The following is a 114,861-nucleotide window of genomic DNA, read 5'->3' on the forward strand; positions in this document are numbered from 1 at the left end:
GAACCGGGCGCGGCCCGCGAGTCCGAACCGCACATGCCGGGCACCGTGGAACACGTGATCGTGAGCACCGGCCGCCTGCTCGCCGGACCGCGGGAGGAGCCGGTCGAACTGGGCCCCGGCGACTACCTCCTCTACCCCGGCGACATCCCGCACACCGCCCAAGCACTCGAACCCAGCACGACCGCCCTGCTGGTCTCGGAGCACGTCTAGCACGCACGTTCGAGCGATCCAGCCGACCGGTCGATGGGTCATGGACATGAGCGAGCGCGAGACCATCCGCGAGGAGGACCGGTGACGGCCTTCGACGTCGTGGCGGACTGCTCGGCGCCCATCGAGGTCGTGGCGGACAAGGCGCCCGACCGGGCGCTCCTGCGACGGCTGGCGGACTCGACCGCCGCCGCACCGGCCGTGCTCGACGTCGAGGCGGGCCGAACGGCCACAAGGTCGACCTCGAGGTCCACCCGGCCTCCTGACACGACGAACGGCCCGCCGGACGTCCGGCGGGCCGTGTCACGTCAGCGTTCTACCAGCCGCGCTCGGCCAGGCGGTGGGGCTCGGGGATCTCGTCCACGTTGATGCCGACCATGGCCTCGCCGAGGCCGCGCGACACCTTCGCGATCACGTCCGGGTCGTCGTGGAAGGTGGTCGCCTTCACGATCGCCTCCGCGCGCTGCGCCGGGTTGCCGGACTTGAAGATGCCCGAACCGACGAACACGCCCTCCGCGCCGAGCTGCATCATCATCGCCGCGTCGGCCGGGGTGGCGATGCCGCCCGCGGTGAACAGCACGACCGGCAGCTTGCCCGCCTCGGCGACCTCGCGGACCAGCTCGTACGGCGCCTGGAGCTCCTTCGCCGCGACGTACAGCTCGTCGGCGGGCAGGTTCTGCAGCCGCAGGATCTCCGCGCGGATCTTGCGCATGTGCGTGGTGGCGTTGGAGACGTCGCCGGTGCCGGCCTCGCCCTTGGAGCGGATCATCGCCGCGCCCTCGGTGATGCGGCGCAGCGCCTCGCCCAGGTTCGTCGCACCGCACACGAACGGCACGGTGAACTGCCACTTGTCGATGTGGTTGGCGTAGTCGGCCGGGGTCAGCACCTCGGACTCGTCGACGTAGTCCACGCCGAGGGACTGCAGCACCTGCGCCTCGACGAAGTGGCCGATGCGGGCCTTGGCCATCACCGGGATCGACACCGCGGCGATGATGCCGTCGATCATGTCCGGGTCGCTCATCCGGGACACGCCGCCCTGCGCGCGGATGTCGGCGGGCACCCGCTCCAGCGCCATGACGGCCACGGCGCCCGCGTCCTCCGCGATCTTGGCCTGCTCGGCGTTGACCACGTCCATGATCACGCCGCCCTTGAGCATCTCCGCCATGCCCCGCTTGACGCGGGAAGTGCCGGTGACCTGGGTGCCGGCGTCGGGTGAAGTGGTCACGACCAGCCTTTCTCGAAGTAGGGGGCGAACACCACCCATGGTAAGGCCGACGTGGACCGCCGAAGCATGCCAATCGAGCACGTTCTCGGCAGGCCACTTCCGCTTCCTTCGCAGGTAGTGGCGTACGCCACCCTTCCCGACCGCGGAGCGTCCACCGGCAGCCCGACGACGTGCGGCACGCGTGGTGACGGCCTCCGTCCGGATTCCTCCTGCCGGGTTGGGTGTGGCCACTTGGGGTTGTCCCCCACGCCGCACGGGTGTGAGATCGGACACTAAAGACTTGTGGAGGGTGGTCCCTATGGGCAGCAAACACTCCGACAACGGCCACTCGGCAGGCGCGGTCGCTGTGGACGACCCGGCCAAGGTCCGCAACGTCGTGCTGGTCGGCCCGTCCGGCTCCGGCAAGACGACGCTCGCCGAGGCCCTGCTCGCCAGCACCGGCGTGCTGACCCGACCGGGATCGGTCACCGAGGGCAACACGGTGTGCGACCACGACCCCGCCGCCGTGCGCCAGCAGCGGTCCGTCGGTCTCGCGGTCGCCCCGGTCCGGCACGGCGACATCAAGATCAACCTCATCGACACGCCCGGTTACGCGGACTTCGTCGGTGAGCTGCGCGCGGGCCTGCGCGCGGCCGACGCGGCGCTGTTCGTGGTCAGCGCGGCCGAGGGCATCGACCCGGCGACGGTGGCGCTCTGGGAGGAGTGCGCGATGGTCGGCATGCCGCGCGCCGTCGTCATCGCCCGCACCGACCACCAGCGCGCCGACGTGCTCACCGAGATCACCGCCTGCCAGGTGGCGTTCGGCGCGGGCGTCGTGCCGCTGTACCTGCCCGACGGCGACGGGCTGGTCAACCTGCTCACCACCGACGACCCCCGCTTCGAGGAGGAGCGCAACGCGCTCATCGAGGGGATCATCGCGGAGAGCGAGGACGAGACCCTGATGGACCGCTACCTCGGCGGCGAGGAGGTCGACCAGGCGACGCTCGTCGCGGACCTGGAGACGGCGGTCGCCCGCGGCTCGTTCCACCCGGTGATGCCGGTGTGCGCGGTGACCGGCCTCGGCCTGCCGGAGGTGCTCGACGGCATCGCCCGCGCCTTCCCCTCCCCCCTGGAACACCCGCTGCCCGAGGTGACCGGCGTGGACGGCATCCCCCAGCCGCGCCTGGCGGCCGACCCGAACGGCCCGCTCGTGGCCGAGGTCGTGCGCACGGCCGTCGACTCGTACGTGGGCCGCGTGTCGCTGGTGCGCGTGTTCTCCGGAACGCTGCGCCCCGAACGCCCGGTGCACGTCTCGGGCCACGGCATGGCCGACCGCGGTCACGAGGACCACGACGTGGACGAGCGGGTCGCGCACGTCTACTCGCCGCTGGGCGCGAACCTGCGCGAGGTGCCGTACTGCGTGGCGGGCGACCTGTGCGCGTTGACGAAGCTGGGCTCCGCCGAAACCGGCGACACGGTGTCCGCGCCGGAGAAGCCCCTGCTGATGGCCCCGTGGGAGATGCCGGAACCGCTGCTGCCGGTGGCCGTCGTCCCGCGCAGCCGCAGCGACGAGGACAACCTCGCCCGCAACCTCGCCAAGCTGGTCGCGGGCGACCCGACGCTGCGGCTGGAGCGCAACGCCGAGACGCACCAGCTCGTGCTGTGGTGCATGGGCGAGGCGCACGCGGACGTCGTGCTGGCGCGGTTGCGCGCGGGCGGCGCGGACGTCGACACCGAGCCGGTGCGCGTGGCGTTGCGGGAGACGTTCGCGGAACCGGCCAAGGGCCACGGCCGGCACGTGAAGCAGTCCGGCGGCCACGGCCAGTACGCCGTGTGCGACATCGTCGTCGACCCCCTGCCCCGCGGGTCCGGCTTCGAGTTCGTGGACAAGATCGTCGGCGGCGCCGTGCCGAACCAGTTCATCCCCAGCGTCGAGAAGGGCGTGCGGGCCCAGCTCGAACGCGGCCTGCACGGCGGCCACCCGGTCGTCGACATCCGCGTCACCCTGGTGGACGGCAAGGCGCACTCCGTCGACTCGTCGGACGCCGCCTTCCAGACCGCCGGCTCCCTGGCGTTGAAGGAGGCCGCCGCCAACGGCCGGACGTGCCTGCTCGAACCCGTCGACGAAGTGACCGTGCGACTGCCCGACGACCACCTGGGCACCGTGCTGGGCGACCTGTCGAGCCGCCGCGGCCGCGTGCTGGGCACGGAAGCGGAAAGCCCGGGCTACACGGTGATCCGCGCCGAGGTGCCCGCCACCGAACTCCTCCGCTACGCCGTCGAGCTGCGCTCCCTGACCTCGGGCACCGGCACCTACACCCGCCACTTCAGCCGCTACGACCCACTCCCCCAAGCCCTCGCCACCCAGACGAAATGAGCCCACCACACACCGCCACACCCCCACGAAGGCCCGATTTGACATGGGTTCGGGTGCTTTAGAACTCCTAACGCAATGAGTGGTGGCGTTGGAGGCGTCGCCAGCAGATGATCGAGCAGGCGATGCTGAGGAAGGCCTCGTGGATGTCGTCGCGGATCTCCCAGCGGACGCGCAGGCGGCGGAACCAGTGCAGCAGCGCGAGGGTCTGTTCGACCACCCAGCGGTGGACGCCCAGACCCGAGCCGTGTTCGACCCCGCGGCGGGCGATGACCGGCCGAATGCCCTGGGCGCGGAGTTGGCGGCGGTACTTGTCGTGGTCGTAGGCCCGGTCGGCGAACAACCGGCCGGGCCTACGCCGCGGTCGTCCCACCCGTCCACGCACGGGCGGGACGGCGTGGACCAGCGGCATCAACTGGGTGATGTCGTTACGGTTCGCGCCGGTCAACGTCACCGCCAAGGGCACGCCGCCGCCGTCGGTGATCACGTGGTGCTTGGAGCCCGCCCGGGCACGGTCGACCGGGCTCGGCCCGGTTTTGGGCCGCCCTTCACCGCCCTGATCGACGAGGAGTCCACCACCGCCCGAGACCAGTCCAACGCCCCCGCGGCCTGCAACCTCGCCAACAGCAGCTCGTGCAGCCGGGACCACACCCCTGCGGCGTTCCAGTCCCGCAACCGCCGCCAACACGTCATGCCCGACCCGTAGCCCAGCTCCTGGGGCAGGAACTCCCACTGGATGCCCGTGTAGAGCACGAACAGGATGCCGCACAACGCCTTGCGATCGTCCAACCGCCTACGACCGGGATACCGGAACCGCCGCTCGACCTTCGGCAACAGCGGTTCGATCAACTCCCACAGCTCGTCCTCGACCTCCCACGGCCGACGCCGGGCCACACCAACCTCCCACCGGACCAACACCACATCCGACAAGATCACAGCATACCCAAGATCATTCTGTTAGGAGTTCTTAGGCTGGTCGAAGCCGGGCAGGCTTGGCGGGCGCTTTATCCGCCAGGCCTGCCCGGCTTTGGCCTGCCTGGAGCGCCCGTAAGGGCCCCATGTCAAATCGAGCCGAACCCCACCACCAACCACCGAGCGCTGAACTCACGCCCTCCGAACGTTGGACTCTCGCACCCTGAACGTTGGACTCTCGCCGTCCTGAGCGTTCAACTCGACCATCCGGAACGTAGGACACGCACGTTCGGAACGTAGGACACGCGTGTTCTGGACGTAGGACACGCGTCGGTCAGGTGTTCTGGGGGAAGCCCAGGTTCACGCCGCCGTGCGACGGGTCGAGCCAGCGGCCGGTGACGACCTTCGTGCGGGTGAAGAAGTGCACGCCCTCCGGCCCGTACGCGTGCGAGTCGCCGAACAGCGAGTCCTTCCACCCGCCGAACGAGTAGTACGCCACCGGCACCGGGATCGGCACGTTCACGCCCACCATCCCGACCTCGACCTCGTTCTGGAACCGCCGTGCCGCCCCGCCGTCGTTGGTGAAGATCGCGGTGCCGTTGCCGTACGGGTTGGCGTTGACCACGTCCAGCGCGTCGTCGTACTTCGCCACCCGCAGCACCGACAGCACGGGGCCGAAGATCTCGTCCCGGTAGATCGCCATGTCCGTGCCGACGTGGTCGAACAGCGTCGGTCCGAGCCAGAACCCCTCCGCCGCGCCGTCGATCTCGTGCGACCGGCCGTCCACCACCAGCGTCGCGCCCTCGTCCTGACCGCCGTCGACGTAAGACACGACGTGGTCGCGGTGCGCGCCGGTGACCAACGGCCCCATCTCGCAGCCCGGGCGCCGGCCGTCGCCGACGTGCAGGGCCCGGACGCGGTCCACGATCTTCGACACCAGCTCGTCGCCGACCGGGTCCACCGCGACGACGACCGAGATCGCCATGCACCGCTCGCCCGCCGAGCCGAACCCGGCCGACACGGCCGCGTCCGCCGCCAGGTCGAGGTCCGCGTCCGGCAGCACGACCATGTGGTTCTTGGCGCCGCCCAGGGCCTGCACGCGCTTGCCGTGCCGCGTCCCGGTCTCGTAGACGTACCGCGCGATCGGTGTCGACCCCACGAACGACACCGCTTTCACGTCCGGGTGCTCCAGCAGCCGGTCCACCGCGACCTTGTCGCCGTGCACGACGTTCAGCACGCCGTCGGGCAACCCGGCCTCGGCGAACAGCTCCGCGATGAAGTTCGCCGCCGACGGGTCCTTCTCCGACGGTTTGAGCACCACCGCGTTGCCGCACGCGATCGCGTTCGGCACGAACCACAGCGGCACCATCGCTGGGAAGTTGAACGGCGAGATCACGCCGACCACGCCCAGCGGCTGCTGGATGGAGTACACGTCGACCCGCGTGGACGCGTTCTCGCTGAACCCGCCCTTGAGCAGGTGCGGGATGCCGCACGCGAACTCGACGGACTCCAGCGCGCGCTGCACCTCCCCCGCCGCGTCGGACAGCACCTTGCCGTGCTCGGCGGTGACGATCGCGGCCAGTTCCCCCTTGCGGGAGTTGAGCAGCTCGCGGAACGCGAACATCACGTTCGACCGCTGCGCGAGCGACGCGTCGCGCCACGACCCGAACGCCTCGCGCGCCGCCGCGACCGCCTCGTCCACGGTGGACTCGTCGGCGAAGTCGACCCGACTCGCCACCTGCCCGGTAGCCGGGTCGTAAACGTCACCGGAGCGCGCGCTCTCGCCCTGCCACGGCTTGCCGCCGATCCAGTGGCCGATCCTCGCGGTGGTCACAGCACGTCCTCCAGGATGCCGAGCGCTTCCTCGACCTCGTCCTCGGTCAACGTCATCGGCGGGGCGAGGCGGATGACGTTGCCGTACAGGCCGCCCTTGCCCACCAGCAGCCCGCGTTCGCGGGTGCCTTCCAGCACTGCGACGGCCTTCGCCGGGTCCGGCGCGCCGTCCGGGCCCACCATCTCCAGCCCGATCATCAGGCCCTTGCCGCGCACGTCGCCGACCGCGGGCCGGTCCGCCGCGATGTCGCGCAGCCCGTCGATCAGCCGTTCGCCGAGCTTGGCGGCGTTGGCCTGCAGGTCGTTGTCGAGCAGGTACTCCAACGTCGCCAACGCGCCGGTGGTGGCGATCGGGTTGCCGCCGAACGTGGACAGCGAGTTGGCCGTGAGGCAGTCCATCAGGTCGCCGCGCGCGACCACGCCGCCGATCGCGAGACCGTTGCCGAGGCCCTTGGCGAACGTCATCGCGTCGGGTGTCACGCCGTGCGACTGGATGCCCCAGAAGTGCTCGCCGGTGCGGCCCCACCCGGTTTGCACCTCGTCGGAGACGAACAGGATGCCGTACTCGTCGAGCACTTCCTTGAACGCGCCGAACAGCCCGTCCGGCGGCGAGGAGAACCCGCCGACGCCCTGGATCGGCTCGGCGATCATGCACGCCACGTCGCCCGCGGTGGTCGTCTCGATCACCTCGCGCAGGTCGGCCACGCACGCCTTGACGTAGTCGGCGTCGGAGAGGTCCTTGAACGGGCTGCGGTACCGGTAGCCGCCGTGCACCCAGCTGACCTTCACCGGGCTGAGCGAGGACGCCGACCAGCCCCGGTTGCCGGTGATCGCGACCGTGGCGAACGCCCGGCCGTGGTAGGAGTTGCGCAGCGCGAGGACCTGGTCGCTGCGGCGGAACTGGGTGGCCAGCATGAGCGCCGTCTCATTGGCCTCGGTGCCGGAGTTGGTGAAGAACACCTTGGCGTCCGGGATGCCGGACAGCTCGGCGATCTTCTCGGCCAGCTCGACCTGCGAGCGGATCAGGTAGAGCGTGGAGCTGTGCAGCACGCCGGTCGCGAGCTGGGACCGGATCGCGTCGGAGATCTCGGCGACGTCGTAGCCGACCGCGTTGGTCAGGATGCCGGCGAAGAAGTCCAGGTAGGTGCGCCCTTCACGGTCGGTGACGCGGCGTCCGCTCGCGCTCGCCAGCTCGATCGGGTGCTCGTAGTAGAGGGCCATCCAGTCGGGCATCACCGCGCGGTGCCGGGCCAGCAACTCCTCGTGTCCCATCGCGTCCTCCGGTCGTAGGTCCCTCCAGAGGAGTCTGGTCGGCGGTGCGGAGGGCCGCCATGCACAACCTGTACCCCTTTCCGGGCCGGCGGATTACGTTGTGTCCATGTACCCCACGGTCGCCGAAGCGCTGGCCCTGCCCGTGGTCCGGCGCGGCGGGCCCGCCGTGGTGGCGGGCGCGGCCGGGATGGGCCGCCGGGTGCGGTGGGTGCACGTCGCCGAGGTCGCCGACATCGCACAGCTGCTGCGCGGCGGCGAGCTGGTGCTGACCACCGGCATCGCGCTGCCCGACGACCCGGACGGGCTGCGCCGCTACGTCGCCGACCTCGCGGCGGTGGGCGCGTCCGGGCTGGTCGTCGAGCTGGTGCGGCGGTGGAGCGACGAGGTGCCGGGCGCGTTGGTCGCCGCCGCCGAGCAGCACGAGCTGCCGCTGGTCACGTTGGCGCGGGAGACGCGGTTCGTGTCGGTGACCGAGGCCGTGGTGTCGCTGATCGTGGACGCGCAGCTCGCCGAGCTGCGGGCGGCCGAGCAGGTGCACGAGGCGTTCACCGCGTTGACCGTGGCCGGGGCCGAGCCCGCCGAGGTGCTGCGCGAGGTGGCGCGGACGGCCGGGCTGCCGGTGGTGCTGGAGACGTTGGGGCACGAGGTGCTGGCCTACGACGCGGCCGGTCACGACCCGACCGCGCTGCTGGCCGACTGGGGCCAGCGGTCACGCGCGGTGGCCGTGCCGGAGCGGACCGCGTACCACGAGCAGGCCGGGTGGCTGGTGACGGTGGTCGGCGCGCGGGGCGCGGACTGGGGGCGGCTGGTGCTGCTCTCGCCCGAGCAGCCGCCGCACCGGCACGTCGTGGTGGCCGAACGCGCGGCGTCGGCGTTGGCCGTGCACCGGCTGGTGGCGCGGGACCGGGAGTCGTTGGAGCGGCAGACGCACCGGACGCTGCTCACCCAGCTGCTCGGGCAGCCGCCGCACGACCTGCCGGCGCGGGCGGCGGCGCTGGGGGTGCCGCTGGAGCGGCGGCAGCTCGTCGGGGTGGCGATCCGGCCGGGCACGGCGAGCGTGCCCGCGCAGGCGTTGGCCTCGCAGGAGGTGCTGCGGGACTTGGCGGAGGCGACGGCGTTGGCGGCCCGGCGGGTGACCGTGCCCGCGCTCGTCGGTGTCGTGGACGACACGAGTGTGCGGGCGCTGCTGTCGTTGCCGCCGCAGGCGGGGTTGGACGGGGTGCTGCGGCGGTTGGCGCGGGAGGTGCACCGGCGGGCCGCGTCGACGCAGCACGCGTTGCCCGTGGTGGTGGCCGTCGGCACGACCGTGACCGCGGTGCCGGACGTGCGGCGGTCGTTGGGCGAGGCCGCGCACGTGGCGGGTGCGGCGCTGCGGTCGCCGGGGACCAGGCTCTACCACCGGCTGGACGACGTGCGGTTGCGCGGGCTGCTGCACCTGCTGCGCGAGGACGAGCGGGTGGTCGCGTTCGCGGACCGCGAGCTGGGGGCGCTGCTGTCGCGTGACGCCAACCAGGGCACCCGGCTGGTGGAGCTGCTGCGGTGCTTCTGCGAGCACGGCGGCAACAAGTCCGCCGCGGCCGCCGCCGCGCACCTGTCCCGCACCGCGTACTACCAGCAGTTGAGCCGGATCGAGCAGGTGCTCGGGGTGTCCTTGGAGGACCCGGAGTCCGTGCTCTCGCTGTACGTGGCGCTGTTGGTGCACGAAATGGGCGAGCGGGATCCTCAGCTATCCCGCCCGCCCAGCTCCGCGACTTAGCCGAGCGGCATCGGCACCGGCAGCTTGCCCAGCTCGCCGGCCAGGTCGGGCATCTCGCTCGGACCCGAGACCGGCGGCTTCACCGGCAGCTCCGGCAGCGCGGGCAGGGCACGGGCCTGCGGCGCGAGGAGGTCGCCCACGAACGGCAGCGCGGGCGCGGCCGGCGCCTGGAGCGCGGCCGGCGTGGCCACCGTGGGCGCCGTGACGTCCGACGTGCCGCCGGGCAGCGGCGCGGGCAGCTTCACGGCCTGGCCGCTGAGCAGGTCGGTGACGGGCTTGGTGGCGTCGAGCCCGACCTCGGGGGCGTTGCCGATCTTGGCGATCGTGCCGTCCACGATCTCGGTGGGACCTTCGGCCGCGGACGCGGCGGACGCGAGCAGCGGAGAGGTACCAACGGCGAGCAGTGCGGCGGCACGCAGTAGTCCGCGCGTGCGGTATCCGGACACGGTTTTCCTAACCTGGTTGGGGACCTGCAAGTTGACCTACTCCGCATCGACCACCACACCCCCTCCCCTTGACCGCTCGATCAGGTGACTGACGCTCCGTATCCCCACCCCACCCGATCGGGTCACACTGGTTGCGTGGAGGAGTTACACAACGGGGTGGTCGGACCGGTGCGCGGTCCGGTCGTGCAAGCAGGCGCCATCCACGGCGGCGTCCACGTCCACCCCTCGGCGCCCGCCCCGATCAACCAACTGCCGCCCGCGGTGCCGCACTTCGTCGGCCGCGCGGACGCACTCGACTTCCTGTCCGCGCAGGTCGACCGCCAGTCCACGCTGCTGATCACGTCGATCGGCGGCACCGCGGGCATCGGGAAGACGACCTTGGCCGTGCACTGGGCCCGTCGGGAACGCGACCGGTTCCCCGATGGCCAGCTGTACGTGGACCTGCGGGGCTTCGACCCGCGCGGCCCCATCGACCCGGCCACGGCGGTGCGTGGGTTCCTCGACGCGTTCCAGGTGCCCGAAGAGCACATCCCGGTGGACCTGGCGGCGCAGGTCGCGCTCTACCGGAGCCACGTCGAGGGCAAGCGCATGCTCATCCTGCTGGACAACGCACGCGACCCCGACCAGGTCCGACCGCTCCTGCCGGGGAGCCCCACCTGCGTCGTGCTGGTGACCAGCCGCAGCCGCCTCGGCGGTCTGGTGGCACGCGAGCAGGCCAAGCCGATGGCGTTGGACTTCCTGTCGTCCGACGAGTCCCGTGAGCTGATCTCGACGTACCTGGGCGCGGACCGGGCGCGGGCGGAGCGCCGGGCCGTCGACGAGTTGGTCGAGCGCTGCGCGCGGCTGCCGATCGCGCTGGCCATCGCGGGCAGCCGGGCGGCGACCGAGCCACACCTGGCCGTCGGCGAGCTGGTGACCGAGTTGGCCGAGTTGTCCACGGGGGACGGCCTGGACATCCGCGCCGTCTTCGACTGGTCCTACCGCACGTTGTCAGCGGAGGCAGCGAGGTTGTTCCGCCTCTTGGGCCTGCATCCCGGCGCGGACGTCGGCGTGCCCGCAGCGGCGAGCTTGGTGGGCCTGCCGGCGCCCAGGACGCGGCGTCTGTTGAACGAGCTGATCGGCGCGGCCTTGCTGGAGGTGCGCTCACCCGGCCGCTACCGCCACCACGACCTGCTCCGCGAGTACGCGGCCGAACGCGCGGCGGAGGAGGAGTCGGCGGAGGCCACGCGCGCGGCGATGACCCGGATGCTCGACTGCTACCTCCACGCCAGTTTCGCCGGCGAACGGCAGCTCTACCCGTACCGCGATCCGATCCTCCTCGAACCCGCCCGGCCCGGGGTCCTCCTGCCGGAGGTGTCCGACCTCGGCTCGGCGTGGGACTGGTTCGCCACCGAGCACGGCAACCTGCTGGCAGTGGTGGACCTCGCCGTCCGCGAGGGCTTCACCGGTCACACGTGGCGGCTGCCGTGGGCCCTGTCGTCGTACTTCGGCCGCACCGGCAGGTGGCGCGACTGGGAGGCCACGCAGCTCGAGGCACTGGCCGCGGGCCGGCTGTTGGGCGATCGCGAGATCGAGGCCTTGGCGCTGCGCGTGCTCGGCCGCGTGTACACGCTCAGCGGACGGTACCGGGACGCGGTCGACGTGCTGAACCAGGCACTGGCGATCCCCGTCGGCGACGCCGGCCGCGCGCACGCCCACGAGGCGATCAGCCTGGCGCACGAGCGCGGTGGCGCGATCGGAGACGCGTACTCCCACGCCCGACGGGCGGTCGCCCTCGCCGACGCCTCCGGGCACCGCTCGCGCAGGGTCAACGCCCGCATCCAGCTCGGTCGGGCGCTCGTGGGCGTGGGCGACCTCGACGAAGCACGCGACCGCTTCCACCAGGTGATCGACATGATGGCGGGCTCCGGCGACCTGATCAGCTACGTGGACGCCACCGAGGGGTTGGCGCGCGTCCAGCACCGCCTCGGCGACTTCGACGGCGCGGTGACGCGGTTCGAGCACGCGCTGGAGTGCCTCCGCGACTTCGGTGACCACTGGTCACGGGCGTACACGCTGTGCCGCCTCGGCGACTCGCACGCGGCGCGCGGACGGCACGGCGACGCCCGCCGCGCCTGGCAGGAGTCGTGGGACCTGTTCACCAGGATCGGCCACCCCGAAGCGGATGCGGTGCGCGGGCGATGGTGAGAGCCCCGCGGGTCCGGGGTTGCCGGAACCCGCGGGGCCGCCCGCCCCCGATGGCGGATCTCGGGCCGTGCGGGACCGTGTCGGGGAGACGTAAGGGCGACACGGTCCCGCAGCGGCTTTCCCCCGGGGCTAGGGGTTCGTGACCCCGAGCGTGTAGCTGCCGGAGCCGCTGTAGGCGTGCACGCGGTAGCGGTAGTAGCCGGGTGTGCCGTTGTAGTTGACCGTCTCGCTCGCGGCGGGGGTGTCGGCCTTGGCCACGACCGCCCAGGAGCTGCCGTTCCACTTCTGGAGGTAGAGGTCGAAGTCGGCGCCGGCCGGGCCGGCCAGGCAGCCGACGTGCGCGCCCGACACCGTGGACTGGTAGTAGCCGTTGTCCGGCTGGTAGGCCTGCCCGCCGGTGGCCAGGGAGCCGTTGTACGTGGTCTCCGAGCCCTGGCAGCCGGTCGGCGGGTTCGGGTCGCCGCCGCCACCGGTGACCAGGGTCAGGCCGTAGGCCTGGAGGATCTCGTTGACCGGCTGGAAGTAGGTGGTGCCGCCGGACGAGCAGTTGCCCGAGCCGCCGGACGTGACGCCCTGCGCCTGCGTGCCCGCCACCAGCGAGCCGCCCGAGTCGCCCGGCTCCGCGCACACCGTGGTCTGGATCAGGCCGGTCACCGTGCCCTGCGGGTAGGTCACCGACGAGTTGCGCGCCTGGATCGTGCCGCAGTGCCAGCCCGTGGTGGACCCGGAGCGGCACACGGTGGAGCCGACCGGCGCGTCCTGCGAGCCCGCGACCGACACCGTGCCACCGGCGTAGTTGTTGACCAGGCCGCGCGGGGTGTTGCCCGCCGCGACCTGCACCCACGCGTAGTCGTTGCCGGGGAAGCTCGACCCGCGGAACGTGCCGCTCGGGTTGGCCGTCGACGCGCCGGTGGAGCCGCAGTGCCCGGCGGTGACGAAACCGCCGTTGACGGAGAAGCCGACCGAGCAGCGGGTGCCGCTGCCGATGGTGTAGGCGTTGCCGCCGATCACGTCGACCAGCGGGCGGGGCGCCTCGGTGGTGGCGGCGTACCGGACGGCCGACGTGCCGACGCCGGACGCCGCGGCGAACGCGCGGGCGGCGGCGAGTCCGCCGGGCTCGGACTTGACCACGACGGTGTTGGTGGGCAGGTCGACGTACCAGCCGGGCACGGACTTCGGCGCGCGCGCCACGTTCGCGTCCAGCGCGGACTTCACCGCGTCCAGGTCGCGCTCGCTGCGCTGGACGAGCTTGGTCCGCACACCGCCCTGATCCACGTCGGACGCGCGGGTCACGCCGACGGTGAGCGTGCCGGACGAGTCGATCCACGCGCCGCCGAACCGGCCGTCCAGCCGCTTGCGCAGGCCGCGCGCGGTGTCGGCGGAGCGCTCGTCGGCGGCCAGCCGGGCGCGTGCCTGGTCGGCGTCCAGGCCGAGGTCGCGCTGGAGGGCCGACAGCACGGGCGCGGGCAGGGCCTCGGCGTCCCGGCCCGGCGCGGCCTGCGCGGCGGCCGGGGTCAGGATTCCCGCCGCGACGAGCGCCGCGGCGAGCGCGATGGGTCTCAACACTGCTGACATGGGGAATTCTCCTCGAGGGAGGGCAGGGATTCCCCGTGAAAGTAGGCCCGCCGGCGCGGTCGCGGTAATACCGCTCAGGTCATAAGGCGCGGTGATGGCCGCCCTCACAGGGTGGTTCGGATCGGCGACGACCCGCGGCCGGGTGGACGGCCGGACGGGTCGTCAGCGGGTGTTCGGGCCGTGCGCCGAGGGTGACGGCGTGCGTCGGGATCGAGGGCGTGCGGCGAGGGCGTGCGGTCAGACCAGGGCCCTGGGCGGCACCGCGCCGTACTCCGGGTGCTCGGGCAGCCAGCCCGCGTAGCGCGGGTTGCGCTCGGCGGTCTCCCGGTAGGCCTCGGCGGCGTACCGGAGCACCTGCGGGCCGAACGCGGCCCCCGGTCCCTCCGGGTCCCAGCCGATCAGGTGCCGCCACCGCAGCGGCGCGCCCGCCAGCGGCATCGCGACCAGGCCCGGCGTGCGGCGGAACGTGGGCTGGCACAGCGCGACCGCGTCGCCGGACGCGGCCAGGTCGATGCAGCTGTTGATGTCGACCTCGTACATGGTGCGCGGGGTGAAGCCGGCCCGGCTGCACGCGGCCACGAAGCAGTCGCCGAAGCACCCGTCGCCCGGTGTCACGGCCCACTGCATGTCCTTCAGCGCGCCCAGCTCCACCTCCGCCAGCACGGTGAGCGGGTGGTCCTCGGGCATCAGCACGAACACCGGGTCGACCGCGATCACGTGCCAGGTCAGCCCGTGCTCCGACGGTGGCGGCGCGTCACCGCACACGCCGACCAGCACGTAGTCCAACCGGCCGGCGGCGACCATGGCCGACAGCTCGCGGCCGGACCACGACACCTGCGTGGAGACGTGCGCGCCGGGGTGCGCCTCGGTCAGCCGGTGCACCAGCCCGCCGAGCATCGGTCCGTTCACCGCGCCGACCCGGTAGCGGTCGCCGGGCACGGTGTCGTCCAGCAGGCGGGTGGCGTCCTCCTGCAACCGGGAGAACGCGGGCAGCAGCACGCGCGCCCGTTCCAGCACCAGCTCGCCGAGCACGGTCGGCCGGGCGCCCCGGTGGTCGCGCTCGAACAGCTTGCCGCCGAGCAGGCCTTCGATCCGGTGCAGTTGGGCCGTGAGGGCGGGTTGCGCCAGGCCTAAGAGGGAGGACGCCTTCGACAGGCTGCCCGCGTCCGCGATCGCGCAGACGACCCGCAGGTGCCGCAGTTCGAGCTTCATCCGTCGGACGTTAGGTCACCGCTCACCCGCCAGTCGAGGGCCGGCCGGGGCCACCCGCACCGGCCCGGACCAGCGGCTTGAGTGGCAATGGACAGAGTGTGCCCTGATCATGGCAAGCGTGGACACTTTGCCACTGCCGACGCGCACGGGTCGACCGGAGGATGCCGGGATGGAATTCGCGCCGAACCGCCCGCACGAAGGGTGTTCCACGAGCGTAACAGGGAAGTGACCGATGGCCCTTGACTCCGCAACCCAGGTCACAACCGATCCCGACGGCCGGGTCGAGCTGCGTGATCATTCCGCGATCGCGGACAGCCCGCACTACAACGCCGACCTGGCGCCGGTGCCGCTGGAGCGGCGCACCTGGTCCACGTACAACTTCTTCGCGCTGTGGATGGGCATGGCGCACAACATCCCCAGCTACACGCTGGCCGCGTCGCTGGTGGCGTTGGGGATGGACTGGGTGCAGGCGTTCCTGACCATCACCCTGGGCAACCTGATCGTGCTGGTCCCGATGCTGCTCAACAGCCACGCGGGCACGAAGTACGGCATCCCGTTCCCGGTGTTCGCCCGCGCGTTCTACGGCATCAGGGGCGCGAACCTGGTGGCGCTGCTGCGGGCGTTCATCGCGTGCGCGTGGTTCGGCATCCAGACGTGGGTCGGCGGCAAGGCGCTGCACGTGATCGTGGGCCGGTTGGCCGGCGACGGGTGGGCGCACGCGCCGGTCGTGCTGGGCCAGGTGTGGACGCTGTGGCTGTGCTTCCTGGTGTTCTGGGTGGTGCAGATGCTGATCATCTGGCGGGGCATGGAGGCGATCCGCCGGTTCGAGAACTGGACCGCGCCGCTGGTCAGCGTCGGCTTCCTGGTCCTGCTCGGCTACGTGGCGGTGAAGGCGGGCGGTTTCGGCCCGATCCTGTCGGAGCCGTCGAAGCTCGGCTGGGGCGCGGACTTCTGGAAGGTGTTCTTCCCGTCGCTGATGGGCATGATCGCGTTCTGGTCGACGCTGTCGCTGAACATGCCGGACTTCACCCGGTTCGGCGGCAGCCAGCGCAAGCAGGTCGTCGGTCAGCTCCTCGGCCTGCCCACCACCATGTCGTTCATCGCCATCGTGGCGATCCTGACCACCTCCGGGGCGATGGCGCTCTACGGCGAGGCGATCTGGGACCCGGCGGAGCTGGCGAGCCGGTTCGACAGCACGGCGGTGGTGCTGGTGGCGCTGGTGGCGCTGGTGCTGGCGACGGTCTCGGCGAACCTCGCGGCGAACGTGGTGAGCCCGTCCTACGACTTCTCCAACGCGTTCCCGAAGAAGATCACCTTCGCGGTCGGCGGCCTGGTCACCGGCGTGATCGGCATCCTGATCCAGCCGTGGCGGCTGATCTCCGACCCGGGCATCTACATCTTCGCCTGGCTCGGCTTCTACGGCGGCCTGCTGGCGTCCGTGGCCGGTGTGTTCGTGGCCGGCTACTGGGTGCTGGCGAAGACGCGGCTGGAGCTGCCGGACCTGTACCTGGCCGGGCGGGGCGCGTACTGGTTCAAGGCGGGCTGGAACTGGCGGGCGGTCGTCGCCACGCTGGTGGGCTCGGTGCTCGCGGTCGGCGGCGCGTACAACGGGCCGTTCCCGGCCGACGGCCTGATCCCGTTCCTCAAACCGCTCTACGACTACAACTGGGTCGTCGGCCTGGTCGGCGGCATGCTCGTCTACCTGGCGCTGGCGCCACGGAGGGAGAACGCGTGAGCAACATCATCCGTGCTGGTCTGGTGCAGCAGAAGTGGACCGGCGACAAGGAGTCGATGATCGCGAACGCGGTCGAGGCGGTCCGGTCCGCCGCGTCGCGGGGCGCGCAGGTGGTGTGCCTGCAGGAGTTGTTCTACGGGCCGTACTTCTGCCAGGTGCAGGACGCGGACTACTACTCCTACACCGAGGGCATCCCCGACGGCCCGACCACCGAGCTGATGTGCGAGCTGGCCGGGCAGCTCGGCGTGGTGCTCGTCGTGCCGATGTACGAGGAGGAGCAGCCCGGGATCTACTACAACACCGCCGCCGTGATCGACGCGGACGGCACCTACCTCGGCAAGCACCGCAAGAACCACATCCCGCAGGTCAAGGGGTTCTGGGAGAAGTTCTACTTCAAGCCGGGCAACCTCGGCTACCCCGTCTTCGACACCGCCGTCGGCAAGGTCGGCGTCTACATCTGCTACGAGCGGCACTTCCCGGAGGGCTGGCGGGCGCTCGGGCTCAACGGCGCGCAGATCGTGTTCAACCCGTCGGCGACCAGCCGCGGCCTGTCGGAGTACCTGTGGCGGCTGGAGCAGACCGCGGCGGCCGTGGCGAACGAGTACTACGTCGGCACGATCAACCGGGTGGGCGTGGAACCGCTGGGCGACAACGAGTTCTACGGCCAGTCGTACTTCGCCGACCCGCGCGGGCAGCTCGTGGGCGAGGCGGCCTCCGACACGGAGGAGGAGATCGTGGTCCGCGACCTGGACATGGACCTGCTCGCCGAGGTGCGCGACCTGTGGGCGTTCTACCGCGACCGCCGGCCCGACACCTACGAGGGCCTGGTGAAGCCGTGAGCACCCTCGTCAAGGGCGGCACGGTGGTGAACGCCACCGGCTCGTTCGCGGCCGACGTGCTGGTGGAGGGCGAGAAGATCGCCGCGCTGCTCGCGCCGGGCTTCCCCGTGCGGGCGGACGAGACGATCGACGCCACCGGCAAGTACGTGATCCCCGGCGGCATCGACGGGCACACCCACATGGAGATGCCGTTCGGCGGCACGTTCTCCGCCGACACCTTCGAGACCGGCACGATCGCGGCGGCGTGGGGCGGCACCACCACGATCGTCGACTTCGCCGTGCAGTCCAAGGGCTCCTCGTTGCTGTCCACCCTGGACAAGTGGCACGCCAAGGCGGACGGCCGGTGCGCCGTCGACTACGGGTTCCACATGATCGTCTCCGACGTCACCGACACGTCGTTGAAGGAGATGGAGTCCTGCATCGACGCGGGCGTGAACACGTTCAAGATGTTCATGGCCTACCCCGGTGTCTTCTACGCCACCGACGGCGAGATCCTGCGCGCCATGCAGAAGGCCCGCGAGACCGGCGCGACGATCATGATGCACGCGGAGAACGGCATCGCGATCGACCAGCTGGTCGCGCAAGCGCTCGCGCAGGGCCGCACCGACCCCGTCGAGCACGGCCTGACCAGGCCCGCCGAGCTGGAGGGCGAGGCCACCTCCCGCGCCATCACGCTGGCCAAGGTCACCGGGTCGCCGCTCTACATCGTGCACCTGTCCGCGGCGCAGGCGCTGGACGCGGTGACGAAGGCGCGCGACACCGGGCAGAACGTGTTCGCCGAGACGTGCCCGCAGTACCTGTACCTGTCGCTGGAGGACCTGGCGAAACCGGACTTCGAGGGCTCGAAGTACGTCGCCTCTCCCCCGCTGCGGCCCAAGGAGCACCAGTCGGAGCTGTGGCGCGGCCTGCGCACCAACGACCTGTCGGTGGTGTCGACCGACCACTGCCCGTTCTGCTTCAAGGACCAGAAGGAGCTGGGGCGCGGGGACTTCTCGAAGATCCCGAACGGGATGCCGGGGGTCGAGCACCGGATCGACCTGCTGCACCAGGGCGTGGTGAAGGGTGAGATCACGCTGGAGCGCTGGGTGGAGATCTGCTCCACCACGCCCGCGCGGATGTTCGGCCTGCACCCCCGCAAGGGCGTCATCGCGCCCGGCGCGGACGCCGACGTCGTGGTGTACGACCCGGACGCGCGGCAGGTGATCTCCGCGGCCACGCACCACATGAACGTCGACTACTCCGCGTACGAGGGCATGGAGATCACCGGCAAGGTGGACACGGTGCTCTCGCGCGGCCGGGTGGTCGTGGACGCCGGCGGGTTCCACGGCGCGGCCGGGCACGGGAAGTTCCTGTCCCGCGAGCTGAACCAGTACCTGGTCTAGGGGGCGGACGTGGACTTCGGGGCAGTGCTCCAGACCGACCCGCCCGCGCGGGACGTGGTGGCCCGCATGAAGGCCGCCGAGGACAACGGGTTCCGGTACGGCTGGACGTTCGACTCAGTCGTGCTGTGGCAGGAGCCATTCGTCGTCTACTCGCAGGTGCTGGCGGCGACGAAGGAGCTGGTCGTCGGCCCGATGGTGACCAACCCGAGCACGCGGGACTGGTCGGTGACGGCGTCGCTGTTCGCGACGCTGAACGACATGTTCGGCAACCGCACGGTGTGCGGCATCGGGCGCGGCGACTCCGCCCGGCGGGTGATCGGGCAGCGGCCCGCGTCGCTGGCCACGCTGGGCCGGGCGATGACCGTGATCAAGGACCTGGCCGAGGGCCGGGAGGCCGAGCACCACGGCACGCCGGTGCGCATCCCGTGGGTGCGCGACGGCAAGCTGGAGATGTGGATGGCCGCGTACGGGCCGCGCGCGTTGCGGCTGGTCGGCGAGCAGGCCGACGGGTTCATCCTGCAGACCGCGGACGTCGACATCGCGCGGTGGACGATCGGGGCGGTGCGGGAGGCGGCCGCGGCCGCCGGCCGCGACCCGTCGGCGATCACGATGTGCGTGGCCGCGCCCGCGTACGTCGGCGCGGACCTGCCGCACCAGCGCGACCAGCTGCGCTGGTTCGGCGGGATGGTCGGCAACCACGTGGCCGACCTGGTCGCGCGGTACGGCGACTCGGGCGCGGTGCCCGCCGCGCTGACCGACTACATCAAGGACCGCGAGGGCTACGACTACGCCCACCACGGCAAGGCGGGCAACCGGTCGACCGACTTCGTGCCGGACTCGATCGTCGACCGGTTCTGCCTGCTCGGCCCGGCGTCCGCGCACGTGGACCGGTTGCAGGAGCTCCGGGAGGTCGGCGTGGACAACTTCGCGCTGTACCTGATGCACGACGCGAAGGACGAGACGCTGGCGGCCTACGGCAACGAGGTGATCGGCCGGGTGTGACCCGCCGGCCCCGCGCGGACCCCGGTGGGCCGTCCGCGCGGGGGCCGCTGCGCGGTTCGCGCCGCCGTGTAGCGATCCCCTCACCCGTCGCGATCACCGTCACGTGAACTGGTCCCCGGAAGTTGGACTGGGAATCCAGTTCCGACTTTCGGGGAGCGGTTCGTTGCATCCAGGTAGTTCGTTGTCCGGGCGGCAGCGGGGGTCCGCTGTCGCGTTGTTCGAGGCCGGGTACGGCCCGAAGGCTGTCGCGACCCGGTTGGGTGTGTCGCGGACCGCGATGCGACGCTTGCATGAGCGTTGGAGGCTGCGGAGCGCGGGAGCGCTGATGATGAAGCCGGGCAGGCGGTCGTTCACGTTCGAGTTCAAACTCGGGGTCGTGCGCCGGTTCGTCGACGGTGAGGCGACCGCGATCGAACTGGCACGCGAGCACGACCTGTCCTCGCCCAAACTCGTCGAGAACTGGGTTCGGGCGTATCGGCGTGACGGCGGGGAAGCGCTGCGGCCCAAGCCGAAAGGCCGGCCCGCGGCACCGCCGGCACCGGAACAGGATGAGCTGGAACGCCTGCGGCAGGAGAACCTGCGGCTGTCGGCGAAGGTGGCCTATCTGGAAAAACTGCGGGCCTTGAGGGCGCAGGGGCGAGGATGAAAACCCAGGTCATCGCCACCCTCAAGGCCGACTACCCGCTGGCGGTGCTGCTGGAGGCCGCCGGTCTGGCCCGGTCGACGTTCTTCCACCACCAGGCCCGGCAGGCCCGACCCGACCCGCACGCCGACCTCAAGACCGCGATCACACAGGTGTTCGACCGGGCTCGCGGCCGCTACGGACATCGACGGGTCCACGCCGTGCTGACCGGACAGGGCCGGCGGGTGGCCAAGAAGACCGTGCTGAAATTGATGAACACCCTCGGCCTGGTCTGCAAGGTGCGGCGCCGCCGCCGGTACCGGTCCTGGCGGGGACAGGTCGGCACGATCGCCCCGAACACGCTGGACCGCCGGTTCACCGCGTCCGCGCCGGACACGAAGTGGGTCACCGACGTGACCGAGTTCCGCATCGGGGACCGCAAGGTCTACCTGTCACCGGTCATCGACCTGTTCGACCGGTCCGTCATCGCCTACACCCACGGCCCGGCCTCGACGCTGGAGCTGACGAACTCCTCGCTGCGCGGGGCCATCGCCACCCTGCCCGCCGGAGCCACACCCCTGGTGCACTCCGACCAGGGCTTCCAGTACCAGCACGCCTCCTGGCGCACCCTGCTCCTCGACGCCGGACTCACCCAGTCGATGTCACGGCGGGCCAACTGCCTCGACAACTCGATCGCCGAGAACTTCTTCGGCCACGTCAAGGAAGAACTGTTCAACCACGACCGCTTCGACACCGTCGAGGAGTTCACCACAGCACTGGACGACTACCTCGACTGGTACAACACCACCCGCGTCTCCACCACGCTCAAGGGCCTGAGCCCGGTCGAATACCGAGCCCAGGCCCTCACGCCCTAACCTTCAGTTAGCCAGTCCAACTTCCGGGGACCAGTTCACACGAGGGGACGCCCCTCGGTCGAACGGAGCGCGAGGAGAACGCATGCGCAAGTTCCTGGTGGTCGCCGCGGCGGCGCTGCTGCTGTCCGCCGGCACGGCCCACGCCGCGGACCGGCCGCCTCAGGCCCACCTCTACACGCCGACCACCGGCGGGCAGGTCGAGGTCGGCGAACCCGTGCTGGTGACCGGCGGCGGGTACGACGGGTACCGCGCCGACACGCTGCAGGACTACCAGGTGTCGGTGGACGGCGGGCAGACCTGGGACTCCGGGTACCGGACGGGCACCGTGCCGCTGGGCGGGGAGAGCGGCGTCACGCAGGCGCTGTGGGCCTACGTGTTCACCCCGCAGGACCCCGGTGTGTACACGATCGTGGGGCGGGTGAACACCGACACCGCGATCGGCGACCCCTCCGCGCCCAGGACGCTGTACGTCGGCGTGCCGGCTCCCACGCCGGGGTTCATCCCGGGTCTGTGCTACCAGTGCGGCTTCCACACCGAGCAGCCGGCGGTTCCCGTGGACGAAGGGCTCCCGCTGGAGCTGGGACTGCGGTTCCGGGTCGACCGGCCCCTCTCCATCACGCACATCTCCACCTGGCGCAACGGCGAGACGCCGTCCGCGGTGCGGTTGTGGCGGGGTGACGGCACGCTGCTGGCGGCCCTGCCGAACGGGGGCGTGTTCCCCACGCCCGTGCCGGTGGAGCCGGGTGTGGAGTACGTCGCCTCGTTCACCTCGCCGCGCGGCCGGTACGCGACGACCGAGGACGTGTTCCCGGCCACGGTCGTCAAGGCGCCGCTCGTCCTGCCCGCGCACGCGGGCGTCTACAGCTACGACGGCGGGTTCCCCACCGAGACCTGGCACGACAGCCACTACTGGGTCAGCCCCCTGTTCCAGGCTCGGTGACCGACGGCGGTCCCCGGCCGGCCGGGGACTGTCGGACCCCGTTGCTACCGTCGCGCCATGATCCTTCCGACCGCTGCCGAAGAGGCCCGCTTCTGGGCGATGCTGGAGAACGCGTGGGCCGGGCTCGGCCCCGGGCCGAACGACCTGCGCCGGGCCCTGGCCAAGCGCGACGTGTCCGCCGAGGTCTTCGAGGAGGCCGCGGAGCTGGAGGAGCACCTGGACACCGTGCTGGTGGCGCTGGCGTCGGCGTGCGAGGGGCTGTCCGCCGAGGAGCTGACCGCGCTGGACCGGGTGGCCGAGCGCAAGCTGCACGAGATCGACCGGGCCGACGTCCAGGAGGTCACCGACGGCTCGGACGACGGCTTCCTCTACGCCCGCGGTTTCATCCTCGCCCTCGGCCAGGAGTTCTACGAGGCCGTGGCCCGTGACCCGCGCGTGGCGGTGCAGGACGCCGAGTGCGAGGCGTTCTGCTACTTCTTCGCCCACCTGCACGCCGCGAGGTTCGGGGATCACCCGGAGACGGGGTCGGGGATCTCCCGGGAATCGGCCTCCAACCCGGCGGGGTGGCCGCGGTAGCCGGTACCGTCGAACGCGTGATCGACTTCGAGAAGCAGTCAGTCTTCAAGCTGGCGCCGTGCCGGCCCGAGGACATCGCGTCGCAGGTGTCGCCGATCCTGATCCAGGGCGAGCAGATCGTGTCGAGCTTCAAGACGGTGCGCGACTTCGTGGTGTTCACCACCAAGCGGGTGATCGCGGTGAACGTCCAGGGCATGACGGGCCGCAAGAAGGACTTCACGTCGCTGCCCTACAGCCGGGTGCAGGCGTTCTCCATCGAGACCGCGGGCACGTTCGACATGGACGCCGAGCTCGACCTGTGGTTCAGCGGCCTGGGCCAGGTGCGGCTGGAGTTCAAGGGCCACGCCGACGTGCGGCTGCTCGGGCAGATGATCGCGACGTTCATCCTCTAGGCGCCGGGGTCTGCGCGCCGGGGTCTGCGCGCCGTCGCCCAGGCTGCCCGCCCGCCGGCCCCACGCCCACACCGCGCCGTCAGGCGTGCGTGCGGGCGTGCGGGCGTGCCGTACCAGCTGTCGATCGCCGTCGACCCGATCGGGCCGGTGACCTGGACCAGGGGTCACGGACCGGCAACCGGGTCCCGGCCAGGCGCAGGGCCCTCCGGCGCCGAGCGCGCCCCGGCGGTCGTCGCCCAGGACGACCCCGGTGAGCCCGACCACCTGGGACGGGCTCACCGCGTCCGACCCGTCCGGCCGCTCGGTCACGCCTCGTGCGGCGACGAGTTCCACTGCTCGACGAAGGTCTCCCGGGTGATCGGCTTGACCGGGTCGTCGTGCGGGTCGATCGGCTCGTCGGTGAGACCGCCGTAGGCGTCCTCCACCCGCCGCCACGAGTAGCGGTGCATCCCGCCCGCCGAGGGCAGCTCGATCTGCCGGATCGCGATCAGCTCCCCCTCGTGCTCCACGGTCTCGTAGAGCGCCCGCGCGCCTTCGTCGACCCAGCCCTCCGCGTCCACGAACTCGAAGTACGCGCGGGGCCGGTCCGACTCCTCCAAGGCGCGGTAGAAGGAGACGACGTCGTCCATCCGGCTCGAGATGCCGATCATCGGACCGAACGGGTCGTGCCGTCCCACCCGACCAGCGCGCCGGGCAGCACCTCGGCCAGCTGCACCGGGTACACCGTCGCGTCGGTGGCCGCCAGTTCCGCCACCGACCACCACCGGTGCCGGCGGATGGTCTGCTGCTCGATCTCGTTGAACCGCGAGGTGTCCACGTCGACTGCCTCCACCTTTCCGACGAAGAACCACTCGACCGCCGCGTAGTTCAAGCCGTCGAAGGCGAACACGGCGTGCCGCTTCCACACCGGACCGACCAGCTCGTCGTCGGAGACCTCGACACCGGTCTCCTCGAACAGCTCCCGCACCGCCGCGGTCCGGACGTCCTCCCCGGGCTCGACCCCACCCCCGACGGTGAACCAGAACAGCTCGTCCGGCCGGGTCGGGTCGAAGCCCTCGAACAACAGCACCCGGTCGTCGGCGTCCAGCAGCACGACCCGCGCCGACACGCGCTGGGTCAAGGTGGACGCCTCGACGTCGCCGCCGGGTTCGGCGATCTCGAAGTAGGACGGCGTCGGCGCGGTGCCCGCCAGCCGCAACCACCGCACGGACCGCCGCCGGCGCAGCGCCAGCGTGTCGCGCACGGCGTCATTGTGCACCCGCCGGGCCAGCACCACCCGTTGCTCCGCGTCGGACAGCTCGGCCGCGAGCGCCGGTTCCAGCACCGACCGGTCCAGCGCATCGAGCAACGCCGAGAGCCGGTTCTCCGCCGCTTCCCGGTCCGGCCGGGTCGACCGCTCGGCCCGGTCCGCCGCCGCGCGCAGCTCGGGCTTGCCGCACACCGCCGCCACCGCCCGCGTCACCACGGCGCGCCGCGCCAGGGCCGCGTCCAGGGCCGCCCAGGCCGCGTCCGTCCTCACGTGCAGCCGGTCGAGCCGGTTGGCCGTGCCGAGCGTCCACGGCCCGATCAGCACGGCCAGCGCCAGCAGCACCAGGAACGTCGTCGCGACGCCGGAACTGGTCACGCCTCACCCACCCGACGCGGGTCGGCCGCCATGGCGCTCTCGTAGACCCGCACCACCTGGTTCGCGACCACCGACCAGTCGAACATCATCACCCGCTGCCGCGCCGCGTCCACGTAGTCCGCCCGCCGCCCGGGGTCGGTCAGCAGCGCCCGTAACGCCGCGGCCAGCGCGGACGAGTCCCCGACGGGGGTCAGCACACCCGCCTTGCCGTCGTCGAGCACGCGCCGGAACGCGTCGAGGTCGCTGGCCAGCACCGCCGCGCCCGCCGACATCGCCTCGGTGAGGATGATCCCGAAGCTCTCGCCGCCGGTGTTGGGCGCGCAGTAGACGTCGACGCTGCGCAGGGCGCGGGCCTTCGTCTCGTCGTCCACCATGCCGAGGAACACCATCCGCGACGCCAGCTCCGGCCCCGCCTGCTTGCGCAGCTCGTCCTCGTCGCCGCGACCCACGACCAGCAGCCGCACGTCCGGCGCGTCGAGCCGGCGGAACGCGTCGAGCAGCACCGGCATGCCCTTGCGCGGCTCGGTGAACCGGCCGACGAACCCGACCGTGCCACCGGGCCGGGGGTAGCCGTCCAGCGGGGCCGCGTCGGCGAAGAACCCGACGTCGACCCCGTTGGGGATCTCCACCGCGTCACCGCCCAGGTGCTCCACCTGCACGCGGCGGGCCAGCGCGGACACCGCGATCCGGGCGGTGATCTTCTCCAGGAACGGTTGCAGCACGGCCTGGAACGCCGACAGCATCTTCGAGCGCGGCGTCGAGGTGTGGAACGTGGCCACGATCGGGCCGTCGGCCACCATCAGCGCCAGCATCGACAGCGACGGCGCGGTCGGCTCGTGCAGGTGCAGCACGTCGAAGTCGTGCTCGGCGATCCACCGCCGGACGCGGGCGAACGACACCGGTCCGAACGACAGCCTCGCCACCGAACCGTTGTACGGGATGCCGACCGCGCGACCGGCCGATGTGACGAACTCCGGCACCGGCGTGTCGTCGTCGGCGGGCGCCAGCACCTCCACCTCGTGACCGAGGCCGCGCAGCGCGCGGGCCAGGTCGACCACGTGCGCCTGCACTCCCCCGGGCACTTCGAAGGAGTACGGGCAGACGATGCCGACCTTCACGCGGATTCCCCCCGGCGGGCCAGCACCCGGCGCAGCGCCTTCTGCCTGCTCTCCGGCAGGTCGGCCAGCCACAGCTGCTGCATCATGTGCCAGTCGGTGGGGTGCGCGGCGATGTCGGCGGCGAACACGTCGGCCATCTGCTGGGTCGCCGCGGGCACGCCCGCCGTGCCGGGCACCCGGATCGGCGGGTGCAGGCGGATGACCCAGCCGTCCTCGGTGAACCACAGGCCGGCCGGGATCAGCGCGGCGCCGGTGGTCGCGGCCAGGTGGGCGGGACCGGCGGGCATCATGGTGCGCTCGCCGAAGAACGTCACGGGCACACCGCCCGCGGTGAGGTCGCGGTCGGCGAGCAGGCAGACGACCTGGTTCGCGCGCAGCCGCTCGGCGAGCACGAGCGCCGGGTTGCGGTCGCCGCCGGTCAGCGGCACGACCTCGAAGCCGAGGCTCTCCCGGAACGCGATGAACCGCCGGTACAGCGACTCGGGCTTGAGCCGCTCGGCGACGGTGGTGAACGTGCCGCAGTGCCCGACCAGCCAGACGCCCGCCATGTCCCAGTTGCCGCAGTGCGGCAGCGCGATGACCGCGCCGCGCCCCTCGGCCAGGGCCGCGTCCAGGTTCTCGACGCCGGTCATCGTCCGGTCCAGCTCGGCGTAGAGCGCCGCCTGGTCCAGCGACGGCATCCGGAACGCCTCGCGCCAGTACCGGGCGTAGGAGCGCACGGCCAGCCGGACCAGCTCGTCCAGCTCGGCCTCGCCCGCCCGCGGCACGACCCGGCGCAGGTTCGCCCGCAGCTGGCGCACGCCACCGCCGCCGCGCTTCGCGGCCCGGTCGGCCGCCGCGTCGGACAACGCCCGCGCCGCCTTCTCCGGCAGCAGCCGCGCCAGGCGCCACCCGGCGGCGTAGCCCAGGTCGGCCAGGCCGCCCTTGATGTCCCGAGCGGTCACGTCCCGAGCTCCTTCGCGGCGCGGCTCACGGCCAGGATGCGCTGCACCACGGTGATCGTCACCAGCGCGGCCAGCAGGTACAGGGCCACCGGCAGGACGTAGGGCACGCCGAGCCCGTGCAGGCCGACGCCGACCAGCGCCACGATGAACCGCTCGGCGCGTTCGGCCAACCCGCCGTCGGCGGAGAGCCCGGACGCCTCGGCGCGCGCCTTGACGTAGGAGGTGACCTGCGCGCCGACCAGCGAGACCAGGGTCGCGGCGGCCAGGCCGTGCTCGTCGGCGCCGAACGCCCACCAGGCGACGGCGGCGAACAGCGCGCCGTCGGCGATCCGGTCGCAGCTCGCGTCCAGCACGGCGCCGAACTTCGTGCCGCCGCCCTGCGCGCGCGCCATGGCGCCGTCGATCAGGTCGAACAGCACGAACACGGTGACCAGCGCCGCGCCCGTGAAGAGCTGCCCGCGCGGGATGAACCACAGCGAGGCGGCGACGGAGCCGACGGTGCCCAGCACCGTGACGGCGTTCGGGGTGAGGCCGCGACGCAGCAGCCACGCACCGATCGGATCGGTGACGCGCGAAACCGACGCGCGGGCGAAGATGTTCAGCATGGGGTGGCGGGGCACCTACCGACGGGGACGAGGTGGTCACCGGCAGCCTAACCACCCAGCTCAGCCGAGCTTGCGGTGGTCCCTGGAGATCTGCTCCAGCAGGTCTTCCAGCGCGTCGCCGCGCACCGCCAGCCGTTCGAGCCTGCCGAACAGGGCCAGGTACTCGCGCACGTCGTGCGGGTCGGTGATGGTCGCGTTGCCGGTCAGCACGCTCAGCGTCACCACCCGCTCGTCGTACACCTGGAACCCGTGCAGGGCCACCATGTTCGCGTCCGCCGTCCACGGCACCACGCCGAGCTGCACGTTCGGCCTGCGGATGATCTGCACGAGGTGGTCGATCTGCTCGCACATCAGGTCCGCCGACCCCATCCGCCAGCGCAGCGCGCTCTCCGCCAGCAGGAACACGAACCGCTTACCCAGATCGTCCATCCGGGCACGGCGACTACGCAGCGTGGCGATCGCGGTGTCCTGCTCGTGCGAGGGCATCGTGTTGTGCACCACCCGCAGGTAGTTCTCGCTCTGCAAGAGCGCGGGCACACCCGCGTTCTGGAAGAAGCGGCTGGTGGTGGCCCGTGCCTCGATCCGGGCCACGGTCTGCTGGTGTCGATGCGCCCCCCGGTGCAGCACCACCCGGCGGGTCTCCGCCTCGGCGTGCAGCTGACGGGCCAACTCCACCAGCTCGACCCTGGTCTCCCTGGTCGCGGACAGCTCAGCGACCAGGCGCTCCACATCGGTCACGGACGGGAGGAGCATGCCGTTCTCGATCTTCGACAGCTTGGACTGGCTCATCCCGGTAGCGCGCGCCGTGGCCGTGCCGGTCATCTTGGCCTCGGTACGCAGCCTCCGTAACTCGCGCGAGAGCCGTTCTCGGGCCAGCCGCGAACGCTCAGGTGCGGTCATGCAACGCACCGTATCGACGCTCACCCCTCTTGACGATCGGCCAGGAAGGTGTCTGAGGCCCCTCCGGCCGTCGCCCCGGGTGATCTGGAACACGTCGGCGGGTGTTTCGGGGTGGCGCACGTGCATCCGGCCGTGCAGGTGCGCCTGCACCAGGTCCCGGGCCTGCGGGTGATCGTCGGGGCGGCCCGCCCGCGGCGGCCGGGAGCGGTCAGAACTCGACGCGGAGCAGGACCAGGTCCTTCTGCACCAATCTGATCTCGACGCCGGTGATGTCGGACCGGGTCAGCTCGGTGGTCGCGGTCGGCCGGGTGGTCGAGCCCGGACCGGCCGTCCAGGTCGCGACCCGCACCGAGGCGCCGCCCGCCACGACCACGTGCAGGGCGTAGGCGAACTCGGGCGGTGGCGGCCCGGCCGGCACGGCGTAGGCGCACAGCACGTCGATCCGGGTGCCCCACGGCTCGTCCACCAGCCGCACGCTGGCCGTCACGGGGCTGGGCACGGTCTGGCGCATCGCCACGTCGGGCGCGGACGTCGGCGCGGCGGTGGTCGAGGCGGTGGTCGGGACCGCGGTCGAGGCGGTGGGAGCGGCCGGTCGCACGGCCAGCGAGACCACCGCCCCCGTGAACGCCGCCACGACCAGCGCGGCGGCCACCAGTGCCCGGACCCGCCACCGCCGCGACCGCTCGGCCGCCAGCAGGCCGGTGAGCACCGCGGCCGGCGGCTCGGCGGCGAACTCGGGCTCGAGCAGGTCGAGCGCCCGGTCGCGGGGCACCGCCGAGAGGATGCCGGGCACGCCGGCGAAGGACGCCACGTCACCCGAGCACTCCGGGCACCCGGCCAGGTGTCCCTCGAACTCCCGCCGTTCGCCGGGCGACAGCGAACCCAGGACGTACGCGGCACCCCAGTCCCGGTACGGATCGACTGGCGAGCTCAACGTCCGGTGACCCCCTTCTCCTCCAACGCCACCCGCAGCGCCCGCAGACCGTAGTGCAGCCGGGACTTCACGGTGCCCTCCGGCAGGTCCAGCACGACGGCGAGCTCGGCGACCGACTGCCCCATGTAGTAAGCACGCACGATCACCGCGCGGTGCTCCGGCGTCAACTGGGTGAGCACATCGGCCACCAACCAGGCGTCCAACGCGGAGTCGCTGTGGTCGTTGCGCGCCCGTTCGGGCAGCCGCTCCGACCCGATCTCCCAGCGGGCGCGGGCGCTGCGCCGCTCGTCGATCACGACGTTGCGCGCCACCGTGTAGAGCCACGCCCGAGCCGCCGTCGCGCCCTGCTCGAGCACCTTGGGGTTGCGCCACGCCCGCAGCAGCGCCTCCTGCACCACGTCGCGGGACAGCTCGTCGTCCCCGGTCAGCCGCCGCACGTACCGCCACAGGGCGGGCGCGTGCTCGTCGTGGAGGGAGCGCAGCAGGGCAATGTGACTGTCGTTGATCGCGCACCTCCTCGGCTAGTCGTGGAGCAGCGGTTCCCGAGCCCCGACCGGGGGGACCGCGCCGGGGAAGACCGGCCGGCGCTTGGCGAGGAAGGCCGCCGTGCCCTCGCGCATGTCGTCGGTGGTGAACGCCTCGCGGAACGCGTCGAGCTCGAACGCCAGCCCGGCGGCGACGGTCGTGCCGCCGGAGGCGTGCACCGCGGCCTTGGCCAGCGCCACCGCCGTGGCCGAGTTGCCCGAGATCCGGCCGAGCACCGCGCGCGCGGCGGCCAGCATCTCATCACGGTCGTCGAACACCGCGGTGACGAGCCCGAGCCGCGCCGCCTCCGCCGCGTCGACGTGCCTGCCGGTGTAGATCAGCTCGCGGGCGGCGGCCGGACCGACCAGGCGTTGGAGCCGGACGCAGCCGCCGAAGCCCGGGATGAGGCCGAGCACGACCTCCGGCTGGCCGAAGACCGCGCGGCGGGTCGCGTAGGCGAAGTCGCACGCCAGCACCACCTCGCAGCCGCCGCCGAGCGCGTAGCCGTCCACGCACGCGACGACCGGGCACGGCACCTCCTCCAGCAGCCGGGTGACGCGCTGGCCCAGCGCCCCGAACCGCACGCCCTCCTCCGGCGTCATCACGGCCATCTCACGGATGTCCGCGCCCGCGATGAACGCCGGGCCGGGCGCCGCGGTGAGGATGATCCCGCGCGGCGCGGGTCCGACGAGGACGCCGGACAGGAAGTGGTCGAGCTCCGCCAGCACCCGGCCGGACAGCGCGTTGCGCGCCGACGGCCGGGACACGGTGACCGTCGTGACGCCGTCCTGTTCTTCGACGAGCAAGGTCGAGTAGTCCACGAAGTCTCCTCACGAGTCCCAGATGGCGCCGAACGCGGGCACACCACGCGCTTCCAGCTCCTCCACCACGTGCCAGGTCGTCTTCTTGTTCGAGATGCAGATCACGGCTTCGGCGTCGAACTCCCGGTGCGCCCGCAGCGCCAGTTCCACCAGGTCGGGCTTGCCGTCGCGGACGGTGTCCCAGACCAGCGCGTCCGGCTGCACGGCCTCGATCTCGTCCACCAGCTCGTCGCCGTAGGTGTCGCGGGGCGTGCGGGTGGACCACACCAGGCGCGACGGCGTGTCCCGCGACAGCAGGTGGGGCAGGCACGGCCCGATGCCGCTGCCGGTGGCCACCCACACCACCCTGGTGAACAGCTTGTCGATGTTGCCGACGCCGGCGGTGGGCACGCCCTTCACCCACAGGTGCGCCGGCAGGTCGTCGATCAGCGAGCCGGTCCAGTCGCCCGCGCGCGAGATGGTGAGCCGGAACCCGGTGCGGCCGGGGGTCGGCACGTTGGCGAACGAGTGCCACTCCAGCAGCGGGTGGCGGCTCACCGCGGTGGACGAGCCGGCGAACGGCGTCACGCCGTGGTCGAACGACACCAGCGCGACGTGCCGCGACGGCCTGGTGATCCGCACCGGCACCCGCCGCAGCCGCGTCCACGGCAGCGCGACGCTCGCCACGACCAGCAGGAGCAGCCAGAACTGGGTCGAGCCGACGAAGCCGGGCTGCCGGGACGAGTGCGCGGCGAACAGGGCGAGCACGGTCCAGCCGGCGAAGCGGTGCACGCGTTCGAACGCGTCGTGCCGCCGCGCCCGCAGGCCGGGCAGGGCGAAGACCGCCATCGCGACCATCAGGGCGAGGATCACCCAGGTCAGCGGGTCGGGCCGGACCACGGCGAGCGCGGTGAACCACGCGGTGGCGCTGAGCGCCGCGCCGACGTGCAGGCCGCCGAAGTGGTAGACCTTGCCCAGGGTCCGGCGCACGCGCAGCGGCCACGTCGTCGGCGCGCTCGTGGCGAGCCGGAACAGCAGGTTGATCACGTGCTGCTGGCGGATCAGGACGGCCAGGGCGACGTTGACGACGACCAGGTCCGCGAGCTCTCGCGCGTCGTCCACGCCGAACGCCGCGACCACGTTGGCCAGGACGACGGCGGCGGCGAGCCGGTTGTGGTGGGTGAACGGGCGCTTGCGGAGCCTGAGTCCCAGCGCCGACGGCGGGTCGGTGCGCGTGGTGGTCATGCGACCGTCACCAGTGACGAGAGCGCGGCCCGGTCCACTTTGCCGCGCGCGGTCAGCGGCAGGTCGTCCACCGCGACGACCAGCGACGGCACGCAGTAGTAGGGCAGGGCGCCCGCGACCGCGTCCGCGGCCGCCGCGGGGTCCACGGTGGCGGGGCTGACGAACCCGACCAGCCGGCCGTCGTGCACGACGGTCGTCGCGCGGGCGCAGCCGGGTGTCGTCTCCAGGGCGGAGGTGACCGCGTCCAGCTCGATCCGGAAGCCCCGCACCTTGACCTGGTCGTCGGTGCGGCCGTGGTGCTCCAGCTCGCCGTCCGGCGTCCAGCGGCCCAGGTCGCGGGTGCGGAACATGAGGTGCTCGCCGCCGAGGAAGGGGTCGGGGCGGTAGCGCTGGGCGGTCAGCACGTCGTTGCCGAGGTAGCCGGCCGTGACGCAGGCGCCGCCCGCCCACATCTCGCCGACCTCGCCGATCCGGCAGGGCCGCAGGTCCTGGTCGAGCACGTAGACCGTGCTGTTGGGGACGGGACGGCCGATGGTCAGCCGGCCCGTGCGCGGGTCGTAGCGCTGCACGGTGTTGACGATCGTGACTTCGGTGGGTCCGCAGGCGTTGTGGAACGCGGCGCGGGCCGACCAGGCGTCGGCGAGGGGTTTGGGGCAGCGTTCACCGGCCACGGCGACCGTCCGCACGTCGGGACACCCGTCGGGGTCCAGTGTGGACAGCACGCCGGGCGTGGCGATGAGCACGGTGGCGGTCTTCGCCGTCTGCCCGATGTCCCGGCCGCGGATGACGGAGGTGGCGCCGTGGGCGAGCGCGCCGAAGATCTCCCACACCGCCATGTCGAACGCGATGTTGAGCAGTTGGGCGACCCGGTCGCCCGGCCGGATGCCGAGGTCGCCGGGCTCGGTGAGCAGGACGTTGCACAGGTTCGCGTGGGTGACGCGGACGCCGTTGGGCACACCGGTGGTGCCGGAGGTGAAGATGACGACGGCCGTGTCACCGGACTCCGCGCGAGGCGGGCCGACGCGGCGGTCCGGGACGGTGTCGAGGGCGAGGACCTTCGGCGCGGCGAGGCCGCGCACGTGCCGGGCGTGCTCGCCGGTGGTCAGGACGACGTCGATGCCGGCGGTGCGGATGACGTGGTCGAGGTGGGCGGCCGGGGTGATCCGGACGTCCTGCGGCACGTACGCCGCGCCGACCTTCAGCACCGCCAGGATGCCGACGACGAGGTGGGTCGAGCGCGTTAAGAAGACGCCGACGTGGTCGCCGGGGCGCACGCCCGCGTCGAGGAGTTCGGCCGCCACGACGTTCGCGCGGTGGTCGAGTTCGCCGTAGGTCACGCAGGCGCCTTCGTGCTCGACCGCCCGCGCGTGCGGCGACCGCGCCGCGTGGGACTCGAAGGCGTGGTGGATCCGGTGGAACGGCGGTGTCGCGGTCGGACCGCGGCCGAATCGCCGGAACAGGGAGCGGTCGTCCGGGGGCAGGCCTAGCACGGCGTCGGGCTCGGTCATGGCCGTCACAGGGTGCGCACCTCTCGTCAGCCGGGCGTGGACACCCGGTCTGAACGAGACAGCCCCACCGTCCGTTCAAGCCGAAACCAAAAAAGTTGAACTTTCGCCGACCTCGTGAGTCGAACGCCCGGGACCCCGTGTCGAACGCTCAAGACCCCTGCGTCGAACACTCAGGTCATCGCAGTCGAACGCCCCGGGCGCGGCAGTCGAACGGGCCGGGTGTCCGCGTCACCAGTCGAGACGGGCGGGTGCCTCTTCGCGCCGTGGGGCCCGTCGACCCACGGCGCCCGGCGGGCGCGTTCGGTGCGGTCATCCTCGTCCCGCCGCACGGGACCGTCCCGGGCAGGCCTCGCCCGGATCGTCAGCCGGCGGCGGACCAGGCGTCGGCCAGGAGCTGCCTGGTCTCGCCGAGCAGTTGCGGCAGGACCTTGGTGTGGCCGATCACCGGCATGAAGTTCGCGTCGCCGCCCCAGCGCGGCACCACGTGCTGGTGCAGGTGGGCCGCGATGCCCGCGCCCGCCACCACGCCCTGGTTCATGCCGACGTTGAACCCGTGCGGCGCGGACGCCGACCTGATCACCCGCATCGCCTTCTGGGTGAACGCGGCGAACTCCGCCGTCTCGGCCTCGGTCAGGTCGGTGTAGTCGGGCACGTGCCGGTACGGCAGCACCATCAGGTGGCCCGGGTTGTACGGGTACAGGTTGAGCACCGCGAACACCAGCTCGCCGCGCGCCAGGATCAGGCCCTCGGCGTCGTCCAGCCCGATCACCCGGCAGAACGGGCACCCCTCGGGCTCGTCGCCGACGGCCTTGCCCTCACCGCGCACGTACGAGAGGCGGTGCGGGGTCCACAACCGCTGCAACGCGTCGTGGACCCCGACCCCGTCCTGTTCCTCGTGCCGGTCCGTCACTGGACGAGTTCCGCCGTGGGCGAGGCGTTCTCGCGTCGCGCCACCCAGTCCACGACCGTCTCGACGGCGCGCTCGACCGGCACGCCGTTGATCTGCGTGCCGTCGCGGAACCGGAACGACACCGCGCCCTGCTCCACGTCCTTGCCGCCCGCGAGCAGCATGAACGGCACCTTCTGCGTGGTGTGGTTGCGGATCTTCTTCTGCATCCGGTCGTCGGAGGCGTCCACCTCGACCCGGATGCCCTTCGCCTTGAGCTGCGCCGCCACCGCGAGCAGGTGGTCGACGTGCTCGTCCGCGATCGGGATGCCCACCACCTGCACGGGCGCCAGCCACGCCGGGAACGCGCCCGCGTAGTGCTCGGTCAGCACGCCGAAGAACCGCTCGACCGAGCCGAACAGCGCGCGGTGGATCATGACCGGGCGCTGCCGCGTGCCGTCCGGGCCGGTGTACTCCAGCTCGAACCGCTCGGGCAGGTTGAAGTCCACCTGGATGGTCGACATCTGCCAGGTGCGGCCCAGCGCGTCCTTCGCCTGCACGGAGATCTTCGGCCCGTAGAACGCGGCGCCGCCCGGGTCGGGCACCAGTTCCAGCCCGGAGTCCTCGGCCGCGACGCGCAGCGCCTCCGTGGCCTTCTCCCAGACCTCGTCGGAGCCGACGGACTTCTCCGGGTTGCGGGTCGACAGCTCCAGGTAGAAGTCGTCCAGGCCGTAGTCGCGCAGCAGCCCGAGCACGAAGGACAGCAGCGACTTCAGCTCGTCCTGCACCTGGTCGGGCGTGCAGAAGATGTGCGCGTCGTCCTGCGTCATGCCGCGCACGCGGGTCAGGCCGTGGATCACGCCGGACTTCTCGTACCGGTACACGCCGCCGAACTCGAACATGCGCAGCGGCAGCTCGCGGTAGGACCGCCCGCGCGACTTGAAGATCAGGTCGTGGAACGGGCAGTTCATCGGCTTGAGGTAGTAGTCCTGGCCGGGCTTGCGGACCGTGCCGTCCTCGTTGAGCTCGGCGTCGAGGTGCATCGCCGGGTACATGCCGTCGCGGTACCAGTCGAGGTGACCGGACGTCTCGAACAGGTTGCCCTTGGTGATGTGCGGCGAGTAGACGAACTCGTAGCCCTCTTCGGTGTGCCGGGCGCGCGAGTAGTCCTCCATGGCCTTGCGGATGACGCCACCCTTGGGGTGGAACACCGCCAGGCCGGAGCCGATCTCGTCCGGGAAGCTGAACAGGTCCAGCTCGACGCCCAGCTTGCGGTGGTCGCGCCGCTCGGCCTCGGCCAGCAGCTCCAGGTGCGCGTCCAGCGCCTCCTGCGACTCCCACGCCGTGCCGTAGATGCGCTGCAGCTGCGGGTTCTTCTCGTTGCCGCGCCAGTACGCGGCGGCGACGCGGGTCAGCTTGAACGCCGGGATGTGCTTGGTCGTCGGCACGTGCGGGCCGCGGCACAGGTCGCCCCACACGCGCTCGCCGGACCGCGGGTCGAGGTTGTCGTAGATGGTCAGCTCGCCGCCGCCGACCTCCATGATCTCGGAGGTGTCGACGGCGGTGTCGGACGATCCGGACTTGAGGTCCACCAGCTCGAGCTTGAACGGCTCGTTCGCCAGCTCGACCTTGGCCGCGTCGACCGACTCGACCACGCGGCGGTTGAACCGCTGCGCGCCCTTGATGATCGACTTCATGCGCTTCTCCAGCGCCTGGAGGTCTTCGGGCGTGAACGGCTTGTCGACCCGGAAGTCGTAGTAGAAGCCGTCCTTGACCGGCGGGCCGATGCCCAGCTCGGCGTCGGGGAACTGCTGCTGGACGGCCTGCGCCAGCACGTGGGCGGCGGAGTGCCGGATGACGCTGCGGCCGGCCTCGGTGTCGGCGGCGACCGCCTCGACCTCGACGTCCACCTGCGGCGCCCACGACAGGTCGCGCAGGTGGCCTTCGGGGTCGCGCACGACCACGACGGCGTCCGACCCCTTGCCCGGGAGCCCCGCTTCACGCACCGCCGTCCCCGCGGTGGTCCCCGCCGTCACCACCACGCGCGGTGGGGTCGGGACGGCTGCGGGACGTGGCTGGGACACGGTGACTCCTCGGTGTGGGTGGGTCCTGTGCCCGAGATGTTATCGGTGCGCGCCGAGTCCTTTTCCGGCGCACCGGGTCGGCCGGTCCGGTGTCCCGCGGATCACCCGGTCGGGTGGGCGCCCGGCCGCGGATCAGGGCGGGCGGCGCGTCGACCGAGGTCACGGCACGTCCGGTGGGGCGCCGGCGGCGGACGGGGTCGCGGCGGCGGGCAGGTCGCGGCCAGGTCGGCGAGCGGGGCCTCGCGGTCGCGGTCACGACCGGGCCGGGGCGAGGCGCGGCGACGCCAGGACGGCCCGGTCGGCCCGGCCTCGTCGAGATCGGCTCACAGCGGACCGACAGCCGCTCATCAGCCTCCGCTCAGGTCGACCGCGCACGATGGCGTCACCAGCACGGGAGAGCAGGAGCCCGCCATGTCAGACCCGAACCAGCCACCACGCGCCACCCCCGACCCGGCGGCGGACCGGACTCCCGCCACACCGCCCGCGCCGGACCAGCCGCCCGCCGACGCCACCACGCCCCTGTCCACCCCGCCCGCGTCCGCCCCGCCCCAGTCCGGCCCGGCGCCGGACCCCGCGAACCCGGCCGCACCCGACACGCCCTCCGCGGGCCCCGCGCCCGAGCAGCCGGCGGCGCGGCCCGCCGCCGGACCGGCCGCCCACCAGGCCCCCGGCGCACCGCACCCCGGCCACTACCCGCCGCCTCCCGGCAGGGGTGCGGTGGTCGGCCGGGTCGTCAGGCACCGCGCGACCCAGCTGGTCGCCGTCGGCCTGCTCGGGCTCGTCCTCGGCGGCGGGATCGTGGCGCTGCTCGACCACGACCGCCCCCGGCACGGCGTCGGGGCCGACCGGCCCGGTCACTCGCGGTTCGACGAGCGCGGCGAGCGCGGTGACCGGGGCGAGCGGGGAGACCGGGGAGACCGCGGCCCCGACCGGTTCCCGGGACGCGACTTCGAGCGCTGACCCGGGCCGGCTCAGGACAGGAAGCCGCGCAGCAGCAGAGCCGTGCCGTCCAGGTGCTCGGCCATCGCCCGCCGCGCGGCCTCCGGGTCGCCCGCCACGATGTGGGTCACGATCTCCTCGTGCTGCTCGTTGGAGTGCGCCAGGTTCGGCGGCAGCAGCGGTATCCGGTCGAGCAGCGCGTTCACCCTGGTCCGGGCGTCGGCGACGGCCGCCGTGAGCGACGGCGAGCCGGTCGCCTCGGCGATCGCCAGGTGCAGCCGCGAGTCCTTGCGCCGGTAGGAGTCCACCGACGCGTCACGGCACTCGACCAGCCGCGCCAGCAGGTTGCGCCGCTCCACCGGGCCCAGGGCGCGACCGGCCGCGCACTGCGCCGCGCCCGTCTCCACCGCCCACCGCAACGTCAACGCGTCCGCCAGCTCACCGGCGTCGACCCGGCGGTCCGGCGCGGGCGCCGGCAACGGCGAGTTCACGAACGTCCCGCCGTACCGGCCGCGGCGCGACTCGACGTACCCGGCGTCCTGGAGCGACCGGATCGCCTCGCGCAACGTCACCCGGCTGACACCCAACCGCGCCGCCAGGTCGCGCTCCGCGGGCAGCCTCTCCCCCGGGCCCACCACACCGAGCCGGATCGCCTGCACGAGCCGCTCCACCGTCTCCTCGAACGCGTTGCCCGCCCGCACGGGGCGGAACAGCGCGTCCCGCAGCGGCATCACAGCGGTGTCACGTAGGCACCGGCGATCCCGCCGTCCACCAGGAAGTTCGACGCGGTGATGAACGACGAGTCGTCACTGGCCAGGAACGCCACCGCCGCCGCGATCTCGGTCGGCTCGGCGAACCGGCCCAGCGGCACGTGCACCAACCGCCGCGCGGCCCGCTCCGGGTCCTTCGCGAACAGCTCCCGCAGCAGCGGCGTGTTCACCGGCCCGGGTGACAGGGCGTTCACCCGCACCCCCTGCCGGGCGAACTGCACGCCCAGTTCGCGGCTCATCGCCAGCACGCCGCCCTTGGACGCCGTGTACGAGATCTGGGACGTCGCCGCGCCCATCGTCGCCACGAACGACGCCGTGTTGATCACCGAACCGCGCCCGCGTTCGAGCATGTGCGGGATCACGTGCTTGCAGCACAGGTACACCGACGTCAGGTTGACCTTCTGCACCCGGTCCCACGCCTCGATGCCCGTGGTCAGGATCGAGTCGTCGTCCGGTGGCGAGATGCCCGCGTTGTTGAACGCCACGTCCACTGAGCCGTAGGTGTCCACAGTGGTCTGGTACAGCGCCGACACCTGCTCCTCGTCGGTCACGTCGACCTGGACGAACAACCCGCCCACCTCGTCGGCCGCCGCCTTGCCGGACTCCGCGTCGACGTCCGCGACGACGACCCGCGCGCCCTCCGACGCCAGCCGTCGCACCGAGGCCAGGCCGATGCCGCTGCCACCGCCGGTGACCACGGCGACCCGGCCCTCAAGTCGCACAACCATGTCTCTCCCAATCAGTGAGCGATGAAGACGTTCTTGGTCTCGGTGAACGAGTCGGGGGCGTCCGGCCCCAGCTCGCGCCCCAGCCCGGACTGCTTGAACCCGCCGAACGGGGTCCAGTACCGCACCGAGGAGTGGGAGTTCACCGACAGGTTCCCCGCCTCGACGGCGCGCGACACGCGCAGCGCCCGGCCCACGTCCCGCGTCCAGATCGACCCCGACAGGCCGAAGGCGCTGTCGTTGGCCAACCGCACCGCGTCCTCCTCGTCGGTGAACGGCAGCACCGCCACCACCGGGCCGAAGATCTCCTCGACCGCGGCCCGGTCGCCGGGCGCGACGGGCGCCAGGACGGTCGGCGGGAACCAGAAACCGGGGCCGGGCGGAGCCGAGCCGCGGAACGCCACCGGCGCGTCGGGCGGCACGTAGGACGCGACCTTCTCCCGGTGCGCGGCCGAGATCAACGGCCCCATCTCGGTGGCCTCGTCGCCGGGCTCGCCGACCACGACGCCCTTGACCGCGGGCTCCAGCAGCTCCATGAACCGGTCGTAGACCGACGCCTGCACCAGGATCCGGGACCGCGCGCAGCAGTCCTGGCCCGCGTTGTCGAACACCCCGTAGGGCGCGGTGGCCGCGGCGCGCTCCAGGTCCGCGTCGGCGAACACGATGTTCGCGGACTTGCCGCCCAGCTCCAGCGTGACCCGCTTCACCTGGTCCGCGCAGCCGGCCATGACCTGCCTGCCGACCCGGGTCGAGCCGGTGAACACGACCTTGCGCACGTCGGGGTGCGTGACGAACCGCTGCCCCACCACCGGTCCCGCGCCCGGCAGCACCTGGAACACGTCCGGCGGCAAGCCGGCCTCCAACGCCAGCGAGGCGAGCCGCAGGGCCGTCAACGGCGTCAGCTCGGCGGGTTTGAGCACCACCGTGTTCCCCGCCGCGAGCGCGGGCGCGAAGCCCCACCCGGCGATCGGCATCGGGAAGTTCCACGGCACGATCACGCCGACCACGCCGACCGGCTCGTGGAAGGTCACGTTCAGCCCGCCGGGCACCGGGATCTGCCTGCCGAACAGCCGTTCCGGCGCGGCCGAGTAGTAGTGCAGCACGTCGCGGACGTTCCCTGCCTCCCACCGCGCGTTGCCGATGGTGTGCCCGGCGTTGAGCACCTCCAGCGCCGCCAGCTCCTCCACCGCGCCGTCGACCGCCTCGGCGAACCGTCGCAGCAGCCGGGCCCGGTCGCCCGGCGCGACCGCGCGCCACGCGGGCAGCGCCGCCGACGCGCGGGCGATCGCCGCGTCGGTCTCCTCCGGCGTCGCCAGCGGCACCGAGCGGACCACCTCCTCGGTGGCCGGGTTGATGACGTCGAACGTGGTCACTGCTCACCCCTGTTCCGAGCTGCCCGGTCCCGTCCCGCGCCGACGAGCGCGGCGAACAAGCGGTCGTCCTCGGTGTCGGCCTCCGGGTGCGACTGCACGCCGAGCACGAACCGCGCGCCCGTCAGCTCCACCGCCTCCACCGTGCCGTCCGGCGCGCGCGCGACCACCCGCAGGCCGTCGCCGAGGACGTCCAACGCCTGGTGGTGGTGGCAGAACACGGTGGTGGCGAGGCCGACGATGCCGGCGAGCGCCGAACCGGGCGCGACCGCGATCCCGGTGTGCTCGTACACGGCGGGCGACGGGTTGTGGCCGTCGACGTGCTGGACCAGCGTGCCGCCCAGCGCCACGTTGAGCACCTGCATGCCGCGGCACACCGCGAGCAGCGGCAGGTCCAGCTCCAACGCCGCGCGGGCCAGGCCCAGCTCGACCGCGTCGCGCTCGGGCCGCGCCGGCCCGGTGCGCGGGTCGCGCGGCCGCCCGTACCGCGCCGGGTCGACGTCCGCGCCGCCCGCCAGCACCAGGCCGTCGAGGAAGGAGGCGCTGTCGGCGTCCCACGTGCCGACCGGCGGCAGCAGCACGGGGTTGCCGCCCGCGCGCACCACCGAGTCGAGGTAGTCGCGGTGCAGGACCGCCGCCTCCACGTCCCAGACGCCGAACTTCGCGCGCTCCAGGTACGTCGTGACGCCGATCAGCGGCCGTGCCCTAGAGCCGTTCGAAACCACGGATGCGCTCCCAGTCCGTCACCGACGAGTCGAACGCGGCCAGCTCCACGCGGGCCGCGTTGAGGTAGTGGTCCACGACGTCCGCCCCGAACGCCTCGCGCGCGAGCTCGCTCTTGGCCAGCAGGGACGCGGCGTCGCGCAGCGTGGTGGGCACGGTCGGCTTGTCGGAGGTGTAGGCGTTGCCGGTGAACTCCCGCTCCAGCGGCAGCTCGTTGTCCACGCCGTGCAGACCGGCCGCGATCAGCGCGGCGACGGCCAGGTACGGGTTCACGTCCGCGCCGGGCACCCGGTTCTCGAACCGCAGCGACTGGCCGTGCCCGACCACGCGCAGCGCGCACGTCCGGTTGTCCTTGCCCCACGCCACCGCGGTCGGCGCGAAGCTGCCCTGCGCGTACCGCTTGTAGGAGTTGATGTTCGGCGCCAGGAAGTAGGTCAGCTCGCGCAGGGCGGCCAGCTGCCCCGCCATGAAGTGCTCCATGAGCCGGGACATGCCGGGCCCCTCGGCGAACACCGGCTCGCCGTCGGCCGAGCGCAGGCTGAGGTGGATGTGGCAGGAGCTGCCCTCGCGCTCGTTGTACTTCGCCATGAACGTCAGCGCCTTGCCCTGCTGCGCCGCGATCTCCTTGGCGCCGGTCTTGTAGAGGCTGTGGTTGTCGCAGGTCGCCAGCGCCTCGGTGTAGCGGAACGCGATCTCGTGCTGGCCGGGGTTGCACTCGCCCTTGGCCGACTCGACCACCATGCCCGCGCCCGCCATGTGGTTGCGGATGGCGCGCAGCAGCGGCTCGACGCGCGCGGTGCCCAGCAGCGAGTAGTCCACGTTGTACTGGTTGGCCGGGGTGAGGCCGCGGTAGCCGCGGTCCCAGGCGTCCTCGTAGGTGTTGTCGAAGACGATGAACTCGAGCTCCGTGCCGACGAACGCGCGCAGCCCGCGCTCGGCGAGCCGGTCGAGCTGCCGCTTGAGGATCTGGCGCGGGGAGGCCACGACCGGCGCGCCGTCCTCCCAGACGAGGTCGCACATGACCAGCGCGGTGCCCTCGTGCCACGGCACTCGGCGCAGCGTGGACAGGTCCGGCTTCATCACGAAGTCGCCGTAGCCGCTGTCCCACGACGACATGGCGTAGCCGCCGACGGTGTTCATCTCCACGTCGACGGCCAGCAGGTAGTTGCAGCCCTCGGCGGTGTTCGGCAGGACCTCGTCCACGAAGTAGCGGGCGGCGCAGCGCTTGCCCTGCAGGCGGCCCTGCATGTCGACCGCGGCGACCAGCACCGTGTCGATGTCCCCGGCGTCCACGAGCACGCGCAACTCCTCCACGGCGAGCATCCGCAGTACCTCCAAAGGTATGTCAGCGAGCCATTGGACGCCTCATCTTGACACCTTCGAGTGAAGGCCGCCACACCCCTCTCGCGTCGACTTTCCGGCGGGGCGGCTGTTGACACGATCCGGTGACCCGCGCCACTCTCCCTGCAAAGGAGCGCGACTGACCCATTAGGGAGCGCAGATGGCCAAACACGTCGAGTACGAGAAGGTGGGCAGCGAGTACCTGGAGCACCGGCAGCTCAAGCGGGGCGCCGCGGGCTGGGTGCTGCTGGCGGGGCTGGGGGTCTCGTACGTCATCTCCGGCGACTTCGCCGGGTGGAACTTCGGGCTCGCCCAGGGCGGCTGGGGCGGTCTGCTGGTCGCGACGATCCTGATGGGCGCCATGTACACGTGCATGGTGTTCGGCTTGGCGGAGCTGGCCGCCGCGCTGCCCGTGGCCGGCGCCGGGTACGGCTTCGCGAGACGTGCGCTCGGACCGCTGGGCGGGTTCGCCACGGGCATCGCGATCCTGGTCGAGTACGCCATCGCGCCCGCCGCGATCGTCGTGTTCATCGGCGACTACGTGCAGGCCCTCGGGCTGTTCGGGCTCACCAGCTCGTGGCCGGTGTACCTGGTCTGCTACGCGATCTTCGTCGGCGTGCACCTGGTCGGCGTCGGCGAGGCGCTGCGGCTGATGTTCGTGATCACCGGGGTCGCGGTGGTCGCGCTGATCGCGTTCGCGGTCGGGATGGTCCCGAAGTTCGACTCCGCGAAGCTGTTCGACGTCGGGGACGGCAGCTTCCTGCCGTTCGGCGTCACGGGCGCGCTGGGCGCGCTGGTGTACGCGATCTGGTTCTTCCTCGCCGTCGAGGGCGTGCCGCTGGCGGCCGAGGAGGCGCGCGACCCGAAGAAGGACATGCCGCGCGGCATCATCGGCGCGATGCTGGCCCTGCTGGTGTTCGCGGCGGCGATCCTCGTGCTCGCGCCGGGCGGTGCGGGTTCGGCGGCGTTGATGTCGTCGGGCAACCCGCTGCCGGAGGCGGTGCGCGCGGCCTACGGCGGCGACAACGCGCTGGCGCGGGTCGTGAACTACGTGGGCCTGGCCGGGCTCGTGGCGTCGTTCTTCTCGATCATCTTCGCGTACTCGCGGCAGCTGTTCGCGCTGTCCCGGGCGGGCTACCTGCCGCGCTGGCTGTCGAAGACCGGCAAGCGGAAGACGCCGTACCTGGCGCTGATCGTGCCCGGCACCATCGGCTTCGTGCTCGCGGCGGTCCTGAAGAGCGGCGCCACCCTGATCAACGTCGCGGTGTTCGGCGCGGCGCTGTCGTACGTGCTGATGATGGTGTCGCACATCGTGCTGCGGGTGCGCGAGCCGGAGCTGGCGCGGCCCTACCGGACGCCGGGCGGCGTCGTCACCACCGGGGTGGCGCTGGTGCTCGCGGTGGCGGCGGTCGTGGCGACGTTCTTCGTGGACGAGCTGGCCGCCGGGATCACCGCGGGCATCGTCGTGGTGGCGCTGGCGTACTACTGGTTCCACAGCAGGCACCACCTGGTGGCCGCCGCGCCGGAGGAGGAGTTCGCCGCCATCGCGCAGGCCGAGGAGGAGCTGAAGGACTGACCGGCGGTGGTCGGGTGGCGGACCCCGCCGCCACCCGACCGCTCACCAGTCGCCGGGCGCGTACGGGAACTCGCCGCCGTCGGCGCGGACGATCGCGGCGAACTCCTCCAACGGCCGCGTGACGTCGCCGAACCGGAACACCTCGTCGCGCGACAGGAGGAGGCAGTTCATGTCGATCCTGACCACCTGCCGGCTCCCGTCCGGGTAACCGAGGACGATCTGGTACTCGCGCCGCGCCGGCACCGGGCACGCCATGTTCCTCATCTCGTGCACCTCCTTCGGGGCCAGGGAGTTCATCGCCCGGACCACGGTCGCGACGTCGTGCCCGATCTCGGCGCGGTACGAGATGTGCGTTCCCTCGCCGTGCACGCAGAGCAGCGCGTTCACCGCCGACTCGTCCGCCACCGGGCCGTCCGCCTCCACCGCCGGGAACGGCCGCTCCACGACTCCGGGGGGGCAGTCGAGGACGGGCGCCGCCGCCGTCACCGGCGCTCGGGAGGCGACCGGGGTCCCCTCCCGAGCGCCGCGGAGCAGCTGGGCCCCGAGCAACGCGCCCGCCGTCACCGCCACGGCCACCCCCGCCGCCACGCCCGCGCGGGCCCGGCGCCGCCGCCGCACCCGCCGGCCCACCTCCGCCACCCGGTCGACCTCCGGCAGCTCCGGCACGGCGTCGGTCAACAGCGCGCGCAAGCCCTTCACAGCACTACCCCCTCGTCCATCAGCGTCTTGAGCACGGCGTCCTCCCGGAGCACGGCGAGCGCCCGCGACGTGTGCGTCTTGATCGACCCGGTGGAGCACCCCAGCACGCGGGCCGCCTCCTGCACGCTGCAGTCCTCGAAGAACCGCAGCACCACCACCGCCCGCTGCCGGACGCTCAGCCGCGCGAGCCGGGCGCGCACGGCCAGCCGCACGACCGCGTCGCCCGCCACGTCGTCCCGCGTCACGGTGTCCGGCAACGCGGCGGACGGCGTCTCCACCCGCCAGCGCCGTCGCCACCAGGTCATGTACGTCGTGTAGAGCACGCGTCGGGCGTAGGCGCCGGGTTCGTCCACCTTGGACCAGCGCTCCCACAGCCGCACGAGGGCCACCTGCACCAGGTCCTCGGCCTTGTGCGCGTCGCCGGTGAGCAACCAGGCCGCGCGGACCAACGAGTCGGATCCCTCGGCGACGAACTCGGCGAACCCCGCCGGCGATCCCGGATCACTGCGCATCAGCACCTCCACCACCAAGACGACCTGGCCCTCGGAGTCGGTTGACACGTCGTCACCACAGTTCCACCTATCGTGGAATACAGGTCCTCTCTCAAGTGGGAACCCCTTGACAACAGGAGCCCCGACCACGAGAAGAGGAACGATCATGAAGAGCAAGGTGATCACCGCCGGAGCGGCAGTCGCGGCGCTCGTGCTCACGGCCACTCCGGCACTCGCCACGCAGACGTTCGAAGACCGGGTTTTGAGTCTGACGAACGGGGAACGCGCCGCCGTCGGCTGTCCGGCGCTCACCGCGAACGCCCAGCTCGACGCGGCAGCCAGGCGGCACACCGACGACATGGCGCGCACCGGCAACTTCAGTCATACCGGCACCGACGGGAGCACAGCCGGGCAACGCGTCACCGATGCGGGGTACCCCTTCCGCATGATGGCCGAGAACATCGCCGCCGGTCAGGGCACGGCGGACGAAGTCGTGAGCTCTTGGATGAGCAGCGAGGGCCACCGGGCCAACATCCTGAACTGCGAGCTGCGGGACCTGGGCGTCGCCCGCGCCGTGGACGGCAACAACAAGAGCTACTGGACGCAGGACTTCGGCGTCACGGGCTGACGCCCCGCCGGTTCTCCGACGCTCCGGTCGGACCACCGCCGACGACCCGCACCCGCCGACGCCGACGGGTGCGGGTTCCGGTGCGGGAGTCAGCAGTAGATCGAGGTGAACACGCCCATGACGGCGGTCGCGGGCGCCTCGGCCGGGAGCGGGTTGTAGGACAGCGTGGCCCGCGTGCCGTCGTCCGCGCGGGTGGCGTAGGTCAGGTAGCCGATCAGCTCGCCGCCGTGGCCCCACACCGACCGGCCGCACGGCAGGTCGAACCGCTGCAACCCCAGGCCGTAGGCGAAGATCGTGCCGGTGTCGTCCACCGTGCGCCGCATGGCGTCGAGGGACGCCGCGCTGGTCAGCCTGCCGCTCAGGAGAGCGTCGAAGAACCGGTTGAGGTCCTCGGCGGTGGAGATCATCTCGCCCGCCGCCCAGTCCAGGGTCGGGTTCATCAGGGTCGCGTCGACCAGCCGCCCGTCGACCTCCGCGTAGCCGCGGGCGTGCGGGTGCGGCAGGGCCGGCCACCGCCCCGGCACGCTGGTGCGCGTCAGGCCGAGCGGGCGCAGGATCCGGGAGCGCACCTCGTCGCCGTAGGGCCGGCCCGTCACGCGTTCGACCAGCATCCCGGCGACGACGTAGTTCGTGTTCGAGTAGTGCCACCCCTGCCCCGGGTCGAAGTAGGGCGTCCCGGCGAACGCCACGTCCAGCAGCTCCTGGGGCCGGTAGGTCCGGAACCGGTCCGCGCCCCGCCACCGGTTGGTGGAGTAGCCCGCCTCGTGCGCGTAGTCGTACAGGCCGCTGGTGTGGTTGAGCACCTGGCGCACGGTGGCCCGGTCGCCGTTGCGGCCATTCGGCACGCCGGTCACGTACCGGTCGACGGGGTCGTCCAGCCCGACCCGGCCCTCGTCCACGAGCTGCATCACGACGGTGGCGACGAAGGTCTTGGTGACGCTGCCGATCCGGAAGTGCCCGCCGACCGCCGCCTCACCCGCCGCGTCCGCGCGGACACCCGCCGAGTCCTCGACGGTGAGCAGCGCACCGGACGCCCAGTCCTGCTCCACCCACCCGTCCAGCGCGGGGAACGCGCCGGTCACCGCCAGCACGACGCCGGCAATCGCAGTGTTGATCATCACGGGGACCACGCTAGGGGGCGGCGCCGCGACCGCCCATGAGGAGCACCACCCGGTCGGCTGTGGAAAACCCCAACGGCGATGTGCCCTGGACCGTCGCCCCTGGCAGGATCGGGGTGTGAGTGACATTCAACGTGTTGGAGTGGTGGGCTCGGGCCTGATGGGCTCCGGCATCGCCGAGGTCTGCGCGCGCGCCGGCCTCGACGTGCTGGTGGCCGAGGTCAACCCGGACGCCACGGAGGCCGCGCGGGGGCGGATCGCCTCTTCGCTCGGCCGAGGGGTGCGCAGCGGCAAGCTGTCCGCCGAGGACCGGGACGCCGCACTGGAGCGCCTCCGGTTCACCACCGACCTCGCCGACTTCGCCGACCGGAACCTGGTCGTGGAAGCCGTCGCGGAGAACGAGCAGGTCAAGACCGAGGTGTTCGCGGCGGTGGACAAGGTCGTCGCGGACCCGGACGCGATCTTCGCGTCCAACACCTCCTCGATCCCGATCATGAAGCTGGGCATGGCCACCAGCCGTCCCGAGCAGGTGATCGGCGTGCACTTCTTCAACCCGGTGCCGGTGCTGAAGCTGGTGGAGCTGGTGCCCTCGCTGCTGACCGGCGACGAGACCAAGACCAGGGCCGAGGCGTTCGTGACCGGGGTGCTGCACAAGGAGGTCATCCGCTCGCAGGACCGGGCCGGGTTCGTCGTCAACGCCCTGCTGATCCCCTACCTGCTGTCGTCGATCCGGATGCTGGAGTCCGGCTTCGCCAGCGCCGACGACATCGACAACGGCATGGTGCTCGGCTGCGCGCACCCGATGGGTCCGCTGCGCCTGACCGACCTGATCGGCCTGGACACCACCAAGGCGATCGCCGAGTCGATGTACGAGGAGTTCAAGGAGCCGCTGTACTCGCCGCCGCCGCTGCTGCTGCGCATGGTGGACGCGGGACTGCTGGGCAAGAAGAGCGGGCGCGGGTTCCACAACTACGCGTCCTGAGCGGGACCACCGCCCGGACCGGGCGTTCGCGGGGCCGTCGATCCTGGTGATCGGCGGCCCCGCCCGCATGTCCGGGGCGCTTTACCACAGCACCGGGTCCGCCGTCACCCGAACAACTCCGCGAACAATTAACAGCAGCGTCTCGAATGGTGGAGAGCATTAGCCGGCAAACGATCGACCGTACCCCGGGCCGCGCCGGGGACAAAATGCCACGATCCGTCATCGACGACGGCCGTCCGATTAGTGCGAAAGACTGACGAAGAGCTCGTCAAGAGGCCGTTCGGAGTAGTCTTGATTACCGTCGTCTTCCTCGTGGTCACTGATCGACAGGACCTGTGACCTGCCTTTAGAGTGCCCTACGTCACGCTACGGCCGCCTGGTGGACAAGATTGCTTCGCCTAGCGTAACTTTCGACTCGCCCCCCACGAGGAGAACCCCGCCTTGGACCCTCAAAAAGTATCCATACGCGATTTCACGGGCCGCCAGCTCAGCGCCCTGTTGCATTCGCTGGGTATCACGGACAATACCGTCAAATCCGTGGGACTACTCGCTGACGCGCTCGGACCCGGCGGTCTCCGACCGGTTTCCACCAGCCCGGCCTGGCCTTCCGACGTCGCCGACGACCACACCCCGGTCGAGTTCTCCACGGCGTTCGCGGCAGGCGAGTCACCGACCCTCCGGACCATCGTCGAACCCACCGCGACCAGGCCTTCCCGTGCGGCCAACACGTCGGCGGCGCTCGCCGCGCTGGACCGGATGAAGCGTCACGGCGGCCTGGACACCCGCCGTTTCGACGCGGTCAAGAGCCTGTTCCTGCCGGAGCACCCGGAACGGGATTTCGCGTTCTGGTACTCACTGGTTTTCCGGCGTGACGAAGCACCCGCGGTGAAGGTCTACTTCAACCCGGAAGTGCGCGGTGAAGACGCCGCCGAGGAACTGGTGCGCGAAGGCCTGGAGCGGACCGGTTTCGCCGCCGGTTTCCCGGTTCTCCGCAACCACGCGGTCTCCCGGCCCGGACTTGACAAGTATTCCTTCTTCGCCCTCGACCTGGTCGAACAACAGCGGGCGCGGGTGAAGGTGTACATCTCCCACCACGCCGCCGATGTAACGGACGTCACGCGCGCCGCGAACGCCGCCCGGGGTGTCGATGTGGACAGGGTGCCCGACTTCTGCTTGCTCACCGGCGGGAGCACCGGAACGTTCGACAAGCGTCCCCTCATTTCCAGCTACACGTTCCTGGACGGCGACGCGGACGCGCCGAGCGGCTATTCCCTGTACGTGCCGATCCGGGACTACGTGGCCGACGACGAAGAGGCCCGCCGCCGGGTGCTCGCGATCATGGCCAAGTACGACATGGACCCCACGCAGTTCGACAGCGCGCTGCGCACCATCGCGCGACGTCCGCTGGACGAGGGCGTCGGCCTGATCGCCCACGTGTCGTTGCGCATGGGCAGGCCGCGCCCCGGAATCACCGTCTACCTCTCGTCCGAGGCCTACGACGTGGCTTCGCCGCGTTCGGTCAGCCTGGCAGGCTAGGAGTCACCCATGCCCACGATGGAGCCGTACCGCATCAAGGTCGTGGAGCCCATCCCGATCACCACGCGCGCGCACCGCGAGCGGGCGCTGGCCGCCGCCGGGTACAACCCGTTCAACCTCGCCGCCACCGACGTGACGATCGACCTGCTCAGCGACTCGGGCACCGGCGCCCTGTCCGCCGAGCAGCAGGCGGCGGGGCTGCGCGGTGACGAGACCTACGCGGGCGCGCGCTCCTACTACCGGTTCCACGACGTGGTGCAGGACCTGACCGGCTACCCGCACGCCTTCCCCGTGCACCAGGGGCGCGCGGCCGAGCGGATCCTGTTCACCGCGCTGCTCAAGCCGGGCCAGGTCAGCGTCAGCAACACGCACTTCGACACCACGCGCGCGAACGTCGAGATCCTCGGCGGCCAGGCCGTCGACCTGCCGTGCCAGGCCGCCAAGGACCTCGACGACGACGCGCCGTTCAAGGGCGACATCGACCTGGACGCGTTGGACGCCGTCCTGTCCGGGCCGCAGGACGTCGCCGTCGTGCTGCTCACCATCACCAACAACGGTGGTGGTGGGCAGCCGGTGTCGATGGCCAACCTCAAGGCGGCGGCCTCGATCGCCCGCCGCCACGGTGTGCCGTTCATCCTCGACGCGGCGCGCTTCGCGGAGAACGCGTGGCTGGTCACGCAACGGGAGCCCGGTTACGAGCACCACACGCCGCGGCAGGTCGCCGAGGAGGCGTTCCGGCTGGCCGACGGGTGCGTGGCGAGCCTGAAGAAGGACGCCATCGTCCACATGGGAGGGTTGCTCGCCCTCCGCGACCCCGAGCTGGCCGCCAAGTGCGAGCTGCTGCTGATCGCGACCGAGGGCTTCCGCACCTACGGCGGTCTCTCCGGCCGTGACCTGGAGATGCTGGCGCAAGGCCTGCTGGAGGTGACCGACCCGGAGTACCTGCGGGCCCGGGCGGACGCCACCTCGTACGTGGCGGAGCTGGCCCAGGCGGCGGGGGTGGACAGCGTGCGGCCGACCGGGGTGCACGCGGTGTACCTCAACGCCGGACGCCTGCTGCGGCACCTGCCGCCCAGCCGGTTCCCGGGGTTCGCCCTGGCCACCGAGCTGTACCTGGCGGGCGGCATCCGGTGCGCCGAGCTGGGGTCGCTGTACCTCGGCGGCCTGGACGACGCGGGTGAGCTGGTCAAGCCCGCGCCGTACGAGCTGGTCCGGCTGGCCATCCCCCGCCGGGTCTACACGCAGAGCCACCTGGAGTACGTCGGCGAGACGCTGGCGGAGATCGCGAAGGACCCCGAGCGGGTCCCCGGGTACCGGTTGACGTACGCGCCGAAGCTGTTGCGGCACTTCAACTGCCGGCTCGAACCGGTGGTGTAGGTGGGACGGGTGACCGGTTCCGGTCACCCACCGTCGCAGCCCCGCCGCGGGCGCACCGGGGCCCGAAGGCCCGGCGTCCGCGCGAGCGCGTCGCCCGGCCCCCGGCCGTCGGGCGGTCAGGCCATGGCGTCGAGCCGGTCCATGGTGTGCTGGATCAGGCTCACCAGCACGGTCTTGGCCGACTCGCGGTCCCGCGCGTCGCACAGCACGAGCGGGATGGCCGCGTCCACGTCCAGCGCCCGCCGCACCTCGTCGACCTCGTAGTTGTGCGCGCCCTCGAAGCAGTTCACCGCGATGATGAACGGGATGCCGCGCCGCTCGAAGAAGTCGATCGACGGGAAGCTGCTGTCCAGCCGCCGCGTGTCGACCAGGATCACCGCGCCGATCGCGCCGTAGGCCAGCTCGTCCCACATGAACCAGAACCGGTTCTGGCCGGGTGTGCCGAACAGGTACAGCACCACCTCGGGGTTGATGGTGATGCGGCCGAAGTCGAGGGCGACCGTGGTCGTCTCCTTGGACTCCAGGCCCAGCACGTCATCGACGCCGACACCGGCCTCGGTGAGCAGCTCCTCGGTGTGCAGCGGGGGTATCTCGCTGACCGAGTTGACCATCGTCGTCTTCCCGGTGCCGAAGCCACCGGCGATGACGATCTTCACTGGGGTGGGGACGAGCAGTTCCCCACCCGGCCGCTCAGATTCCACGGACACCATCCAACACCGCCTGGAGCAGGTTCCGGTCCGGCACCTGCGGGACTCGGGAGGGGTCACGGATCACGACGTCACCGCGCTGGATCAGATCGCTCAACAACACCTTGACGACGACGAGCGGCACGTCGAGGTACGCGGCGACCTCCGCCACGGACAGCGGGCGCCGGCACAGCTCCATGATCTCCATGTGCTCGACCGACAACGCGTCCGGGTCCGACGGCGACGGCATCGCGCGCACCTGCGTCACCAGGTGCAGCTCCGGTCGCAGCGGACGGGTCCGACCGCGCACCATCGCGTAAGGGCGGACCAGCGGGCCCGCGGCCTCGTCGTACCACCAGTCCTCGCGGCCCGCCATCAGGAGGACCTTCGGGCGGCGGGCAGGCTCGCCGCGGCCGTGCCGCGCGGCGCCGACGACAGGTACGTGCCGACGCGCTTGACGAGCATGTTCATCTCGTAGGCGATCATGCCCATGTCGGAGTCCTCTTCGCCGAGGACGGCCAGGCAGGCGCCGTGGCCGGCCGCCGTGACGAAGAGGTAGGCGTGCTCCATCTCGACGATGGTCTGCCGCACCGCGCCGCCGCCGAAGTGCCGCCCGGTGCCGCGGGCCAGGCTCTGGAACGCCGACGCCATCGCGGACAGGTGGTCCGAGTCGTCCTTCGACAGCCCTGGAGAGCGGCCCAGCAGCAGACCGTCCGCCGAGAGGACCACCGCGTGCCGAGCTCCGACCACCCGGCCGACCAGGTCCTCCAACAACCAGTTCAGTTCGTTGTGCTGGCTGGTCATGTCGTTCATCGGGTTGCCTTTCCGGTTTCCAGTCGTCCGGCCACTGCTGCTGGTCAGGGTTCGAGGTCGTCGGCGGGTGTCCGACGGGCGTCGCGTGTGCCCCGTTGGAACGCCGACAGGCCCTTGCGGACCCTCTCGGCGGACTTCTCGGGGTCGACCTCGGGGAGCGGTTCGGGCGAAGGGTGGAAATCGTTGCGCACCAACTGCGGCGCCAGGTTCTGCTGACGACGCCTGCGTGGCAGTTCGGGTCGGTCGGAGTTGGCGGCGGCCGACTCCGGCTCGTCGGCGGGCCACTCGGACGTGGCCCGCTTCCGCTGCGGCAGTTCCAGCTCGCCGCTGCGCTGCGACAGGTCCAGCCCGCCGCTCAGTCGTTCGACCTCTGGAGTGGGATCCTGGGTGACGGCGGCCTCGGCCTGGGCCCAGAACCCCTCGAGGTCTCGGGAACTGTCGGGAAACCTGGCGTTTCGCACTGAGTCGTCGCCCTGCTCCGGGATGTCGTGGAAGGAGCGTCGGGGCAGCTGCCGGGTCTCGGCGGGCTCCGTCGCCGTGGTGGGGCCCGCGACGATCGCGGACGGGATCAGCACGAGTGCCAGCGTGCCGCCGTAGGGCGAGTCGCGCAGCTCGACGTGGACGCCTCGGCGGGCGGCCAACCGGGCGACGACGAACAGGCCGAGGCGCGACTCGCCGCGCAGGCGCATCGCGTCGAACTCCGGCGGGTCCGCCAGCATCGCGTTGTGCTGCTCGCGGTCCTCGGGGTTGATGCCGAGGCCGTGGTCCTCGATCTCGACCACGATGCCCTGCGGCACCTCGCTGGCGTGCACCTGCACCTGGGACCGCGGCGAGGAGAACGCGGTGGCGTTGTCCACGAGCTCGGCGATCAGGTGGATGGTGTCGGCGACGGCCGCGCCGACCAGCGCGGTGTCCGGCACCGGGTTCACCTTGACCCGCACGTACTGCTCGGTCTCGGCGACCGCGGCGCGCAGCACGTCGAGCAGGCGCACCGGCTTGCGCCACTGCCTGCCCGGCTGCTCGCCCGCGAGGATGATCAGGTTCTCGGCGTTGCGGCGGGCGCGGGTGGCCAGGTGGTCGAGCTGGAACAGCGCGTCGAGCTGCTCGGGGTTCTCCTCCTCGCGCTCCAGCTTGTCCAGGATCTTCAGCTGGCGGTGCACGAGGCCCTGGTTGCGGTGCGCGATGTCGAGGAAGACCCGGTTGACGCCTTCACGCGCCTGGCTCTCCTTGACGGCCGCGGCGACGGCGGTGTACTGGGCGGCGTTGAACGCGTCCGCCACCTGGCCGATCTCGTCGCTGCCGTAGTCCAGCGGCGGCACCTCGACCTCGACGTCGACGTGCTTGCCCTCGCGGAGCCGGTCGACGATGTCGGGCAGCCGTTCGTGCGCCAGGGTCAGCGAGTCCTTCTTCAACGCCGTGAGGCGCGTGATCAGGGCCCGGTTGACCAGGCGGTTCGACGTGCGGATCGCGATCAGGATGCCGATGATCACGGCGAGCAGCGCGACCAGGCTGCCGATCAGCACGGTGCGGAACTTGCTCTCGCCGCGCCCCATGGTGACGTTCACCGCGCTCGACGCCTGCTCGCTGACCAGCGCGGTCAGCTCGTCGGAGATGGGGCCGCTGACGTTCTGCCACTCCTGCAGCGACCCGGCGTTGCTCGGCTTCGGGCCGTTCTGGATCAGCCGGCCCTCGAACTCGACCAGGCGCTTCCACTGGTCGCCCTCGATCATGAACTGGTAGTGCTCGCGCACCTCCGGCCGGGCGTAGGGCGCGATCGAGTCGTAGGAGGAGTGGTAGGCGCCGACGAGGTTGGCGAACTCGATGTGCTCCTCGGGCGTGAACTGGCCGGCGGCCAGGGCGCTGGAGGCGAGCGAGGTGGCCCGGGACATCCAGTCGGCGGCCTTGAAGTACTCGGTCGCGGTGATGGCGCCCTTCACGGACTCGTGGTCGGGCACCACCCGGGCCTGCACGCTGAACAGCGCGTCACCGGCGTCGAGGAGGCTGTTGTAGTACGTGTAGATCTCGGACTTCGAGGCGCGTTCGGCCTCCAGGGCGGAGCGGCGCTGGGGCAGCTGGTCCAGCAGCACGTTGAGCGCGTTGATCTTGTCGACGATCTCCTGCGGCGCCTGCGACGCCAGCTCCTCGAACGCCGCCCGCATCTCGTCGACCGCGCGGTCGGTCTCGGCCTGCTGCACCTCGAGATCGCTGGTGCCGAGGGCGGGCTGGCTCAGCGCCGTCATGCTGAGCTCGCGCTCCTTCTGCAGCGCCGCGAAGGTCTGGACCGCCGGGATCGAGGCGTCCTTCACGCCGGAGGCGACGGCGCGGAGGTAGAAGCCGTCGAACAGGGTGTACGACGAGAACAGCGCCCACATGATGAGCAGGACGATGCTGGGGACGACGACGACACCGGTGAGTCGTGATCGGATCGTCTTGTAGTTCGTCTCCGTGGTGCTCTTCTGCTTCACAGCGCTCCGCAGCCTCGTCCGTTGCCAGGTCAGGCGCAGCACTAGGACCGCTGACTCTTCTTCACCCGATCGGCGACGGAACGGTAACACTCAAAGATCATCATTACGAAGAGACAGCGATCACTTGCGCGACGCGACGATGAGGTTACCCAGTCGAGTGATCCCACGAACAGGGGGCCGATGTGAACTTCTTCGCACCGGCCCCCTCACTTTCACGGCTTCGGCACCGAAACCACGTTGTACGTCGTCGTGGGCGTGGGAGGGGTGGTGAAACGGGCGTTGGGCAGGTAGAGGCGGCCGGCGAACGACGCGACCGTGGTGGGCACGTCGAACCGCGCGTCCGTGACCTTGGTCACGAGCGCGCCCCGCGTGCCGTCCTTGGCCAGGGAAAACACCGCGACCGCGTTGAGCCGGTTCTGCACGACGTACAGCGTGCGGCCCTCGACCAGCAGCCCGTCGCCGTTGGTCAGCACCTCGCCGCCCAGGTCGACGGCGGTCGTCACACCGCTGCGCGCGTCGACGCGGTGCAGTTGGCCGGTGTTGCTCTGGACGATCAACAGCGCTTTGCCGTCGGGCGTCTCCGCGATCCCGTTGGCGTTGTTCACCCCCGGGGTCAGGACGAAGTCACCGGACAGCGGAATCGCGGTGTGCGAGTCCGGCAACGAGCCGTGCCGGCCGAACGGAACTCGATAGATCATCGCCTTCCGCGAGTCGGTGAAGTAGGCGGCGGCGTCGGTGATCACGACATCGTTGACGAACGTATTCGCGTCGTCCGCGAACCGGTAGGACTCGAGGACCGCTCCGGTCCGGGCGTCGACGACCCGCCCGTCGCCACCCGCGCCGCCGGCCACGAACAGCCGCTTGCGCGAATCGACCTTCAGCCCGACCGACGCCGTGCCGGGCCCCTGGCTGAACACCTCGCCGCGCCCGGTGCGGAGGTCGACGCGGAACAGGTCCCCGTCGGCCCGCGACCCGAAGTAGGCGGTCGGCGCGGCCCCGATCGCGATGCCCTCGGGCAGGAACCCGTCGGGCAGGGGGAACTCGGCGGGGAACGGGTGTGCTTGCGCTGCGGCGGCGGGCGCGGCGGTGACGAGGGAGACCCCCAGCACCACGGCGGCCAGCGCACCGGGTGAGCGAGACATGACCACTCCTTTTCGCTTTTGCGGCGTCCCGGGAGTGTTCCGCAGCGCTCGGCCACCGGCGAACCCCACGGCGCGCGTGGGGTGGCATCCACAGCGAACCGACAGCAGCAGGGGCCCGGTTCGAGATAGGGGTCGGTCGAGATAACGAAAGGGTAACGGTCAGGTCGCGGACCGGGTTCGGTACGTATGCCACTGTGTCCACCGCCCACCGGCGGTCGGGGTTCACCGCACACATGCGCGTACCTACGACGAGGTGACACATCCATGACGCGAAACCAGGGGCGGCACCGCTTCTCCCGGCGCACGAAGCTGACTGCCGGCGTGACCGGGTTGGCGCTCACGATCGGCCTGGCCGTCGCGATCAGCACCACCGGCGATCAAGGCACCGCCCAGGCGGACGGGGCCGACATCTCCCTGTTCGTCGACATCACCAAGCAGCAGCGCAACGTGAAGGCGCCCCAGCCGCGCCGGGGCGCGAGCACCGGCACGTTCACCGTGGACTGCGGCCGCAACGAGAACGGCCACTTCAACCCGGACAACTTCATCGCGCAACCGGGTGTCCGCAACGGCGCCGAGCACCTGCACGACTACGTGGGCAACGTGTCGACCGACGCCGACTCCACCGACGAGAGCCTGCTCGAAGCCGACACCACCTGCAAGAACGGCGACAAGTCCGCCTACTTCTGGCCCGTGGTCCGGATCGACCGCGAGAACGAGGACGACGAGCCGGGCGAGCCGGCCGGCGCCGAGGTCGAGTGCCCGGACGTGCGGCGCAAGCTGCGCGACGTGCCGCGCCAGGCCAAGGCCGAGGTGGACCGCAACATCCAGGCGATGAAGGACCAGATCGCGGAGGCCAACACCAGGCTGAAGGCCGCCGCCGACGTCGACGACCCGAACTTCGTCAACAACGCGGTCCTCCGGCCGCTGCGGGACAAGCGGACCGCGGCGATCGACCGCATCGTCCAGGCCATCGACCGGGTCGGCCAACGCCCGCGCGGGCTCAAGCGGCTCGCGCCGTGCACGGTGAAGGACGGCGACGCCAACGACGCCAAGGTCGCCGAGGCGGCCCAGGAGGCCGAGGCGGACGCGCCGGAGAAGGGCGACGGCAAGAGCGCCAGCGACGAGAACGAGCTGCCCGGCAACGAGGGCGAGATCCAGCGGCCCGAGGTCGTGGACATCACCTTCCGCGGCAGCCCCGTCGGCAAGGTCGAGGCGATGCCGCAGTTCCTCCGGATCCTCTACGGCGACGCGAAGGTCTCCACGAACGGGCCGAAGAACGCGCGCAACTCGTGGACCTGCACCGGGTTCGAGGACAAGGTGCTGATCAACAAGTACCCGATCTGCCCCGAGGGCAGCAAGGTCAAGCGCGTGCACGACTTCAACAGCTGCTGGGACGGCAAGAACACCGACAGCGCCAACCACCGCGACCACATCGTCGCGCCCGACCGGAACGGCAAGTGCCCGAACGGGTTCAAGGCCGTGCCGCAGCTGCGGATCAGCCTGACCTACGACATCCCGCGCGACGTCCAGGTGGCCGGGCAGTACGCGGTCGACGCCTTCCCGCAGGAGGAGCACAACCCGTTCTCCGACCACGACGACTTCGCGAACGTGATGTCCGACGAGATCATGAACCGACTGGTGCAGTGCGTGAACTCCGGCCGCCGGTGCAAGGAGTGACGGCGCGGAGAGCGGACTCCGCGAGGTGAGAAGACGTCATCCCCGGCCCGCGCGGCGGCAGGTCGGGGATGGCCCCTTCCCGGGGCGCGTTCCCTCTCACCCCGGCGAGGTAACCCGAGCGTGTCTTGATCACCGGGGAGGTCCTCGTGGCACGCATCCGCCCGTCCAAGCCGATGGCGGTCTTCGGGGCCGTGGTCGGCGTGGCGATCCTGGTCTTCGGCCTGGTCGACTTCCCGTTGGACCGGCCGTTCATCTGGCTGTGGCCGGCCGTCGGCATCGGCATCGTCGTGTTCAACCTGTGGGCCGCGTTCAGCGAGAACGGCGCGACCCAGATCATCGACGAAGACCGCCGGTAGGGTCAGCCCGCCTGCAGGGCCAGGTACAGGTCCACCCGTTCGGTGAAGTCCGACAGGTTCACGCCCAGCAGGTCCCCGACCCGCCCCACCCGGTACCGCAGGGTGTTCACGTGGACGTGCAGGCGCGCGGCGGCGGTGGTCCACGAGCCGGAGCAGTCGAGGAACACCCGCAGCGTGCCCACGAGGTCCGAGCCGTGCTCGGCGTCGTAGTCCAGCACCGGGCCGAGCAGCCGGCGGCGCAGCGAGCGGCGCAGCTCCTCCGGCACGCCGGCCAGCAGCAGTTGGTGCAGCGCGATCTCCTCCCCCGCCACCACGCACGTCCGCCCGGTCCGCCGCTCGCCCAGCCGCCGGGCGTGCGACGCCTCCTCCGCCGCGCCGCGCAGCCCCGAGTGGCCGACCGGTGACGAGATCCCGACCAGCACCCTGGCCGAGCGCAACCCCGGTTCCACCGCCCGCAGCGCCGACCGCACGCCCTCGGTCCACGCCCCGGACGGCGCGAGCGCGTACACCTCCGCGCCGACGGCGGACACCAGGGACGCCGACGTGACCGACGCCAGCACCTCCTCGACCAGCGCGACGGCCTGCTCCGCCTGCCCCTCCGAGACGGAGGCCGCCAGCACGCGCAGCGGCGCGTCCGGGTCCCACCCGACCGCCGCGATCCGCGCGGCCAGGTCGCCGCCCGCGAACACCTGCCGCAGCAGCGGACCGGCCGCGCGGTTCTCGATCTCCCGACCCTGCACGACCCGCGCCCGCTCCACCCCGACCAGGCTGGCCAGCTCGGCGGCCACGTCGTCCCGCGTGCGGTCGCCGGAGACCACGAGGATCCACGACGTCAGCCGCGAGCCCCCGCGCGCGGACACCGGCAGCAACGTCCGGCCGCGCACCACCCTGGGCAGCCGGTCGGCCAGCAGGAACTCCCGCACCAGCTCCACCGCTTCGGGCAGCTCCGGCCCGGCGACGACGTGACCGGTGCACGACAGCACCCAGCACGGCGCGTCCAGCTCCGCCGCGCCCGCGGCCACCAGCTCGGACAACCCGCCGCCGTCGGCGACCACGGTCAGCAGCCGCCGGTGCCTGCCGAGCTGCGCGCCCGCGTCGCCCACCCGTTCGGCCGCCAGCTCCGAGACGACCCGTTCGGTGATGACCGCGAACGACAGTTCGACCGGCACCTCCAGCAGCGGCACGCCGTGCCGGGCACACGCCTGGACCAGCGCCTCGGGCAGTCCCGCCGCTTCGGGCGAACTGGCGGCCAGCGCGGAGACCCCCGCTGCCGCCAGGGACGAGACGAACCGGTCGCAGTCGGCGGCCGTCCGATGCCACAGGAGTCCGGAGAGCACCAGCTCGCCACCGGAGAGGTAGCGGGCCGGGTCGGGCAGCTCTGTGCCGTAGAGCCTGGTCACGGGCCTGTCCAGGGCTTCGGCGCCGCCGACGAGGCGCAGCCGGAGCTCCGGCATCCCGAGCAGGCTCCGAACCAGCAACACGGCCGTCCCCTCCCCGTCATCCGGGCGCTTTACCTTCGTCCGATCGTGTTTGTAGGAAAGCACAAATCCACTCGCCGTAGGAGCCTGGGATTCGGCCGCACCGCCGTAGCCGACCACCACCCCCGGTCTGTGTACTGGCTCACACACCGCGCACCCCACCCACCGAGGTAGCCGATGGATTTCCTCCGCCCCGCCACCCTCGCCGAGGCGCTGGCCCTCAAGGCGCAGCGCCCGGACGCCGTGCCCATCGCCGGCGGCACGGACGTGATGGTGGAGCTGAACTTCGACCACCGCCGGCCTGCCGCCCTGCTCGACCTGACCCGGATCGCCGAACTCCGCTCCTGGGACGTCGACGGCGAGGACCGCGGCGGCGACGGTGGCACGGTGCGCATCGGCTCCGGTGTCCCGTACACGCGGATCATCGACGAGCTGGGCGACCGCCTGCCCGGCCTGGCGATGGCGTCCCGCACGGTCGGCTCGCCGCAGATCCGCAACCGGGGCACGGTCGGCGGCAACCTCGGCGCCGCCTCGCCCGCCGGCGACACGCACCCCGTGCTGCTCGCCGGCGGCGCCACCGTCGAAGCCGCCTCGACCAGGGGCACCCGGCTGATCCCGGCCACCGGGTTCTACCTGGGCGTGAAGCGCCACGCGCTGGAGCCGGACGAGCTGATCACGGCGATCCACGTGCCGGCCACGCGGGCGCCGCAGCAGTTCGCCAAGGTCGGCACGCGCAACGCCATGGTGATCGCGGTGTGCTCGTTCGCCGTCGCCCTGCACCCGACGCGGCAGCGGGTCGGCGCGGCGGTCGGCAGCGCCGCGCCCACCCCGCGCCGGGCCACGGCCGCCGAGGAGTTCCTGTCCGGCGAGCTGACCGCCACCGACCAGTGGGACTCGCCGAAACCGCTGCTCGACTCGGTGAAACGGCGGTTCGGCGAGCTCGTGGCGGAGGCCGCGAGCCCCATCGACGACGTGCGCGGCTCGGCCGCGTACCGCAAGCACGCCCTCTCCGTGCTGGCCCGCCGCACGCTCGACTGGGCCTGGCGCGACTACACCGAGGAGGTGGCCTGACCATGCGGGTGAACGTGACGGTGAACGGCGAGCCGAGGCAGGCCGACGACGTGTGGGAGGGCGAGAGCCTGCTGTTCCTGCTGCGCGAGCGGCTGGGGCTGCCCGGGTCGAAGAACGCGTGCGAGCAGGGCGAGTGCGGCTCGTGCACGGTGTACCTGGACGGCACGCCGGTGTGCTCCTGCCTGGTGGCCGCGGGCCAGGCGCAGGACCGCGAGGTCCGGACGGTGGAGGGCCTGGCCGACGGCGATCGGCTCGACCCGGTCCAGGCGGCGTTCGTGGAGGCGGGCGCGGTGCAGTGCGGGTTCTGCACGCCCGGTCTCGTGGTCGCCGCGCACGACCTGCTCGACCGGGTGCCGCGGCCGAGCGACCCGGAGATCCGCGAGGCGCTGGCCGGGAACCTGTGCCGCTGCACCGGGTACGAGAAGATCCTGGACGCCGTGCGCCTGGCCGCGAGCCGCAAGGCGGACCCGGAGGCCGCGACCCGATGACACCGACCATCCTCGACGGCGTCGCGGTGGCCGCGGTGGACGCCGCGGGCACCGAGCACGCGTTCGGCCACGTCGTCGTCGAGCACGGCCGGATCACCGCCGTGGGCGCCGGCCAGGCGCCCAGGCCGACCGGCCCGCACACGTGGGTCGACGGCAGCGGCTGCCTGGTCACGCCCGGCCTGGTCAACACCCACCACCACCTCTACCAGTGGGCGACCCGGGGCTTCGCCCAGGACGCCACCCTGTTCGAGTGGCTGACCACCCTGTACCCGGTGTGGCGCGGCCTGGACGCCGAGATCACGCACTCGGCGGCCTCCGCCGGGCTGGCGAGGCTCGCGACGACCGGGTGCACGACCGCCGCCGACCACCACTACGTCCACCCGCGCGACGGCGGCGACCAGTTCGCCGCCCTGGTCGAGGCCGGCCGGCGCATCGGTGTCCGCCTGCACGCCGTCCGCGGCTCGATGGACCGCGGCCGGTCGCACGGCGGCCTGCCGCCGGACAACCTGGTCGAGGACACCGAGGTCGCGCTCGTCGCCACCGAACAGGCCGTCAACGACCACCACGACCCGAGCCCGGACGCGCTGACCCGGGTCGCCGTCGGGCCGTGCTCGCCGTTCTCGGTCAGCGCCGAGCTGATGACCGGCGCAGCGGAACTGGCCCGCGCCAAGGGCGTCCGGCTGCACACCCACCTCGCCGAGACCGTCGACGAGGAGGACCAGTGCCGGGCCGAGTACGGCTGCACGCCCACCGAGTACGCCGAACGCCTCGGCTGGCTCGGTGACGACGTGTGGCTCGCGCACACCGTGCACCTGTCGCCCGACGCGGTGAAGCGGCTGGGCGCGACCGGCACCGGCAGCGCCCACTGCCCCACCTCCAACGGCCGGCTCGGCACCGGCATCGCCCCGGTCCGCGACCTGCTCGACGCGGGCGCCCCGGTCGGCCTCGGGGTGGACGGCGCGGCGTCCAACGAGTCCGGCGGGATGGTCGAGGAGCTGCGCCAGGCCCTGGTGCAGGCCAGGCAGCGCGGCGGTCCCAAGGCGCTGGACGTCCGCCGGGCGCTGTGGCTGGGCACCATGGGCGGCGCGCGCTGCCTCGGACGTGACCGGGAGATCGGCTCGATCGAACCGGGCAAGCTCGCCGACCTGGCCGTGTGGCGGCTCGACGGTCTCGACCACGCGGGCATCGACGACCCGGTGGCCGCCTTGGTGCTCGGGCCGCAGCCGACGCTGAAGCTCCTGCTGGTGGGCGGCCGGACCGTGGTGGACGACGGCGAGCTGCGCACCGCCTCCGAGACCGAGCTCGCGCGCGACCTGCGCGCCGCCGCCGAGCGACTGAAGGGGACGCGATGAGCCTCACCCCGGCCGAACTGACCTCCGCCGTGTCCGGCGGCGTCGGCTCCAGCCCGCAGCGGCCCGACGGGAACCTCAAGGTGCGCGGCGAGTTCGCCTACGCCTCGGACCTGTGGCACGAGGACATGATCTGGGGCGCGACCCTGCGCAGCCCGCACCCCTACGCGCGGATCGTCTCGATCGACCTGACGGAGGCGCTCCGGGTGCCCGGGGTGCACGCCGTGCTCACGCACGAGGACGTGCCCGGCCGCAACCGGTACGGGTTGGAGCACAAGGACCAACCCGTGCTCGCCGAGGACATCGTCCGCTACCAGGGCGAACCGGTCGCGCTCGTCGGCGCGGACCACCCGGAGACCGCGCAGCGCGCCATGAAGCGCATCAAGGTGCGGTACGAGGTGCTCACGCCCGTCGTGGACATGGAGACGGCGGTCGACGACACACCGCTGCACCCCGGCGGCAACCTCGTGCGGCACGTGCCCGTGCGGCGGGGCGACCAGCACGCCGAGGCCGAGGTCGTGGTCACCGGCCGGTACGAGGTCGGGATGCAGGACCAGGCGTTCCTCGGGCCCGAGTCCGGTCTGGCCGTGCCCGCAGAGGACGGCGGCGTCGACCTCTACATCGCCACCCAGTGGCTGCACGTCGACCAGGGCCAGGTCGCGGCGGCCCTCGGCATGCCGCTGGAGCGGGTGCGGCTGACGCTGTCCGGTGTCGGCGGCGCGTTCGGCGGGCGCGAGGACCTGTCCATGCAGGTGCACGCGTGCCTGCTGGCGCTGCGCACGGGCAAGCCGACCAAGATGGTCTACAACCGCGAGGAGTCGTTCTACGGGCACGTGCACCGGCACCCGGCGGTGCTGTACTACGAGCACGGCGCGGACCGCACGGGCAAGCTCGTGTACGTCCGGGCCCGCATCTACCTCGACGGCGGCGCCTACGCCTCCAGCACCCCCGCCGTGGTGGCGAACGCGGCCACGCTCGGCGTCGGCCCCTACGACGTCGACAACGTGACGGTCGACTGCTGGGGCGTCTTCACGAACAACCCGCCGTGCGGCGCGATGCGCGGGTTCGGCGCGGTGCAGTCCGCTTTCGCCTACGAGTCCCAGATGGACAAGCTCGCCGAGGCGCTGGGCATGGACCCGGTCGACGTGCGGATCGTCAACGCGATGAGCGAGGGCTCGGTCATGCCGACCGGGCAGGTGGTCGACTCGGCCGCGCCCGTCGCGCGGTTGCTGAAGCTGGTGAAGGACAAGCCGATGCCGCCGGCGGCGACCGCGGTCGACCTGCGCGACATGCCCGGCGGCGTCTCCAACACCACGCACGGCGAAGGCGTGGTGCGCGGCGTGGGCTACGCCGTGGGCATCAAGAACATCTGCTTCTCCGAGGGCTACGACGACTACTCCACCGCCCGGGTGCGCTTGCAGGTCATCAACGGCGAACCGGCCGCGCTGGCGCACACCGCCGCGGCCGAGGTCGGGCAGGGCCTGGTGACGATCATGCAGCAGATCGTGCGCACCGAGCTGGGGGTGGAGCGGGTGACGATCCTGCCGATGGACACCAGCATCGGCAACGGCGGCTCCACCTCCGCTTCCCGCCAGACCTACGTCACCGGCGGCGCGGTGAAGGCCGCCTGCGCGGCCGTGCGGGAGAAGCTGGCCGAGCTCGCCGGCGGCCGCGACCCGGCCGCCGCGGACCTGGCCGGCCTGCTGGGCGACGACGTGATCGACGAGACGGTGGAGTGGCGGCACCGCGCCACCGAGCCCATCGACCCCGAGACCGGGCAGGGCAACGCCCACGTGCAGTACGGGTTCGCCGCGCACCGCGCCGTGGTGGACGTGGACGTGGAGCTCGGCCTGGTGAAGGTGGTCGAGCTCGACTGCGCGCAGGACGTCGGCAAGGCGCTCAACCCGCAGGCCGTGCTCGGCCAGATCCAGGGCGGCTCGGCGCAGGGCCTCGGCCTCGCGGTGATGGAGGAGATCCAGACCGAGGGCGGCAAGGTGCGCAACCCGTCGTTCACCGACTACCTCATCCCGACCGTGCTCGACATGCCACCGATGAGCATCGACGTGCTGGAGCTCGCCGACCCGAACGCGCCGTACGGTGTGCGGGGCGTCGGCGAGCCGCCCACCATCTCGTCCACCCCGGCCATCGTCGCGGCCATCCGCGCCGCCACCGGTCTCGCCCTGACCCGGGTGCCCGTGCGACCGGAGCACATCACCGGCACCTGACCCCCGCGCAGGCCCCCGCACCGATCGACCCAGCCGCCACGTCCGCCGTGGCGCGCACGCGCACGCCCCGAGGAGCACCCCATGACCACGTCCGTGTCCCCAGACCACGCCTGGCTGCGCGAGTCGATCGACCTCGCCACCCGCAACGTCGCCGCCGGCGGCGGCCCGTTCGGCGCGGTGGTCGTCCGGGCAGGCGAGGTGATCGCCACCGGCACCAACCAGGTCACCGCGGCGCTGGACCCCACCGCGCACGCCGAGGTGGTCGCCATCCGGGCGGCGTGCCGGGTCGTCGGCGACTTCCGGCTCACCGGTTGCGCGCTCGTCTCGTCCTGCGAGCCGTGCCCGCTGTGCCTGGCCGCGGCGCTGTGGGCGCGGGTGGACCGGGTCGTCTACGCCGCCGACCGGCACGACGCCGCCGCGGCCGGGTTCGACGACCGCGAGTTCCACGAGCTGTTCGGCCGGCCGCGCGAGACGTGGAGCCTGCCGGTGCACCGGGTCGCCACGGGCGAGGACACCGCGCCGTTCGCCGCGTGGCTGTCCCGGCCCGACCGCGTCGACTACTAGCAACCCCGAGCCGGCACCTCCGGGCGGACCACCCGACGCGATCGACGACCGGCTCGCCCGCGCGGCCGACGGTCAGGAGCCCAGCAGCCCCCGCTCGTAGGCCACCGCGACGGCGGCGGCGCGGTCCTTCACGCCCAGCTTGGCGTAGACGTGCACCAGGTGCGTCTTCACGGTGGCCTCACTGATGAAGAGCTTCGCCGCCGCCTCGCGGTTCGTGCACCCCTGGGCGATCAGGCCCAGCACCTCCACCTCGCGGTCGCTCAGCGGCTCCGCCACCGGCTGCCGCACCTGACCCACGAGCCGCGTCGCCACGGACGGTGACAGCACCGCCTCCCCCCTGGCCGCCGAACGCACCGCCCGGAACAGCTCGTCACGTGGCGTGTCCTTCAGGAGGTACCCCGTGGCGCCGGCCTTGATCGCGGGCAGCACGTCGCTGTCCGTGTCGTACGTCGTCAGCACCAGCACCCTGGTCGGGAAGCCGCGCAGCCGTTCTATGGCCGTGACGCCGTCCACGCCGGGCATCCGCAGGTCCATCAGCACGACGTCCGGCCGCAGCGCCCGCACCACGGTCACCGCCTCCCCGCCGTCCGCCGCCTCCCCCACCACGTCCACGTCGCCGGCGCCCGCCAGCATCCCGCGCAGCCCGTCGCGCACGACGGGGTGGTCGTCCACGATCACCACGCGGATCACGGCGCCACCTCGGCGGGGATCGCGGGCACCGACGCGGACACCGCCGTGCCGCCGCCCGGCTCCGACTCCACGATCAGCGCGCCCGCCAGGCGTGACACCCGCTGACGCATGCCGACCAGCCCGAACCCGTCCGTCCTCACCTCCGGGTCGAACCCCGCGCCGTCGTCGCGCACGTCCAACGTCACCACGTCCTCCATGTACGACAACGTCAACCCGACCCGGGTGGCGCGCGCGTGCTTGGCGACGTTCGACAGCGCCTCCTGCGCGGCACGCAGCAACGTCACCTCGACCTCGGGGTGCAGGGGCCGCGCCGCACCCGTCGTGCTGATCGAGGCCGCCACCCCCGTCTGGTCCGTCCACCCCGCCGTGACCTCGGCCAACGCGTCCGGCAGGTTCGCGTCCACCAGCGCGGGCGGGCGCAGGGCGTGCACCGAGCGACGGGCCTCGGCCAGGTTCTCCCGGGCCAGCCGCAACGCCGTCTCGACGTGCCGCGGCGGGCTCTCGTCCGCCTGGAGCTGCGTGATGATGCCGGCGAAGCCCTGGGCGAGGGTGTCGTGGATCTCCCGCGCCAACCGCTGCCGCTCGTCCAGCACGCCCGCCTCGTGCGCCTGGATCAGCAGCTGGGCGTGCAGGCCGGCGTTCTCCCGCATCATCGCCGCCATCTCGGCGACCATCTCCTTGCGGCGCCGGGACTGCTCGGAGGTGACGTGGCCGACCGTGGTGAACGTGCAGGCGATGATCACGATGAACACCACGATGATCAGGTACACCAGGATCGGCCCGAGCTCCGCCGGCGGGAAGCCGCCGTACAGCGAGGTCGCCGCGAGGACGCCGGTGGCCGACACCCCGACGAGCTTCCACCGGCCGGGCAGCACGTCGATGGCGTAGATGTACCCGGCGAAGGAGAAGAACCCGAACAGCGGGTCGCGCAGCCCCAGCAGCGCGTAGGACACCAGGACGCCGACGAAGAACAAGGTCATCAGGCCGGTCCGGGAGCGCCAGCCCGGGTGCAGGGTGTACCACCAGAGCATCCACAGGGCGGTCACCGCCGCGATGCCGACGTTGGCCGCCCTGGTCGGCCCGGGGTCCGTCCCCACCACCAGGTACATGACGGTCGTCAGCACCAGGACGAAGTACGGGATGGCGTGCCCGGCGACGTTCAGCCGCCGCTCCCACGTGTCCAGCACGTCCATCGCGCGCACCCCTACTCCCAGCGGAACGACTTCGCCGCGACGGTACCCGCCGCCACCGTGACCAGGGCCAGCACGCCGAGGTGCGCCGGGTCCGGCGCGACGCCCAGCCACGACTGCTGCAACGCCTCGACGCCCGGCGGCAGGTACGCGCCGACGGCGTTGAGGAAGTCCGGCAGCAGGAACCTCGGCAGGTACACGCCGCCGAAGAACATGACCAGCATGAACACCACGGTCGCCCACCCGCCGGCGGACCTCGCGTTCGGCGCCCAGGCCGCGACCAGCAGGCCGATCGCGGACAGTGACGACATCCCGAGCAGGAACGTCACCAGGAACCAGAACGGGTGGTGCGGCAGGTCGATGCCGAACACCGTCCGGGACACGACCGCGAGCAGCGCCACCGAGATCACGCCCGCGATCAGGTTGACGAGCACCTGCGCCACCAGCAGGCGCGCCGGGTGGACCGGGGTGGTGGAGAAGCGGCGCAGCACCCCCTTCTCGCGGTAGGTGGCGACCGTGGCGGGCAGCTTGTTCAGGCCGAGGAACGCCAGCGTGGTCACGACCAGCGACGACATGAAGGCGTCGATGAACCGCTGGTCGCCGAAGTTCGGGTCGGGGGTGCGCAGCGCGGGGATCGCGCCGAGCACCAGCAGCAGGATGGTCGGGAAGAGGACGGCGAACACGACCATGCTCGGTTCGCGCAGGAACAGCTTCCACTCGGTGTTGACGATCTTCAGCATGTCTACTGCTCCGTGAGCGCGCGGCCGGTGAGGCAGATGAAGGCGTCGTCCAGACCGGCCTGCTCGATGCGCAGGTCGGCGGCGACGATCTGGTTGCGGGCGAGGACGGACGTGACGGCGTGCAGCAGGTTGCCGGTGCCGGTTACGACGAGCTGCGGGCCGTGCTTCTCGACGCCGGAGACCTCGGGCAGCTCTTCGAGCAGCCGAACGTCCAGCGGCGCGGTCGGCCGGAACCGGACCCGCTGCTCACCGTCCACCCGGGACACGAGGCCGGCCGGGGTGTCGACCGCGACCAGCTTGCCCGCGTCGATCACGGCGATCCGGTCGCACAGCCGCTCGGCCTCCTCCATGAAGTGGGTGACCAGCACGACCGTGACGCCGGCGTCGCGGATCTGCTCGACCAGGCTCCACGTGTCGCGGCGGGCCTGCGGGTCGAGGCCCGTGGTGAGCTCGTCCAGCACCGCGACCTTGGGCTTGCCGATCAGCGCCAACGCGATGGAGACGCGCTGCTTCTGGCCGCCGGAGAGCTTGCGGTACTCGGTCTTGGCGCGATCGGCCAGGCCGAGGCGCGCCAGCAGCTCACGCCAGTCGGCCGGGTCGCGGTAGAAGGACGCGTACAGGTCCAGCGCCTCGCCGACCCGGATGCGGTCGGGCAGCTCGCTCTGCTGCAGCTGCGCGCCGAGCCGGGTGCGCAGCTCCGCCCGGTCGCGTCGCGGGTCCAGGCCGTCGACGCGGATCGTGCCGCCGTCCGGGGTGCGCAAGCCCTCCACGCACTCCACGGTCGTGGTCTTCCCCGCCCCGTTCGGGCCGAGGATCCCGAAGATCTCCCCCTCGTCGACGGTGAACGAGACACCGTCCACCGCGACCTTCCGGTCGTAGGTCTTGACGAGGTCGACCACCTCGATGATTGCCATGCCACAAGCGTCGTCGGCGGGGCGTCCGAGCGGATCACACGGCGGGCCACACCTCGCATCAACCGATCGGTTGATCTTCCCGTAGACCACCCCGAGCCGCCCTCAGGGTGCACCCGGGCGTTCAACTCGGGGGTCGCGGACGTAGGACACGCGCGTTCGGAACGCAGGACACGCGCGGTCAGGGGATGGTGATCGCCCTCATCCGGTCGATCTCGTCGGTCTGGGACACGGAGACGTCGTTGGCCATCTCCTCGACCCGCACGTCGGTGCCCGAGGACAGCACCTCGATCGCCATCCGCACGGCGCCCTCGTGGTGGGCGATCATCAGCTGGAGGAAGAGCCGGTCGAAGTCCGCGCCGCGGGCCGCCGCCAGCGCGGCCAGCTGCTCGTCGGTGGCCATGCCGGGCATCGAGCGGTGGTCGACCTCCGGCAGGGTGGCGCCGTGGCCGTGCGCGGGCGCGTCCTCGGCGTACTGCCGCTGCCACTGCTCCATCGCGGCGATCTCCGGGCCCTGCGTGTCGTGGATCCGCGACGCCAGGCCGCGCACGGTCTCGTTCTGCGCGCGTTCCGGCGCCAGCGCGGTCATCTCCAGCGCCTGCCGGTGGTGCACGATCATCGAGGCCACGTACCGGAGGTCCGCCTCGCTCGGCGCGACCCACCGATCGGTGCCGAAATCCTCCGGAGCCAGTGTCTGCGCTTGCTCACCGGGACCTTGCGGCGCGATGATCGGAGGCTGGTCGTCCGCCTGGGACGTACACCCCGCGAGGACGGCCACCAGCACCGCGACGAACAAGATCCGCATCCCGCTACCCCCTAGACCTCCGGTCGGCGTCAACGTACCCGGCCGTTCCACCAGCCGGAAGCCAGAAAATTTCCGACGATCGGGTCTGGTACTTAGCCAAGCGAACGGGTGATACTGCGGGCCCTGCAGTGGGTTGGAAGGGGAACCTGAAGTGGAAGCACGCGATGTGACCCGGCGGCGCAGAACGCCGGCGGCGGTCTTGGGGGCGTTCGCGCTGAGCCTGTCGGTCGTGGCCTGGGCGCCTCAGGCGACCGCCGCGCCGGACGACGCCGACCTGGCCGGGCTGTCCGAGACCCAGCTGTCGAGCCAGGAGCAGCCGGCCGCCGGCATCCCGGGCGTCGACGAGATCCGCAACAGCCGCAACGTCAAGCACCTGGCGAACCTGCCGAAGCCGGCGCCGTTCACCGCCTCGTCCACGTGGTCCGACCTGGCGTTCCAGAACGGCTACGCGTTCGACGGCAACTACGACGGCTTCGTCGTCTACGACGTGCGCAACCCGCGCAAGCCGGCCATCGTGAGCACGGTGTGGTGCCCGGGTTCGCAGAACGACATCTCGGTCAAGGACAACCTGCTCTTCCTGTCCACCGACTCGTCGCGCAGCGACAACTCCTGCGCCAGCACGCCGCTCTCCGCGACCAACAAGGACGCGTGGGAGGGCATCAAGATCTTCGACATCAGCGACAAGAAGAACCCGAAGTACGTCGCCGCGGTCGAGACCAAGTGCGGTTCGCACACGCACACGATGGTGCCGGACAAGAAGGGCAAGAACGCCTACCTGTACGTCTCGTCGTACGGTCCCAACGACACCTTCCCCGACTGCAAGACGCCGCACGACCTGATCAGCATCGTCAAGGTGCCGCTGAAGGACCCGGCGTCGGCCTCCGTGCTGTCGGAGACGGTGCTGTTCCCGGACGGCGGCAACCCCGGCCGTGACGGCACGGTCGAGGAGGGCTACGTCCGCGCCACCTCCGGCTGCCACGACATCACCGTGTACCCGTCGAAGGACCTCGCGGCCGGCGCCTGCATGGGTGACGGCGTGCTGTGGGACATCTCCGACCGGGAGAAGCCCCGCGAGATCAGCCGCGTCCAGGACAACGTGAACTTCGCGTTCTGGCACTCGGCCACCTTCAACAACGCCGGCACCAAGGTCGTCTTCACCGACGAGCTCGGCGGCGGCGGCGCGCCGACCTGCAACGAGAAGATCGGCCCGACCCGCGGCGCGGACGGCATCTACGACATCACCGGTCGTGGTGACAACCGCAAGCTGGAGTTCCGCTCGTACTACAAGATCTCCCGGACCCAGGGCGACACGGAGAACTGCGTGGCGCACAACGGCTCGCTGATCCCCGTCCAGGGCCGCGACATCATGGTGCAGGCGTGGTACCAGGGCGGCATCTCGATCTGGGACTTCACCGACTCCCGCAACCCGAAGGAGATCGGCTGGTTCGAGCGCGGCCCGCTGCCCGACGGCGCGGGCGGCGGCTCGTGGTCGGCGTACTACTACAACGGCTACATCTTCTCGTCCGACATGGCCAAGGGCTTCGACGTCCTCGACATCCGCGACCCGCGGACGGCGACCGGCAAGCTCGTCCGCGTCGGCGAGTTGAACGTGCAGACGCAGGGCTCGTACCGGGACCTGTTCCCGCGCTAGTCCGGACGGTCCGACCGTCGTGACACCAGGAGGGCCCGCCGCGCACCAGCGGCGGGCCCTTCGCTCATCCGACGGCGGGCGCCCTGCCCACCCGGTGGCGCGCCACTTCGCCCGCCCGGCGGACGCGCACCCTGCATATTCCCCTTTTAACACCGCATTCCCCAGGCCCGGTACTCCTTGCCGGTGAATTCGCCCGCGGTCACCCCCACCCCGCGTAGGATCGAAAACGATTCCTCTTCACGAATTCCTCGCGAGGAGTATTCCCATGCCGGACATGACCCTCTACCGGGGTGAGCGCGACAATGTCTGGCCGGCCCCCGCGGTGCGCCTCATCTGGGGCGGCCTGACCATTCGCGACCCGTGGCCGGGCGCCCGCCTGCCGAACCAGACGGCCACCGGCGCGTGGTCGGCGCTGTCCCGGGCGATCAGCAGCGGCGGCGGCGACCTGGCGGCGTTCTCCCGCACCCTGCGCACGGCGGGCGTGTCCTACGGCCTGACCTTCGGCCGGACGCCCGTGCCCGTCGACCCGGACTGCGACCACCACTACGTGGTCACCATCCACCACGCCCGCACGTTCCTGCTGCGCTACGGCGGCGTGGGCGGGTGGGCGCTCGGCGACGAGGTGCCGTGGGCCACCGACCCGACCGCGGCCGACCAGGACTACGTGGTGCTGAACGGCCCGAGCGCGAGCCGGTCCACGGTGTTGGGCTACGGCCATTTCGCCGACCGGCCGGAAGTCACCTTGTTCACCGATGTGCCGACCACTCGGGTGACTTCCGTGAACGGCCGGCCGATCGGCCCGCACGGGGTGCGCGTGTTGACCGATTCGGCGCTTTCCGAGGACGAGCGGATCAGGTTGACGAAATTGCGCCGGCCGTAGCGCGCCGGCCGGAGACCACCAGCGCCACGAGCGCGACGAGCACGATCGCCACGGCGTGGACCGGCGCGGGCGTGAACGTCACGGCGAGCACGAGCACGGCGGCGGCCGGGAACGCCCAGAGCTCCGCTCCGCGTCGGGCCGGGCGCACCTGGAGCAGCCACACGACGACCAGGAACACCGCCACCGGCACCGTGGTGGCCGACCCCGCGCCGAGCGCCGGCAGGTGCGCGACGTGCAGGTCGTGGTCGACCGCGACCTCGAGCCCCGCCCCGACCGCCGCCGCCGAGGCGAACACCAGGTAGTGGCCGTAACCCCAGGCGAACGCCCGCGCGGAGGTCTCGAGCAGGTGGTGCGCGGGGTAGTCGAAGTAGAGCCACCACATCGCGAACACGATCACCAGGCCCGCCACCGCGAGCGAGATCAGCGCGAAGCTCGCGTGACCGGCGTCCAGGGCCGCGCCGATCGCGCCGGTCGCGGCGAGGATCGACTCACCCAGCACGATCAGCGTGAACAGCCCGTAGCGCTCCACGACGTGGTGCGGGTGCCACGTCGTCCGGCCGGCGCGCTCGGCCCAGACCGGCACCGCGAGCTCGGCCACCACCATCACCAGGAAGCCGGCCACGAACAGCTCGTCGGGCAGCAGCAGCCGTGCCACCCAGCCGACCTGCACCACCGTGATGCCGACGGCGTACCGCCGGGCGCACGCCCTGCGCTCGGCGTCGGCGTTCGCCGCGCGCAGCCACTGCGCCACCATCGCCAGCCGCATGACCACGTACCCGATCGTGATCACCGTGTAGTCCGAGTGGTCGAACGCCCGGGGCACGCCCGCCGCCAGCACCAGCACGCCGCCGACCTGCACCAGGGTGGTGAGGCGGTACGGCACGTCGTCGGTGTCGTAGGCGGACGCGAACCAGGTGAAGTTCAGCCAGCCCCACCAGATCGCGAAGAACACCAGCAGGTAGCCGAGCACCCCCGAGCCGATGTGGTCCTCCGCCAGCGCGTGGTGCAGCTTCGCCGCCGCCGACGCGACCGCCACCACGAAGCTCAGGTCGAACAGCAGCTCCAGCGGTGTGGCCGCCCGGTGGTCCTCATCGGACCGTCGGGCCGTCATCCGCCGGTACAACGTCGTCATGGCGGCATCATGCCCCGACCACCATGAGCCTGCCGCCCCCGAGGTCCAGCGCGACCGCCGTGCCGGGCGGGAAGTCGGCCGCGCGGCCGGACGGCTGGTCGACCCGCACCACCTGGTCGCCGCCGTCGAGCCGGACGGACAGCCTGGTCACCGGCCCGAGGAAGCTCTGCGCGAGCACGGCGCCGGTCAGCGCGCCGTCGGCCTGGCCGGGGTGCGGCGCGATGCCGATGTCCTCCGGCCGCACGATGACCTCGACCTCGCCGGTCAACCCGTCGGCCGCGACGGTGTCCAGCCGGTGAGCGCCCACCCGCACGCCACCGGCCTCGGCGGTGCCGCGCACCGCGTTCGTCACGCCGACGAACCGCGCCACGAACGCCGACGCGGGCTCCCGGTACACGACCGCCGGCGTGTCGAGCTGCTCCAGCCTGCCCTGGGACATCACGCCGACCCGGTCGGAGACGGCCAGCGCCTCCTCCTGGTCGTGCGTGACGAACAACGTGGTCATGCCCAGCTCGGTCTGGATGCGCCGGATCTCGTCCCGCAGGTTCACCCGCACCTTGGCGTCCAGCGCGGACAGCGGCTCGTCCAGCAGCAGCACCCGCGGTTGGATCGCCAGCGCGCGGGCCAGCGCCACGCGTTGCTGCTGGCCGCCGGAGAGCTGGTGCGGGTACCGCTTGCCCAGGTGGGCGAGCCCGACCAGCTCCAGCAGCTCGGCGACCCGGCCCGCCCGGTCCGGCGCCTTGCGCAGCCGCGGGCCGAACGCCACGTTCTGCGTCACGGTCATGTTCGGGAACAGGCTGTAGGCCTGGAACACCATGCCCATGTCGCGCTTGTTCGCGGGCACGCGGGTGATGTCGCGCCCGTCCACCAGGACGGCGCCCGAGTCGGCCGTCTCGAACCCGGCGACGATGCGCAGCGCGGTCGTCTTGCCGCAGCCGCTCGGCCCGAGCAGGCTCACCAGCTCGCCCTCGGCGAGCTCCAGGTCGAGCCCGTCGAGCGCGCTCTGGCCGCCGAACGACTTGCGCAGCCCGTCCAGTCGCAGGTAACCCATGATCAGCCTTCCTCCACGGCGGTGTCCCGCCATCGCCTGCCGACGAACGAGAGCAGGAACAGCAGCGCGAACGCGAACAGCAGGCTCAGCAGCGACACCGCGATCGACACGCCCGCGTCGCGCTTGCCGAGCAGGTTGACCCGCACCTGCAAGGTGTCGAAGTTCAGCAGCGACGCGATGGTGAACTCGCCGAGCACCAGCGCCACCGACAGCAGCGACGCGCCGAGCAGCGCGGTGCGGATGTTGGGCACCACGACCCGCAGCAGCACCGCGCCCCAGGACGCGCCGAGGCCGCGGGCCGCTTCCGCCAGGGTCGTCAGGTCGATCGCGGACAGACCCGCGTCGATCGCCCGGTAGGCGAACGGGAGCACCAGCACCGCGTAGGCGAACGTCAGCGTCAACGGCGAGTCGCCGAGGAAGTAGTTCACCCACGCGTACAGCGGCGCCATGCCGACCACCAGCACGATCGCCGGGATCGCCACCGGCAGCAGGCACAGGAACTCCACCAGCCGGCGCAGCGCGGGCAGCCGCAGCCTGATCCACGTCATCGTCGGCACCAGCAGCGCCAGCATGACCAGCGAACTGGTCACCGCGAGCTGGACCGACACCAGGATCGCCTCGACCAGGTCCGGGTCGTCCACGATCGCCGCCCACGACGCGAGGCTGCGCGTGCCGCCCGCGCCCCGGGTGGAGAACTCCGCCATCGCGACCAGCGGCAGCAGGAAGAAGGCCCCGAGCACGAGCAGGATCACGAACCGCGCGACCGCACGCCCGCTCGGCCTGGTCACCGCTGCCACCGGGCGAACCTCCGCTGCACCACCGCGTACAGGCCCATCGCCACGCCGACCACCACGACCATGCCCAGGCCGAGCGCCTTGCCGAGGTTCTCCCGCCCCAGCAGCACCTCGCCGGTCAGGAAGCCCCGGATCTGCAACGGCACGATCGGGCTGCCCTGCGACACGAGCGCCGCCGCCGTGGCGTACGCGGAGAACGCGTTGGCGAACAGCAGCAGCAAGGCGCCGAGGAACGCGGGCATCAGGACCGGGCCGCCGACGTGCCGCCAGTAGGTCCACGACGAGCCGCCGAGGCTGTCCACCGCCTCACGCCACTGCGGGCGCAGGCCGTCGAGCGCGGGCAGGAACACGATGACCATCAGCGGGATCTGGAAGAACGTGTAGACCAGCGTCAGGCCGGGCAGCTCGAACAGCCACGCGCCGGTGGCGAACAGGTCGATGCCGAACGAGTCGCGCAGGAACTGCGTGACGAAGCCCTGGAACCCGATCGTGGCGAGGAACGCGAACGCCAGCGGCACGCCGCCGAACTGGGCGAGCACACCCGCGCCGGCCACCACCGCGCGACGCGGCAGCCCTTCCCGGTCGCCGACCGCCACGGCCCACGACAGCAGCGCGCCGAACACCGCGCCGAGCAGGGCGGTGATCGCGGACAGCTCCACGCTGCGCAGGAACGCCCGCAGGTACGCGCCTCGGGTCAGGTCGGCCAGGTTCGCCAGGGTGAACCCGCCGTCCGAGTCCCGGAACGACCCGGCCAGCACCAGCGCGGTCGGGTACACCAGGAACGTGCCGACGTAGGCCAGGAACGGCACCACGACCAACCAGGCGAGGAAGGACTTCGAGGACGGCCCGCGGTTGTCGTGGCGTGGGGACGACTCGGCGCCTCCCCGGACCGCGGTCGTGACGGGTGCGGGTGCGACCACCGGTCAGCCCACCGCCTGCGCCCACGTCGAGGACAGCACCTGCTTGGCCTTGTCCGACTGCTCCTGGGTCGGGAACACCTGCTCGCCGGACGTCTTGGGCAGCTTCGCCGCCGCGTCCGCGTCGACCGCGCCGGACTTGGTCATCGCGTCCATCCGCACGGGCCGCGACAGGCCCTTGAGGAAGATGTTCTGGCCCTTGTCGGAGTACAGGAACTCCTGCCACAGGCGCGCGGCGGCCGGGTGCGGCGCGTCCTTGTTGATCGCCTGGTTGTAGTAGCCGCCGACCTGCGCCTCGGCCGGGACGACGACCTGCCAGTCGACCTTGCCCGCGAGCTTCGCGGTCTGCGCGGCGTTGGTGTAGTCCCAGTCGATCACGACGGGCGTCTGGCCGGACTCGACGGTCGCGGGCGACGGGTCGACCGGCAGGAAGTTGCCCGCGGCCTTGAGCTGCTTGAAGAACTCCACGCCGGGCGCGATGTCGTCGGCCGAGCCGCCGTTGCCCAGGGCGGCCATCAGCACGCCGGAGAACGCGGCGCCGGCCTGGGTCGGGTCGCCGTTGAGGGCGACCTTGCCCTGGTACTCGGGCTTGAGGAGGTCCTTGACCGAGGTCGGCGCGGGCGCCTTGGCGGCGTCGTAGCCGATGGACATGAAGCCGCCGTAGTCGCCGTAGTAGAGCCCGGACGGCTCCTTCAGCTCGTCGGCGATGTCGGCCCAGGTCTGCACCTGGTAGGGCGCGAACAGGTCCTTGTTGGCGATCGCCACGTTCAGGCCGAGGTCGAACACGTCCGGCGCGCGGTCGCCGCCCTTGAGCTGCTTGGCGGCGTTGATCTCGTCCTGGCTGGACGCGTCGGGCTGCGCGGAGTCGACCTCGATGCCGTACTCCGCCTCGAACGCCTCGATCATCTCGCCGTAGTTGGCCCAGTCCGGAGGCAGCGCGATGACGTTGAGCTTGCCTTCCTCCTTCGCGGCCGCGACGAGTTCGTCCAGCCCGCCGAACTCGGCGGCGGACTTCGCGGTGGCCGCGGGCGTGCCGCTCACGGCGCCGTCCTCGGCCGGTGGCGTGCCGCAGGCCGCGACGAGAGCCAGCGCGGTGACGCCGACGCCTACCGACCGCAGGACTCGGGTGTGGTTCACGGGTCGAACCTTCCTCGGTGGAAAAAGGGGGTATTTCGCGGACGATCACAACGTTCAGCCCAGCGGAGGATTCGGGACGTCGCGCGCACTTGTCAAGCCACCCGGGCGGACTGAGACCGGTTCGACCGGGTGGGCGAATTCCGGGTGGTCCGGGGGTGTCCGAAGGGTTAACGGCGACCCGCCCCGGATCAGCCCGGATCAGCCGCTGAGCTAGCCCGTTCGACGGAGGTGACACCGTCGGCGGTCACCCTGCGAATCGTTCCGCTGGACCATCCGGACGATTCTCACTCGGAAGTGCGTGAATGCGTAGCCCGATTTTTGCTCAATTGTCTACTCACATTCCGGGGCCGGGTAACGCCGGCCGGCCACCCTTCGACACCCGGTTGTCACGTGACGGAAATGCCCGAAATATCCGCGCACACCGAAGAAGGGCAGCTCCATGCGTCACCCACGAAGATCCCTGCTGTCGGCCGCCGTCGGCGCGCTGCTCCTCCCCCTCGTCGGCACGCCGTCGGCGTCCGCCGCGCCCGTCCCCGGCGAGGACGTGCTCTACACCCTGGACGCGGACTTCGACCGGGGCGTGCTCCAGGACGTCAACCACGACGCCCCGGACAACGACCAGCTCCAGCTCAACCGCCAGAGCGTGTTCTTCCCCTACGTCAACGTCGCCGCCTCCGCGCGGGGCACGATGGTCCGCATCGACGTCGACACCGGGGAGATCGTCGGCGAGTGGCAGTCCGCGCCGGACGGGCAGGGGCGCAACCCGTCCCGCACCACCGTCGACAAGCTCGGCAACACGTGGTTGTCCAACCGCAACGAGGCGAGCGGCGGCCGCGGGTCGGTCACCCGCGTCGGCGTGATCCGGGGCGGCACCCGGACGGACGCGGCCGGCGCCCCCGACCCCGCCGGCGACTACCTGAAGGGGCCGTTCGGCTACAACACCTGCGTCGACCGCGACCTCGACGGCCTGTACGCCACGTCTCGGGGCCTCGGCGACATCCGACCGTGGACCAACGCGGGCGGCGCCGACTCCGAAGGCGGCGTCACCACCGCGGCCGACGAGTGCCTGATCACCTACAGCCGGGTCGCGGGCACGAACACCCGCACGGTGGCCGTGGACGCCGACAACAACCTCTGGACCGGCGGCTCCAACACGCAGCACCAGAAGATCTCCGGGGTGGACGGCGCGCCGCTGACCGCGCCGGTCAGCTTCGGCTGCGGCGGGTACGGCGGCCTGGTGGACCAGGCGGGCACGCTGTGGTCGGCCCGCTACGGCGCCAACCTGCTGCGCTACGAGCCGGGCAGCGGCTCGGGCGCCTGCCTGGACACCTCGCACGGCGACTACGGCCTCGGCATGGACCCGCGCACGGGCGAGATCTGGCACACCCAGGTCAGCTCGGGCAACACGGTCAAGATGGACGCGGCGGGCAACGTCCTCGGCACCTTCCCGCACGGCCACCCGCGCGCCCAGGGCGTCGCGGTCGACATGGACGGCAACGTCTGGGTCGCCCACGCGCTCGACAACGGCACGAACACGGTCGGGCACCTGCGCACCGACGGCACGTTCGTCGGCAACGTGACCCTGCCCGGCGGCAACGGGCCGACCGGCGTCGCGGTCGACACCAACGGCAAGGTGTGGGTCACCAACATCAACTCCGACAACGCCCAGCGCATCGACCCGGACGCCGGTCCGGTGGGCGGCGGCGGCTTCACCGTCGGCGCGGTCGACCTGACCGTCGACCTCGGCGCGGGCGCCGGGCCGTACAACTACAGCGACATGACCGGGTCGGTGCTCGGCGAGATCACCGCGCCGGTCGGCACGTGGTCGGTGGTGCAGGACGGCGGTGTCGCGGGGCAGACCTGGGGCACGGTCACCTGGAACACCGAGGCGCAGGGCAGCGTCCCGGCCGGCACCTCGATCACGGTCGAGGCGCGCACGTCCGACACCGAGGCGGGTCTGGCCGGCGAGACGTTCACGCCGGTGGCCAACGGGGTGGAGTTCGCCCGGGTCGGCCGGTACGTCGAGGTGCGGGCGACCTTGACCGCGAGCCCGTCCGGCGACACCCCGGTGCTGTCGGACCTGCGGATCAAGACCTCCGAGCGGACCGGCGTGTTCTCCTGCCAGGCGACCGCGCTGAACCTGGCCGGGATCGTGGTGGCGCGCGCCAACCCGCCGGACGTGCCGTGCGTGGACGACGCCGAGAACGTGGCCGACGTGAACCTGTCGGCGGGCATCCTCACCGTGCGGGCCAACGCGTTGACCGCGAGCACCGAGCAGACACCGGACGACCTGCTCGCCCTGCCGCCGGCCCCCGGTGACGGCGCGGTGTCCAACGCCCGGATCGACTACACGCGGATCAGCACGCTGCTGGTGACCATCGAGGTGGGCGTCATCCGGGCGACCGCGTCGGTGACGTGCGACGCGAACCTCGACCCGGTGTTCGCCGGCTCGTCGCAGATCGCGAGCCTGCGGATCAACGGCGTGCAGGTGGCCGTGGGCAGCGCGCCGCTGACCATCCCGCTGGTCATCGGCTCGTTGCAGCTCAACAGCACCACCACGACGCCGACCAGCGTGGTGCAGCGGGCGTTCGCCCTGGACACCCCGCTGACCGACGTCGTGCTCGGTGAGGCGAAGGCCAACGTCGAGCCGACCGAGCCCGGCGGCAGCCCCTGCCGAGTCTGACCCGTCACTCCACTAGTAGCCGTGCTATATGTAGTGCGGCTACTAGTGGAGGGTCGCTCATGGGTCGGAAGTCGCTGGTCTGGTTGCACGTGGTGTCGTCCACGGGCTGGATGGTCATGGCGCTGGCGCTGTTCGTGGTGGTGGACCACTCGTTGAGCACGCCCGGCGGGCGGGCCGTGTTCGAGGTGGCGACGCTGCTCGACGTGCAGGTGCTCCAGTTCATGGCCACCACGTCGGCGTTCAGCGGGCTGATGCTGTCCGGCCTCACCCCGTGGGGCTACTTCCGGCACTGGTGGGTGCTCGCGAAGTTCGCGATCACGTTCAGCCAGCTCTACGTGGGCATCTTCGTGCTCAGCCCGAACCTGCACCCGGACGGCTCGCCGCTGCTCATGCGCGTCGGCTCGCTGCTGATGGCGTCGGCGCTGGCATGCCAGGTGTGGCTGTCGGTGGCCAAGCCGTTCAAGCGGACGCCGTGGGCGGCGCCCGGGAAGCCGGCCACCGCGCCGCCGTGGGGGTTCGCGGTGTGCCTCGCCGTGCCGGCGTTGGACTACGCCCTCGGCCAGAACCTGCTCGGCACACCGCTCCCGGCGGTGTCCGCGCTGGTCGCGGCCGGGTACCCGATCGTCCGCGCCGTTCGACGGCCCGGCCGGGTGCCCAGCCGCACGTGACGCCGGGCGTCGGAGCCGGGGGTCGACCGGCTGCGACTCCAGGGCGAGCACCGCGAACACGCACTCGTGCACGCGCCACAGCGGCTCGTCGCGGGCGACGCGCGCTAGCAGTTCCTCGCCAACGGCGGGCGGAAGAACGCGCGGCCGGTCCGCGTATGGATCACGCCGCCGTCCTCGCGCACCAGGACCACCGCGCGCGACCCCCCTGTGCTTCTCCTCGCAGATCACCTCGCGCACGCCCGCGTCGCGGTACTCCGCGAACGCGTCCTCCGGGTGCTCCAGCACGTCCGGCTCCCGTTCCCGCTCCGGGACGACCAGCGGGCGCACCGGCTCGTACCAGACCTCGTGCGCGTCGACCGCCACGACCTCGCGCTCCGGGTAGCGCAGCGCGGTCAGCCGGCCGCCGAACACCACACCCGTGTCCAGGACCGCGTCACGGCGCTGCACGGCCAGTGACCCCTTCGGCTCGACGAGCGCGAGCGGGAGTCGTCGGTGCGGTCCTCGCGACGACCGCGTGGCTCTTGCTGTGGCCGTTCACCACGGTGCGGAACACCGAGCCGAGCGCGACCGCCGGCAGCGAGCCGGCGACGTGCGGCCGGTCGTTGACGTACTGGGTGAGCGTGCTGCCGGGACCGCGCACCAGCGCGATCGGGTCGACCTCCAGCAGGAGCGCGACCGTGCACCGCGCCGTCGCCCGCGCCCGATTCACCGCAGGCGCCGGCCGGCGCGGACCCTTGTTGCGGAATCGGCAACAAGGTTTGCCGTTCTGCCCACCCCGCACGCATGGTGGTCGTGGAGGTGGTCGAGATGACCGTTCAACTGGGTGACAGCTATGACGTGGTGGTGGTCGGCGGTGGGGCCGCCGGCCTGAACGGGGCCTTGATGCTGGCGCGGTCGCGGCGGTCGGTGGTCGTGATCGACGCCGGGTCGCCGCGCAACGCGCCGGCCGACGGCGTGCACGGGCTCCTGGCCAGGGACGGGATGCCGCCCGCGGAGCTGGTGGCACGCGGTCGGGCGGAGGTGCGGGGCTACGGCGGTCACGTGGTGACCGGTGAGGTCGACGCCGTGTCCCGGGAGGGCGGCGGGTTCGTGGTGGCGCTGGCCGACGGCCGCGTGGTCCGGGCCCGCCGGCTGCTGGTGACCACGGGCCTGGTGGACGAGCTGCCGGACGTGCCGGGCCTGCGCGAGCGGTGGGGGCGCGACGTGGTGCACTGCCCGTACTGCCACGGCTGGGAGGTCCGGGACCAGGCGATCGGCGTGCTGGCGACCGGGCCGACGGCGGTGCACCAGGCGTTGATGTTCCGGCAGCTGAGCGCCGACGTCACGTTCTTCTCGCACACGCGGCCGCCGACGGCCGAGCAGGCCGAGCAGTTGGCCGCGCGGGGTGTCGACGTCGTGGCGGGCGAGGTCGCGTCACTGGAGGTCGCGGGCGACCGCATCGTCGGCGTGCGGCTCGCGGACGGACGCGCGGTCGGCCGCGAGGTGATGGCGGTCGCGTCGCGGATGGTGGCCCGCGCGGGTTTCCTGGCCACGCTGGGGTTGCGGCCCGTCGAGCACCCGTCCGGGATGGGCGAGCACCTCCCGGCCGACCCGCTGGGCCGCACCGACGTGCCCGGGGTGTGGGTCGCGGGCAACGTCACCGACCTCGGCGCGCAGGTCGGCGCGGCGGCCGCGGCGGGCGCCACCGCCGGCGCCCAGATCAACGCCGACCTGATCGCGGAGGAGACCCGCGTGGCCGTCGACGCCTACCGCGACCCGTTCTCCGCCGAGGCCGAGGCCCGGGTCGCCGAGCTGGTCGCGGGCGACCGCCGCCACGGCTTGTGAGGCCGCGGGCCCCCGGCACGCCGATGCCCGCACCGGCCGCGTCGAGCGCGGACCGGTGCGGGCACGGGGTCTTCGGCCTTTGGGGCGTCACGTCCCGCTCGGCGTCACCTCCCGGTCGGCGTTCGGGGCGGACGTGCGGCGGGCCACGACGAGGCCGAAGACCAAGGCGGTGAAGAACATGACGAACCCGTAGGTCACCGGCGGCATCGCCATCACCGTGTTGTTGAGCAGCGACGGGCTCATCGCGATGCCGATCGCCAACGGGCCGTTGTGCAGGCCGATCTCGAACGCCGAGGCGGTCGACTCCCGCGGGCCGACCTTCAGCAGGCGCGGGCCGAAGTACCCGATCGCCATGCCGATCAGGTTGAACAGCACGACCACCACGATGATCTCGCCGAGGATGGCGAAGACCTCCGAGCCGAGACCGGCGATCACGCTGGCGATCATCATGATCAGCACCACGACCGAGAGGATCTTGACCGGGCGTTCCATGCGGATGGCGAAGGCGCTGAACTTCGCGCGCACCACCATGCCGACGGCGATCGGGATCAGCACCATCATGAACACCTGGAGGACCTTGTCGAACTGCAGGCCGATCGAGCTGTCCGCGCCGATGAAGCCCGCGACCGACAGGTTCACGATCAGCGGCAGGGTGAACATCGCCAGCACCGAGTTGACCGCCGTCAACGAGATGTTGAGCGCCACGTCGCCCTTGAACAGGTGGCTGTAGAGGCTGGCCGTGCTGCCGCCCGGCGAGGCCGCGAGCAGCATCATGCCGATGGCCAGCTCGGGCCGCAGGCCGAACGCGACGACCAGCCCGAGGCAGATCGCGGGCAGCACCACCATCTGGCAGACCAGGCAGACCACCATCGCCCGCGGGTACTTCACCACCCGGCGGAAGTCCGCCACCGTGAGCGTGAGGCCGAGGCCGAGCATGATGACGGCCACGGTGATGGGAAAGAGGAGGAGTACCGTGGAGTTGTTCATGCCACCCTGCCTTCCGCTCGGAGCGAGGTACAGGGAGTTTCACACCGGCGGTCGACCCGCTACTTCTCCACACTTGCGCTTTGGGTCCGATTTGCCGTGGTCGTGCGGGGTGCCCGGAAGCGGGACGCGCGTGCGCCGCTCGACGTGAGCGGCGCACGCGCGCCAGGCGACCCGGTCCCGGTCAGTCGTTGCCGGCTTCGAGCGCCGCGTGGTCGAGCAGCTCGTCGTCGGCGACCTTGCCGCGGGAGGCGATGACCTCGGCGCCGCCCTCGGGCATCGCGCCGATCAGCTCGGTCGGCGCCACCTGCGCCACGCCGATCAGCGGCGACTGGCTGCCGACCATGCCGAGCCCGGCGTACTGCTCCAGCTTGGCGCGCGAGTCGGCGATGTCGAGGTTGCGCATGGTCAGCTGGCCGATGCGGTCGACCGGTCCGAACGCCGAGTCCTCGGTCCGCTCCATGGACAGCTTGTCCGGGTGGTAGCTGAACGCGGGCCCGGAGGTGTCCAGGAGGGAGTAGTCCTCACCGCGCCGCAGGCGCAGCGTCACCTCGCCGGTGACCGCCGTGCCGACCCACCGCTGCAACGCCTCGCGCACCATCAGCGCCTGCGGGTCCAGCCAGCGGCCCTCGTACAGCAGCCGGCCCAGCTTGCGGCCCTCGTTGTGGTAGGAGGCGAGGGTGTCCTCGTTGTGGATCGCGTTGACCAGCCGCTCGTAGGCCGCGTGCAGCAGCGCCATGCCCGGTGCCTCGTAGATGCCGCGGCTCTTGGCCTCGATGACCCGGTTCTCGATCTGGTCGGACATGCCCATGCCGTGCCGGCCGCCGATGGCGTTGGCCTCCAGCACCAGGTCGACCGCGGAGGAGAACTCCTTGCCGTTGATCGTCACCGGCCGGCCCTGGTCGAAGCCGATCGTGACGTCCTCGGTGGCGATCTCGACGTCGGGGTCCCAGAACCGCACGCCCATGATCGGGTCGACGATCTCGATGCCCGTGTCGAGGTGTTCGAGCGCCTTGGCCTCGTGCGTCGCGCCCCAGATGTTCGCGTCCGTCGAGTACGCCTTCTCCGTGCTCGACCGGTACGGCAGGCCCCGCGCCTGCAACCACTCGGACATCTCCGTGCGACCGCCGAGCTCGCCGACGAACGCGGCGTCCAGCCACGGCTTGTAGATCCGCAGGGACGGGTTGGCGAGCAGGCCGTAGCGGTAGAACCGCTCGATGTCGTTGCCCTTGTAGGTGGAGCCGTCACCCCAGATCTGGACGTCGTCGTCGAGCATGGCGCGCACCAGCATGGTGCCCGTCACGGCCCGTCCGAGCGGCGTGGTGTTGAAGTAGGCGCGACCGCCGGACCTGATGTGGAACGCGCCGCAGGCCAGCGCCGCGAGCCCTTCCTCGACCAGGGCCGCCCGGCAGTCGACCAGTCGGGCGATCTCGGCCCCGTACACCGCGGCACGGCTCGGCACCGAGGCGATGTCGGGTTCGTCGTACTGACCGATGTCCGCGGTGTACGTGCACGGCACCGCGCCCTTCTCCCGCATCCAGGCGACCGCCACGGACGTATCGAGACCACCGGAGAACGCGATGCCGACGTGTTCGCCGGCGGGGAGGTAAGTGAGCACCTTGGACACGATCAGAAGTATGCACGACGCTGCATGACCATGCATAGCCGGGGGTCGAACAACTCTGACCTGCGGTGACACGGGGTCGACGGCACGAACCGCCGCCGACCCCGTGAGCCGGCCTACCGCACGATGCCGTACCGGGCGGTGCCCTGCCCGGCGACGGCGTCCAGCAGCCGGAAACCGGCCCTCTCCAGGACGCGGACCGAGGCGGGGTTCGGCGACTCCACCTCGGCGCCGACCGCCCGGACGCCGAGCGCGGTGAACGCGAAGTCGGTCAACGCGCGCGTGGCCTCGGTGGCGTACCCGCGACCCCGCCGTGACGGCACGACGCCGTACCCGATCTCCACGACGCCGTCGACCGGCGGCCAGAACAACCCGATCGCACCGACCACCAGACCGCTGTCCCGCTCGACCATCACCCGGTGGCCGTACTCGCCCAGCCACTCGGGGTGCTCGCCGAACAGCCCGGCGACGACCCGGTCGCCCTCGGCGGGGAAGTCGTCGGCCCAGTGCGGCAGCCGACCACCGCCCACGACGGCGTCGACGTCGACCGCGGCCCACGACCGCAGCACCAGCCGTCCGGTGGTCAGGTCCGGGACGGCGACGGGGGAAGAAGAAGACACTCCGAACTCCTGGGCATCGGGATGACCCGGCCCACGCGTCAACCGCGGGCGGACCGGATGAGGACGTGCCGAACACGGCTGCCGACAGCCATATTCATCAACCTCCTCGTCCCCGATGAGCGAGCGATCCGCACCGCCGCCGTGACGCTAGCAACGGCCCGCACCCCGGACAAACGCTTTCCGCCCGCCAAGCACACCTCCTTGCAGTTGCCTTGCAGTGGCCTTGCGGTTCGCGCGGGCCGCCGATCGCCGCGCGGCCGTTCGGCACAACGGAGCAACAACACGACATTGCACTGCACAACCCGCTCGGACTCCAGCACACTGGCAATACCGGACCGTCGTGCCAGCGAAAGGTGAACGCTGGTGGAATTCAAGATCCTGGGCAAGACCCGATTACGCGTGGCGGAGAAGGACGTGGACCTCGGGTCCGCGAAGCAACGCGCCGTTCTGGCGCTGCTGCTCTACCACGTCGGTCAACCCGTCGGCATCGGCACGATCGCGCAGGCGGTGTGGCCCGACGAGGACCCCTCCGGCATGCGAGGAAGACTCCAACCCCTGATCAGCCGCCTGCGCGGGGTGCTGGGCCGAACCGGGCTCGACCGGTCGATCGACCGGGAGGGTGATGCCTACCTGCTCGACGTCGACCGCGAATTCGTCGACTACCACCGGTTCCGCAAATTGGCGGAAATGGGCCGGGCGGCGGCGTCGGCGGGCGACCACGCGCGCGCGAAAGCGGTGCTCCGGGATGCGTTGGCGCGGTGGCAAGGACGCCCGTTGCAGGACGTGGAAAGCATGTGGGCGGACCACCTGCGTTACCAGATGGACACCTTCGACCGGCTCACCGCGCACTACGCGTTGGTGGAAAGCCTGAACGCGCTCGGCGAGCACGTCGAGGCGATGGGCGAAGCGGGCAGGCTCGCGCAGGAGCACGAACTCGACGAGGTGCTCGCGAGGCTGTACATGCGCTCCCTGGAGGGGCAGGGCAAGTACGCCGCGGCGCTGGAGTACCACGAGCGGTTCTGCGAGCGCCTCTTCGAGGCCACGGGCGCCGAGCAGGGTCCGGAGCTGCGCGCGGTGTACCAGAGCATCGTCGGCAAGCAGGCGGGCACCGCGACCACGTCCACCAAACCGCACCAGGTCCCGCCGCGCCAGCTGCCCCGCAGGGCCAGGACCTTCATCGGCCGGGAGGACCTGCTCGCCGCGCTGGACGCGTTGCTCGACGGGCCGGACGGCGGGCGCGGGCAAGTCGTCGCGCTGCACGGGATGCCGGGCGTCGGCAAGACCGGGCTGGCCATCCACTGGGGACGGACGAGGGCCGACCGCTTCCCGGACGGCCAGCTGTTCCTCGACCTGCGCGGCTTCGGCCGCGGCACCGCGATGACCGCCGAGGACGCGTCCGGCGTGCTGCTGGCCTCGCTCGGCGTGACGCACATCCCGACGACGGGCGCCGAACGCGCCGCCGCGCTGCACCGCGCGCTCGGCGACCGCAGAGTGCTGCTGGTGCTGGACGACGCCCGGCACAGCCCCCAGGTCCGCCCGCTGCTGGGCGCCGCGACGAACTGCTTCACCATCGTGACGAGCCGGACCCGCCCGTGGGGACTGGGCCTGCACGACGACGTCCACCTCCTCGCCGTGCCACCGCTGTCGTTCGACGAGTCGATCGAGCTGCTGCGCCGCAAGATCGGCGCGAGCCGGACCGACGCCGAGCCCTCCGCCCTGTGGGCGCTGGCCTCCCGGCTCGACGGCCACCCGATGGCGGTCAAGATCATCGCCCAGCACGTGGCGAACCGGCCGCAGGTGCCGATCGGCTTCCTCGTCGAGGAGTACGCGACGCAGGAGGGGTTGGGGATACTGGGCTCGTTGGACGACAGCGACGACGACAGCGCCAGCCTGGCGTTCGCCTTCGGCGTGTCCTACCGGGACCTGCCGACCGAGACCGCGCGGATCTTCCGGCTGCTGGGCCTGCACCCGACGGCCGAGTTCTCCTCGGCGGCGGCGAGCGCCCTGACCGAGCGCCCAGAGCACGACGTCGTCGTCCACCTGCGCACGCTCACCAAGGCGAACCTCCTCCAGTACACGACCCACGGGCGCTTCCGCCTGCACGACCTGTTGCACGACTACGCCCTGGACCGGGTCCGCACCGAGGAGTCGGCCCACCAGCGGCAAGCGGCCCTCAGCGGACTGCTGACCTGGCAGCTCGCCGGCGCGATCGGCCTGGAACGCGCCCTGAACGCGCACGACGACCCCGTGCCGCTGCTGCCGGGCATGACCCTCGACGCGGTGCCCCGCTTCGCCGACGAGAACGACGCACTGGCGTGGTTCTCGACCGAACGGGCCAACCTCGTCGCCGCCGTGCCCCACGCGTTCCGCCACGGCTTCGCCGGGCACGCCTGGCGGATCGCGGCGAACATCGACCGCGCCCTGGACCGCACCGGGGCCTACCGCGACCTGGCCGCCGTCGAACGGGTCGCGGCGGACGCGGCGCGTTCGACCGGGGACCTGGAGGGCCAGTGCGGCAGCCTGCTGAACCTGGGCACCGCCCACTACCGGCTCGGCGAGTACGACGAGGCGGTCCAGCACACGCAGGAGGCGCTGTCCATCGCACAGCGCACGGAGAACGTCGAGTTCACCGAGATCGCCGTGCACAACCTGGCCAGCGCGCACCGCGAGCGCGGTGACGTCCGGGTCGCGCTGTCGCTGTACGAGTCGGCGCTGGAACTGCACCGCGCGACCGGCCAGCGGAGCCTGGAAGCCTCCACACTGGACCAGATGGCCGCCGCCTACCAGCGGCTGGACCGGGTCGACGAGGCCGTGGAGCTGTACCGCGAGGCGTTGGCCCTGCGCCGGACCATCAAGCACCGCCACGGCGAGGGCACCACCCTGACCGCGCTCGGCAAGCTCCACCACCAGCGCCGCGAGCTGGACGACGCCCTCCGGTGCCTGGAAGCCGCGCTCGAGATCAACCTGTCCACCGGTGAACGGGCACGCACCGTCGAGGCCCTGGTGGCGCTCGCCCGCGTCCACTACGACCGCAAGGCCCACGACAGGACCATCGAACTCTGCCGCCGCGCGCTGGAACTGTCGGCCGACCTGGACGTCACCCGCGAAAGGGCACAGGCGCTTTTCCTGCTCGGCCACGCGCACGCCGTGATCGGCGACCAGGCGGAGGCGGAACGGCGGTGGCGGGAAGCCGCGCCATTGCTCGCCGACTCCGACCTCACCGAGAAAATGCACACCGAGCTCGGCGCGCCGGAATTCATGCGAAACCGGCCGGACGCCATCCCGGATCCACGCAGCCACCTATCGCCGCGCAACCCGAATAAGCCGTCACAGCAGAACGGGCATGACGTTGCACAACCTACCTCGTTCGTCCAGCGCAACGCAGTAACCCGATCGGGTGAAGACGAAATGGACTCACGTTAACTTTGACGTTTTGTCACCCTGACGCGTGACCCGGCAGAGCTTTCGGTACCCACTGGACATTGGTATGCGAAGGCATGCTTAGATCCTGCCGTGCCGATCAAGAAGATCCGCCAGGCACTGTCCCACCTGGCACAACACCTCGTCACCAGCCCCTGGCTCGCAATGGCGGCCGTAGTGGTGCACTGCGTGACATCGGGATGGCCAAACGTCATCTACTGAACGGCTCACCGCCCGCCAGTGCACGACGGCCCCGTTCTGACGCCCGCCCATCCGGGAAAGGCTTGAGCCCCATGCCGAAGTTATCCATCAATTCGGAAAGAGCCGCCACGACGTCGTGACGCGTGCGGGGCAGGCGGGTGTCGCCGCCTGCCCCGCCGGTCAGTCGCCCTTGACGTTGACGATCTGGCGCAGCGTGTGGCGCACTTCGACCAGATCGCGCGCATCGCGCATCACGACGTCGATGTCCTTGTAAGCCGCCGGGATCTCGTCGATGAACGCGTCGGTGTCGCGGTACTCGATACCGACCATCGCCTTGCGCAGGTCGTCCCGGTCGAACGCGCGGCGCGCGGCCGAGCGGGAGTACTCGCGGCCGGCGCCGTGGGGCGAGGAGTTCAGCGAGACCGGGTTGCCCTTGCCGACCACGACGTACGACGCGGTGCCCATCGAGCCCGGGATGAGGCCCGCCCGGCCCTTCTCCGCGTTGATGGCGCCCTTGCGGGACAACCACACCTGCTTGCCGAAGTGGGTCTCCTGCTCGGTGTAGTTGTGGTGGCAGTTCACGACCTCCTGCCGCTCCACCTCGCGACCGGTCCAGTCGGCCACGCGGTCGACGACCCGGTCCATCATCTCCTCGCGGTTGGACCAGGCGAAGTCCTGGGCCCAGCGCATCTCCCGGATGTAGCGCCAGAACTCGTCCTCGCCCTCGACCAGGTAGGCCAGGTCCGGGTCGGGCAGGTCGATCCACCGGCGGCGGCACTGCTCGTGCGCGATCCGGATGTGCTTCTGGGCGATCTTGTTGCCCACGCCGCGCGACCCGGAGTGCAGGAACAGCCACACCCGCCCGGTCTCGTCCAGCGTGACCTCGATGAAGTGGTTGCCGCTGCCGAGGGTGCCGAGCTGCATCTCCCAGTTGCCCGCGTAGGAGCCGGGGTCGAAGCCGGCCGCCTCGGCACGGCGGGCGAGCGCGTCGACGCGGTCGCGCGCGGTGTCGGTCAGCCGCGTGTTGTACTTCCCCGCCGACAGCGGCACGGCGTCCTCGATCGCCTCGCGAAGCGGGGCGAGCGGGCGCGAGCGGAAGTCGTCCCGGGTGAACTGGGTGCGCACCGCGATCATGCCGCAGCCGATGTCCACGCCGACGGCCGCCGGGATGATCGCGCCCAGGGTGGGGATGACGCTGCCGACCGTGGCGCCCTTCCCCAGGTGCGCGTCGGGCATGAGCGCCAGGTGCGGGTGGATGAACGGCATCCGCGCGGCCTTCTCCGCCTGTTCGCGGGTGCCCGGCTCCAGGATGGACGCCCAGTTCACCAGTCGCTTGCTGATCTGCTCCACGGTTCTCCTCTGCTCGACGCAGAAATTAGGCGCGATCGGGTGGCTCCGCGACCGATTTCACGCCGGTCCGGGGCCGCACGACCCCTCGGTTGTCGGTGGTCGCCGGTAACTTGTGAGCCGTGAACGCTCCGGAACGCATCCAGGAACTCGCCGATCGGATCGTCGTGTTGCGCGACGCCTACTACCGCGGCTCGCCGCTGGTGGCGGACGCCGAGTACGACGCGACCGAGGACGAGCTGCGCGGGCTGATCGAGGCGAACCCGGAGCTGGCGCCCGACCCGAACCCGCTCGACCAGGTGGGCGCGCCCGCCGTGCTGCACGCGCCGATCCGGCACTCGCGGCCGATGCTGTCGCTGGAGAAGGCGACCAGACCCGAGCAGGTCGCGGCCTTCTTCGACCGCTTCCCCGGCCAGCCGGTGGTGGTCATGCCGAAGCTGGACGGGCTGTCGCTGGCGCTGGTCTACGAGAACCGGTGGCTCGCCCGGGCGATCACGCGGGGTGACGGCACGACGGGCGACGACGTGACGCCGCTGGTGCGCGCCCTGGTGGACGGCGTGCCGGAGCGCCTCGACGCGCCGGGCCGGGTCGAGGTGCGCGGCGAGGCGGTGATGCTGCGGTCCACCTTCGCCGCCTACAACGCCGCGCACCCGGACAAGCCGCTGATCAACCCGCGCAACGCCGCCGCGGGCACGTTGCGGGCGAAGGACCCGGCCACGGTCGCCGAGCGCCGCCTGACGTTCTTCGCGTTCGACCTGGACACCTCCGAGGGCGGTGCGGCGGCCGACCTGGAGCGCGGGCTGAGCACGCTCGGGTTCGCCGTCGCCGACATGCGGCACTGCGACGACGCGGACGCGGCGCAGGAGGTGATCACCGGGATCGAGGCGCGGCGCCACGAGCTGGACTACGACCTGGACGGCGCGGTGCTGCGGCTGGCGAACCGGGACGCCTTCGCCGCCGCCGGCACCCGGTCGAGCTCGCCGCGCGGGGCGCTGGCGTTCAAGTTCGCCGCCGAGGAGAAGACCACGCTGCTGCTCGACGTGGTCTGGGACGTGGGCAAGACCGGCAAGATCGCGCCGGTCGCGTGGCTGGAGCCGGTGTTCGTGGGCGGCACCACGGTGACCCGGGCGACGCTGGCCAACCAGGAGGTGATCCGGGCGAAGGGCATCCGGATCGGGGACACCGTGCTGATCCGCAGGGCCGGTGACGTCATCCCGTTCGTGGCGGGCGTGCTGGACGAGTCCCGGCGCACGGGCGCGGAGCGGGAGATCGTGCCGCCGTCGCAGTGCCCGTCGTGCGGGCAGCCGTTGACCGAGCAGGGCAACAGCCGCGAGCTGTTCTGCACCAACGTCGCGTGCCCCGCGCAGACCGTGCGGCGGTTGATCCACTGGGCGTCGCGGGCGGCGGCGGACATCGAGGCGGTCGGCCCGGTGTGGATCGAGCGGCTGGCCGAGGCCGGGCTGCTGGAGAACCCGTCCGACCTCTACACCCTGACCAAGGAGCAGTTGCTGGAGTTCGACCGGATCGGCGAGACGTCGGCGACGCGCATGATCGACTCGATCGCCGCGAGCCGGGCCGTCGGGCTGCGCCGGGCGTTGATCGGGCTCGCCATCCCGATGGCCTCGGAGGGCACCGCGACCCGCTTGTGCCGGGCCGGGTTCGGCTCGCTGGAGGAGGTCGCCGACGCCGACGAGGAACGCCTGGTCGCGGTCGAGGACATCGGCCCGAAGGTCGCCGCCTCCCTGACCGAGCACCTCACCCGACTGCGCCCCGAGCTGGCGCGGCTGCGGCGGCACGGCGTGTCCCTGGACGTGCGGGACGAGGACCTGCCGCCCGTCGTGGCGTCCGACGCGCCGCTGGCGGGCAAGACCGTGGTGGTCACCGGCGCGATCAGCGACCCCCGCTCGGGCGAGAAGGTGCCGCGCCCCACCTTCCAGCGGCTGTGCGAGAAGGCCGGGGCGACCACCGCGACCTCGGTCTCGGCCAACACCGACTACCTGATCACCGGCGCCGACGTCGGCGCGAGCAAGACCGCCAAGGCCGAGAAGCTGGGCGTCGAGGTCGTCGACCAGGGGGTGATCTGGCAGCAGCTCATCGCCGCCGGCATCGCCTAAGGCCGGGCCGAGCGGGGAAGCGGCCGCAAAATCCGGCGACAGCGGCGGCCGCCCCCGCCAGGATGGCCGGTGTGGAAGAGGTCGAGGTCGTCGTCGCCCACAGCCAGCGGGCGACGTTGCGCGTCGGTGACGTGTTCCTGAAGGTGGACGTCGACCCGGCGCACGCCGAGGTCGAGGCGCGGGCGATGGCCATGGTGCCGGTGCCGACCCCGGCGATCCTCTGGCGGGAGCCGCCCGTGCTCGCCATCGCCGCCGTGCCCGGCCAGGCGCTCGGCGTGCTCGGCGAACCGTCGACCGCGTCACCGGCGGCGTGGGCCGCGGCGGGCGCCGCGATCCGGAGGCTGCACGACGCGCCGGTGCCGCCGTGGCCGGGGCCGGCACTCGACGACGTGGCGGCGGAGCTCGACCGCGAGTGCGCGTGGCTGCTCGCCAACGACGTCCTGCCCGCCGAGGTGATCCGGCGCAACCGCGAGATCGCCGAGGCCGCGCTCCGGCCGTGGCGGCCGGTGTTCATCCACGGCGACCTGCAGATCACCCACGTGTTCGTCGACGGCGACGAGGTCACCGGCATCATCGACTGGTCCGAGGCCGCCCCCGGCGACGCCATGTTCGACCTCGCCACCCTGACCCTCGGGCACGAGGAACGCCTGGACGACCTGCTGGCCGGCTACGGCGACGGCGCGGACCGGGACGTGATCCGCGCCTGGTGGTCGCTGCGCAGCCTGGTGGCGTCGCACTGGCTGATCGAGCACGGCTTCGACCCGGACGCGCCGGGCTGCGAGTTCGACGTGCTCAGAGCCCGGATGCGGGAACCCTGAGCCACCGTTGACGTGGTGGCGGTCGGCGCGGGAAGTCTCCTCGAAGTCACGTCGGTGCCGCTCGTCGAGACCGTCGTGCACCCGGCCGACCCGCGCCACCGCGTCGGGATCCGGCTCGACGAGCACCTTGCGCCGGTCGTGCGCGTCCGGCCCGCGGGATGACCGGTATCTGCCACCGCGCCACGGCCCGCAGGGACCTCCGACCGCGCGTCGTCCGGCTGCGGCGCGTGGTCGCGCCGTTGTTCAGCGCGGCCAGGATGCGGGCGGCCCACCCCCGGCTGCTGGTCATCGCCGAACGGCTGCTCGCCCGCCTCGACGACGGCGAGGTCGACCTCGTCGAGGACTTCACCACCCGCTACCCGTTGGCCGTCCTGTGCGACCTCCTCGACATCCCGGACGGAGCACGTCGACACCGTGGTGCGGGCGCCGGCTCGTGCACGCCGACTACCCGGACCACGTGGGGTAGGCGATGGCCGCTTTCGCCGACCTCGCGGGTCCGCCTGCCCCGTTCGACGACCTCCGCCACAGCGGGCCCGGCGGCAGCACGGGCAGCCGGCTCCACGCGCTTCCCGTGCTGCGGCGGTGACCGGCGATCCCACTGCGACACTCACTCAATCGTGTGACACCTTGGGTTGTCGGCCGCGCTGGTGGCCTGGTCGGAGCAGTGTCGCCGGTCGACTCCGACCGGAAGCGCTTGACAGGCCGAGACATCGGCGGTCAACCTCGATGGCGGTGGCGACCCGGGGAGTCGTCGCCGATCCATTCGACGTGATGACGGGGGAATCATGTCGGTGAACGAGCACGCCCTGCGCGAGAAGCGGGGCCGCGGCGGGAACCTGGTCGAACGGCTGGCGGGGCTGGCGCGCGAGCACGGCTGGCTGGATCGGCCCGCCTACCACGACGACGGCGGGACCTACCGGTTCGCCGACGTCTACGAGGGCGCGGGCCGAGCCGCCGCCGCGTACGCCGCGAGAGGGCTCGGCGCGGGCAGCCGCATCGCGCTCGTGCTGCCGGACGGCATCGACGCGGTGTGGGCGTTGCTGGGCGCGTTGCGGATCGGCGCGGTCGCGGTGCCGGTGAACTCGACCGTGCACCCGGACGAGCTGCGCCGCGCGATCGTGATCGCGGCGCCGGACGCCGTCGTGTGCGAGGAGGACCCGGGCGGCGCGGCCGCCGAGCTGATCGCGCCCGAAGAGCTGCGGGCCGCCGCCGCGCACCCGCCCTACGCACCGGCCACGGCGGACACCCCGGCCTACGCGGTGTTCACCTCGGGCACCACGGGCGACCCGAAGCTGTGCTTCCACACCCACGGCGACCCCGGCGTGTACGAGCGGGCCATCGGGGCGGTCGTCGGCATCACGCCGCGGGACGTCACGTTCTCGGTGTCACGGCTGTACTTCGCTTACGGGCTGGGCAACTCCGTGTTCCTCCCGCTGCACCGCGGCGGCACGACGGTGCTGTCGCGGGCGCGGGCGACCGAGGACGACGCGCTGCGGATCATCGAGGACCGCGGCGTGACGGTGTTCTACGGCCAGCCGAGCTTCTACGCCCGGCTGGCCCGCCACCCCGACCACGCGTCGCTGGCACGGCTGCGGTTGGCGGTGGTCGCCGGCGAAGTGCTGCCGGCTCCGCTGGAGGCACGGCTGAGGCAGGTGCTCGGCGAGCGGCTGCTGAACGTCTTCGGCACGACGGAGATCGGGCACGCGGTGGTGGCCGGCGCGATCGGCCACCGCCGTGACCGCACCGTCGGGCGGGTCCTGCCGCCGTACCGGCTGCGGATCGTGGACGAGATGGGCGCGGAGGTGCCGCCGGGCGTGCCGGGCGCGCTGGAGGTGGCGGGTCCGTCGATCGCGTTGGGCGTGGCACGGGGTGGCGATCCGCCGGCGCGGGCCGGGCAGTCCTGGTACGCCACCGGTGACGCGGCGACCGCGGACGAGGACGGGTACGTGCGGCTGCACGGCCGGCTGGACGACGTGGAGATCGTCGGCGGCCAGAACGTGCACCCGGCGGAGACCGAGGACTTCCTGATGCGGCACCCCGGCGTGCGCGAGGCCGCGGTGTGCTCGACCAGGCGCGAGACCGGGGTCACGACCCTGCGCGCGTTCGTGGCGCTGGACGACGACGCGTCGCCCGAGGAGGTGCGCGCCGAGCTGCTGGCCGGCGCGCGGGCGGCGCTCACCTGGTACAAGGTTCCGGAAGACGTGGTCTTCGTGGCCGAGCTGCCCCGCACACCCACGGGCAAGCTGCGCCGGCGTGAGATCCGCGCGATGGCGGGGGGCTGATCCGGTGCGGCGCAGCGGTGTGGACGGGAAGGCCGCCGCGGCGGTCCTGGTCACGATGGTGTTGTGGGCGTCCGCGTTCGTCGGCATCCGGTACGCCGGCGAGCACTTCGAGCCGGGGTCACTGGCGCTCGGCCGGTTGCTGGTGGGCGCGATCGCGCTCGGGACGATCGCGGTGGTGCGCGGCGTCGGCGTGCCGCCGAGAGCGGCGTGGCCGGGGATCATCGGGTCGGGCGTGTTCTGGTTCGCGCTCTACATGGTGGCGCTGAACTGGGGTGAGCGGCACGCTGACGCCGGCACGGCCGCGCTGGTCGTCGGCGTCGGCCCGATCCTGGTGGCGTTCCTGGCCGGGTGGCTGCTGCGGGAGGGCTTCCCGGCGCGGCTGCTGGCCGGGCTCGCCATCGCGTTCACGGGCGTCGCGGCGGTCGGGCTGGTCGACTCCGGCGGCGGCTCGACGACCCGGGGCGCGGTGCTCTGCCTGGTCGCGGCGGGCGGGTACGCGGTCGGTGTGGTGGCGCAGAAACCCGCCCTGCGGCACGCGTCCCCGTTGCAGGCCACCACGTTCGGCTGCGTGGTCGGCGCGGTCGTGTGCCTGCCGTTCAGCGGGCAGCTCGTCGGCGACCTCGCCCGCGCACCGGCCGCCGCCACGCTCTCGGTGGTGTACCTGGGTCTGCTGCCGACCGCGTTGGCGTTCTACACGTGGGCGTACGCGCTGTCCCACATGACCACCGGCAAGCTCGGCGCCACGACGTACCTGGTGCCGGTGATCGTCGTGGTGCTGTCGTGGGCGTTGCTCGACGAGGTGCCCGGGCTCGTGGCGTTGGCGGGCGGCGCGCTCTGCCTGCTCGGCGTGGCGGTGTCGCGCGGCAGACCCGCACCCGCCGTCACGACGGCGAGGTGACGGGCGGACCGTTGAGGAACGATCGTTCTTGACTGATCGTTCCTCAACGGTCTAGGGTCGACGCATGGGTCGACCGAGGGGATTCGACGAAGCCGAGGTGGTGCGGGCGGCGGCGGCGCTGTTCGCGGGACGGGTGTACGACGGGGTGTCCGTCGACGACCTGGTCACCCACTTGGGCGTGCACCGCAACAGCCTCTACAAGACGTTCGGCAGCAAACGCGGGCTGTACCTGGCGGCGCTTCGCCGGCACGTGGAGCACGAGATCGGCGTCCTCACCGCGGCGCTGAGGCGCGCCGACGACTTCGAGGAAGCCTCGCGCTCGGTGGCGGACACCGGCACGGGGCTGGACTTCCTGCTGCTGGCGGCGGCCGAACGCGCTCCGGTGGACGACGAGGTCGCCGCGGAGGTGAACCGGGCGCTGCACGCCATCGACGAGGCACTCGGCGCCGTCACGGACCTCCCGCACGCCACCGCGGCGTTGCTCGGCCTGCGCCTGCGCGCCAAGGCCGGACCGGACCGCGCGGGCGCCACCCCCGACCCTTCCCCCCGACGATAAGGAGCACGACATGGCGAAGGTCCACATCGACGGCGACGACCTGGTCGTGACGATCGAAGGGCTGAACAAGCTCTGGGCGCTCAAGAGCACCCTGACCATCCCCCTGGCCAACGTCCGGGGCGCCACCGCGGACCCGGGAATCGCCAAGGAGCCCAAGGGCATCCGCGCCCCCGGCGCCCACGTGCCCGGCGTGATCACCGCGGGCACCTTCCACCTCGACGGCGACCGCGTGTTCTGGGACGTGCGCGATCCCGCCAAAGCCGTCGTCATCGAACTGGCCGACGAGCACTACGCCCGCCTGGTGCTCCAGGTCGACGACCCCCGCACCACCGTCGAGCTGGTCGAGAGCGTCACGCACCGCCCCTGAGCTCGGCCACCCGACCGGAAAGGCGTCACCCTTGTTCCAACGCCGAACAGCGCTCACCGCGGTGCTGACGACGACCGCGCTCCTCGTCCCGACCGCCGCCGAAGCGACGCCGCGGCCGGTCCCGGCCCTCGACCGCGAAGTCGTGTTCACCGTCGAGGGCACGAAGACCTACGGCACGCTCCACGTCCCGGCCCACCGCCGGGGACAACGGCTGCCCGCCGCGCTCCTGCTGCCCGGCAGCGGCCCCACCGACCGCGACGGGAACCAGCCGCCGGCGGTCACCCCCCACACCCTGTCCCACCTCGCCGCCGCGCTGGGCCGACAGGGGGTCGTCACCCTGCGCTTCGACAAGTACGGCAGCGGTCGCACCGGCCTGGGCGCCTACGCGAGCCGTCCCGGGGACCTCGACCACCCGGCGTTCGTCCGCCAAGCCGCGGCCGCCTACCGGCTGCTGCGCGCCGAACCCGTCACCGACCCGCGCGCCCTGGTCGTCGCGGGCCACAGCGAAGGCGCGCTCACCGGGCTCCTGCTGGCCGACGAGGTCCGACCGCGCCCGGCCGGCGTGGTGCTGCTGCAACCGCAGGCGATCCGGCTGCTGGACCTGATCGCACGGCAACTGCACGCCCAGTTGGCCGCCGCCGCACGAGGCGGGCAGATCACCCCGGAACAGCAACGGGTCAACGACGAGGGCGTGGACCGGGCGGTCAGCGCCCTGCGGTCGGGCGAACCGCTCGACCCCACCGGTCTCCTGCCCGTCATCGCCCAGTTCTTCCAAGCGCTGTCCGACGGTCCCAGTCGGCGTTTCGTCCTCGGCAACGACCAGGTCGACCCGTCGACCGCCGCCGGCCGGCTGCGGGCCGGCACCCGGGTCCTGCTGACCTGCGGCACCGCCGACGTCCAGGTGCCCTGCGACACCACCGACTCCCTCGCCGAAGCCCTGCGCCGAGCCGGCGCCGCGGGCCCGGGGCGCACGGTGCTGACCGGCGTGGACCACAACCTGCGCGGCACCGATCCGAACACCCTGGCCCCCGCCGTCGTGGACGCCCTGCGCGCCTTCACCGACGGCCTGCGCTGAGCCCGACCCGGTGGGCGGCGGTCGTCGAGCACCGAAGGCCACTCGGCGTCGGCGCCTCGCCCGTCCGGTGGGCCGGGGTGTGCTCCGATCGAGCCCGTCGGGCCGGACGCGATCACCGTCGCGACCGCCCGCCGGCACGGGACCGCAGGTCAGCGCCCCGGAAATGGCGAGTGATCCTCAAATTCGGACAATAGGGACCATCACTGAATGTTTCGTTGAAGTTTCGCTGAGTGACGTATAGTCTGAGACTCGCTCTGGGAGCGCTCCCATAAACGATCACCGCCGCTCAACCACCCGAAGAGTGGAGGTTCCTCCATGCGCAAGCGCAGTACCACCGTGTCCGTCACCAAGCGGCATGGCGTCATCGCACTGATCCTCGGTGTGCTGGCCAGCATGCTCGTCATGACGCCGACGGCCACGGCGCACGGCACCATCGTCGGTCCCGCCACCCGCGCCTACCAGTGCTGGCAGGCCTGGGGCAGCCAACACACGAACCCCGCCATGCAGCAGCAGGACCCCATGTGCTGGCAGGCTTTCCAGGCCAACGCCGACACCATGTGGAACTGGATGAGCGCGCTGCGGGACGGCCTCGGTGGCAACTTCCAGGGCGCGACCCCCAACGGTTCGCTCTGCAGCAACAACCTCTCCCGCAACAGCTCCCTGAACAAGCCCGGCAACTGGCGGACCACGAACGTCGGGAGCAGCTTCTCCCTGCACCTGTACGACCAGGCCAGCCACGGTGCGGACTACTTCCGCGTCTACGTCAGCAAGCAGGGGTTCGACCCGAAGACCCAGACCCTGGGTTGGAGCAACCTCGACTTCATCACGCAGACCGGCAGGTACGCGCCGGCGAAGGACATCACGTTCAACGTCCAGACCAACGGCTCGTACCGGGGACACCACATCGTGTTCACGATCTGGCAGGCCTCGCACCTCGACCAGGCCTACATGTGGTGCAGTGACGTGAACTTCGGCTAGCACCGGGGTTCACCGAACGCAACGCGAAGAGCACCCGGCCCGGCGCAGCGGCACTCGCGCCGGGCCGGCGCGCTGCGCGGGTGCGGATCCGGCGTCCTCGCCTCAGAAGCTGAAGTGCCGGATCGCCGCGCCGCCGGCCGCGGCCGTCTCCTCGAGGAACACGACCAGGTCGCCGTAGTTCTGCCGCAGGTAGTCGATGTCGCCGTCGTCCCAGAGGTGCCTCATGGGGTAGACCTCCTCCTCGCTCAGCTTCCGCGGGTCGTAGTGACCGGCCAGCACCTCGAACGGCGTCGCGCCCAACGCCTTGGCGGCCTCGGCGACCATGCCGTCGCTCCAGCCGAAGAGGGTGCACTCCTCGTCGATGGCGTCGCCGTCCTCGTACACGTCGACCCGCACGTCGGCCGCGTCGAGCAGGAACTGGATGCCCGCCCAGGACTTCTCCAGGAAGCAGTACGGCAGGCCCTCGTCGTCCAGGCGCTCCAGCGCCCACCCCGGGTCCCCGAACGCCCGGTCCAACTCACCTGGGGTGACCCGGGTGAACGACAACGTCATGCCCATGAACCCACCACTCCCACCTCGGCCGCCGCGAACGACGGCCAGTTTCCCACGCCCGCCGCCACCGCGACCGGACTTCGCCGACCCCGGTCGCCGACCGGCGCCCGGTCACCCGGCCCGGCGGTGGAGGGACGACGAGTCGGGCACGTGCACCCAGCCCTGGCGGGGCGCGTACCCGATCTGCACGTTCACGTGCGGCGCGAAGGCCGAGGGCGAGATGCCCTCGTAGCCGTGGTGGACCACGGCCCGGTACAGGTCGTCGGACACGACGAGCACCAAGGGCTCGGTCGTCTCCCGCAGCGCCAGCTTCAACCGGGGCGCGTCGAGCAGGCGGCACGACACGTCCAGCAGCTCGCCGTACTGACCGCGCTCGTCGTAGTGCACCTCGCCCGCGTGCACCACGGCCCGCAACCGCAGCGGCAGGTCGGGCCTGCGCGCGTTGTGCAGGGCGAGCAGGCCGCTCAGCTCGGGCACCACCGATCCCAGCAGCACCGTCTTCGGCAGCCGGTCCGACGGCCGGATGAGCACGATCACGCCGTCACCCAGGTCCACCAGGCGGTCGATGTCGTCGTCACCGACGCCGTGCAGCGCCATGGCGTCCATCAGGACCCCGTACATGACCTGGCGCAGCGTCGCCTTCTCCTGGTTGCTGCGGGTCGTGGAACCCTCCATGTCCACACCGAGGGCGATGCGGTACAGGGGGTGTCGTGCAGTCGCGTTCACCATGACGGAAACCTTGCCGATCCCCGGTTCCCGGGAACAAGCAGTGCGCCGTCCCGCATTTCCGGGTTCACTCCGGCGTGGCGCCGATGCCGTGCTGCCGGGCCTTGTCCACCAGCTCCTGGCGGCTGCGCACCTGCAGCTTGTTCTGGATGTCCACCACGCGGTTGGCCACCGTCTTGCCGGACAACGTGATCTCGTCGGCGATCTGGGCGTTCGTCAGCCCCCTGACCACGAGCAGGAGGGTCTTGTACTCGGACCGGGTGAGGTTGAACGGCAGCTCGCCGCCCGCCGCGGCCGCCGGCATGGTCAGCAGGGCCCGTCCCACGCGCTCGTCGAGCACCATCTTGCCCTCGGCGACCGTGCGCACCGCCTGCACGAGCTCCTTCTCCTCCTTGCGGAGGTAGCCGTGCGCACCCGCCTTCACGGCCGCCAGGACGTGTTCGAGCTCCTCGTGCATGGACAGCACGAGCACCTTGCTCTCCGGCGCCACCTCGGTGATCCGGCGGATGGCGTCGGGCCCGCACATGACCGGGTCGGCGCCGGGGGACAGCGGGATCCTGAGGTCCATGACCACCACGTCGGGGCGGTGCCGCTCGACGGACGCGACGGCGTCTTCGGCATTGCCGGCGTCGTCCACCACGACGATGTCCGGGGCGTACTCCAGCTCGCCCCGGAGTCCCTTGAGGAAGATCGGGTGGTCGTCGACGAGCAGCACCCGGTACCCGGTCTGCGTCATGTGGCGCTCCCAGCGGGTGTGCGGCGCGGCGGCTTCGTCGGCGCCGCGCCGCGCACCCCGCTCAACTCGGTTCGAAGGGGATGTGGGCGGTGATGCGGGTGCCGGGGGTGAGCTGGTCGACGGAGAACACGCCCCCGAGCGCCTTGCAGCGCTCCTTCATGGACGCCAGCCCGATCCCGAACGGGAGTTCGTCCGGCAGTCCCCGGCCGTCGTCGACCACGCTCACCTCGAGCCCGGAACCCGTCCGGTTCAAGGAGATGTGGCACCGCGAGGCGTTCGCGTGGCGGACGACGTTGAGCATGGCCTCGCCGGCGATGAGGAACGCGGCGCGCCCCACCACGGGCGGCACGTCGTCGAGCCGCCCCGTCGGGGTCACCTGGACCTGCACGCCGTCCGCGATGCTCTCCGCGCGCCGGCGGACCGCCTGGGTCAGGTTGGGCCCGAGGTCGAGCGCCCGGGCGTTGCGCACGACCCGGCGCACGGTGCCGGTGAGCGTCTCCAGGTCCACCAACGCTTCCGCGATCAGCGCGCGGGCGCGGGCGTCGGCCGGCTCCAACGTCCGCAGCGCCACGCCCATCTGCTTGCCGATGCCCACCACGCTCGGCCCGATGTAGTCGTGCAGGTCGTTGCTGATCCGGCGCAGCTCTTCCCGCCGCTCGCGCTCGAACCGGGCGTCGGCCTCGCGCAGCGCCAGCGCCATCCGCGCCGAGTGCACCGCCGGCGCGGCCTGCCCGGCCATGTCCTCCAGCAGCCGCACGTCCCGCCGGCCGAGCACCTCGCCCCTCGCGCGCGCCTCGGCCACGAGCAGCCCGATCTTGCGGCCCTGGTGCCGGAGCACCACCGAGTGCCTGGTCGACCCGGTCTCCGCGCCGTGCACGGCCGACGGCGCGGAGTCGCGGAGGTCCAGGTGCACCGCCACGTACGGCAGCTTCAGGCCCTTGCCCACCCACGACACCACCGCCGGCAGCAGCTCGTGCTGGCGCATGGGGTGCGCCAGGGTCCGGCCGAGTTCGACCAATGCCCGGTACGGGTCGGACCGCGCGCCGTACAACGCGCGGTTCACCGCTCGCAGCAGCACCTTGTGCAGGGGCGCGAGCGACGCGACGACCACGACGGTGGCGATCACGTTCTCCTGGGTGGGAGCCCTCGTCGTGGTGATCAGCACGACGGTGGAGTAGACGCCGATGAGCAGCACACCGAGGAACCCGTACAGCAGGGTGCGGTGCAGGATCAGCTCGATGTCGTACAACCCGTAGCGCATGATCGCGATCACCACGGCCACCGGGAACGCCGCCGCCGCGACCAGCCAGGCTCCCCACGCCTCCCCGAACGCCAGCTCGAGCCCCAGCGCGGGCACGAAGACGAGCGAGCCGGCCAGCACCCACCACACCACGCGGCGCTGCGCCCCTCCCGGGGTCCGCCACCCGCGCACCGCCAGCGACGCCATCGCGGCGCACATCGCCACCACGAACGAGGCGAACCCGACCGCCGCGACCGCCACCGGCACGCCCCGGCGCGCGGTGCCGGCGAAGACCTGGTGCCAGAACTCGGCCGGATCACCCCAGGCCGCCCACCCGAGCCCGACGGCGGGCAGGAGCACGCCGACCGCCGCGATCCCGACGGCGACCCACCAGCGCCGGCCGGGCGGCCGACCCGTGGGGAACAGCAGGAGCACGACCGGCAGCAACGAGTAGGTCGGCCACCACGACCAGGCGCTCACCCACGCCAGCCAGCGCTGGTCCGGCAGCACCGTCGCCCCGGCGGCCAGCGCGCCGCTCACGCCGGTCGCGAGCAGGCACCACCCCACCGGGTTGCGCTGCGCGTGGGCGACGACCCGTTCACCGAGCAGGCAGTACACCACCGCGATGAACCAGCTGTGCGGGTGCGACGGAGGGGCGGCGCCACCCAGGCGCAACGCCACCGCCGCCGCGACCAGCCCGACCGCCCCGACCGCGAGCAGCCGGGCGAGGAGCAGCACCCGGTTCCCGCGTCTGTTCCCCTTGTTCCCTGACGCCCTGTCCACCACACGTCCCCCTGCTACGAGCCGACCCACCCCGCCCCCGCGCGACCTCACGACGTGCCGTTGAGCCAGTGCCAGAAGTTGTGGCACGGCGAGCCCTCGTCGTACCGCACGACGTCCCGGTAGACGAACTCCACGACGTCCGGCACCGCCGCGCCGGCGAACGCGGTGACGTCGCCCTCACCGACGGGCAGCGCGGTCCCGCCGTCGTCGCCCGCGACGTGCGAGTGCCGGTGCACGTCGACCCCCACGTCCGCCATGATGCCCAGGCCCAGCGCCGCGCGCATCGTCTTGAGGTCCGGCAGGAGCCCGGCTTCGGCCACCGGCCCGTAGCGGGACTCGAACCAGACCAGACCCTCGGCGACCCGTTCCGGGCCGACCACCGCGGCGGTGGCGTGGGCGCCGGTGAAGTGGGGGTTGCCGGCCGGCGCGGTCGCCGCGTACAGGCGGAACACCTCGTACCACTCGGCCAGGTCGCCCAGGACGGGGTGCGAGAGCTGCCCTCGGTCTTCGGTGGGTGCGGTCATCGGCTCTTCCTCCGGTTTCGCTCGTGTCCTGGTGCAGCCTGTCGAGCCCGGTGTCCCGGGAACCAGGGGTCTCCATCCTGGATTTCCGGGCGAACCCGCACGCGAATCCCGACCGGCCCGGGACAAGATCCGACACAGGCCGGTGAAGAGTCCGGCACAGTGCCCGCGATCAACGTGATCGCGTTCCTCCGCGGACCAATGGGGCTCGATACTGGCACATGATGACCACGATTCACCGGCTTGGCAACCGCAATAAGTCGACCGGCGCCTACCCGCAACCCTGCGGTCGACCGCGCCGCACGTACCGCAGGGGCAGGCCTTCTACCAGCGAGAACGCGAACCGACAAGGTCAGTTGACGCAGAAGGGCGAAAACATCGTGAAACGAACCGGGTATCGATCGGCAAGACCACGAACAGCCATTCCGCGAATTACCGGCACGCGCAGGAGCGCTTCTCCACAAAACACCGGACGACCTTTCGCCGTCGATTGTCGAGCGGGCGCGCGAGACGCAACGTGCCGTCCGCACCGAGTGCGGCACGTGCCGGCGGTCGTGCTGTAGTCCGGGGTGCGGGGTGCGGCAACCGCGGGATCCGCCGGGTCCCGGTCAGGTCGGGCGGCGCGGCGTGCGGCAGCCGTCCCGGCCGGGGGGTGATCACCGGCCTTCGGCAGGGCGGGGTGGCCCTACGGCGACGACGTCGGCGCGAGCGTCGCCTGGAAGGCGGCGGCGGAGTCGTCGGGACCGAAGAGCGGACCGGTGGCCAGCTCCGCGCCGGCCTCCCGCCACCAGGCGGCCTGGTCCGCGGTGGTGACACCGCAGACCGCGACGACCGCGCCCGTGTCGCGCAGAGCCGCGGTCAGGGCGTTCGCATAGCCTGCGTTCGCCGTGTCCCCGAGATCGGTGAAGCGCTTGGCCACCCGGATGACCCGCACACCGAGGTCCCGCGCGGCGGTGAAGTCGTCCGGCCCCAGGGCGAAGTCCTCCAGCGCCGTGCGCACGCCCATCTCGGCCAGCACGGAGAGGTTGTCCACCGCCTCGGCCACCCGCGCCACCCGCGACGGGATGCCGACCACCAACCGGTCCGCCGGCAGCCCGGCGGTGTCCAGCACCCGCACCACCCGCGGCACGAGGTCGGCGTCGCACGCCTGGTGCGCGGTCAGCGCCACGGTCAACGGCGAGGCGAAGCCGTTGCGCCGGCGCCACCAGTGGACCTGGCCGGCCGCGCCGCCGAGCAGCCACTCCCCCAGCGGCAGGACGAGACCCGTCCGCTCGGCGAGCCCGAGGCACTCCTCGTGCCCGAGCGGTCCTCCCGGCCGCTCCCAGCGCAGCACCGCCTCCACCCCGGCCACGCCGCCGTCCGCCAGCCGCGTCACGGGCCGGTAGTGCACGGCGATCTCGCCCCTCTCCCACGCGCCCGGCATGCCGACGGCCAGCGCGTGCGTCGACCGCTCCGCGACGTCCCGCTCCGGGTCGAACACCTCCCACTGCCCGCGCCGCCGCGTCCTGGCCCGCCGCAGGGCTTGGTCGGCCGCGCGCAGCAGCTCGGCCGGGTCGTCGTCGCGACCGCCTCGCGCGACGCCGATCGAGGTGGAGAGCGCCAGGCCGTGCCCGTCGACGTACAGGGGCTCGGCCAGCTCCCGGTTGACGGCGGCGGCGATGGTGGCGATGTCCGGCGTCGTCGCCGTGTTCTCCACGAGGATGCCGAACTCGTCGCCGTCGAGCCGGGCGACCATCGCCTTCTCCCGCGCCACCAACGACTTCAGCCGCTGCGCGACGTGGACCAGCAGCCGTTCCCCGGCACGGCGGCCGAGGCTGTCGCACACCATGCCCAACGCGTCGAGGTCCAGGTGCATCAGCGTCAGGCCGTGCGCGGGGTCGGCCCGCCGCACCGCGCTCTCCAGGTGGGTGCTGAAGAACTGGCGGTTCGGCAGGCCGGTGAGCACGTCGTGCAGCGCCTGCCGGTTCAGCTCGTTCTGCAGCAGCACCAGCTCGGTGCCGTCCTCGACGACCACGACGAAGTGGCTCGACGCGTCGCCGGCGTCACCCACCAGCGACGCGGTCAGCGAGATCCGCGCGACGTCGCCGTCCTGGCGCAGCAGCCGCTGCGACTGCCGGACCCGGTCCTGCGCGCCCTCGACCACGGCGCGCATCCCCTCGCGCAGCATCCCGACCGTGTCGGGGTGCACGAGGTCGAACAGGCTCGTCCCGGTCAGCTCCGCGACCGTGCGGCCGAGGATCTCGCCGATGGCGGCGTTGGCGCGCACGAGCAGGCCGGCCGGGTCGGCGATCAGGACGCCGCTCGCCGACGACGTGACGACCTCGTCGAACCTGGCTTCGCTCTCCTTCAGGTTCCACTTGGCGTCGCGCACGGCCTTGAGCAGCGACAGCTGCATGCGTTCCTGCTGCTCGAACACGGCGCGCCGGTTCGCGGTGAGGAAACCGGTGGCCAGCGCGCCGATCGCGAGCGCCAGCCGGTCCGCGTGCGCGTCGACCGGCTGGAACTCGGGCAGCGACGCGAGCCCCTTGCCGAGGACCTCGACGGTGCGGCGCAGTCCGTCCTCGCCGACGTACCCGGTCGCGACGACCTCCTCGCCGATCCGCTCGACCGCCGCCGCGTCGAACGGGTCGACGGCCAGGACCGAGCACAGCGCGTCGAGCCGGTCGCGCAGTTCGCGCCCCAGCTCCTCGGTGGTCAGGGCGGTCGCCGCGACACCGCTCAGGAGGTAGGTCCACTTGCCCGCGAGGAGGTCCCGCGCGCGGGCGCCGTCCGGTGGCGTCGGAGAGGGCTCGGGCACGGGCAAGTTGTGCGGGATCATCGTTTTCGGGCGACTCCGCCGTAGATGACCATGTTCATCCCCGGGGTCTGGGACATGTCGCCGGGACCGGCGGGCCGCCACGCCGAGCACCCGACCAGGCCCGGCTCGACCACCTCGAAGTCGCCGAACAGCGCCAGCACCTGCTCGTGCGAGCGCTCGTTGAGCTGGTCGGCGCTGCGGCTGTCCTTGATCAGGTCCGTCACGTCGGTCAGGCTCTCGTCCTGGTTGTCGGCGGTGACGTGGGTGATCGCCAGGTGGCTGCCGGGCGCCAGCGCGTCGCGGTAGGTCGACATCAGCCGCCACGGGTCGGCCTCGTCCGGCACCCAGTGCAGCATCATCAGCACGAGCAGGCCGACGGGCCGGTCGAAGTCGAGCAGCCGCCGGGTCTCGGGGTGGTCGAGGATCGCCTCGGGCTCGCGCATGTCGGCGTGCACGACGGCCGCGTGGTCGTTGTCCGCCAGCATCAGCTCGCTGTGCGCCACCGCGATCGGGTCCTTGTCGACGTACACGACCCGGCACGTCGGGTCCGCGGCCTGGGCGACCTCGTGCACGTTGGCGACGGTGGGGATGCCGGAGCCGATGTCGAGGAACTGGGTGATGCCCTGCCCGATCATGTGCCGGACGGCCCGGCCGAGGAAGGCGCGGTTCACCCGGGCCGCGGACCTGGCGTCGGGCATGATCCGCTCGACCTGCGCCGCGAGTTCCCGGTCGACCGCGAAATTGTGGGCGCCGCCCAGCAGGTAATCGTACGTGCGGGCCATGCTCGGCACCGAAACGTCGACGCTCTGGGGAATCCACTCCCGTTGCACCACTGCGAACACCCCTTTCGGAAGAGGGGATCATCCTAACCAGGCGGTCGGTATCGACACTGCGCCACCCGAGTGTGCGTAGTCACCCGATCGGGCACTGTCACTATCACCCGAACGGCTTCTATGGTGAGCCGTCCCGTCAACAGCGACGAGGAGCGGACATGCCCGTCCCGGTAGCCCCGGGCCGTCTTCCCGTGCTCGGCCACACCGTGTCGATGCTGCGCCGCCGACAGCGGTTCACCGCATTATTGCGGAATCACGGCGATGTCGTCCGGATTGACCTGGGAACGATGCGCACCTACTTTGTGACGAACCCTCGATTAGTCCACGAACTACTCGTCACCAAGGGATCGTCATTCAGGAAGGGCGCCTTGTTCGACAGGTTCCAGCCGATCTTCGGCAACGGGCTGGCCACGTCGAACGGCGAGTTCCACCAGCGCCAGCGCCGGATGGTGCAGCCCGCCTTCCACCGGCGGCGCATCGCCCACTACGTCGACACCATGGCGCGCGCCGCGGCCGACTGGACGGCCGGCTGGCGCCCCGGACAGGTGCGCGTGCTCGAAGAGGACACCCAGGCGCTGGCCGTCACCATCGTGGGCGAGGCGCTGTTCTCCACCGAACTGGGCAGCCACGCGGTCGACGAGGTGCGCCGGTCGTTGTTCACCGTGCTCAAGCAGGGCATGGTCCGCGCGCTGTCGCCGTCGTTCGTCGAGAAGCTGCCCCTGCCGGGCAACCGCGCGTTCGACGAGGCCGTGGCGCGGATGCGGGCGATCGTGCTCGACGTCGTGCGCAGGTGGCGGGAGGACGGCGTCGACCGGGGCGACCTGCTGTCGGTGCTGCTGACGGCCCAGGACCAGGACACCGGCGCGGGCATGTCCGACGAGCAGGTCCACGACGAGGTCATGACGCTGCTCGTCGGCGGTGTCGAGACCACCGCGCTGGCGCTGGCCTGGACGTTCCACGAGCTCGCCCGGCACCCGGAGGTCGAGCGGCGCGTGCACGCCGAGGTGGACGAGGTGCTCGGCGGCCGCACGCCCGCCTTCGCCGACGTCGGCGACCTGGTCTACCTCAAGCGGGTCGCCAACGAGGTGCTGCGGATGTACCCGGTGTGGTTCCTGATGCGGCGCACCCTCACGCCGGTCGAACTGGGCGACGCGGCGCTGCCCGCGGGCGCCGAGGTGATCTTCAGCCCGCACGCCCTGCACCACGACCCGGTGTCGTTCGAGGACCCCTACCGCTTCGACCCGGACCGGTGGTCCCCGGAACGCGCCGGGCGGATCCCGAAGGGCGCGTTCGTCCCGTTCGGCGCGGGCGCGCGCCAGTGCGTCGGGAACCTGTTCGCCCAGACCGAGATCGTCGTCGCGCTCGCCACCGTGGCGGCGCGGTGGCGGCTGGTCCCCGTGCCGGACAAGCCGGTGCGCGTCAAGTTCACCTCCGCCGCGTACCCCAGCGGAATGCTGATGACGGCGGTTCCCCGAAATTGAGTTGGAGGACGTTGCCCGTGGGTTGGTCGCGTTTGCGCCGGATCGTCGCCGTCGCGCTGGTCGCCGCCGGTACCTGCCTCGCACCCGGCACGGCCGGCGCGGCGCCGGCCGTGTGCGAGGACGTGAGGGTGCCGGTGGCGGTCGCGCTGACGGCGCACTCCGTGTACGGCCGGTTGTGCGTGCCGGAGGGCGCCACGACGCTGCAGGTGCTGGTGCCCGGTGGCACGTACAACAGCGCGTACTGGGACATCGGCTACTCCCCGGAGAACCTGTCCTACCGGCAGGCGATGAACCGGGCGGGCATCGCGACCGTCGCCGTCGACCGGCTCGGCAGCGGGCGCAGCTCCAAGCCGTTGAGCGTCCTGCTCGGCCTGTCCACCCAGGCCGAGGCGGTGCACGCGGTGATCCAGTCGCTGCGGCCGCGGTTCGAGCGGGTCGTGCTGGTCGGCCACTCGATCGGCTCGGCGGTGGCCACGACCGAGGCGGTCACGTACCGCGACGTGGACGGCGTGGTGCTCACCGGCCTCAGCCACCAGATCAACCTGCCGGGCGCGGTGCCGGTGTTCACCACCCTGATCCCGACCACGCTCGACCCCCGGGCGGTCGGGCGCGGCCTCGACCTCGGCTACCTGACCACGATCGCCGGTTCCCGGTACTCGTCGTTCCACTCCCCCGGCGTGGCGGAGCGGGGCGCGCTCGACTTCGACGAGGCCACCAAGGACGTCGTCACACCGCTGGAAACCGTGAGCACGGTGCTGATCAGCGAACTGCTCCCGCTGTCACGCCGGATCACCGTGCCGGTCATGGTCGTCATGGGCGGTCGCGACGGGAACTTCTGCGGCCCGCCGCTCGGCGCGGACTGCTCGTCCGGCGAGGCGCTGCGCCTGTCGGAGGGGCGGTTCTACGCGCCCGAAGCCCGGCTGAACGCCTATGTCGTCCCCGGTTACGGGCATTCGCTCAACTTCTCGCCGAACGCGCCGGGCTACCACCGGGCGGTCGCCGAGTGGACCGACCGGATCGGCTGACCCGACCTGCCGGAGTGATCACGGACACGGAAGTGTGAATCCGGAAATATCCCGCATCCGGTGCTGCTGTCCATCGTTTGCCACCGCGCCGGACAACGCGGCGGAGTTGCCCGCAGAATTGCGTTGCCGCACGTCGCCCGATGGGATTCGGTTGACGTGTTCCGGCCGTTCGGCCGTCATTCGCGGGTGGGGTGGGCTGTGACCGGCTCCGAGGGTCGGGTTTCGCCGGAAGTGGTGAGCCAGACCGGAAATGCGTCCGGCGGGTCGACCGTGATCCAGGCGGGCGGGAACGTGACCGTCCACGGTCACGTGTCGGCCGTGCCGGTGGACCAGCCGGTGGAGTCGGTCCCGCTCCCACCGGGAATCGGTCGGAGGCCGTCGCCTCCGGGCGCGTTCGTCGGTCGCGTCGCCGAGCTGGCACGGCTGGACGCCGCAGCGGCCGGCCGCGGGGCCGTGGTGGCGGTGCACGGTCCCGGCGGGGTGGGCAAGAGCGCCTTGGTCGCGCGGTTCGCCGGGCTGCGCGCCGACCGGTTCGCCCCGGTGTGGTGGATCACCGCGGACTCGGCCGGCGCGCTGCGCTCGGGTCTCGCGGAGTTCGCCCTGGCCCTCACCCCCCGGGTGGCGGGCCTCGGGCCGGCGCAGCGGGCCGAGTCGGGCGTGCGCTGGCTGGCGTCCCACGACGGGTGGCTGCTCGTCCTGGACGACGTGACCGACCCGGCTCACGCGGCGCTCCTGTCGGACCCCGTGCGGACCGGGACCGTCGTGGTCACCTCCCGGGTGGGCGGTTGGCGCGGGACGGCGACCGTGGCGGTGGACCCGCTGCCCCGCGACGAGGTGGTGGAGCTGCTGTGCCGGCTGCTGCGGCAGGAGTGGCCGGAGGCCGACCTGACGGGCGCGGCGGCCCTGTGCGACGAGCTCGGCGGGCAGCCGGCGGCGATCGACCGGGCCGCCGCCCACCTCGCGCGGCACCGCCTGCCGCCATCCGCCTACCTCGCCCGGCTGGCGCGGTTCCCGGGCTGGACGCCCGCCGCGTCGAGCGACTCGGTGCCGCTCCTCGTGGCGCGGTTCCACGCGAGCCCCGACCACGAGGAGCGCTGCCGGATCGTCTGGGAGCTGGCTAGGTCGGGCACCACGGCGGCGCGGGAGGCCCTGAGGTCCTTGACCCCGAGGCACGCCATCGAACAGCTCACGATCCGGGAAGCGCTCGAGTTCTGACCGCCACGACCAGGGGAGGACGTCCGTGAAGAGTCGAGGTCGGCCGTCGTGGGCCAACTCCGTCGTGCTGGTGGCCGCGCTCATCGGGTGCGGCACAGCCGGCTGCACGCCCGCCGGGCCGGAACCCGGCGCGGCGGCGTGCGCGCCGTTCTCGCTGGGCCCCGAGGTGTACGCGGAGGTCGGCGAGCTCGGGAGCGTCGAGACCGCGGGCAGTCCCTCCGTGGTCGTCCTCGACGAGCAGCACGCCTCCCGCGCCGGGCAGGTGGAGCTGGCCATCATGCTCAACCGCCTCTACCACGGCTCCGGCCTGCGCCACCTCGCGCTGGAGGGGAGCGTGGTCGAGCAGCCTCAACCGAGCCTCGACTGGTTCACGTCCCTGCCGGACGCGGGCATCCGGCGCGCCGTCGCGCTCCAGCTGCTCGAGCAGGGCGAGGTCGGGGCCGCGGAGTTCGCCGCGATGGTGCTGCCCGACTTCCGCCTGCACGCGATCGAGCACGAGGAGGAGTACCGGGTCGGCCTGTCGGGCGAGGACCAGCAGGCCTACACCGGGTACCTGACGGCCATCGCCCTGACCACGATGACCACCGACCAGATCGGGCAGGCCACCGCGCTCCTGGAGCAGGACAAGCACGAAGAGGGCATCCAGTTCGTCATCGACACGAACCCGTGGACGAGCGAGCGGCGCCGGCTGCTCGAGCGGAAGTCGCCGATCGTCAGCAGCGGCGAGATGCAGCGGCTCGGCGACGAGCTGGAGGAGAAGGCCCGGCAGGTGGGCGCCGACGTCACCCGCTACCAGGACGGGCTCCGCAAGTCCCGGGAGTTCTTCGACGCCGGCTCGCGACGGAGCACGACCATGACCGCCAACACGGCGGACATCGCCGCGGCGCAGCAGGCCGACTGCGCCCCGATCGCGCTGAACGTCGGCGCCGCCCACTCCCCCGACGTCGTGGCGGACCTGACCCGGCGGGGCCTGTCCCACGCCGTCGTCTCGCCGTCGAACCTGTCACTGGAGTGGGCGAACGGCAGCCTGTCCAGCGAGGCGTTCCACCGCAAGGTGGAGGGCGGGTCGGTCGACCCGGCCGGTGCCCTCGGCGCGATCCTGGACGGCCGGCGCAAGCCGCCGCCGACCAGCCAGCAGGACTGGTTCAAGGCCAAGGCCCAACTGGCTTACGCCACCGTCGTCATCGCCAGGGCGGCGGCCGCGGCGCGCACCGCGGGCGGTGGCGGGGGCAAACCGCCGTTCAACCTCGACCGGACGGCGCTGGGCCTGGGCGGCGAGGGCCCCGGCGAGCCCCGCGTCTCCGTCGACCTGTCCACCATCGACATGCCGGAGGACGGCCTCGACCACGTCGTCTTCAAGGCCACGCTGAACGACCGGCACACCGATGTCTGGGTCAAGGCGGGCATCGTCGCGCCGGCGGACGACCCGGCCCTCGACCACCCGCAAAGCCTCGAACAGGCGCTGAAGGACGTGCTCCGCGAACTCCGGGAGAGCCCGCCGGCGACCGAGCCGCAGCCCTCGGGGAAGCCGCAGGCCGTCGCCGTCATCCCGGGCTTGAACGCGGCCGTCGCCAAGACCAGGGACGAGGTGCTGACGGCGGCGATCTGAGGCGCGGCCGGGCTCGGCGAGCGGGCAGCCGGTTCACGGCCGCATCCTCGGGTCGTACGTGGGGTCGGCGTACATGGGCGGGCAGCCGTCGACGACGGCCTCCGGGCGCAGTTCGTAGTGCCACGGCTCGTTGCGGTAGACCTGGCACAGGCCGTACCCGGCGCCGTGCTCGGACAGCCACGCCCTGGCGGCGGGCGGCCCGAGGTCGACCGCGTCCCCCGACACGTGGGCCGACGTGCCGGGGGTGGCCACCCAGCGGGCGGCTTCCCCTGCCGAGCCGTACTTCGCGACCGCCTCCCGGAACAGCCGCTCCTGGTACTCGGGGGACCGCCGGCCGCCGTTGACGAGGATCTCGACCCCGTCGGCCGCGGCGGCCGTCGCGGCGCGGCGCAGGGCACCGAGCAGCTCCGGTCGGAGGTTGGCCACGGCCGGGGTCTCGTTGTCGAAGACCGTCACGGGGTGCGGGACGGCGCCCTGCTCGCGCCGGCCGGCCGAGGGGTCCGGCCTTCGGGTTCGGGTCGGTTCGCTCAGGCGCATGCCCCGAACCAACCCGGCGCGGTGTTGCCGGCGCGTTCGCGCTTTCGGATATGCCGACGATATGTGCCCGGTCGTAGCATCGGGGCATGCGCGTGCTGGTCGTCGAGGACGAGCCCTACCTGGCCGAGGCGATCCGGGACGGGCTGCGCCTGCAAGCGATCGCCGCCGACATCGCCGGCGACGGCGACACCGCGCTGGAGATGCTGGGCGTCAACTCCTACGACATCGCCGTGCTCGACCGCGACATCCCCGGACCGTCCGGCGACGAGGTCGCCGAGAGCATCGTCGCGTCCGGCAGCGGCATGCCGATCCTCATGCTCACCGCGGCCGACCGGCTCGACGACAAGGCCTCCGGGTTCGAGCTCGGCGCCGACGACTACCTCACCAAGCCGTTCGAGCTGCGGGAGCTCGTGCTGCGGCTCAGGGCGCTCGACCGCAGGCGCGCGCACAACCGGCCGCCCGTGCGGGAGATCGCGGGACTGCGGCTGGACCCGTTCCGCCGCGAGGTCTACCGCGACGGCCGGTACGTGGCGCTGACCAGGAAGCAGTTCGCCGTGCTCGAAGTCCTCGTCGCCGCCGAAGGGGGTGTCGTCAGCGCCGAGGAGCTGCTGGAGCGGGCGTGGGACGAGAACGCCGACCCCTTCACCAACGCGGTGCGGATCACGGTCTCCGCGCTGCGCAAGCGCCTCGGCGAACCCTGGGTCATCGCCACCGTGCCGGGCGTCGGCTACCGCATCGACCCGGCGCCCGGCGACGGGCGTGGGGCACGGGACCGTGGGTAGGCAGCCCGGGTTGAGCGTCCGCCTCAAGCTCACCCTCAGCTACGCCGGGTTCCTCATGCTCGCCGGCGGCCTGCTGCTCACCGTCGTGTGGGTGTTCCTGCTGCGCTACGTGCCCGAGGTCATCGCCCCCGACCTGCCGGGGAGGTGGCCGCCCGGCCCGTCGGTGCCCGACCGCACCGCCCTGGAGCGCGCCTTCGTGCCGAAGGCGGCCGTGGTGATGGTGGTGCTGCTGGTGTTCGGCCTGCTGGGCGGGTGGCTGCTGGCCGGCAGCATGCTCGCGCCCCTGACCCGCATCACCCACGCCACCCGCCTGGCCGCGAACGGCTCGCTCTCCCACCGGATCGGGCTGGAGGGCCGCCACGACGAGTTCCGCGAGCTCGCCGACGCCTTCGACACCATGCTCGCGCGGATCGAGGCGCACGACGCCGAGCAGCAGCGGTTCGCCGCCAACGCGTCGCACGAGCTGCGCACCCCGCTGGCGATCACCCAGACGCTCCTCGACGTCGCCCGCAACGACCCGGACCGCGACGCGGGCGAACTCGTCGACCGCCTCCGCTTCGTGAA

Annotated in this window: 105 protein-coding genes and 2 pseudogenes (2 of these 107 running past the window's edge); 49 read left to right on the forward strand and 58 right to left on the reverse strand. The window is 71.9% G+C overall.

Going from position 1 to position 114,861, the window contains the following annotated elements:
* Positions 1–210, forward strand: partial view of a helix-turn-helix domain-containing protein gene (locus IOD16_RS21555; protein ID WP_201435876.1) — the 3' portion only. 348 nt of this gene lie to the left of the window's left edge; the window shows 210 of its 558 coding nt (coding positions 349–558); the start codon falls outside the window, past its left edge; it ends in the stop codon at positions 208–210.
* Positions 211–523: 313 nt separating this feature from the next.
* On the opposite strand, the gene pdxS is transcribed toward IOD16_RS21555, so the two are convergent.
* Complete coding sequence (pdxS, locus tag IOD16_RS21560) at positions 524–1,471, reverse strand: pyridoxal 5'-phosphate synthase lyase subunit PdxS (protein WP_442978053.1); 948 nt, start codon at positions 1,469–1,471, stop codon at positions 524–526.
* Positions 1,472–1,730: 259 nt separating this feature from the next.
* Here pdxS and IOD16_RS21565 point away from each other — a divergent pair, with 259 nt between their 5' ends.
* Positions 1,731–3,788 (forward strand): elongation factor G-like protein EF-G2, encoded by a 2,058-nt coding sequence (locus IOD16_RS21565; RefSeq protein ID WP_201435878.1) that lies wholly within the window; start codon positions 1,731–1,733, stop codon positions 3,786–3,788.
* Between the two features lie 67 nt (positions 3,789–3,855).
* Here IOD16_RS21565 and IOD16_RS21570 read toward each other — a convergent pair.
* From IOD16_RS21570 to IOD16_RS21580, 3 genes are all read right to left on the reverse strand, one after another.
* Positions 3,856–4,679, reverse strand: a protein-coding gene (locus IOD16_RS21570; RefSeq protein WP_201441386.1) for an IS5 family transposase whose coding sequence is annotated in 2 segments (ribosomal slippage) — positions 3,856–4,325 and positions 4,325–4,679 — 825 coding nt in all. Because the reading frame shifts where the segments join, the coding sequence is not laid out codon by codon here.
* Positions 4,680–5,031: 352 nt separating this feature from the next.
* Positions 5,032–6,531: a CoA-acylating methylmalonate-semialdehyde dehydrogenase gene (locus IOD16_RS21575; RefSeq protein WP_201435879.1), complete on the reverse strand. Its 1,500-nt coding sequence runs from the start codon at positions 6,529–6,531 to the stop codon at positions 5,032–5,034.
* Positions 6,528–7,802: an aspartate aminotransferase family protein gene (locus IOD16_RS21580; protein ID WP_201435880.1), complete on the reverse strand. Its 1,275-nt coding sequence runs from the start codon at positions 7,800–7,802 to the stop codon at positions 6,528–6,530. Before IOD16_RS21580 ends, IOD16_RS21575 begins: the two co-directional genes overlap by 4 nt.
* Before the next feature lie 106 nt (positions 7,803–7,908).
* Between IOD16_RS21580 and IOD16_RS21585 the strand changes: the two genes are divergently transcribed.
* Positions 7,909–9,558 (forward strand): PucR family transcriptional regulator, encoded by a 1,650-nt coding sequence (locus IOD16_RS21585; RefSeq protein ID WP_201435881.1) that lies wholly within the window; start codon positions 7,909–7,911, stop codon positions 9,556–9,558.
* On the opposite strand, the gene IOD16_RS21590 is transcribed toward IOD16_RS21585, so the two are convergent.
* Positions 9,555–10,004, reverse strand: coding sequence for a hypothetical protein (locus IOD16_RS21590; protein ID WP_201435882.1), 450 nt, complete (start codon positions 10,002–10,004; stop codon positions 9,555–9,557). The genes IOD16_RS21585 and IOD16_RS21590 overlap by 4 nt on opposite strands.
* A gap of 135 nt (positions 10,005–10,139) precedes the next feature.
* Between IOD16_RS21590 and IOD16_RS21595 the strand changes: the two genes are divergently transcribed.
* Positions 10,140–12,191 carry an ATP-binding protein gene (locus IOD16_RS21595; RefSeq protein WP_201435883.1) on the forward strand — a complete coding sequence of 684 codons (2,052 nt, stop codon included), beginning with the start codon at positions 10,140–10,142 and terminating at the stop codon, positions 12,189–12,191.
* A gap of 129 nt (positions 12,192–12,320) precedes the next feature.
* On the opposite strand, the gene IOD16_RS21600 is transcribed toward IOD16_RS21595, so the two are convergent.
* Together IOD16_RS21600 and IOD16_RS21605 are read right to left on the reverse strand one after the other, a co-directional pair.
* Positions 12,321–13,766 carry a S1 family peptidase gene (locus IOD16_RS21600; protein WP_201435884.1) on the reverse strand — a complete coding sequence of 482 codons (1,446 nt, stop codon included), beginning with the start codon at positions 13,764–13,766 and terminating at the stop codon, positions 12,321–12,323.
* A 237-nt stretch (positions 13,767–14,003) separates the two neighbouring features.
* Positions 14,004–14,978: a LysR family transcriptional regulator gene (locus tag IOD16_RS21605; RefSeq protein WP_123747272.1), complete on the reverse strand. Its 975-nt coding sequence runs from the start codon at positions 14,976–14,978 to the stop codon at positions 14,004–14,006.
* Positions 14,979–15,210: 232 nt separating this feature from the next.
* On the opposite strand from IOD16_RS21605, the gene IOD16_RS21610 reads away from it, so the two are divergent.
* From IOD16_RS21610 to IOD16_RS21645, 10 genes and pseudogenes are all read left to right on the forward strand, one after another.
* On the forward strand, positions 15,211–16,713 hold the full coding sequence (locus IOD16_RS21610; RefSeq protein WP_201435885.1) for an NCS1 family nucleobase:cation symporter-1: 1,503 nt from the start codon (positions 15,211–15,213) through the stop codon (positions 16,711–16,713).
* The gene (locus IOD16_RS21615) at positions 16,710–17,552 is read left to right on the forward strand and encodes a nitrilase-related carbon-nitrogen hydrolase (RefSeq protein WP_201435886.1); all 843 of its coding nucleotides are present in this window, start codon (positions 16,710–16,712) and stop codon (positions 17,550–17,552) included. Before IOD16_RS21610 ends, IOD16_RS21615 begins: the two co-directional genes overlap by 4 nt.
* A complete protein-coding gene (gene hydA / locus IOD16_RS21620) occupies positions 17,549–18,934 on the forward strand; it encodes a dihydropyrimidinase (protein WP_123747269.1) in 1,386 nt (461 codons plus the stop codon). The genes IOD16_RS21615 and hydA overlap by 4 nt, the downstream gene beginning before the upstream one ends.
* A 9-nt stretch (positions 18,935–18,943) precedes the next feature.
* The gene (locus IOD16_RS21625; protein WP_201435887.1) at positions 18,944–19,936 is read left to right on the forward strand and encodes a TIGR03842 family LLM class F420-dependent oxidoreductase; all 993 of its coding nucleotides are present in this window, start codon (positions 18,944–18,946) and stop codon (positions 19,934–19,936) included.
* 103 nt (positions 19,937–20,039) lie between these two features.
* A pseudogene (locus tag IOD16_RS41535) lies at positions 20,040–20,228 on the forward strand (hypothetical protein); the annotation flags it as partial.
* 33 nt (positions 20,229–20,261) lie between these two features.
* Entirely contained in the window at positions 20,262–20,582 is a 321-nt protein-coding gene (locus IOD16_RS40500) for a transposase (RefSeq protein WP_236594267.1), read from the forward strand.
* Positions 20,579–21,433: an IS3 family transposase gene (locus tag IOD16_RS21630; protein WP_236594268.1), complete on the forward strand. Its 855-nt coding sequence runs from the start codon at positions 20,579–20,581 to the stop codon at positions 21,431–21,433. Before IOD16_RS40500 ends, IOD16_RS21630 begins: the two co-directional genes overlap by 4 nt.
* 82 nt (positions 21,434–21,515) lie before the next feature.
* Positions 21,516–22,373 (forward strand): DUF4082 domain-containing protein, encoded by an 858-nt coding sequence (locus IOD16_RS21635; protein ID WP_201435888.1) that lies wholly within the window; start codon positions 21,516–21,518, stop codon positions 22,371–22,373.
* A 57-nt stretch (positions 22,374–22,430) separates the two neighbouring features.
* On the forward strand, positions 22,431–22,949 hold the full coding sequence (locus tag IOD16_RS21640) for a DUF4240 domain-containing protein (protein ID WP_201435889.1): 519 nt from the start codon (positions 22,431–22,433) through the stop codon (positions 22,947–22,949).
* Between the two features lie 17 nt (positions 22,950–22,966).
* Positions 22,967–23,341 (forward strand): PH domain-containing protein, encoded by a 375-nt coding sequence (locus tag IOD16_RS21645; protein ID WP_123747266.1) that lies wholly within the window; start codon positions 22,967–22,969, stop codon positions 23,339–23,341.
* Between the two features lie 305 nt (positions 23,342–23,646).
* On the opposite strand, the gene IOD16_RS21650 is transcribed toward IOD16_RS21645, so the two are convergent.
* The 13 genes from IOD16_RS21650 to thrS form a co-directional block, all read right to left on the reverse strand.
* Positions 23,647–23,991 carry a hypothetical protein gene (locus IOD16_RS21650; RefSeq protein ID WP_201435890.1) on the reverse strand — a complete coding sequence of 115 codons (345 nt, stop codon included), beginning with the start codon at positions 23,989–23,991 and terminating at the stop codon, positions 23,647–23,649.
* Positions 23,988–24,965: an NUDIX hydrolase gene (locus tag IOD16_RS21655; RefSeq protein WP_201435891.1), complete on the reverse strand. Its 978-nt coding sequence runs from the start codon at positions 24,963–24,965 to the stop codon at positions 23,988–23,990. The genes IOD16_RS21650 and IOD16_RS21655 overlap by 4 nt, the downstream gene beginning before the upstream one ends.
* Positions 24,962–26,083 carry a glycosyltransferase family 4 protein gene (locus IOD16_RS21660; RefSeq protein ID WP_201435892.1) on the reverse strand — a complete coding sequence of 374 codons (1,122 nt, stop codon included), beginning with the start codon at positions 26,081–26,083 and terminating at the stop codon, positions 24,962–24,964. Before IOD16_RS21660 ends, IOD16_RS21655 begins: the two co-directional genes overlap by 4 nt.
* Positions 26,080–27,012 (reverse strand): phosphatidylinositol mannoside acyltransferase, encoded by a 933-nt coding sequence (locus IOD16_RS21665; RefSeq protein WP_201441493.1) that lies wholly within the window; start codon positions 27,010–27,012, stop codon positions 26,080–26,082. The genes IOD16_RS21660 and IOD16_RS21665 overlap by 4 nt, the downstream gene beginning before the upstream one ends.
* A gap of 11 nt (positions 27,013–27,023) precedes the next feature.
* The gene (gene pgsA, locus IOD16_RS21670) at positions 27,024–27,632 is read right to left on the reverse strand and encodes a phosphatidylinositol phosphate synthase (protein ID WP_201435893.1); all 609 of its coding nucleotides are present in this window, start codon (positions 27,630–27,632) and stop codon (positions 27,024–27,026) included.
* A 60-nt stretch (positions 27,633–27,692) separates the two neighbouring features.
* Positions 27,693–28,532 (reverse strand): helix-turn-helix domain-containing protein, encoded by an 840-nt coding sequence (locus tag IOD16_RS21675; RefSeq protein WP_123747261.1) that lies wholly within the window; start codon positions 28,530–28,532, stop codon positions 27,693–27,695.
* Between the two features lie 208 nt (positions 28,533–28,740).
* Positions 28,741–29,466, reverse strand: coding sequence for a zf-HC2 domain-containing protein (locus IOD16_RS21680; RefSeq protein ID WP_201435894.1), 726 nt, complete (start codon positions 29,464–29,466; stop codon positions 28,741–28,743).
* A complete protein-coding gene (locus tag IOD16_RS21685; RefSeq protein WP_123747259.1) occupies positions 29,463–29,972 on the reverse strand; it encodes a sigma-70 family RNA polymerase sigma factor in 510 nt (169 codons plus the stop codon). Before IOD16_RS21685 ends, IOD16_RS21680 begins: the two co-directional genes overlap by 4 nt.
* 15 nt (positions 29,973–29,987) lie before the next feature.
* Positions 29,988–30,812 (reverse strand): enoyl-CoA hydratase/isomerase family protein, encoded by an 825-nt coding sequence (locus IOD16_RS21690; protein WP_201435895.1) that lies wholly within the window; start codon positions 30,810–30,812, stop codon positions 29,988–29,990.
* Between the two features lie 9 nt (positions 30,813–30,821).
* Positions 30,822–32,036, reverse strand: a complete 1,215-nt coding sequence (locus IOD16_RS21695; RefSeq protein ID WP_201435896.1) for a hypothetical protein — start codon at positions 32,034–32,036, stop codon at positions 30,822–30,824.
* The gene (locus tag IOD16_RS21700; protein WP_236594269.1) at positions 32,033–33,544 is read right to left on the reverse strand and encodes an amino acid adenylation domain-containing protein; all 1,512 of its coding nucleotides are present in this window, start codon (positions 33,542–33,544) and stop codon (positions 32,033–32,035) included. Before IOD16_RS21700 ends, IOD16_RS21695 begins: the two co-directional genes overlap by 4 nt.
* A gap of 361 nt (positions 33,545–33,905) precedes the next feature.
* Entirely contained in the window at positions 33,906–34,454 is a 549-nt protein-coding gene (locus IOD16_RS21705; RefSeq protein WP_123747257.1) for an HIT family protein, read from the reverse strand.
* Entirely contained in the window at positions 34,451–36,514 is a 2,064-nt protein-coding gene (thrS, locus tag IOD16_RS21710) for a threonine--tRNA ligase (protein ID WP_201435898.1), read from the reverse strand. The genes IOD16_RS21705 and thrS overlap by 4 nt, the downstream gene beginning before the upstream one ends.
* Positions 36,515–36,925: 411 nt before the next feature.
* Here thrS and IOD16_RS21715 point away from each other — a divergent pair, with 411 nt between their 5' ends.
* Positions 36,926–37,474 (forward strand): hypothetical protein, encoded by a 549-nt coding sequence (locus IOD16_RS21715; RefSeq protein WP_201435899.1) that lies wholly within the window; start codon positions 36,926–36,928, stop codon positions 37,472–37,474.
* 11 nt (positions 37,475–37,485) lie between these two features.
* Here the strand turns inward: IOD16_RS21715 and IOD16_RS21720 are convergent, their stop codons facing one another.
* Genes IOD16_RS21720 through IOD16_RS21740 form a run of 5 tightly spaced genes read right to left on the reverse strand, consistent with a single transcriptional unit; the run spans position 37,486 to position 42,364 of the window.
* A complete protein-coding gene (locus tag IOD16_RS21720) occupies positions 37,486–38,184 on the reverse strand; it encodes a FadR/GntR family transcriptional regulator (protein WP_201435900.1) in 699 nt (232 codons plus the stop codon).
* Entirely contained in the window at positions 38,184–38,951 is a 768-nt protein-coding gene (locus IOD16_RS21725) for a 3-oxoacyl-ACP reductase (protein ID WP_201435901.1), read from the reverse strand. The genes IOD16_RS21720 and IOD16_RS21725 overlap by 1 nt, the downstream gene beginning before the upstream one ends.
* 11 nt (positions 38,952–38,962) lie before the next feature.
* A complete protein-coding gene (locus IOD16_RS21730) occupies positions 38,963–40,321 on the reverse strand; it encodes an aldehyde dehydrogenase family protein (protein ID WP_201435902.1) in 1,359 nt (452 codons plus the stop codon).
* Positions 40,318–41,043, reverse strand: a complete 726-nt coding sequence (locus tag IOD16_RS21735; RefSeq protein WP_123747251.1) for a gamma-glutamyl-gamma-aminobutyrate hydrolase family protein — start codon at positions 41,041–41,043, stop codon at positions 40,318–40,320. The genes IOD16_RS21730 and IOD16_RS21735 overlap by 4 nt, the downstream gene beginning before the upstream one ends.
* Positions 41,024–42,364, reverse strand: coding sequence for a glutamine synthetase family protein (locus IOD16_RS21740; RefSeq protein ID WP_201435903.1), 1,341 nt, complete (start codon positions 42,362–42,364; stop codon positions 41,024–41,026). Before IOD16_RS21740 ends, IOD16_RS21735 begins: the two co-directional genes overlap by 20 nt.
* A 178-nt stretch (positions 42,365–42,542) precedes the next feature.
* Between IOD16_RS21740 and eat the strand changes: the two genes are divergently transcribed.
* Positions 42,543–43,958 carry an ethanolamine permease gene (eat, locus tag IOD16_RS21745; RefSeq protein ID WP_201435904.1) on the forward strand — a complete coding sequence of 472 codons (1,416 nt, stop codon included), beginning with the start codon at positions 42,543–42,545 and terminating at the stop codon, positions 43,956–43,958.
* Between the two features lie 42 nt (positions 43,959–44,000).
* Here eat and IOD16_RS21750 read toward each other — a convergent pair whose 3' ends face one another.
* Positions 44,001–44,657 carry a hypothetical protein gene (locus IOD16_RS21750; protein ID WP_201435905.1) on the reverse strand — a complete coding sequence of 219 codons (657 nt, stop codon included), beginning with the start codon at positions 44,655–44,657 and terminating at the stop codon, positions 44,001–44,003.
* A complete protein-coding gene (locus IOD16_RS21755; protein ID WP_201435906.1) occupies positions 44,654–45,217 on the reverse strand; it encodes a SigE family RNA polymerase sigma factor in 564 nt (187 codons plus the stop codon). The genes IOD16_RS21750 and IOD16_RS21755 overlap by 4 nt, the downstream gene beginning before the upstream one ends.
* Positions 45,218–45,314: 97 nt before the next feature.
* Between IOD16_RS21755 and IOD16_RS21760 the strand changes: the two genes are divergently transcribed.
* A complete protein-coding gene (locus tag IOD16_RS21760) occupies positions 45,315–45,776 on the forward strand; it encodes a CAP domain-containing protein (RefSeq protein WP_201435907.1) in 462 nt (153 codons plus the stop codon).
* Between the two features lie 89 nt (positions 45,777–45,865).
* Here the strand turns inward: IOD16_RS21760 and IOD16_RS21765 are convergent, their stop codons facing one another.
* Positions 45,866–46,894 carry a serine hydrolase domain-containing protein gene (locus IOD16_RS21765; RefSeq protein ID WP_201441494.1) on the reverse strand — a complete coding sequence of 343 codons (1,029 nt, stop codon included), beginning with the start codon at positions 46,892–46,894 and terminating at the stop codon, positions 45,866–45,868.
* Positions 46,895–47,012: 118 nt separating this feature from the next.
* On the opposite strand from IOD16_RS21765, the gene IOD16_RS21770 reads away from it, so the two are divergent.
* The 3 genes from IOD16_RS21770 (at position 47,013) to IOD16_RS21780 (ending at position 50,789) form a co-directional block, all read left to right on the forward strand.
* Positions 47,013–47,876 carry a 3-hydroxybutyryl-CoA dehydrogenase gene (locus IOD16_RS21770; protein ID WP_123747244.1) on the forward strand — a complete coding sequence of 288 codons (864 nt, stop codon included), beginning with the start codon at positions 47,013–47,015 and terminating at the stop codon, positions 47,874–47,876.
* 441 nt (positions 47,877–48,317) lie between these two features.
* Complete coding sequence (locus IOD16_RS21775; protein WP_201435908.1) at positions 48,318–49,412, forward strand: tryptophan dimethylallyltransferase family protein; 1,095 nt, start codon at positions 48,318–48,320, stop codon at positions 49,410–49,412.
* 9 nt (positions 49,413–49,421) lie between these two features.
* On the forward strand, positions 49,422–50,789 hold the full coding sequence (locus IOD16_RS21780) for a tryptophanase (protein WP_201435909.1): 1,368 nt from the start codon (positions 49,422–49,424) through the stop codon (positions 50,787–50,789).
* 116 nt (positions 50,790–50,905) lie between these two features.
* Here IOD16_RS21780 and IOD16_RS21785 read toward each other — a convergent pair whose 3' ends face one another.
* The 5 genes from IOD16_RS21785 to IOD16_RS21805 all read right to left on the reverse strand — a co-directional run bounded on the left by IOD16_RS21785 (position 50,906) and on the right by IOD16_RS21805 (position 55,895).
* Positions 50,906–51,499 (reverse strand): GTP-binding protein, encoded by a 594-nt coding sequence (locus IOD16_RS21785; RefSeq protein WP_123747241.1) that lies wholly within the window; start codon positions 51,497–51,499, stop codon positions 50,906–50,908.
* Positions 51,480–51,851, reverse strand: a complete 372-nt coding sequence (locus IOD16_RS21790; protein ID WP_053718070.1) for a DUF742 domain-containing protein — start codon at positions 51,849–51,851, stop codon at positions 51,480–51,482. Before IOD16_RS21790 ends, IOD16_RS21785 begins: the two co-directional genes overlap by 20 nt.
* Positions 51,851–52,288 (reverse strand): roadblock/LC7 domain-containing protein, encoded by a 438-nt coding sequence (locus tag IOD16_RS21795; RefSeq protein WP_053718071.1) that lies wholly within the window; start codon positions 52,286–52,288, stop codon positions 51,851–51,853. The genes IOD16_RS21790 and IOD16_RS21795 overlap by 1 nt, the downstream gene beginning before the upstream one ends.
* Before the next feature lie 44 nt (positions 52,289–52,332).
* Positions 52,333–54,753, reverse strand: a complete 2,421-nt coding sequence (locus IOD16_RS21800; protein ID WP_201435910.1) for a sensor histidine kinase — start codon at positions 54,751–54,753, stop codon at positions 52,333–52,335.
* A 212-nt stretch (positions 54,754–54,965) separates the two neighbouring features.
* Positions 54,966–55,895, reverse strand: a complete 930-nt coding sequence (locus IOD16_RS21805) for an SMP-30/gluconolactonase/LRE family protein (RefSeq protein WP_201435911.1) — start codon at positions 55,893–55,895, stop codon at positions 54,966–54,968.
* A 264-nt stretch (positions 55,896–56,159) separates the two neighbouring features.
* On the opposite strand from IOD16_RS21805, the gene IOD16_RS21810 reads away from it, so the two are divergent.
* Together IOD16_RS21810 and IOD16_RS21815 are read left to right on the forward strand one after the other, a co-directional pair.
* The gene (locus IOD16_RS21810) at positions 56,160–57,572 is read left to right on the forward strand and encodes a DUF1996 domain-containing protein (RefSeq protein WP_201435912.1); all 1,413 of its coding nucleotides are present in this window, start codon (positions 56,160–56,162) and stop codon (positions 57,570–57,572) included.
* A gap of 146 nt (positions 57,573–57,718) precedes the next feature.
* Entirely contained in the window at positions 57,719–57,928 is a 210-nt protein-coding gene (locus tag IOD16_RS21815) for a hypothetical protein (RefSeq protein WP_236594270.1), read from the forward strand.
* Positions 57,929–57,930: 2 nt separating this feature from the next.
* On the opposite strand, the gene IOD16_RS21820 is transcribed toward IOD16_RS21815, so the two are convergent.
* On the reverse strand, positions 57,931–59,409 hold the full coding sequence (locus tag IOD16_RS21820; RefSeq protein WP_201435913.1) for a PucR family transcriptional regulator: 1,479 nt from the start codon (positions 59,407–59,409) through the stop codon (positions 57,931–57,933).
* A gap of 174 nt (positions 59,410–59,583) precedes the next feature.
* Here IOD16_RS21820 and IOD16_RS21825 point away from each other — a divergent pair, with 174 nt between their 5' ends.
* The 5 genes from IOD16_RS21825 to IOD16_RS21845 all read left to right on the forward strand — a co-directional run bounded on the left by IOD16_RS21825 (position 59,584) and on the right by IOD16_RS21845 (position 65,103).
* Positions 59,584–60,477 carry an FAD binding domain-containing protein gene (locus tag IOD16_RS21825; protein ID WP_201435914.1) on the forward strand — a complete coding sequence of 298 codons (894 nt, stop codon included), beginning with the start codon at positions 59,584–59,586 and terminating at the stop codon, positions 60,475–60,477.
* 2 nt (positions 60,478–60,479) lie between these two features.
* Positions 60,480–60,965 carry a (2Fe-2S)-binding protein gene (locus tag IOD16_RS21830; RefSeq protein WP_201435915.1) on the forward strand — a complete coding sequence of 162 codons (486 nt, stop codon included), beginning with the start codon at positions 60,480–60,482 and terminating at the stop codon, positions 60,963–60,965.
* Positions 60,962–62,317 carry an 8-oxoguanine deaminase gene (locus tag IOD16_RS21835; RefSeq protein ID WP_201435916.1) on the forward strand — a complete coding sequence of 452 codons (1,356 nt, stop codon included), beginning with the start codon at positions 60,962–60,964 and terminating at the stop codon, positions 62,315–62,317. The genes IOD16_RS21830 and IOD16_RS21835 overlap by 4 nt, the downstream gene beginning before the upstream one ends.
* Positions 62,314–64,539: a molybdopterin cofactor-binding domain-containing protein gene (locus IOD16_RS21840; protein ID WP_201435917.1), complete on the forward strand. Its 2,226-nt coding sequence runs from the start codon at positions 62,314–62,316 to the stop codon at positions 64,537–64,539. The genes IOD16_RS21835 and IOD16_RS21840 overlap by 4 nt, the downstream gene beginning before the upstream one ends.
* An 81-nt stretch (positions 64,540–64,620) precedes the next feature.
* Positions 64,621–65,103 carry a nucleoside deaminase gene (locus IOD16_RS21845; RefSeq protein ID WP_201435918.1) on the forward strand — a complete coding sequence of 161 codons (483 nt, stop codon included), beginning with the start codon at positions 64,621–64,623 and terminating at the stop codon, positions 65,101–65,103.
* A 72-nt stretch (positions 65,104–65,175) separates the two neighbouring features.
* Here the strand turns inward: IOD16_RS21845 and IOD16_RS21850 are convergent, their stop codons facing one another.
* The 5 genes from IOD16_RS21850 to IOD16_RS21870 all read right to left on the reverse strand — a co-directional run bounded on the left by IOD16_RS21850 (position 65,176) and on the right by IOD16_RS21870 (position 69,439).
* A complete protein-coding gene (locus IOD16_RS21850) occupies positions 65,176–65,793 on the reverse strand; it encodes a response regulator (protein WP_201435919.1) in 618 nt (205 codons plus the stop codon).
* A complete protein-coding gene (locus IOD16_RS21855) occupies positions 65,790–66,986 on the reverse strand; it encodes a sensor histidine kinase (protein WP_201435920.1) in 1,197 nt (398 codons plus the stop codon). The genes IOD16_RS21850 and IOD16_RS21855 overlap by 4 nt, the downstream gene beginning before the upstream one ends.
* An 11-nt stretch (positions 66,987–66,997) precedes the next feature.
* Positions 66,998–67,723, reverse strand: coding sequence for an ABC transporter permease (locus IOD16_RS21860; RefSeq protein ID WP_123747230.1), 726 nt, complete (start codon positions 67,721–67,723; stop codon positions 66,998–67,000).
* Positions 67,724–67,725: 2 nt separating this feature from the next.
* The gene (locus IOD16_RS21865; RefSeq protein ID WP_201435921.1) at positions 67,726–68,637 is read right to left on the reverse strand and encodes an ABC transporter ATP-binding protein; all 912 of its coding nucleotides are present in this window, start codon (positions 68,635–68,637) and stop codon (positions 67,726–67,728) included.
* Between the two features lie 178 nt (positions 68,638–68,815).
* The gene (locus IOD16_RS21870; protein ID WP_201435922.1) at positions 68,816–69,439 is read right to left on the reverse strand and encodes a DUF305 domain-containing protein; all 624 of its coding nucleotides are present in this window, start codon (positions 69,437–69,439) and stop codon (positions 68,816–68,818) included.
* Between the two features lie 220 nt (positions 69,440–69,659).
* Between IOD16_RS21870 and IOD16_RS21875 the strand changes: the two genes are divergently transcribed.
* Both IOD16_RS21875 and IOD16_RS21880 read left to right on the forward strand, forming a co-directional pair.
* A complete protein-coding gene (locus tag IOD16_RS21875) occupies positions 69,660–71,090 on the forward strand; it encodes an LVIVD repeat-containing protein (RefSeq protein ID WP_442978129.1) in 1,431 nt (476 codons plus the stop codon).
* 265 nt (positions 71,091–71,355) lie between these two features.
* Positions 71,356–71,970: a hypothetical protein gene (locus IOD16_RS21880; protein ID WP_201435923.1), complete on the forward strand. Its 615-nt coding sequence runs from the start codon at positions 71,356–71,358 to the stop codon at positions 71,968–71,970.
* On the opposite strand, the gene IOD16_RS21885 is transcribed toward IOD16_RS21880, so the two are convergent.
* From IOD16_RS21885 to IOD16_RS21905, 5 genes are read right to left on the reverse strand one after another with little or no spacing between them, the layout of a single operon-like run.
* Entirely contained in the window at positions 71,942–73,102 is a 1,161-nt protein-coding gene (locus tag IOD16_RS21885; protein WP_201435924.1) for a low temperature requirement protein A, read from the reverse strand. The genes IOD16_RS21880 and IOD16_RS21885 overlap by 29 nt on opposite strands.
* A 7-nt stretch (positions 73,103–73,109) precedes the next feature.
* On the reverse strand, positions 73,110–74,153 hold the full coding sequence (locus IOD16_RS21890; RefSeq protein ID WP_201435925.1) for an ABC transporter ATP-binding protein: 1,044 nt from the start codon (positions 74,151–74,153) through the stop codon (positions 73,110–73,112).
* Positions 74,154–74,155: 2 nt separating this feature from the next.
* A complete protein-coding gene (locus IOD16_RS21895; protein ID WP_236594271.1) occupies positions 74,156–74,950 on the reverse strand; it encodes an ABC transporter permease in 795 nt (264 codons plus the stop codon).
* The gene (locus tag IOD16_RS21900; RefSeq protein ID WP_201435926.1) at positions 74,938–75,867 is read right to left on the reverse strand and encodes an ABC transporter permease; all 930 of its coding nucleotides are present in this window, start codon (positions 75,865–75,867) and stop codon (positions 74,938–74,940) included. The genes IOD16_RS21895 and IOD16_RS21900 overlap by 13 nt, the downstream gene beginning before the upstream one ends.
* Positions 75,868–75,870: 3 nt before the next feature.
* Positions 75,871–77,001: an ABC transporter substrate-binding protein gene (locus tag IOD16_RS21905; RefSeq protein ID WP_201435927.1), complete on the reverse strand. Its 1,131-nt coding sequence runs from the start codon at positions 76,999–77,001 to the stop codon at positions 75,871–75,873.
* A gap of 439 nt (positions 77,002–77,440) precedes the next feature.
* Between IOD16_RS21905 and IOD16_RS21910 the strand changes: the two genes are divergently transcribed.
* Both IOD16_RS21910 and IOD16_RS21915 read left to right on the forward strand, forming a co-directional pair.
* Complete coding sequence (locus tag IOD16_RS21910) at positions 77,441–79,684, forward strand: hypothetical protein (protein WP_201435928.1); 2,244 nt, start codon at positions 77,441–77,443, stop codon at positions 79,682–79,684.
* A gap of 59 nt (positions 79,685–79,743) precedes the next feature.
* Positions 79,744–80,352 (forward strand): hypothetical protein, encoded by a 609-nt coding sequence (locus IOD16_RS21915; protein WP_201435929.1) that lies wholly within the window; start codon positions 79,744–79,746, stop codon positions 80,350–80,352.
* A 131-nt stretch (positions 80,353–80,483) separates the two neighbouring features.
* On the opposite strand, the pseudogene IOD16_RS41300 reads toward IOD16_RS21915, so the two are convergent.
* A pseudogene (locus tag IOD16_RS41300) lies at positions 80,484–80,778 on the reverse strand (polynucleotide kinase-phosphatase); the annotation flags it as partial.
* Positions 80,779–80,785: 7 nt separating this feature from the next.
* On the reverse strand, positions 80,786–81,061 hold the full coding sequence (locus tag IOD16_RS40510; RefSeq protein WP_442978054.1) for a hypothetical protein: 276 nt from the start codon (positions 81,059–81,061) through the stop codon (positions 80,786–80,788).
* A 98-nt stretch (positions 81,062–81,159) separates the two neighbouring features.
* On the opposite strand from IOD16_RS40510, the gene IOD16_RS21930 reads away from it, so the two are divergent.
* Positions 81,160–82,176, forward strand: coding sequence for an NAD(P)/FAD-dependent oxidoreductase (locus IOD16_RS21930; RefSeq protein WP_236594272.1), 1,017 nt, complete (start codon positions 81,160–81,162; stop codon positions 82,174–82,176).
* 87 nt (positions 82,177–82,263) lie between these two features.
* Here IOD16_RS21930 and IOD16_RS21935 read toward each other — a convergent pair whose 3' ends face one another.
* The 3 genes from IOD16_RS21935 to IOD16_RS21945 all read right to left on the reverse strand — a co-directional run bounded on the left by IOD16_RS21935 (position 82,264) and on the right by IOD16_RS21945 (position 85,404).
* Entirely contained in the window at positions 82,264–83,163 is a 900-nt protein-coding gene (locus IOD16_RS21935) for a bile acid:sodium symporter family protein (protein ID WP_201435931.1), read from the reverse strand.
* Between the two features lie 181 nt (positions 83,164–83,344).
* Positions 83,345–84,787, reverse strand: coding sequence for an argininosuccinate synthase (gene argG, locus IOD16_RS21940; RefSeq protein WP_201435932.1), 1,443 nt, complete (start codon positions 84,785–84,787; stop codon positions 83,345–83,347).
* A 113-nt stretch (positions 84,788–84,900) separates the two neighbouring features.
* The gene (locus IOD16_RS21945; protein ID WP_201435933.1) at positions 84,901–85,404 is read right to left on the reverse strand and encodes a GNAT family N-acetyltransferase; all 504 of its coding nucleotides are present in this window, start codon (positions 85,402–85,404) and stop codon (positions 84,901–84,903) included.
* Between the two features lie 363 nt (positions 85,405–85,767).
* Here IOD16_RS21945 and IOD16_RS21950 point away from each other — a divergent pair, with 363 nt between their 5' ends.
* Positions 85,768–88,827, forward strand: coding sequence for an AfsR/SARP family transcriptional regulator (locus tag IOD16_RS21950; protein ID WP_201435934.1), 3,060 nt, complete (start codon positions 85,768–85,770; stop codon positions 88,825–88,827).
* A gap of 378 nt (positions 88,828–89,205) precedes the next feature.
* Here IOD16_RS21950 and IOD16_RS21955 read toward each other — a convergent pair whose 3' ends face one another.
* Entirely contained in the window at positions 89,206–90,375 is a 1,170-nt protein-coding gene (locus IOD16_RS21955) for an RtcB family protein (RefSeq protein ID WP_201435935.1), read from the reverse strand.
* 119 nt (positions 90,376–90,494) lie between these two features.
* Between IOD16_RS21955 and ligA the strand changes: the two genes are divergently transcribed.
* The 10 genes from ligA to IOD16_RS22005 all read left to right on the forward strand — a co-directional run bounded on the left by ligA (position 90,495) and on the right by IOD16_RS22005 (position 99,460).
* Complete coding sequence (ligA, locus tag IOD16_RS21960) at positions 90,495–92,486, forward strand: NAD-dependent DNA ligase LigA (RefSeq protein WP_201435936.1); 1,992 nt, start codon at positions 90,495–90,497, stop codon at positions 92,484–92,486.
* A 62-nt stretch (positions 92,487–92,548) separates the two neighbouring features.
* Complete coding sequence (locus tag IOD16_RS21965; protein WP_201435937.1) at positions 92,549–93,304, forward strand: aminoglycoside phosphotransferase family protein; 756 nt, start codon at positions 92,549–92,551, stop codon at positions 93,302–93,304.
* 15 nt (positions 93,305–93,319) lie between these two features.
* A complete protein-coding gene (locus IOD16_RS21970; protein WP_170185359.1) occupies positions 93,320–93,466 on the forward strand; it encodes a hypothetical protein in 147 nt (48 codons plus the stop codon).
* Positions 93,463–93,927: a hypothetical protein gene (locus IOD16_RS21975; protein WP_201435938.1), complete on the forward strand. Its 465-nt coding sequence runs from the start codon at positions 93,463–93,465 to the stop codon at positions 93,925–93,927. The genes IOD16_RS21970 and IOD16_RS21975 overlap by 4 nt, the downstream gene beginning before the upstream one ends.
* Positions 93,928–94,089: 162 nt before the next feature.
* A complete protein-coding gene (locus IOD16_RS21980) occupies positions 94,090–95,586 on the forward strand; it encodes a class I adenylate-forming enzyme family protein (RefSeq protein WP_201435939.1) in 1,497 nt (498 codons plus the stop codon).
* Positions 95,587–95,590: 4 nt separating this feature from the next.
* The gene (locus IOD16_RS21985) at positions 95,591–96,484 is read left to right on the forward strand and encodes a DMT family transporter (RefSeq protein ID WP_268957635.1); all 894 of its coding nucleotides are present in this window, start codon (positions 95,591–95,593) and stop codon (positions 96,482–96,484) included.
* Between the two features lie 64 nt (positions 96,485–96,548).
* Positions 96,549–97,040: a TetR/AcrR family transcriptional regulator gene (locus IOD16_RS21990; protein ID WP_201435940.1), complete on the forward strand. Its 492-nt coding sequence runs from the start codon at positions 96,549–96,551 to the stop codon at positions 97,038–97,040.
* Positions 97,041–97,050: 10 nt separating this feature from the next.
* Positions 97,051–97,407 carry a hypothetical protein gene (locus tag IOD16_RS21995; protein WP_201435941.1) on the forward strand — a complete coding sequence of 119 codons (357 nt, stop codon included), beginning with the start codon at positions 97,051–97,053 and terminating at the stop codon, positions 97,405–97,407.
* A 31-nt stretch (positions 97,408–97,438) separates the two neighbouring features.
* Positions 97,439–98,482, forward strand: a complete 1,044-nt coding sequence (locus tag IOD16_RS22000; protein ID WP_201435942.1) for an alpha/beta hydrolase family protein — start codon at positions 97,439–97,441, stop codon at positions 98,480–98,482.
* A gap of 315 nt (positions 98,483–98,797) precedes the next feature.
* The gene (locus IOD16_RS22005; protein ID WP_201435943.1) at positions 98,798–99,460 is read left to right on the forward strand and encodes a lytic polysaccharide monooxygenase auxiliary activity family 9 protein; all 663 of its coding nucleotides are present in this window, start codon (positions 98,798–98,800) and stop codon (positions 99,458–99,460) included.
* Between the two features lie 102 nt (positions 99,461–99,562).
* On the opposite strand, the gene IOD16_RS22010 is transcribed toward IOD16_RS22005, so the two are convergent.
* The 7 genes from IOD16_RS22010 to IOD16_RS22040 all read right to left on the reverse strand — a co-directional run bounded on the left by IOD16_RS22010 (position 99,563) and on the right by IOD16_RS22040 (position 107,630).
* Positions 99,563–100,018 carry a DUF1877 family protein gene (locus IOD16_RS22010; RefSeq protein WP_201435944.1) on the reverse strand — a complete coding sequence of 152 codons (456 nt, stop codon included), beginning with the start codon at positions 100,016–100,018 and terminating at the stop codon, positions 99,563–99,565.
* 105 nt (positions 100,019–100,123) lie between these two features.
* Complete coding sequence (locus IOD16_RS22015; protein ID WP_201435945.1) at positions 100,124–100,741, reverse strand: hypothetical protein; 618 nt, start codon at positions 100,739–100,741, stop codon at positions 100,124–100,126.
* Between the two features lie 64 nt (positions 100,742–100,805).
* Positions 100,806–101,474 (reverse strand): response regulator transcription factor, encoded by a 669-nt coding sequence (locus IOD16_RS22020; RefSeq protein WP_123747206.1) that lies wholly within the window; start codon positions 101,472–101,474, stop codon positions 100,806–100,808.
* Between the two features lie 61 nt (positions 101,475–101,535).
* A complete protein-coding gene (locus IOD16_RS22025; RefSeq protein WP_201435946.1) occupies positions 101,536–103,452 on the reverse strand; it encodes a sensor histidine kinase in 1,917 nt (638 codons plus the stop codon).
* Between the two features lie 92 nt (positions 103,453–103,544).
* Positions 103,545–104,021, reverse strand: coding sequence for a hypothetical protein (locus tag IOD16_RS22030; RefSeq protein ID WP_123747204.1), 477 nt, complete (start codon positions 104,019–104,021; stop codon positions 103,545–103,547).
* A gap of 682 nt (positions 104,022–104,703) precedes the next feature.
* A complete protein-coding gene (locus IOD16_RS22035) occupies positions 104,704–106,815 on the reverse strand; it encodes a putative bifunctional diguanylate cyclase/phosphodiesterase (protein ID WP_236594274.1) in 2,112 nt (703 codons plus the stop codon).
* A gap of 17 nt (positions 106,816–106,832) precedes the next feature.
* Positions 106,833–107,630 carry an SAM-dependent methyltransferase gene (locus IOD16_RS22040; RefSeq protein WP_268957740.1) on the reverse strand — a complete coding sequence of 266 codons (798 nt, stop codon included), beginning with the start codon at positions 107,628–107,630 and terminating at the stop codon, positions 106,833–106,835.
* A 176-nt stretch (positions 107,631–107,806) separates the two neighbouring features.
* On the opposite strand from IOD16_RS22040, the gene IOD16_RS22045 reads away from it, so the two are divergent.
* The 4 genes from IOD16_RS22045 to IOD16_RS22060 all read left to right on the forward strand — a co-directional run bounded on the left by IOD16_RS22045 (position 107,807) and on the right by IOD16_RS22060 (position 112,978).
* Positions 107,807–109,129 carry a cytochrome P450 gene (locus IOD16_RS22045; protein WP_201435949.1) on the forward strand — a complete coding sequence of 441 codons (1,323 nt, stop codon included), beginning with the start codon at positions 107,807–107,809 and terminating at the stop codon, positions 109,127–109,129.
* 17 nt (positions 109,130–109,146) lie between these two features.
* Positions 109,147–110,154 (forward strand): alpha/beta hydrolase, encoded by a 1,008-nt coding sequence (locus tag IOD16_RS22050; RefSeq protein ID WP_236594275.1) that lies wholly within the window; start codon positions 109,147–109,149, stop codon positions 110,152–110,154.
* A 291-nt stretch (positions 110,155–110,445) separates the two neighbouring features.
* Positions 110,446–111,369, forward strand: a complete 924-nt coding sequence (locus IOD16_RS22055) for a hypothetical protein (protein WP_201435950.1) — start codon at positions 110,446–110,448, stop codon at positions 111,367–111,369.
* 25 nt (positions 111,370–111,394) lie between these two features.
* Positions 111,395–112,978, forward strand: a complete 1,584-nt coding sequence (locus IOD16_RS22060) for a hypothetical protein (protein ID WP_201435951.1) — start codon at positions 111,395–111,397, stop codon at positions 112,976–112,978.
* Between the two features lie 33 nt (positions 112,979–113,011).
* On the opposite strand, the gene IOD16_RS22065 is transcribed toward IOD16_RS22060, so the two are convergent.
* Positions 113,012–113,515: a M15 family metallopeptidase gene (locus IOD16_RS22065; protein WP_201435952.1), complete on the reverse strand. Its 504-nt coding sequence runs from the start codon at positions 113,513–113,515 to the stop codon at positions 113,012–113,014.
* 86 nt (positions 113,516–113,601) lie between these two features.
* Between IOD16_RS22065 and IOD16_RS22070 the strand changes: the two genes are divergently transcribed.
* Both IOD16_RS22070 and IOD16_RS22075 read left to right on the forward strand, forming a co-directional pair.
* Entirely contained in the window at positions 113,602–114,297 is a 696-nt protein-coding gene (locus IOD16_RS22070) for a response regulator transcription factor (RefSeq protein ID WP_123747196.1), read from the forward strand.
* Positions 114,290–114,861: the 5' portion of a sensor histidine kinase gene (locus tag IOD16_RS22075; protein WP_201435953.1), read on the forward strand. The gene runs 556 nt beyond the window's last position; only the first 572 of its 1,128 coding nucleotides appear in the window; its start codon is at positions 114,290–114,292; the stop codon falls past the right edge of the window. The genes IOD16_RS22070 and IOD16_RS22075 overlap by 8 nt, the downstream gene beginning before the upstream one ends.

Origin of the sequence: Saccharothrix sp. 6-C (assembly GCF_016695385.1) — a bacterium.
GTDB classification, from domain to species: Bacteria; Actinomycetota; Actinomycetes; order Mycobacteriales; family Pseudonocardiaceae; genus Actinosynnema; species Actinosynnema texasense.

What these genes read in the sequence shown, in the direction of transcription:
- pdxS (WP_442978053.1), bottom strand. Translation starts at nt 1,471, where the DNA reads ATGGGTGGTGTTCGCCCCCTACTTCGAGAAAGGCTGGTCGTGACCACT.
- IOD16_RS21565 (WP_201435878.1), top strand. Translation starts at nt 1,731, where the DNA reads ATGGGCAGCAAACACTCCGACAACGGCCACTCGGCAGGCGCGGTCGCT.
- IOD16_RS21580 (WP_201435880.1), bottom strand. Translation starts at nt 7,802, where the DNA reads ATGGGACACGAGGAGTTGCTGGCCCGGCACCGCGCGGTGATGCCCGAC.
- IOD16_RS21585 (WP_201435881.1), top strand. Translation starts at nt 7,909, where the DNA reads ATGTACCCCACGGTCGCCGAAGCGCTGGCCCTGCCCGTGGTCCGGCGC.
- IOD16_RS21600 (WP_201435884.1), bottom strand. Translation starts at nt 13,766, where the DNA reads ATGTCAGCAGTGTTGAGACCCATCGCGCTCGCCGCGGCGCTCGTCGCG.
- IOD16_RS21605 (WP_123747272.1), bottom strand. Translation starts at nt 14,978, where the DNA reads ATGAAGCTCGAACTGCGGCACCTGCGGGTCGTCTGCGCGATCGCGGAC.
- IOD16_RS21610 (WP_201435885.1), top strand. Translation starts at nt 15,211, where the DNA reads ATGGCCCTTGACTCCGCAACCCAGGTCACAACCGATCCCGACGGCCGG.
- IOD16_RS40500 (WP_236594267.1), top strand. Translation starts at nt 20,262, where the DNA reads ATGATGAAGCCGGGCAGGCGGTCGTTCACGTTCGAGTTCAAACTCGGG.
- IOD16_RS21630 (WP_236594268.1), top strand. Translation starts at nt 20,579, where the DNA reads ATGAAAACCCAGGTCATCGCCACCCTCAAGGCCGACTACCCGCTGGCG.
- IOD16_RS21635 (WP_201435888.1), top strand. Translation starts at nt 21,516, where the DNA reads ATGCGCAAGTTCCTGGTGGTCGCCGCGGCGGCGCTGCTGCTGTCCGCC.
- IOD16_RS21640 (WP_201435889.1), top strand. Translation starts at nt 22,431, where the DNA reads ATGATCCTTCCGACCGCTGCCGAAGAGGCCCGCTTCTGGGCGATGCTG.
- IOD16_RS21650 (WP_201435890.1), bottom strand. Translation starts at nt 23,991, where the DNA reads ATGATCGGCATCTCGAGCCGGATGGACGACGTCGTCTCCTTCTACCGC.
- pgsA (WP_201435893.1), bottom strand. Translation starts at nt 27,632, where the DNA reads ATGCTGAACATCTTCGCCCGCGCGTCGGTTTCGCGCGTCACCGATCCG.
- IOD16_RS21675 (WP_123747261.1), bottom strand. Translation starts at nt 28,532, where the DNA reads ATGACCGCACCTGAGCGTTCGCGGCTGGCCCGAGAACGGCTCTCGCGC.
- IOD16_RS21695 (WP_201435896.1), bottom strand. Translation starts at nt 32,036, where the DNA reads ATGACCACCACGCGCACCGACCCGCCGTCGGCGCTGGGACTCAGGCTC.
- IOD16_RS21700 (WP_236594269.1), bottom strand. Translation starts at nt 33,544, where the DNA reads ATGACCGAGCCCGACGCCGTGCTAGGCCTGCCCCCGGACGACCGCTCC.
- IOD16_RS21715 (WP_201435899.1), top strand. Translation starts at nt 36,926, where the DNA reads ATGTCAGACCCGAACCAGCCACCACGCGCCACCCCCGACCCGGCGGCG.
- IOD16_RS21720 (WP_201435900.1), bottom strand. Translation starts at nt 38,184, where the DNA reads ATGCCGCTGCGGGACGCGCTGTTCCGCCCCGTGCGGGCGGGCAACGCG.
- IOD16_RS21725 (WP_201435901.1), bottom strand. Translation starts at nt 38,951, where the DNA reads ATGGTTGTGCGACTTGAGGGCCGGGTCGCCGTGGTCACCGGCGGTGGC.
- IOD16_RS21740 (WP_201435903.1), bottom strand. Translation starts at nt 42,364, where the DNA reads ATGCTCGCCGTGGAGGAGTTGCGCGTGCTCGTGGACGCCGGGGACATC.
- eat (WP_201435904.1), top strand. Translation starts at nt 42,543, where the DNA reads ATGGCCAAACACGTCGAGTACGAGAAGGTGGGCAGCGAGTACCTGGAG.
- IOD16_RS21760 (WP_201435907.1), top strand. Translation starts at nt 45,315, where the DNA reads ATGAAGAGCAAGGTGATCACCGCCGGAGCGGCAGTCGCGGCGCTCGTG.
- IOD16_RS21765 (WP_201441494.1), bottom strand. Translation starts at nt 46,894, where the DNA reads ATGATCAACACTGCGATTGCCGGCGTCGTGCTGGCGGTGACCGGCGCG.
- IOD16_RS21780 (WP_201435909.1), top strand. Translation starts at nt 49,422, where the DNA reads ATGCCCACGATGGAGCCGTACCGCATCAAGGTCGTGGAGCCCATCCCG.
- IOD16_RS21785 (WP_123747241.1), bottom strand. Translation starts at nt 51,499, where the DNA reads ATGGTGTCCGTGGAATCTGAGCGGCCGGGTGGGGAACTGCTCGTCCCC.
- IOD16_RS21790 (WP_053718070.1), bottom strand. Translation starts at nt 51,851, where the DNA reads ATGGCGGGCCGCGAGGACTGGTGGTACGACGAGGCCGCGGGCCCGCTG.
- IOD16_RS21795 (WP_053718071.1), bottom strand. Translation starts at nt 52,288, where the DNA reads ATGAACGACATGACCAGCCAGCACAACGAACTGAACTGGTTGTTGGAG.
- IOD16_RS21805 (WP_201435911.1), bottom strand. Translation starts at nt 55,895, where the DNA reads ATGTCTCGCTCACCCGGTGCGCTGGCCGCCGTGGTGCTGGGGGTCTCC.
- IOD16_RS21810 (WP_201435912.1), top strand. Translation starts at nt 56,160, where the DNA reads ATGACGCGAAACCAGGGGCGGCACCGCTTCTCCCGGCGCACGAAGCTG.
- IOD16_RS21825 (WP_201435914.1), top strand. Translation starts at nt 59,584, where the DNA reads ATGGATTTCCTCCGCCCCGCCACCCTCGCCGAGGCGCTGGCCCTCAAG.
- IOD16_RS21830 (WP_201435915.1), top strand. Translation starts at nt 60,480, where the DNA reads ATGCGGGTGAACGTGACGGTGAACGGCGAGCCGAGGCAGGCCGACGAC.
- IOD16_RS21835 (WP_201435916.1), top strand. Translation starts at nt 60,962, where the DNA reads ATGACACCGACCATCCTCGACGGCGTCGCGGTGGCCGCGGTGGACGCC.
- IOD16_RS21840 (WP_201435917.1), top strand. Translation starts at nt 62,314, where the DNA reads ATGAGCCTCACCCCGGCCGAACTGACCTCCGCCGTGTCCGGCGGCGTC.
- IOD16_RS21845 (WP_201435918.1), top strand. Translation starts at nt 64,621, where the DNA reads ATGACCACGTCCGTGTCCCCAGACCACGCCTGGCTGCGCGAGTCGATC.
- IOD16_RS21855 (WP_201435920.1), bottom strand. Translation starts at nt 66,986, where the DNA reads ATGGACGTGCTGGACACGTGGGAGCGGCGGCTGAACGTCGCCGGGCAC.
- IOD16_RS21860 (WP_123747230.1), bottom strand. Translation starts at nt 67,723, where the DNA reads ATGCTGAAGATCGTCAACACCGAGTGGAAGCTGTTCCTGCGCGAACCG.
- IOD16_RS21865 (WP_201435921.1), bottom strand. Translation starts at nt 68,637, where the DNA reads ATGGCAATCATCGAGGTGGTCGACCTCGTCAAGACCTACGACCGGAAG.
- IOD16_RS21870 (WP_201435922.1), bottom strand. Translation starts at nt 69,439, where the DNA reads ATGCGGATCTTGTTCGTCGCGGTGCTGGTGGCCGTCCTCGCGGGGTGT.
- IOD16_RS21880 (WP_201435923.1), top strand. Translation starts at nt 71,356, where the DNA reads ATGCCGGACATGACCCTCTACCGGGGTGAGCGCGACAATGTCTGGCCG.
- IOD16_RS21885 (WP_201435924.1), bottom strand. Translation starts at nt 73,102, where the DNA reads ATGACGACGTTGTACCGGCGGATGACGGCCCGACGGTCCGATGAGGAC.
- IOD16_RS21890 (WP_201435925.1), bottom strand. Translation starts at nt 74,153, where the DNA reads ATGGGTTACCTGCGACTGGACGGGCTGCGCAAGTCGTTCGGCGGCCAG.
- IOD16_RS21910 (WP_201435928.1), top strand. Translation starts at nt 77,441, where the DNA reads ATGCGTCACCCACGAAGATCCCTGCTGTCGGCCGCCGTCGGCGCGCTG.
- IOD16_RS21915 (WP_201435929.1), top strand. Translation starts at nt 79,744, where the DNA reads ATGGGTCGGAAGTCGCTGGTCTGGTTGCACGTGGTGTCGTCCACGGGC.
- IOD16_RS21930 (WP_236594272.1), top strand. Translation starts at nt 81,160, where the DNA reads ATGACCGTTCAACTGGGTGACAGCTATGACGTGGTGGTGGTCGGCGGT.
- IOD16_RS21935 (WP_201435931.1), bottom strand. Translation starts at nt 83,163, where the DNA reads ATGAACAACTCCACGGTACTCCTCCTCTTTCCCATCACCGTGGCCGTC.
- IOD16_RS21965 (WP_201435937.1), top strand. Translation starts at nt 92,549, where the DNA reads ATGGCCGGTGTGGAAGAGGTCGAGGTCGTCGTCGCCCACAGCCAGCGG.
- IOD16_RS21975 (WP_201435938.1), top strand. Translation starts at nt 93,463, where the DNA reads ATGACCGGTATCTGCCACCGCGCCACGGCCCGCAGGGACCTCCGACCG.
- IOD16_RS21980 (WP_201435939.1), top strand. Translation starts at nt 94,090, where the DNA reads ATGTCGGTGAACGAGCACGCCCTGCGCGAGAAGCGGGGCCGCGGCGGG.
- IOD16_RS21990 (WP_201435940.1), top strand. Translation starts at nt 96,549, where the DNA reads ATGGGTCGACCGAGGGGATTCGACGAAGCCGAGGTGGTGCGGGCGGCG.
- IOD16_RS21995 (WP_201435941.1), top strand. Translation starts at nt 97,051, where the DNA reads ATGGCGAAGGTCCACATCGACGGCGACGACCTGGTCGTGACGATCGAA.
- IOD16_RS22005 (WP_201435943.1), top strand. Translation starts at nt 98,798, where the DNA reads ATGCGCAAGCGCAGTACCACCGTGTCCGTCACCAAGCGGCATGGCGTC.
- IOD16_RS22010 (WP_201435944.1), bottom strand. Translation starts at nt 100,018, where the DNA reads ATGGGCATGACGTTGTCGTTCACCCGGGTCACCCCAGGTGAGTTGGAC.
- IOD16_RS22015 (WP_201435945.1), bottom strand. Translation starts at nt 100,741, where the DNA reads ATGGTGAACGCGACTGCACGACACCCCCTGTACCGCATCGCCCTCGGT.
- IOD16_RS22020 (WP_123747206.1), bottom strand. Translation starts at nt 101,474, where the DNA reads ATGACGCAGACCGGGTACCGGGTGCTGCTCGTCGACGACCACCCGATC.
- IOD16_RS22030 (WP_123747204.1), bottom strand. Translation starts at nt 104,021, where the DNA reads ATGACCGCACCCACCGAAGACCGAGGGCAGCTCTCGCACCCCGTCCTG.
- IOD16_RS22045 (WP_201435949.1), top strand. Translation starts at nt 107,807, where the DNA reads ATGCCCGTCCCGGTAGCCCCGGGCCGTCTTCCCGTGCTCGGCCACACC.
- IOD16_RS22065 (WP_201435952.1), bottom strand. Translation starts at nt 113,515, where the DNA reads ATGCGCCTGAGCGAACCGACCCGAACCCGAAGGCCGGACCCCTCGGCC.
- IOD16_RS22070 (WP_123747196.1), top strand. Translation starts at nt 113,602, where the DNA reads ATGCGCGTGCTGGTCGTCGAGGACGAGCCCTACCTGGCCGAGGCGATC.